Annotated in this window: 95 protein-coding genes, 1 other RNA gene and 2 pseudogenes (1 of these 98 only partly in view); 26 read left to right on the forward strand and 72 right to left on the reverse strand. The window is 30.2% G+C overall.

Annotation, left to right across the window (positions count from 1 at the left end; genetic code table 11):
• From lpxB to EII29_RS03640, 12 genes are all read right to left on the reverse strand, one after another.
• Positions 1-1,087 carry the 5' portion of a lipid-A-disaccharide synthase gene (gene lpxB / locus EII29_RS03585; RefSeq protein WP_125236176.1) on the reverse strand. Its footprint begins 56 nt before the window's first position, so 1,087 of the gene's 1,143 nt are visible here — the first part of the coding sequence; its start codon is at positions 1,085-1,087; the stop codon falls past the left edge of the window.
• The gene (locus EII29_RS03590) at positions 1,080-1,886 is read right to left on the reverse strand and encodes an LpxI family protein (RefSeq protein ID WP_125236177.1); all 807 of its coding nucleotides are present in this window, start codon (positions 1,884-1,886) and stop codon (positions 1,080-1,082) included. The genes lpxB and EII29_RS03590 overlap by 8 nt, the downstream gene beginning before the upstream one ends.
• Positions 1,886-2,665 carry an acyl-ACP--UDP-N-acetylglucosamine O-acyltransferase gene (lpxA, locus tag EII29_RS03595; protein ID WP_125236178.1) on the reverse strand — a complete coding sequence of 260 codons (780 nt, stop codon included), beginning with the start codon at positions 2,663-2,665 and terminating at the stop codon, positions 1,886-1,888. The genes EII29_RS03590 and lpxA overlap by 1 nt, the downstream gene beginning before the upstream one ends.
• Positions 2,666-2,697: 32 nt before the next feature.
• Positions 2,698-3,123 carry a 3-hydroxyacyl-ACP dehydratase FabZ gene (gene fabZ, locus EII29_RS03600; RefSeq protein ID WP_125236179.1) on the reverse strand — a complete coding sequence of 142 codons (426 nt, stop codon included), beginning with the start codon at positions 3,121-3,123 and terminating at the stop codon, positions 2,698-2,700.
• A 341-nt stretch (positions 3,124-3,464) separates the two neighbouring features.
• A complete protein-coding gene (lpxC, locus tag EII29_RS03605) occupies positions 3,465-4,319 on the reverse strand; it encodes a UDP-3-O-acyl-N-acetylglucosamine deacetylase (protein ID WP_125236180.1) in 855 nt (284 codons plus the stop codon).
• A 36-nt stretch (positions 4,320-4,355) separates the two neighbouring features.
• On the reverse strand, positions 4,356-6,557 hold the full coding sequence (locus tag EII29_RS03610) for an ATP-dependent helicase (RefSeq protein ID WP_125236181.1): 2,202 nt from the start codon (positions 6,555-6,557) through the stop codon (positions 4,356-4,358).
• A 265-nt stretch (positions 6,558-6,822) separates the two neighbouring features.
• Positions 6,823-7,065 carry a DUF2752 domain-containing protein gene (locus EII29_RS03615; protein WP_199726016.1) on the reverse strand — a complete coding sequence of 81 codons (243 nt, stop codon included), beginning with the start codon at positions 7,063-7,065 and terminating at the stop codon, positions 6,823-6,825.
• 61 nt (positions 7,066-7,126) lie between these two features.
• Positions 7,127-7,600 carry a TM2 domain-containing protein gene (locus EII29_RS03620; protein WP_158612459.1) on the reverse strand — a complete coding sequence of 158 codons (474 nt, stop codon included), beginning with the start codon at positions 7,598-7,600 and terminating at the stop codon, positions 7,127-7,129.
• Positions 7,601-7,768: 168 nt separating this feature from the next.
• On the reverse strand, positions 7,769-8,998 hold the full coding sequence (locus EII29_RS03625; protein WP_125236184.1) for a GNAT family N-acetyltransferase: 1,230 nt from the start codon (positions 8,996-8,998) through the stop codon (positions 7,769-7,771).
• 91 nt (positions 8,999-9,089) lie between these two features.
• Positions 9,090-9,354: signal recognition particle sRNA large type (gene ffs / locus EII29_RS03630), an RNA gene on the reverse strand.
• Between the two features lie 441 nt (positions 9,355-9,795).
• Positions 9,796-11,508, reverse strand: coding sequence for an alpha-glucosidase (locus tag EII29_RS03635; protein WP_125236185.1), 1,713 nt, complete (start codon positions 11,506-11,508; stop codon positions 9,796-9,798).
• A gap of 462 nt (positions 11,509-11,970) precedes the next feature.
• Positions 11,971-13,293: a 6-phospho-alpha-glucosidase gene (locus tag EII29_RS03640; RefSeq protein ID WP_125236186.1), complete on the reverse strand. Its 1,323-nt coding sequence runs from the start codon at positions 13,291-13,293 to the stop codon at positions 11,971-11,973.
• A 313-nt stretch (positions 13,294-13,606) separates the two neighbouring features.
• Here EII29_RS03640 and EII29_RS03645 point away from each other — a divergent pair, with 313 nt between their 5' ends.
• Positions 13,607-14,314 carry a UTRA domain-containing protein gene (locus tag EII29_RS03645; RefSeq protein ID WP_125236187.1) on the forward strand — a complete coding sequence of 236 codons (708 nt, stop codon included), beginning with the start codon at positions 13,607-13,609 and terminating at the stop codon, positions 14,312-14,314.
• 259 nt (positions 14,315-14,573) lie between these two features.
• Here EII29_RS03645 and EII29_RS03650 read toward each other — a convergent pair whose 3' ends face one another.
• A complete protein-coding gene (locus EII29_RS03650) occupies positions 14,574-16,142 on the reverse strand; it encodes an alpha-glucoside-specific PTS transporter subunit IIBC (RefSeq protein WP_125236188.1) in 1,569 nt (522 codons plus the stop codon).
• A 303-nt stretch (positions 16,143-16,445) separates the two neighbouring features.
• Here EII29_RS03650 and EII29_RS03655 point away from each other — a divergent pair, with 303 nt between their 5' ends.
• The 7 genes from EII29_RS03655 (at position 16,446) to EII29_RS03685 (ending at position 22,709) form a co-directional block, all read left to right on the forward strand.
• Entirely contained in the window at positions 16,446-17,675 is a 1,230-nt protein-coding gene (locus EII29_RS03655; protein ID WP_125236189.1) for a replication initiation protein, read from the forward strand.
• Positions 17,656-18,333: a response regulator transcription factor gene (locus tag EII29_RS03660; RefSeq protein ID WP_125236190.1), complete on the forward strand. Its 678-nt coding sequence runs from the start codon at positions 17,656-17,658 to the stop codon at positions 18,331-18,333. The genes EII29_RS03655 and EII29_RS03660 overlap by 20 nt, the downstream gene beginning before the upstream one ends.
• Positions 18,326-19,693 carry a cell wall metabolism sensor histidine kinase WalK gene (locus EII29_RS03665; protein ID WP_125236191.1) on the forward strand — a complete coding sequence of 456 codons (1,368 nt, stop codon included), beginning with the start codon at positions 18,326-18,328 and terminating at the stop codon, positions 19,691-19,693. Before EII29_RS03660 ends, EII29_RS03665 begins: the two co-directional genes overlap by 8 nt.
• A gap of 94 nt (positions 19,694-19,787) precedes the next feature.
• Entirely contained in the window at positions 19,788-20,111 is a 324-nt protein-coding gene (locus EII29_RS03670) for a PepSY domain-containing protein (RefSeq protein WP_125236192.1), read from the forward strand.
• 30 nt (positions 20,112-20,141) lie between these two features.
• Positions 20,142-20,756 (forward strand): PepSY domain-containing protein, encoded by a 615-nt coding sequence (locus tag EII29_RS03675; RefSeq protein WP_125236193.1) that lies wholly within the window; start codon positions 20,142-20,144, stop codon positions 20,754-20,756.
• A gap of 16 nt (positions 20,757-20,772) precedes the next feature.
• Positions 20,773-21,369: a PepSY domain-containing protein gene (locus EII29_RS03680; protein ID WP_125236194.1), complete on the forward strand. Its 597-nt coding sequence runs from the start codon at positions 20,773-20,775 to the stop codon at positions 21,367-21,369.
• A 434-nt stretch (positions 21,370-21,803) separates the two neighbouring features.
• Entirely contained in the window at positions 21,804-22,709 is a 906-nt protein-coding gene (locus tag EII29_RS03685; protein ID WP_125236195.1) for a hypothetical protein, read from the forward strand.
• 753 nt (positions 22,710-23,462) lie between these two features.
• Here EII29_RS03685 and EII29_RS03690 read toward each other — a convergent pair.
• From EII29_RS03690 to EII29_RS03775, 19 genes are all read right to left on the reverse strand, one after another.
• Positions 23,463-24,842, reverse strand: coding sequence for an NCS2 family permease (locus EII29_RS03690; RefSeq protein WP_125236196.1), 1,380 nt, complete (start codon positions 24,840-24,842; stop codon positions 23,463-23,465).
• Between the two features lie 280 nt (positions 24,843-25,122).
• Entirely contained in the window at positions 25,123-25,920 is a 798-nt protein-coding gene (locus EII29_RS03695; RefSeq protein ID WP_125236197.1) for a hypothetical protein, read from the reverse strand.
• 14 nt (positions 25,921-25,934) lie between these two features.
• Positions 25,935-26,429: an MgtC/SapB family protein gene (locus tag EII29_RS03700; protein WP_125236198.1), complete on the reverse strand. Its 495-nt coding sequence runs from the start codon at positions 26,427-26,429 to the stop codon at positions 25,935-25,937.
• A complete protein-coding gene (locus EII29_RS03705; RefSeq protein ID WP_125236199.1) occupies positions 26,426-27,748 on the reverse strand; it encodes a hemolysin family protein in 1,323 nt (440 codons plus the stop codon). The genes EII29_RS03700 and EII29_RS03705 overlap by 4 nt, the downstream gene beginning before the upstream one ends.
• A gap of 143 nt (positions 27,749-27,891) precedes the next feature.
• A complete protein-coding gene (locus EII29_RS03710; protein ID WP_125236200.1) occupies positions 27,892-28,842 on the reverse strand; it encodes an ROK family protein in 951 nt (316 codons plus the stop codon).
• Positions 28,843-29,024: 182 nt separating this feature from the next.
• Entirely contained in the window at positions 29,025-30,023 is a 999-nt protein-coding gene (locus tag EII29_RS03715; RefSeq protein ID WP_125236201.1) for a LacI family DNA-binding transcriptional regulator, read from the reverse strand.
• 40 nt (positions 30,024-30,063) lie between these two features.
• On the reverse strand, positions 30,064-30,936 hold the full coding sequence (locus EII29_RS03720) for a glycerophosphodiester phosphodiesterase family protein (RefSeq protein ID WP_125236202.1): 873 nt from the start codon (positions 30,934-30,936) through the stop codon (positions 30,064-30,066).
• Positions 30,937-30,974: 38 nt separating this feature from the next.
• Positions 30,975-32,672, reverse strand: a complete 1,698-nt coding sequence (locus EII29_RS03725) for an iron ABC transporter permease (RefSeq protein WP_199726017.1) — start codon at positions 32,670-32,672, stop codon at positions 30,975-30,977.
• Position 32,673: 1 nt separating this feature from the next.
• Positions 32,674-33,696: an ABC transporter ATP-binding protein gene (locus tag EII29_RS03730; protein WP_125236204.1), complete on the reverse strand. Its 1,023-nt coding sequence runs from the start codon at positions 33,694-33,696 to the stop codon at positions 32,674-32,676.
• Positions 33,697-34,270: 574 nt separating this feature from the next.
• Positions 34,271-34,954: an extracellular solute-binding protein gene (locus EII29_RS12645; protein WP_368665474.1), complete on the reverse strand. Its 684-nt coding sequence runs from the start codon at positions 34,952-34,954 to the stop codon at positions 34,271-34,273.
• Positions 34,930-35,322, reverse strand: coding sequence for a hypothetical protein (locus tag EII29_RS12650; protein WP_199726019.1), 393 nt, complete (start codon positions 35,320-35,322; stop codon positions 34,930-34,932). The genes EII29_RS12645 and EII29_RS12650 overlap by 25 nt, the downstream gene beginning before the upstream one ends.
• Before the next feature lie 531 nt (positions 35,323-35,853).
• Positions 35,854-36,645: an ABC transporter permease gene (locus tag EII29_RS03740; RefSeq protein ID WP_125236205.1), complete on the reverse strand. Its 792-nt coding sequence runs from the start codon at positions 36,643-36,645 to the stop codon at positions 35,854-35,856.
• On the reverse strand, positions 36,645-37,505 hold the full coding sequence (locus tag EII29_RS03745) for an ABC transporter permease (RefSeq protein WP_125236259.1): 861 nt from the start codon (positions 37,503-37,505) through the stop codon (positions 36,645-36,647). The genes EII29_RS03740 and EII29_RS03745 overlap by 1 nt, the downstream gene beginning before the upstream one ends.
• Positions 37,506-37,517: 12 nt before the next feature.
• Complete coding sequence (locus EII29_RS03750; RefSeq protein WP_125236206.1) at positions 37,518-38,621, reverse strand: ABC transporter ATP-binding protein; 1,104 nt, start codon at positions 38,619-38,621, stop codon at positions 37,518-37,520.
• A gap of 429 nt (positions 38,622-39,050) precedes the next feature.
• Positions 39,051-39,827 (reverse strand): sulfite exporter TauE/SafE family protein, encoded by a 777-nt coding sequence (locus EII29_RS03755; protein WP_125236207.1) that lies wholly within the window; start codon positions 39,825-39,827, stop codon positions 39,051-39,053.
• Between the two features lie 73 nt (positions 39,828-39,900).
• Positions 39,901-40,461, reverse strand: coding sequence for a chromate transporter (locus tag EII29_RS03760; protein WP_125236208.1), 561 nt, complete (start codon positions 40,459-40,461; stop codon positions 39,901-39,903).
• A complete protein-coding gene (locus tag EII29_RS03765; protein WP_125236209.1) occupies positions 40,431-40,973 on the reverse strand; it encodes a chromate transporter in 543 nt (180 codons plus the stop codon). Before EII29_RS03765 ends, EII29_RS03760 begins: the two co-directional genes overlap by 31 nt.
• 152 nt (positions 40,974-41,125) lie before the next feature.
• Positions 41,126-42,478 carry a M18 family aminopeptidase gene (locus tag EII29_RS03770; RefSeq protein WP_125236210.1) on the reverse strand — a complete coding sequence of 451 codons (1,353 nt, stop codon included), beginning with the start codon at positions 42,476-42,478 and terminating at the stop codon, positions 41,126-41,128.
• Positions 42,479-42,515: 37 nt separating this feature from the next.
• Positions 42,516-44,039, reverse strand: coding sequence for a carboxypeptidase M32 (locus EII29_RS03775; protein ID WP_233573247.1), 1,524 nt, complete (start codon positions 44,037-44,039; stop codon positions 42,516-42,518).
• A gap of 174 nt (positions 44,040-44,213) precedes the next feature.
• On the opposite strand from EII29_RS03775, the gene udk reads away from it, so the two are divergent.
• The 10 genes from udk to xylB all read left to right on the forward strand — a co-directional run bounded on the left by udk (position 44,214) and on the right by xylB (position 53,965).
• Positions 44,214-44,861 (forward strand): uridine kinase, encoded by a 648-nt coding sequence (gene udk, locus EII29_RS03780; protein ID WP_125236211.1) that lies wholly within the window; start codon positions 44,214-44,216, stop codon positions 44,859-44,861.
• Between the two features lie 41 nt (positions 44,862-44,902).
• Complete coding sequence (locus tag EII29_RS03785; protein WP_125236212.1) at positions 44,903-46,240, forward strand: FAD-dependent oxidoreductase; 1,338 nt, start codon at positions 44,903-44,905, stop codon at positions 46,238-46,240.
• A gap of 399 nt (positions 46,241-46,639) precedes the next feature.
• The gene (locus tag EII29_RS03790; protein ID WP_125236213.1) at positions 46,640-48,151 is read left to right on the forward strand and encodes a PRD domain-containing protein; all 1,512 of its coding nucleotides are present in this window, start codon (positions 46,640-46,642) and stop codon (positions 48,149-48,151) included.
• A complete protein-coding gene (locus tag EII29_RS03795) occupies positions 48,096-48,581 on the forward strand; it encodes a PTS sugar transporter subunit IIA (protein WP_125236214.1) in 486 nt (161 codons plus the stop codon). The genes EII29_RS03790 and EII29_RS03795 overlap by 56 nt, the downstream gene beginning before the upstream one ends.
• Positions 48,582-48,583: 2 nt before the next feature.
• Entirely contained in the window at positions 48,584-49,456 is an 873-nt protein-coding gene (locus EII29_RS03800; protein ID WP_125236215.1) for a ketose-bisphosphate aldolase, read from the forward strand.
• Positions 49,457-49,490: 34 nt separating this feature from the next.
• On the forward strand, positions 49,491-49,808 hold the full coding sequence (locus EII29_RS03805; protein WP_125236216.1) for a PTS fructose transporter subunit IIB: 318 nt from the start codon (positions 49,491-49,493) through the stop codon (positions 49,806-49,808).
• Between the two features lie 26 nt (positions 49,809-49,834).
• Positions 49,835-50,923, forward strand: coding sequence for a PTS fructose transporter subunit IIC (locus EII29_RS03810; protein WP_125236217.1), 1,089 nt, complete (start codon positions 49,835-49,837; stop codon positions 50,921-50,923).
• Between the two features lie 11 nt (positions 50,924-50,934).
• Complete coding sequence (locus EII29_RS03815; RefSeq protein WP_125236218.1) at positions 50,935-51,456, forward strand: D-lyxose/D-mannose family sugar isomerase; 522 nt, start codon at positions 50,935-50,937, stop codon at positions 51,454-51,456.
• Positions 51,457-51,500: 44 nt separating this feature from the next.
• Positions 51,501-52,475: a hypothetical protein gene (locus EII29_RS03820; RefSeq protein ID WP_125236219.1), complete on the forward strand. Its 975-nt coding sequence runs from the start codon at positions 51,501-51,503 to the stop codon at positions 52,473-52,475.
• A gap of 14 nt (positions 52,476-52,489) precedes the next feature.
• Positions 52,490-53,965 carry a xylulokinase gene (gene xylB, locus EII29_RS03825; protein WP_125236220.1) on the forward strand — a complete coding sequence of 492 codons (1,476 nt, stop codon included), beginning with the start codon at positions 52,490-52,492 and terminating at the stop codon, positions 53,963-53,965.
• A gap of 582 nt (positions 53,966-54,547) precedes the next feature.
• Here xylB and EII29_RS03830 read toward each other — a convergent pair.
• The 14 genes from EII29_RS03830 to EII29_RS03895 form a co-directional block, all read right to left on the reverse strand.
• Positions 54,548-55,639, reverse strand: a complete 1,092-nt coding sequence (locus tag EII29_RS03830) for a DUF871 domain-containing protein (RefSeq protein ID WP_125236221.1) — start codon at positions 55,637-55,639, stop codon at positions 54,548-54,550.
• Positions 55,640-55,851: 212 nt separating this feature from the next.
• Positions 55,852-57,189 (reverse strand): PTS sugar transporter subunit IIC, encoded by a 1,338-nt coding sequence (locus EII29_RS03835; protein WP_125236222.1) that lies wholly within the window; start codon positions 57,187-57,189, stop codon positions 55,852-55,854.
• Positions 57,190-57,350: 161 nt separating this feature from the next.
• Entirely contained in the window at positions 57,351-57,659 is a 309-nt protein-coding gene (locus tag EII29_RS03840; RefSeq protein ID WP_125236223.1) for a PTS sugar transporter subunit IIB, read from the reverse strand.
• A gap of 55 nt (positions 57,660-57,714) precedes the next feature.
• Positions 57,715-58,095, reverse strand: a complete 381-nt coding sequence (locus EII29_RS03845) for a hypothetical protein (protein ID WP_158612460.1) — start codon at positions 58,093-58,095, stop codon at positions 57,715-57,717.
• Positions 58,096-58,106: 11 nt separating this feature from the next.
• Positions 58,107-58,442, reverse strand: a complete 336-nt coding sequence (locus EII29_RS03850) for a PTS lactose/cellobiose transporter subunit IIA (RefSeq protein ID WP_125236225.1) — start codon at positions 58,440-58,442, stop codon at positions 58,107-58,109.
• 326 nt (positions 58,443-58,768) lie between these two features.
• Complete coding sequence (locus tag EII29_RS03855) at positions 58,769-59,473, reverse strand: transcriptional regulator (RefSeq protein ID WP_125236226.1); 705 nt, start codon at positions 59,471-59,473, stop codon at positions 58,769-58,771.
• Between the two features lie 183 nt (positions 59,474-59,656).
• Positions 59,657-60,112, reverse strand: coding sequence for a PTS sugar transporter subunit IIA (locus EII29_RS03860; RefSeq protein WP_125236227.1), 456 nt, complete (start codon positions 60,110-60,112; stop codon positions 59,657-59,659).
• Positions 60,113-60,143: 31 nt separating this feature from the next.
• Positions 60,144-61,061: a tRNA (adenosine(37)-N6)-dimethylallyltransferase MiaA gene (miaA, locus tag EII29_RS03865; protein ID WP_125236228.1), complete on the reverse strand. Its 918-nt coding sequence runs from the start codon at positions 61,059-61,061 to the stop codon at positions 60,144-60,146.
• A 36-nt stretch (positions 61,062-61,097) separates the two neighbouring features.
• Complete coding sequence (gene obgE / locus EII29_RS03870) at positions 61,098-62,381, reverse strand: GTPase ObgE (protein WP_125236229.1); 1,284 nt, start codon at positions 62,379-62,381, stop codon at positions 61,098-61,100.
• Between the two features lie 107 nt (positions 62,382-62,488).
• Positions 62,489-63,145, reverse strand: a complete 657-nt coding sequence (locus tag EII29_RS03875) for a DNA alkylation repair protein (RefSeq protein WP_125236230.1) — start codon at positions 63,143-63,145, stop codon at positions 62,489-62,491.
• Positions 63,146-63,189: 44 nt separating this feature from the next.
• The gene (locus EII29_RS03880) at positions 63,190-63,549 is read right to left on the reverse strand and encodes a VOC family protein (protein ID WP_233573248.1); all 360 of its coding nucleotides are present in this window, start codon (positions 63,547-63,549) and stop codon (positions 63,190-63,192) included.
• Between the two features lie 390 nt (positions 63,550-63,939).
• Entirely contained in the window at positions 63,940-64,677 is a 738-nt protein-coding gene (locus EII29_RS03885; protein ID WP_125236231.1) for a radical SAM protein, read from the reverse strand.
• Positions 64,677-66,179 (reverse strand): YjjI family glycine radical enzyme, encoded by a 1,503-nt coding sequence (locus tag EII29_RS03890; protein WP_125236232.1) that lies wholly within the window; start codon positions 66,177-66,179, stop codon positions 64,677-64,679. The genes EII29_RS03885 and EII29_RS03890 overlap by 1 nt, the downstream gene beginning before the upstream one ends.
• A 258-nt stretch (positions 66,180-66,437) precedes the next feature.
• On the reverse strand, positions 66,438-66,950 hold the full coding sequence (locus EII29_RS03895) for a thermonuclease family protein (protein ID WP_233573249.1): 513 nt from the start codon (positions 66,948-66,950) through the stop codon (positions 66,438-66,440).
• A 149-nt stretch (positions 66,951-67,099) separates the two neighbouring features.
• On the opposite strand from EII29_RS03895, the gene EII29_RS03900 reads away from it, so the two are divergent.
• Positions 67,100-67,387, forward strand: a complete 288-nt coding sequence (locus tag EII29_RS03900) for a hypothetical protein (protein WP_125236233.1) — start codon at positions 67,100-67,102, stop codon at positions 67,385-67,387.
• Between the two features lie 154 nt (positions 67,388-67,541).
• Here the strand turns inward: EII29_RS03900 and EII29_RS03905 are convergent, their stop codons facing one another.
• From EII29_RS03905 to EII29_RS03960, 14 genes and pseudogenes are all read right to left on the reverse strand, one after another.
• Positions 67,542-67,823, reverse strand: a complete 282-nt coding sequence (locus EII29_RS03905; protein ID WP_158612461.1) for a PLP-dependent transferase — start codon at positions 67,821-67,823, stop codon at positions 67,542-67,544.
• The gene (locus EII29_RS12020) at positions 67,769-67,924 is read right to left on the reverse strand and encodes a hypothetical protein (protein WP_158612462.1); all 156 of its coding nucleotides are present in this window, start codon (positions 67,922-67,924) and stop codon (positions 67,769-67,771) included. Before EII29_RS12020 ends, EII29_RS03905 begins: the two co-directional genes overlap by 55 nt.
• 78 nt (positions 67,925-68,002) lie before the next feature.
• Positions 68,003-68,521, reverse strand: a complete 519-nt coding sequence (locus EII29_RS03910; protein WP_125236235.1) for a GNAT family N-acetyltransferase — start codon at positions 68,519-68,521, stop codon at positions 68,003-68,005.
• Positions 68,522-69,405: 884 nt separating this feature from the next.
• Positions 69,406-70,563, reverse strand: coding sequence for a molecular chaperone DnaJ (gene dnaJ, locus EII29_RS03915; protein ID WP_125236236.1), 1,158 nt, complete (start codon positions 70,561-70,563; stop codon positions 69,406-69,408).
• Between the two features lie 131 nt (positions 70,564-70,694).
• Positions 70,695-71,570, reverse strand: a complete 876-nt coding sequence (locus EII29_RS03920) for an aldose 1-epimerase family protein (protein ID WP_125236237.1) — start codon at positions 71,568-71,570, stop codon at positions 70,695-70,697.
• Between the two features lie 78 nt (positions 71,571-71,648).
• Positions 71,649-72,116 carry a hypothetical protein gene (locus tag EII29_RS03925; protein WP_125236238.1) on the reverse strand — a complete coding sequence of 156 codons (468 nt, stop codon included), beginning with the start codon at positions 72,114-72,116 and terminating at the stop codon, positions 71,649-71,651.
• A 159-nt stretch (positions 72,117-72,275) separates the two neighbouring features.
• Entirely contained in the window at positions 72,276-72,398 is a 123-nt protein-coding gene (locus tag EII29_RS12780) for a type II toxin-antitoxin system PemK/MazF family toxin (protein ID WP_368665475.1), read from the reverse strand.
• Positions 72,399-72,895: 497 nt separating this feature from the next.
• On the reverse strand, positions 72,896-74,719 hold the full coding sequence (gene dnaK / locus EII29_RS03935) for a molecular chaperone DnaK (RefSeq protein ID WP_125236239.1): 1,824 nt from the start codon (positions 74,717-74,719) through the stop codon (positions 72,896-72,898).
• A 32-nt stretch (positions 74,720-74,751) separates the two neighbouring features.
• Positions 74,752-75,366: a nucleotide exchange factor GrpE gene (gene grpE / locus EII29_RS03940; protein ID WP_125236240.1), complete on the reverse strand. Its 615-nt coding sequence runs from the start codon at positions 75,364-75,366 to the stop codon at positions 74,752-74,754.
• Positions 75,367-75,390: 24 nt separating this feature from the next.
• A complete protein-coding gene (hrcA, locus tag EII29_RS03945) occupies positions 75,391-76,404 on the reverse strand; it encodes a heat-inducible transcriptional repressor HrcA (protein ID WP_125236241.1) in 1,014 nt (337 codons plus the stop codon).
• 376 nt (positions 76,405-76,780) lie between these two features.
• Positions 76,781-77,095, reverse strand: a pseudogene (locus EII29_RS12655) (GNAT family N-acetyltransferase); the annotation flags it as partial.
• A 27-nt stretch (positions 77,096-77,122) separates the two neighbouring features.
• The gene (locus EII29_RS12660; RefSeq protein WP_199726021.1) at positions 77,123-77,275 is read right to left on the reverse strand and encodes a hypothetical protein; all 153 of its coding nucleotides are present in this window, start codon (positions 77,273-77,275) and stop codon (positions 77,123-77,125) included.
• 25 nt (positions 77,276-77,300) lie between these two features.
• Positions 77,301-77,966 (reverse strand): uracil-DNA glycosylase, encoded by a 666-nt coding sequence (locus tag EII29_RS03955; RefSeq protein WP_125236263.1) that lies wholly within the window; start codon positions 77,964-77,966, stop codon positions 77,301-77,303.
• 65 nt (positions 77,967-78,031) lie between these two features.
• On the reverse strand, positions 78,032-78,811 hold the full coding sequence (locus EII29_RS03960; protein ID WP_125236242.1) for an oligoendopeptidase: 780 nt from the start codon (positions 78,809-78,811) through the stop codon (positions 78,032-78,034).
• Positions 78,812-79,987: 1,176 nt separating this feature from the next.
• Here EII29_RS03960 and EII29_RS03965 point away from each other — a divergent pair.
• Both EII29_RS03965 and EII29_RS03970 read left to right on the forward strand, forming a co-directional pair.
• Positions 79,988-80,461 (forward strand): hypothetical protein, encoded by a 474-nt coding sequence (locus EII29_RS03965; protein ID WP_199726022.1) that lies wholly within the window; start codon positions 79,988-79,990, stop codon positions 80,459-80,461.
• Between the two features lie 37 nt (positions 80,462-80,498).
• Positions 80,499-81,581, forward strand: a complete 1,083-nt coding sequence (locus EII29_RS03970; protein WP_125236243.1) for a nitronate monooxygenase — start codon at positions 80,499-80,501, stop codon at positions 81,579-81,581.
• 145 nt (positions 81,582-81,726) lie between these two features.
• Here EII29_RS03970 and EII29_RS03975 read toward each other — a convergent pair whose 3' ends face one another.
• From EII29_RS03975 to EII29_RS04005, 7 genes are all read right to left on the reverse strand, one after another.
• Positions 81,727-82,170: a hypothetical protein gene (locus EII29_RS03975; RefSeq protein WP_125236244.1), complete on the reverse strand. Its 444-nt coding sequence runs from the start codon at positions 82,168-82,170 to the stop codon at positions 81,727-81,729.
• Positions 82,170-82,883: an EndoU domain-containing protein gene (locus tag EII29_RS03980; RefSeq protein ID WP_125236245.1), complete on the reverse strand. Its 714-nt coding sequence runs from the start codon at positions 82,881-82,883 to the stop codon at positions 82,170-82,172. The genes EII29_RS03975 and EII29_RS03980 overlap by 1 nt, the downstream gene beginning before the upstream one ends.
• Before the next feature lie 25 nt (positions 82,884-82,908).
• Entirely contained in the window at positions 82,909-84,441 is a 1,533-nt protein-coding gene (locus EII29_RS03985; protein WP_125236246.1) for a phosphomannomutase/phosphoglucomutase, read from the reverse strand.
• Between the two features lie 43 nt (positions 84,442-84,484).
• Positions 84,485-85,447 (reverse strand): ATPase, encoded by a 963-nt coding sequence (locus EII29_RS03990; RefSeq protein ID WP_125236247.1) that lies wholly within the window; start codon positions 85,445-85,447, stop codon positions 84,485-84,487.
• 4 nt (positions 85,448-85,451) lie between these two features.
• Entirely contained in the window at positions 85,452-86,486 is a 1,035-nt protein-coding gene (locus EII29_RS03995) for a rod shape-determining protein (RefSeq protein ID WP_125236248.1), read from the reverse strand.
• Between the two features lie 246 nt (positions 86,487-86,732).
• Positions 86,733-88,229 (reverse strand): cysteine--tRNA ligase, encoded by a 1,497-nt coding sequence (gene cysS, locus EII29_RS04000; protein WP_125236249.1) that lies wholly within the window; start codon positions 88,227-88,229, stop codon positions 86,733-86,735.
• 79 nt (positions 88,230-88,308) lie between these two features.
• On the reverse strand, positions 88,309-90,648 hold the full coding sequence (locus tag EII29_RS04005; RefSeq protein ID WP_125236250.1) for an endonuclease MutS2: 2,340 nt from the start codon (positions 90,646-90,648) through the stop codon (positions 88,309-88,311).
• A gap of 180 nt (positions 90,649-90,828) precedes the next feature.
• Here EII29_RS04005 and EII29_RS04010 point away from each other — a divergent pair, with 180 nt between their 5' ends.
• From EII29_RS04010 to rpmB, 5 genes and pseudogenes are all read left to right on the forward strand, one after another.
• Positions 90,829-90,996 (forward strand): ATP-binding cassette domain-containing protein, encoded by a 168-nt coding sequence (locus tag EII29_RS04010; RefSeq protein ID WP_233573250.1) that lies wholly within the window; start codon positions 90,829-90,831, stop codon positions 90,994-90,996.
• Between the two features lie 170 nt (positions 90,997-91,166).
• A complete protein-coding gene (locus EII29_RS13150) occupies positions 91,167-91,298 on the forward strand; it encodes a phosphoenolpyruvate carboxylase (protein ID WP_125236264.1) in 132 nt (43 codons plus the stop codon).
• A gap of 144 nt (positions 91,299-91,442) precedes the next feature.
• Entirely contained in the window at positions 91,443-91,574 is a 132-nt protein-coding gene (locus EII29_RS12995; protein WP_255411007.1) for a hypothetical protein, read from the forward strand.
• A 47-nt stretch (positions 91,575-91,621) separates the two neighbouring features.
• Positions 91,622-91,804 (forward strand): annotated as a pseudogene (locus EII29_RS13155) (phosphoenolpyruvate carboxylase); the annotation flags it as partial.
• Positions 91,805-91,882: 78 nt separating this feature from the next.
• Entirely contained in the window at positions 91,883-92,146 is a 264-nt protein-coding gene (rpmB, locus tag EII29_RS04025; RefSeq protein WP_125236252.1) for a 50S ribosomal protein L28, read from the forward strand.
• Positions 92,147-92,234: 88 nt separating this feature from the next.
• On the opposite strand, the gene EII29_RS04030 is transcribed toward rpmB, so the two are convergent.
• The 5 genes from EII29_RS04030 to EII29_RS04050 form a co-directional block, all read right to left on the reverse strand.
• The gene (locus EII29_RS04030) at positions 92,235-93,857 is read right to left on the reverse strand and encodes a D-alanyl-D-alanine carboxypeptidase family protein (RefSeq protein ID WP_125236253.1); all 1,623 of its coding nucleotides are present in this window, start codon (positions 93,855-93,857) and stop codon (positions 92,235-92,237) included.
• A gap of 18 nt (positions 93,858-93,875) precedes the next feature.
• Complete coding sequence (gene nth, locus EII29_RS04035; protein ID WP_125236254.1) at positions 93,876-94,550, reverse strand: endonuclease III; 675 nt, start codon at positions 94,548-94,550, stop codon at positions 93,876-93,878.
• 15 nt (positions 94,551-94,565) lie between these two features.
• A complete protein-coding gene (locus EII29_RS04040) occupies positions 94,566-95,213 on the reverse strand; it encodes a TraX family protein (protein WP_125236255.1) in 648 nt (215 codons plus the stop codon).
• 24 nt (positions 95,214-95,237) lie between these two features.
• Positions 95,238-95,507, reverse strand: coding sequence for a GNAT family N-acetyltransferase (locus tag EII29_RS04045; RefSeq protein WP_125236256.1), 270 nt, complete (start codon positions 95,505-95,507; stop codon positions 95,238-95,240).
• A gap of 480 nt (positions 95,508-95,987) precedes the next feature.
• Positions 95,988-102,974, reverse strand: a complete 6,987-nt coding sequence (locus tag EII29_RS04050; protein ID WP_158612463.1) for an autotransporter domain-containing protein — start codon at positions 102,972-102,974, stop codon at positions 95,988-95,990.
• Positions 102,975-102,995: the final 21 nt, after the last annotated feature.

The following is a 102,995-nucleotide window of genomic DNA, read 5'->3' on the forward strand; positions in this document are numbered from 1 at the left end:
TGTCCAAAACTCCTTTTCCACCAAGTTTTTCCCTTTCTTTTTTTAGCTCTTCCACTATGTTTTCTTTTTCTTTTTCCATTTTTTCACATTGTCTATGTAATTTTTCCGAACTGAAATTTTCCTGAAGAAGTTCAGGATATATTTCCTTTCCGGCATTCAGATTCGTTAATGAGATATATTTTATATTTACTATTTTTCTTGCAATAAAAGCATTTATCGGAGATGTCTTATAAACAGTTATTACAGGTAATCCCATAAGAGACAGTTCAAAAGTTACCGTTCCCGATGTAGCAATTGCATATTTAAATTTATTTCTTAATTCCTGTATTGAATCAAAACTTATTTTCAAATTATTCATTTCATTCAAATTTATATTAAGTTTTTTTTCTATGTTTTCTATATAATTCAAATGTGATTTATCTGCAAGCTTCATTATAAATTTTTCATTTTTCATTTTTCCACTTTTAATCAATTCCGCTATAACAGGTATAAACTTTTCTATTTCCTGCTTACGACTTCCCGGCAACAAAAGTATGTCCGTTCCTAATTTATCGGAAAATTCATACTTATCTGTCAATGGATTTCCGAAATATTTCACATTTAACCCTGATTCCTTTTCTATTCCGTCAAAATATTTCTTTTCAAAAGGAAAAATGACAATTACTTCATCAAATTCTTTCACAATTCTTATTCTTTTTTTACCCCATGCCCATATTTTCGGAGGAATATAATATACCGTTTTTATAAAAGGCAGATTTTTTTTAAGTAATTTAAAAAATCTTAAATTAAATCCTCCAAAATCTACAAATATTACTGTATCAATATTGTTACTTTTTATATAATGAATATATTCCGATGCTTTCTGCTTAAAATACTTATACTTTTTCAACGCTTCCACAAACCCCATTATATCATTATCTTTTATATGAGTTACTTTATTTGCTCCCGCATTTATGGATTTATCACCTACCACTCCATAAAATTCAATATTAGAAGCTTTTTTTCTTATTTCTTCTATAATATAAGATAAATGAAGATCTCCCGACATTTCACCACACGATACGAACACTCTTTTTATATCATTCATACTTTATTCCCTTTATAAAAATTTTATTTTTATTTGCATAGTCAATAACCTGCTTCTGATCTATAAAAAGCATTTTATTCGCTTCGATAATTATTCCTTTTGCTTTTATTTCCACTACTTTTTTTATTGTTTCCAGTCCTATTGTTGGAATATCTATCCTATAATCCTGATTTTTTCTCGCCATTTTAACAACTATACAGTTTTTACCTGCAAATTCTCCTGCACGTAATATTGTTTTATCAGTTCCTTCTATCCCCTCAAGAGCAACTACCGACTCATCTTTTGCTACGACTGTCTGCCCTGCATCTATGTCCGTGAGCACTTTTGCGGCTTCTATTCCTATTTTTACAGTTTTTTGATCATTTGCCGTAGGAAATATTTTTGTATAGTTAATCTCTTTCACTATGTAATCATCTAAAAGATAATTTTGAGGTAAGACCGTTATATTTTCAGATTCTATATAATTTATAACAGCTTTTAGTATATTCTTGTCTTTTTTATTTTTAGCTGAAAGCAAAATTTTTGTCGCTGTAAAATCAAATTTCAAATTTGAAAAAATGAGATTTTTTTCAACTTTTCCAAGCATAACAATATGGGAAAGTCCGTTTTTCTTAAAATAAGAAATTATCTTCCCCGGTTGTGCTACACTATATTTTATTGAATTTTCATATAATTTTATACTTTCTTCCACACTATCGAATAAATAGACGGAAAATACTTCCATTCCTTTTTTTTGGCATTGCCTTAAAAATAATTCAGGCAGTTTCCCATTTCCGGCTATTAAGCCTACCTTATTCATTATCTTGTAATTCCTCTTTTACTTTTTCTTATAAATTCGACTACTTTCATTGCCTCATCAAAATCTTTATAATCTCTCTCAAGTATTTGTAGAGCTTCTTCCAATTTCAACTTTTTCTTAAATATAATTTTATATATCTCTCTCAAAGTTTTTATCTGCTCTTCTGAAAACCCTCTTCTTTGAAGTCCTACAATATTTATATATACGGCTCTCGCTTTATTCCCTTCTGACAGCATGTAAGGGACTACATCCTGAGTTACTGCCGAACAACCTCCTATCATGGCATGCCTTCCTACTCTTGTAAACTGATGAACAGCTGTCAATCCTCCAACAACCGCATAATCCTCCACTTCAACATGACCTGCAAATGTTGCTGCGTTAGCAAGAACACAGTTATCTCCTATGATACAATCATGAGCAATATGTACATATGCCATTATAAGACAGTTATTTCCGATTCGCGTTTCATATTTATCATCGGTCCCCCTGTGAATAGTTACAAATTCTCTTATTTTATTATTATTTCCTATGACTACTTTTGTTTTTTCCCCTTTAAATTTTAAATCCTGAGGAACTTTTCCTATTGATGCGAAAGAAAATATGTAATTATTCTCTCCTATTATTGTTTCCCCGTCTATTACAACATGGGATTCCACTGTTGTACCGTTTCCTATTACCACTTCGGGACCTATAACCGAATAGGGACCGACCGTTACATTCTCTCCGAGCTTAGCTTCCTCAGCTATTATTGCCGTAGGATGTATATTGTTCGTACTCATAATCATACCTCTCCTATAATTTTATTATTCAATTACAGTTCCTGTATTGCAAACATTAAATCTGCTTCACTTACAACTGCTCCGTCAACAGTACATTTCCCTTTGGCAACTATTACATTTCTTTTTACTTTTATTTTTTCCACTTCAATTCTTAATTGATCTCCCGGCACAACCGCCTTTCTAAATTTACATTTATCTATTGACATAAATAACGGTATTTTCCCCGGTTCAAGCATAAGCAGTCCTACTGCTTGCGCCATTGCTTCCACTTGTAAAACTCCGGGCATTACAGGTTTTCCCGGAAAATGTCCGTTAAAAAATTCCTCATTCATTGTTACATTTTTTATTGCTACCAATGTTTCAGTTCCATTCTTTTCAATCACTCTGTCTACTAACAGGAACGGATATCTGTGAGGTAGTATTTTCATAATATCTTCTATATTCATTACTGGTTCCATTTTTTGTAATATGGTAAAATTACCATATTCTCCTTTCTTTTATATTTAATATTTTATTTATTTTTATGTTATATAATTTCTTAAAACTTTGTATTTCCTAATGTTTTTGTTAAAATATTTTATAGTTTTTCTATTTTTTTCTATTTTTGTTACTTTTATATATAAAGTGATAAAACCATTTTTTACAGTTAGCTTTTTTTGTATTTTGTAAAATTTTTTTATCATAAATATTTTCAAAGTATCAAATTTCTCTCCATATTATATTTAATTTTTCAATAAATTACAAATTAATTTTATTTATTTTTTAAAATCCCGATATCAATTTTTATTTTTATTCAGATTTACTTTGAAAAAATTTTATATTCTTCGGCTATAAGTTCCGTCAACTTGGCATTTATATAGTGTCCTGCCTTAACTGCAATTATGTGACCTTTTACAGGTATACCCAATACATAAAGATCTCCGATAATATCTAAAATTTTATGTCTCACAAATTCATCAGAATATCTGAGTCCTTCAGGATTTAAAGGACCATTTTTTCCGACAACTACAGCATTTTCAAGACTTCCCCCTAAAGCCAAATTGTTTTTTTTCAAAAAATCTATTTCATAGTCAAAGGCAAAAGTTCTCGATTTCGATATTTTTTCAATATAATCATCAATATTTACATCTATTTCAAAATACTGGGATTTTAAAAAGCTGTGATTGAAATCTATTGTATAAGATATTTTAAATCCGTCATAGGGCAATGCTAAAACATATTTTCCATTTTTTTCATCTTTAAAAATAACCGGCTTTTTTATCACAATGGGCTCAATTTCACTTTCAAATTCCTTTATTCCCGCTTCCTGCAGCTTTTCCATAAACTGTATGGAACTTCCATCTAATATAGGTAATTCATTTCCGCTTATTTCCGCTGTTATATCAGTTATCCCCGAAACTGAAAGAGAAGACAGAAAATGTTCTATTGTATGTACTTTGATATCATCATGATTTTTTATGTTTGTTCCTCGTTCTAAGTCAAATAAATTTTTATAACTTACTTTTATAATGTTGTCTTTATCTGTAATATCCGCTCTTTTAAAAATAATACCTTGATTTTCTATCCCGGGTTTTAAAATTAGTTTTATTTTTTCTCCTTTATGAAGTCCGATACCATTTATTTCAACTTCATTTTTTATCGTTTTCCTTTTCACTGAATTACCTCCGGTATTTTAAATTTAAAAATTTTTCTATTCACTTTTTAAAATTTTTTCTGCAAGTATTAATGCTATTTTCTTTTCTCCCACAGGAAAATCAATAATTAGGCTTTTGGAGTCAATACTTTTTATTTTCCCTTTTCCGAATTTAATATGTATTACTTTGTCCCCCACTTTGTATTTCAAGTCATGTCTGTGTTTCAACTCAGGAGTTCTTACGGATTTTATTGAAAAAGGATTGAAATTTTCTATTTTTGTTTTCTTCTTACCGTCTACAACTGTCATTTTTTCCATTTTCTTAGTAAATTTTGCAAATTTTTCAGAAAGGTATTCCAAATTATCCTGTTTCATTTCATAAATAAACCTCGACGGTTTTATCATAAAGTTCATCTGTCCCCATACCATTCTTTCGGATACATGAGAAATGAAAAGTTCTTTTTTCGCTCTCGTTACCGCCACATAACAAAGCCTTCTTTCTTCTTCAATATCCTCTTCAGGTGTTTCAAAATTACATGACGGAAAAAGTCCGTCTTCCATTCCTGCAATAAATACATAATCAAATTCAAGACCTTTTGAACTGTGTACAGTCATAAGTTTTACAAAATTTTCCTCATTTTCCATTTCATCAGTAGATGTACTGAGAGATACCATATCCAGATATTCATTTAACGAAAGTCCTTCATTCCGCTTTTGAGCTTCAGTTATACTATTTAAAAGCTCTTCGATATTTTTTACCCTGTCTTCTTTGTTATCTTCTATCGAGTCAATGTACTTAGTTTTTGACAAAACTTCATCAAATACTTCTTTTACAGATAATTCATCCAGACTTTCATAAATTCCCTGCATCATATTATAGAAATTTGTAAGAGTTTCTTTCACGCCTGCTCTTATTCCCGCTATTTCATCTGTAAACTTAAGGGCATCCAACATTGAAAGTCCCTTTTCTTCTGCAAGAGACCCTATCTTTTCCAAAGTTTTATCCCCTATGGAACGTTTAGGAATATTTATAATTCTTAAGAAATTATGGTTATCATTCTTATTGTTCAAAAGACTTAAATATGCTAAAATATCTTTAATTTCTTTTCTCTGGAAAAATTGCATTCCGCCATAAATTTTATATGGAATATTTGCTCCGAGAAGTTTTTCTTCAAGAACTCTTGACTGGGCATTGGTTCTGTATAAAATTGTCATATCTTTATAAAAACACCCTCCTGAAGATTTTGACTTTATGTTTTCGACTATATAGTCAGCTTCATTGTAGACATTTTCCGCATTGAATATTTTGATTTTTTCTCCCTGTTCACCGTCAGTCCAAAGTTTTTTCCCTTTGGAACTTTTATTATTTTTTATAATTTCATTGGCCACATCAAGTATTCTTTTTGTAGATCTGTAATTTCTTTCAAGTTTTACTACAAAAGCATCGGAATAATCTCTTTCAAAATTCAATATATTATTTATATTTGCTCCTCTGAAAGCATATATACTCTGATCTTCATCTCCTACTACACAAATATTCTTATATTTTGAAGCAATCATATTTATTATTTGATACTGAATATCATTAGTATCCTGATATTCATCTACAACTATGTACCTGTATCTGTCCTGGACTTTTTCAAGAACGTAAGGATCTTCCAACAGTTTTCTGGCATTCAAAAGTAAATCCGAAAAATCCATTGCATTATTTGCCTTTAAAATTTGGTTATACTTTACATATATGTCATAAAATATTTTATTGGCAGGTAATTTTATGTCTATTTCATCTTCCAGTTCCGCTGTTCCTATCCCCTGTTCTTTCAGTTTACTTATTCTGTTGGCAATTCTACCTGATGCAAAGTCGTCATCTTTTATATCCATTTCTCTTTTTATTTTAGTAATTATCGTTTTCTGATCATCTATATCATATATATTGAAATTTCTTCCATAACCTATTCTTTCAGAATAAGTTTTCAGCAGTCTTACTGAAAATGAATGAAATGTCGATACTACAAGGTTATACGAATCGGCACCTATTAATGCTTCAGCTCTTTCCTTCATTTCTTTTGCCGCTTTATTCGTAAATGTCAACGCCAGTATATTTAGTGGCGAAACATCTTTTTCTCTTATCATATGAGCTATTCTGTATGTAACTGTACGTGTTTTCCCGCTTCCTGCACCGGCAAGTATTAAAATAGGACCGTCTATTTTTTCCGCCGCTTTTCTCTGTTCACTGTTCAATTCATCTAAAATACTCATTTTTCTACCTTTCTTTTTCATCTGCTAAATTAATATTATTTATATGTTCCTAATTTTCAATAATAAAATTTAAAATATATTTATACTTGTATTATGCTTTTATACTTATATCATTGTCATTATATCACAATCGACAAATAAAAAAAAGGGCAGAGACTAAATATCGAATTTATAAAAAATCTCCCTAAAAATTAGAGAGATTTTCTGAAAAATTATATATTTCCTAATAGTATATCCATTAAGTCCTTATAACTCTTAAATAAACTTAATTTTTCGGATTAAATAAAGGAAATACAAGCAAATGCGATATTCCTATAATAAACACAGAATAAATTAAAGGATTGTATTCATAAGCTTTCTTTAAATTTAAACTTATAAGTTGAATACTTGCCCTTGTTAATCCTATACTCCAATAATTAATTCCGAAAGGTTTTAAAATTAAACTCAGTGGTGTCGGCAACTTAAAATAATAAAAAATATAAATTACAATCGGGAGACTTATATACAAAAATATATTTCCTTTATGATAATTGTACAGTAATAATAGATATTTTTTCATATATTATATGTTACATTAAAGCATTCATTATTAATTTAAAATTGTATTCTTTTGTTTTCTTTGAAATCATAAACCAGTCTATTACTGTCCACACACCGCAGGCACCACATGTCAGAAATTTAAGAATTCCTAATCCTGTTTCTCCCAACATGAACCTGTCAATACCCCATTGCCCTAAAAATATTGAAATCAAAATCATTGTAGAAGCATTTTTCAATGAAATAAACTGTAAACGATCAGCATTTTCTTTCGGTAATTTTCTTATTCTTTCTTTTAGCATATAAATTTTATCTGACGGCAAATTATTTGAATGAGCCATCAAAAAATTATTCACAAATTCTTCACTTACTGTTACATTTCTTCCGGTATGAAAATTTCCCTGCATTTGAAAATCATCATAAACACTTTCGTTTGTCGTTCCTTCTTTCTTCATATAAGCATCTTCTCTCATCTGTGAATCATAATTGTTATCTTCATTTACCATTGCTTTCCTCCTCATTATTTTTTTATTAATTATATAAAAATATCTATGTATATGTCAACATTTATCTAACATATAAAATTTTTATAAATGATAATTTTAATAATAATATAATAATTAACAGCAAAAATTCATTAAAAAATCATTTTTTCTTTATTTTCCGAATATCAATTAATAAAGAGGCTCTATATGAATTAAAACTCTTTTTATATTTTTATATTTATGTTTTATAAATTTGGAAATTTTGTTTGATATTTCATGGGCTTCATGAACCGACATCGACTTATTTACTCTTATATCAACAAAAATATAAACATTTTTCCCTGAAGTAGTCATTCTAAAATCGTGGGCATTTTCTATTTCTTCAAATTTAAATACATCTTTTTTTATATTTTCAAGTAATTCTTCATCCTGAGAATCAAGAAGTATTAAAGCATTCTCCTTTATAAGTTTATACCCTTCTCCGATAATATAAATTGATATAATTATCCCTATTACCGTATCAAAGACAGGATTTATAACCGCAAGAAAAATTCCTGCAAGTACTGCCGATGATACCGCTATATCAGCCTTATAGTCTTTCAAAAGAGAATTTATAAGCTGTCCTCTGTAGGTTTTTGTTTTATATTTCATAAATATCAATTGGAAAATTTTTATTATTATTGCCGTTATAGTTACTAAAATAGGAATCGGTCCTATAAGAATATGATTTTCATTTGAAAATGTGTTTCCAATATTTCCCTTTATTAAATCAAAAGCTGTAAGAATAATAAAGGTTCCGATTATAACACTGAAAACCGATTCTATTTTACCATGCCCGAAAGGATGATCCTTATCTTCAGGATTTGAACCGAATTTTAATCCTATTATTACAAGTATGTTTGTAATCAGATCTGAAAGAGAATTTATACCATCTGCAAGTAAAGAAGTGCTTTTAAACATTATCCCTGAAATAATTTTCAGTAATGCAAGTACTATATTTATTAAAATAGCAAATTTAGATACAAAAAATAAATTCTTTTCCTGTTTCTTATTTTCCGTTAAATTTTCTAAAATGTAATTATTTTCAGTTTTTATAAACCTCTGTTTTTCAAGAAAATTATTCATTTTTTTATGGTTTTTTACTATGAGAGAATCAAAATTGTTATTTATAAGCCAGTTTATAATATATTTCAGTAATATTGTTCCGTACCCGTTATTTCTCAACCTATTTATTATGAATATTCTTTTCAATTCAGTATTTTCCTTTAATTCAATAACTGCATATCCGTAAATTTTTTCTTCGGAATATAAAATAAACAGCTTTTCCTTATCATTATCAAATCTAAATTCAGAATCCATACTTTTTATTTCCGCAATTTTATTTTTTTGTTTGTTATTATCCCATAAAATAATATTCATAGTCGTTCTCCCTGAATTAATTATATGATAAAAAAATAGCAATGAAGTATTCTTTTCTTGCTATTACCTTTAATTTATATTTTATTATTTGTCATACGCCGAACCTTTGAAAAAATCTCACCGCCGGTTTCTCAGATTAAAAACTCAAAAACAGCGACCCTGTAAACCTAAAGAAATCGATTTAGTGCTGCTTCGTTCCCAACCTGACACGGTTCACCGACTCTCTACAATACAGGACTGTCTTCTCAACATTTTTAGTCTGAGGCTTTGGCACTGAAACTATCCTCAGGCTCGACATCACCTCTACTAAAGCGGGTTGTAGATATAGGGCACCGCTAACTCCCCGGCTAGTATGACAATAATTATACTATCACTTTTTTATTTTATTGTCAATTACCTTTTTAAACTTAACAGGACAAAAATGAAAATCCTTTAACAATCATTAAAATATTTCCATCTTTTTGTATCAATTTATTTTTTCTATTCGATAATAAAATCATATTTGCATTTATCAGAATAATCTGACATAACACAAGTATTCTATAAAGAAAGAGTACTTAAAGATTAATAAATTAAAAATGAGATAAAAGAGACTGGTTAATTCCTTTCTTTTCATTATAATTGTACTTAACGAGTTCCCAATATCCGTATTCAATCTTATAAGGATGTAGCAGTTATACAAGATATTATTATTTTATTGTTCCTTATATATTTTAAATACAGACTGACCGGGTAAAACCTTAATTTCACCTTTGTTTCTCAACCTTTAGAGGTATCAATATTTTATAGGTCTTTTTTTATTCTGTTACAGCCAGTATTGTTTGAAAAGGATTTAAAATTATTCCATTTTCTTTAACTTCAGGATTTTCTATATTTGTAAGTAATATTTCTTTTATCTTGAAGTTTACAGAAAATTTTATATCCTGCTTTTTATTTGAAAAATTATTTACACAGATTATTTTATGTTCATTATCCGTTCTTAAATAAGCTATAACTTCATCATTTTCAATACTAACAGGTATAAATTCCCCAAAAATAAGACAATTCGAATATTTACTGTTTTGTCGAAGCCTTATCATTTTTTTATAATAAGATAAAACTGAACTTTTATTCTTTATTTGTGCTGCAACATTTATATTTTTATAACTGTCATTCATTTTTATCCATGTTTTTACAGGTATTTCTGAAAATCCTCCATTTTCATTGGCATTCCAGTGAAAAGGAGTTCTTGAATTATCTCTGCTTCGTCTATTTACATGGTAAAGTGCTTCTTCAGGAGAATATCCTTCTTTTATAGCACGATAATATTGATCTTTACTTGCTATATCATCAAACTCTTCTACTGATTTTCTTTCAAAGTTGCTTATCCCCAATTCTTGTCCCTGATATATGAAAGGTGTCCCCTTTAGAAAGAAAAACAGACTTCCAAGTAATTTTGCAGTAAGTTCACCGGCATTTTCCCCGAAATATTTATCAATACTCCTCGGTTGATCATGGTTTTCAAGAAATGGAGCACCCCATCCGTATTTCTGAATTATTTTCTGACTTTGAAATATTTTTTCTTTTAATTCTTTTACGGTAAAATTTCTTCTTCTGAAATAAGTTCCCTCTTCCATGTCCAAATCAGCATAGTTGAAATCAAATATCATTGAAAAAAAACCGTTTTCCCCTATAAATTTTTCATATCTGTCATACTCCAAGTCAGGAGTTTCAGCAACTGTCACACAATTATATTTTTTAAACGTTTCATTGCTTAGCTCCTCAAGAAATTCTTCTATTCCGGTTTGATTTAAAGTATATTTTATATTGAACCCGAGCCCGTCAACCCCGTCAACAGGCAAATCTAAATATCTCTGATCTTTTTTAATGGAATTAATAGCATCTATCCTAAAGCCTGCAATACCTTTTTCCAACCAATAATTTACCATTTTGTAAAGCTCCTTCCTCACCTCAGGATTTTCCCAATTCAAGTCAGGCTGTTTTTTTGTAAATAAATGTAAATAATACATTTCATTTCCGTCTTTATCCCTTTCCCCCTCGATTTTTTCCCAGACCGAACCTCCAAAATGTGAACGCCAGTTTGTAGGAGGAAGTCCGTTTTTTCCTCTTTTAAAAATATAATAATCTCTATATTTACTCTCAGGATTTTTTAATGCTTCCTGAAACCATTCATGTTCGTCAGAAGTATGATTTATTACTAAATCGAGAATGATTTTTATATTTCTTTTTTTTGCTTCTTTTATGAGATTGTCCAAATCTTTCAATGTACCGAATTCAGGAGCAATATCGTAATAATCTGAAATATCGTAACCGTTATCGTCCATAGGAGATTTAAATATCGGACATATCCATATAAGAGTTATACCTAAGTCACTTAAATAATCCAATTTTTCAGTGATTCCGTTCAAATCTCCTATACCATCGTTATTACTGTCATAAAAACTTTTCGGATATATTTGATAAGCCACTTCTTTTTTCCACCATTCTATATGCTCTTTTTTATTATTCACTTTTATTTTTTCCTCCTTATTTATAAATGAACTGTTTCTTTGCCGTGAAGACCCATCGTCGCTTTCACATTCTCACTATCGGCTACAAAATTTTTTCATGAAATTTTGAATGTCGAAGTTCTACTTATTATTTAACTTATATATTTCTATGGCCATTACAATTTAACTTCACTTTTATTTAAAAGCATTTTTACAATTTTAAGCCCTCTTCAATATTCAAATTTTACTGCGTAAAAAATATGTAAAGTAAGCATTGCAAAAACATTCTTTTTGTTTTTTTTACAGCGAACTGGCATTTTTGAACTTCAGTAAAATTTGAGTTGAATTGTTTTTTGACCCAACCTTTTTTATAAAAAAGTTGGATATATTTTTTTCAAAAAAAGCTTAAAAAGTCTGAAATAATAAGATTTTATATTTCAGACTTTCACATTCCGTTTTATCAATTTTTTATTTTTAATTTTACTATTTAAGTTCAGGCCAGTATCCTTTATTAGCTTCTATCAAATCATCTAATATTGCTTTCGCCACTGTTGCACTAGGTACAGTTCTTGATAATGTAATCGCTTGCCATAATTTTTCATAAGAACCTGTAATCCATGCTTCTACTACAAGTTTTTCAACTGAAACCTGCTGTTCCATAAGTCCTTTCTGAAATTGAGGAATTTTCCCCTGACAAATTCTTTCCGGACCGTTTGAACCTACTATACAAGGAACCTCAACCATCGCAGTCGGATCAAAGTTTGAGACTGCTCCGTCATTCTCCACTATAAGAAGCATTCTTTCATGAGTATTATACGCTATTGCCCTTGCCAAATCCACTATATATGAAGCATGATCATCCACATGAAGCTTTGTTCCCGCAGAAGTTCCTTTTTCAGCAATTGCTTTACATTCACCGAATACAAACTTCTCTCTTCCTTCCATTACTTCATTTGCCCTTGTATGATTAGGATTTGAATGGGCAACTACATAATCAGGGAAATAATAATATTTCAAATATGTATTCGGTAATGTATTCTTATCAAGTAAACATACATCTTTTGCTTTTGTAAATGTATCACTCCAGCTTGCTTCAGTATTTTCTCCTTCAATTTCTACATTATAACCTACTTTTTCAACTTGCTCTCTTAATTTCGGCATTAAGTCATTTCCTTCTTTATCCCTTATATCTGTCCACCACCCGAAATGGTTCAATCCGAAATATCTTATTACCATATCTTTTCTTGATTTTAATCCGAGCATTTCCGCCATTCTTAATTCAATTCCGATAGGCATATCACATATATTTAATATTTTCGAGTCAGGTCTGAGTCTTCTTGTAGCTTCGGCAACTATTGCGGCAGGGTTGGAATAATTCAACATCCATGCATTTGGAGAATACTTTTCCATATAGTCAACCAGTTCAAGCACTCCTCCTATAGATCTCATTCCGTATGATATTCCTCCCGGACCGCATGTCTCCTGTCCCACTACTCCATGCTTTAAAGGTATTTTTTCATCTTTTTCTCTCATGGCATATTTTCCGACTCTTATATGTGCCATAACAAAATCTATATCTGTAAATGCTTCTTCAGGATCTACAGTATAGACAAATTTAATATCAGGAGCTTTTTCTTTTATAAGTATCTCACAGGCTTTAGCTATAATTTCCTGTCTTTCCTTGTCATTATCGTAAAACTTGATTTGTCTTATTGGAAATTTTTCCAGATTTTCCAGTAACATAAGTACTATCCCCGGAGTAAATGTACTACCGCCCCCTGCAACTACAATTGAAAATTTTTTCATTTGAACTACCTCCTAAATAATTTATTTTATTTTTTGTTTTATTATAAATGAGCCTTTTTTGATTTCAAATTTATTATATTCCTTATTTTTAATTTTGTCAAGACATTTACGTAAATCTTTTTATAAATTTGAAAACATTTTCATAAAAGATTATAAATTATAAGAAAAAAATACAAAACTTATACCTTTATTTAACATATATTCTTTATTTATATAATAATCAGATAAAAAACATATAGATAACCTATATTGTTATTTCTTCTATTTTAATATATAATAGTTTAAATAATACGAAAGGAATTAATATACATATATGAGTAAATATAAGGAAGTATACAATGATATTAAAAATAAAATAAAAACCGGCACTATAAATCCCGGTGGTTTCCTAAAAAGCGAATCCGAATTAGCTCAGGAATACTCCTACTCCAAAGACACTATAAGAAAAGCTCTTTCTTTACTTGAAGTAGAAGGATTTATTCAGAAAATAAAAGGTAAAAATTCTCTCGTACTTGAAAAAACATATTTAAAAAATATATCACTTTCTTCTATACAAACTTTTCAGGAATTAAATAAAATCAAAAACCTGAATGTAAAAACAGAAGTAATCAGCTTATATATTGTTCAGGGAATCAAAGAATTAATGAAAACTTTTCAAGTATCTGAAAAAGCCGATTTTTATAAGGTAACCCGTACTTATTGTTTGGACGGAGAAGTTTTAAGTTACGATATTTCCTATTTTGACAGAAAAATCGTTCCTTTCCTGAATAAAAAAATTGCTCAGAAATCCATATATGAGTATATTGAAAAAGAATTAAAACTTAAAATATCTCATTCCCGTAGAGAAATCAAGTTCAGACATGCTACTCCTGAGGAAAAGAAATATATAGATTTAAAAGATTTCAATATGGTTGTCATCATTGAAACTCACGCTTATCTTTCAAACGGTTCTCTCTTTCAGTATGAAATTACCGCTCACCGTCCTGATAAGTTCACTTTTTCAGCTATAGCTAAAAGATGATTTTTTAAAAATTTTATTAATTTTTATATCAATTGTACTATTTTTTCTGAAGTCTCTATAATTTATAAAGCAAGTGCAAAAAACCTATTTACTGTAATTTAAACTAAATTAAATATAGAGTATGTAATCATAACCATATTTGGAAATTATCTAAATTATGAAAAAGAGTGTGAGGGCATTAATGCCCTCTTTTATTTTACTCTATGCTTATTAATGCCTATTATCCTTAATGATCTTTACCTCAATATTTTTAAATAAATTATTTTTTTATAAGTTCTTCCACTCTGTCTCTTACCTGTGGAACAGACAGACCTATTATTACTTGTATAGCTTTTCCTTTTTTTACTACTCCGTGTGCTCCGGCCTGTTTAAATACAGAATCCGGGTGAAGTAACTTTTCATCTTTCACACTTACTCTCAATCTTGTAGCACAGTTATTCAGATCTTCTATATTCTCTTTTCCGCCGAGAGCTTCAAGTATTATAATTGCCTGATCCATATACATATCATTATCAGAACTTTCTCCACTTTTTTTCGCTTTATAATCAGCTTTAGTGTACAGTTTAGTTTCAGCTTCCTCCTCTTCCCTTCCCGGTGTAGCCAGATTCATTTTTTCAATGAGAAATTTGAATACAAAGAAATATATAGCTGTAAATACAAAACCTATTGCGATCTGTGTAAACATCATACCGCTATGATTTTTAAACATCGGTATCCAGTTTTGGAAAAGAAAATCCAGTAATCCTCCCCCGAAATTTCCGACAACTCCGAAAGCATACATAACTGCAGCCATTGTTGCCGCCAATATTGAATGAACTGCAAACAATACAGGCGCTATAAACAAAAATGTAAATTCAAGAGGTTCAGTTATACCTGAAACTACCGCTGTGAGTACTGCCGGTATAAGAAGCCCTGCAACTATTTTTTTCTTGCTCGGTTTGGCAGTTACATACAATGCCAATGCTATCCCTGTACAACCGAATATTTTGGAATTTCCGTGAAGAGCAAATCCTCCCTGTGGAAATAATACCTTTAAAGATTCCATGCTTGAAGAAAATTCTTGTATATGTTGTGTCCAATAAGCAGTTATCCCATTTTCAACAACTGCCGGTCCAAATATGAACGGCCCGTAAATAAAATGATGAAGTCCTGTAGGTATAAGTATTCTTTCAAGAAATGTATAAATCCATACTCCTACAACTCCTGAAGCTACAAGCAATCCTTGTAATGCAGCTATACCTAACTGTATTTTAGGCCATACTATAACAGTTATCAAGGCACAAGGTATCATTACTATAAATCCTACAATATATACAAATACCGAACCTTGAAATATTCCCAGAAAATCAGGTAGTTTTGTGTCAAAGAATCTGTCATGAAGATAAACAACTATTCCTGCAATTACAATTGCTCCAATCAAACTTGTATCAAGAGTTTTTATACCTGCAATCGTTGTAAGTCCGCTTGTTCCTCCAACTTCCTGACTAAAATCCACTCCGAATCCCCATAAAGTCAGAAAACCGTTTACAAAATAATTAAATGTACAATAAAGAGCGAATGTTTCCAGACATGCTCTTGCATTTGCTTTTTTTGCCAAACTTACAGGTAAGCCTATTGCAAATAATAAAGGCATCTGTCTGAATACTGTCCAACCCCCTTCTTCTATGAGCTGCCAGAATTTAAACCATTGGGTGTCCGGATTTGCAATGCTCCCCATTACTCCCGGATTTTTAAATACTGAAGTCAGCCCCACTACTAATCCCGCGAATGCAAAAAATAGTACAGGAGTAAACATTGCTCCTCCAAAACGCTGAATTTTTTTCAACATAAAAAACTACCTCCTAAATAAAATTTTTTTTGTTCTGAATTTTATTGTATCTTATAAGTTTGGTATATCCCATATTTTATTTTTTGTCAAAAACATTTTTTTTAATAATTGTTTTTATTTTATTTATTCTAATCCTTTTTAATAACTTGATTTTTTTCTTTATTTACAATATAATAACAAAAAGACGAAAAAAAATATATATTTTTTCGTATGAATTAATTTTATTAATTTATATTAAAAATTTATATAAATATATAACGAAAATAGAAAAAAATTTTTTCGCTTTTTAGGAGGTTAAATAAATTGAAAGATATATATTTCTCTCAAAGTATTATAAACACTGTAAAAAATGATATAAATATTGATTTTTCAAAAAAAATAACAAAAAGAGAAAGATTATTTCTAAAACTGCTTTTTTTTAAAATTATTTCCAATCCGAAATCTTTAAATAAATTAGAAATAGAGCTGAATGAAATGGTATCGACTTTAGGACTTTCTTCTATAGAAGAGTTCCAAAGTTTCTTGAAAAAACTGACAGAAAAACATATTCTTTTTGATATATCCACTAAATCGGGAAAATATTCAGGAATTTTTGCTTTAATTTCTTCTTTTATTTTAAGTATGAATTTCTGTCAGATTTTCTTTACTGAAGAATTCAAATATTGTTTTTCCAATAAAAAAAATATATTTTCCCTATTAGAAATTGAAAAATTCATATTTATGGAAGACGCATTTTCTTTCAATCTTTACAGCAATATAATAAAAATGTCCGACAATAAGAAGGAATTTACACTACCCTTAAGTTCTTTAAAAGTATATCTGAACTCTACAGATAAATATAAACGATTTTTTGACTTTGAAAAACATATTTTGAAAAAAGCTGTTTTTGATATTAATACTTTTACAGATTTTCATATTAAATATAGAAAGATAAAATCAGGAATAAAAGCAAGTAATAAAATTGTATCTATTAACTTTACAATAAGGAAATCCAAACAGATTCCTATTCTGTATGATGATACAATTTACAAAATGCTCGAACTTGTAAAGGACAGAGTGGAAAATCCTGAAGAAATTTATAATCTTTTCCTGCTTTACTCTTTGAAAAGAGGACATAAATATGTATATGATAACATAGATTACCTAAAAAACAATTCTTCTGAAAACTTTGAAAAAAAACTGAAAAGAGCTCTACTCCTTGATCTTGCTGCAAACAAGCTTAAACTTTATGTAAATATAAATGAAACTGTAAAATCTCCTGCAATGTTACACAACATACTTATGCAAAATATAAACTTTATTAAAACATATTATCCTAAAATAGACATACTCCAATATACTACAGGCTCACTGAACTTGAAAAATATACGCTTTTTCAAAGATCAGGATGTTTTTGAATTTTCCAATGATGAGCTGGAATTATATATTAAATATCATTCAAATAAAAAATCCGTTATCAAAATTTATCTTCCTGATAACATTATTAAAAAAATTAAGAAAGCGAGGCAAAATAATGAGAATACTCATAGTTGAAGATGAAAAGAACTTAAATGATATTATTGTAAAAAAATTGAAAACGGAACATTACGGAGTAGATAGCTGTTTTGACGGTAAAAGTGCTCTCGAATATATTTTATCCGTTGAATATGATGCAATTATTCTGGATATTATGCTCCCTAAAATGAACGGCTTTGAAGTCCTGAAGAAAGTCCGTTCTGAAAATATTAAAACTCCTGTACTTCTTTTAACTGCACGTGATAGTATTGAAGATAGGGTAAAAGGGCTTGATCACGGAGCTGACGATTATCTTGTAAAACCCTTTTCCTTTGATGAATTGTTGGCACGTATACGTGTCATGTTAAGGCGTACTTCCGACAATGCCAATAATATCTTTACTTTGGCGGATCTAACTATAAATCTGGATTCAAGAAGTGTTATAAGAAATAATACTTCAATTAAACTTTCTGCTCGTGAATTTACAATTCTTGAATATATGATAAGAAATAAGGAAAAAGTACTGTCAAGAGAGAAAATTGAACAGCATGTATGGAACTATGACTATGAAGGAGGAACAAACGTAATAGATGTATATATAAGATACCTGAGAAAAAAAATAGATGATGGTTTTACTCCAAAACTCATACACACAGTCAGAGGAATCGGGTATATATTAAAGGAGGGAAATGAATAAACTGTCTATTAAATTGAAAATAACTTTCTGGTATATGAGCCTGATGACAGGTCTTGTAATAATATTTCTCGGAATTATTTTCTATATAAGTGAAAATATTATACGAAATTCCGTATATAATACTCTAAAACAGACTGTCAATAATGCCGCTCAGGAAATTGATTTTTATGGAGATGGTCTTGAAATAGATGCAGACCTTCAAATATTTAATAACAATATTTATATATCAATTTACGATGACTCGGGTTTTATTTATGGAAACTATCCTTTGAATTTTAAAGATGAAAAAATATTTTCCCATAATGTTATAAAGTCTATAAAATATAAAAATGAAAAATGGTATATTTATGAACTTAAAAAAAATTATGAAAGTTACGGAAATATATGGATAAGAGGAGTGACTCCCGCTTCCGAATCCGAAGGAGTACTTGAAATTATAATTTTTATTTCCCTTGTAATTTTACCCTTTTTCCTTATATTTGCAGCAATAAACGGCTATATAATAACTAAAAATGCTTTCAAACCTATTGAAAAAATAAGAAATGCGGCAGAAAAAATAAATGAAGGAAATGATTTATCCCAAAGAATAAATATCGGACAGGGAAATGACGAAATTTATTCTTTAGCAAATACTTTTGACACAATGTTTGACCGTCTGCAAAATTCTTTTGAAAATGAAGTTCAGTTTACTTCAGACGTTTCTCACGAATTAAGAACTCCTATATCAGTTATTATTTCTCAATCTGAATACGGAGTTGAATATTCGGATTCTCTGAATGAAACTAAAAAAATTTTAAATATAATCTTGAAAGAAGCCCAAAAAATGTCTAATCTTATTTCCAGACTTTTAACTTTGGCAAGGATAGATAGAGGACATCAAAAACTTAATCCGGAAAATATAAATGTAAGTGAACTTGCTGAAATTGTGATTGATTCTCAAAAAAATGAAGCAAAAAAGAAAAATATTACAATTACCGGAAAAATAATTCCCGACTTATATATGACAGTCGATGAAATGATGATTATGAGAGTATTTATAAACCTTCTCTCAAATGCTGTTTCTTACGGAAAAGAAAATGGAAATATTATTGTAGAACTGTTTCAGAATAATGGCAGCCTCATAGGAAAAATAACTGATGACGGAATAGGTATTTCTCATGAAAATATAGATAAAATATGGATGAGATTTTTTCAGGTTGATACCTCCCGTACAGGGGATAATATAGGATTGGGATTATCAATGGTAAAACGGATTATAGAAGCACATAAAGGAAAAATTTCGGTACAAAGTGAACTTGGAAAAGGAAGTGTATTTACATTTGAAATACCTTTAAATATTGAAATTAAATCGAAAAATTAAAGTTCTCATTTTTCTTTAATGTTTTAATGATATAATATTTTTACAAAAAAATGTTTCATAAAATATAAAACAAATTTGGAGGATTAAAAACAAAATGAGAAAAAAAATATTAAAAATAACATTATTAGGAATGATGCTACTCTCTCTTTTAACATTCGGAAATAAAAATACAAAGTCAATGTATTCAAATTTTTCCACTAAAACTCAGAGTAACTACATAGGAGAAAGTAAAGCAAAATCAATAGCACTTGCAAGAGTTCCGGGAGCTAAAAATCGTCATATCGTAAAACTGCATCTTGACCGTGAAGATGGAAGAGTCGTTTATGAAGGAAAAATAATTTATAACGGGGTTGAATATGAATTTGATATTGATGCGGTTACAGGAAAAGTTATAAGTTGGGATGTAGACAGAGATTAATTAAATTACAGAAGAAAAGGAAATAAACCTATGAAAAACAAAGTTTTAATGATGATACTTCTTGGTATTGTCATATCGGGAACTGCCGTTTTTGCAGCAGGAACAAAAAAAAGTACTACCAAAACAAGGAAAACCACTGTGAAAAAAAGACGTGAACCTCAAAACACAAAAATAAAATATAAAAAAGCAACTAATACAGCTCCTCAAATTACTTTTGTAAAAGCTGAAGAAATAGTTCTCACTCATGCAGGATTGGATAAAGAAACTGCAAATGTCACAAAAATTTTAATGGAACAACGTGATAAAGTACTTGTTTATAAAATAGTCTTCCATTCAGACAGTAATGATTATAACTATCTTATAAGTTCAAATGGAGGAAAGATACTGAATTATTCTCAAATGAGCAGAGATTACCTTATATCAAACAAGGACTTTATAGGAAACGAAAAAGTTTCAGAAATTATTTTAGGGAAAATAGAAGGAGCTAAAAGTTCCGATATATACGAAATAAGAATAGAAAATGAAAATGATTTACCTATATATAAAGGACGTGCAATTTATAACGGAAAAGATTACAGATTCACTATTGATGCTTTAAAAGGAAATATTTTAAAATCAGAAGAAGCTGTATTCAGTTCTTTTTAAAAAGGGAGGAAATGAAATGAAAAAAAATTTTTTAAGTACAGGATTGCTCGCAATACTTATATTGGGGGTAATTATATACACGAACATTTATGCAGACAGCTACAAAGAAAATAAAGTAAGATTTTCTAATGCAGATATAAAGATTTCTGTAGAAAAAGCAAAAAAAATTGCTCTTTCCCATTCAAAAGTAGCCGAAAAAGATGCAAGAATTTCAAAAATAAAGTTAGATAGAGAAAACAAAAAACTTGTTTATGAAATTCAATTTTACACTGACAAAAAAAAATATGATTATGATGTTGATGCGAATACAGGTGAAATATTAAGTTATAGTCATAAAAACTTAAGAAATACTGATAAACTGTATTCTTCAAAAAAAATGAGCAGTCATTTGGAAATGAGTGAAAAAAACTATATTGGAGAAGAAAAAGCTAAAGAAATCGCTTTATCAAAAATTCCGGGAGCAAAAAAAAGCCATATAGTAAAACTACATCTTGATCGTGAAAAAGGTAAAATTGTCTATGAGGGAAAAATAATTTATAATTATACTGAATATGAGTTTGATATTGATGCCGTTACAGGTGAAATATTAACTTGGGAAGTAGATAGAGATTAATTTTATTTATTTTTAAATTTTTTAAATATTTATTAAACAAAAAATCGATATTATAACTGTATTTTTATAATCATTTTTACCATCTTTGAAATAGATTAAATATATAAATTCCCTAATCTTCTATTATATTTATGACACTTCAAAATGGTAAATTCTGATAAATAATAATATTGCTTAGTATCGATTTTTTATTTTTGTATTGAAAAAGTTACTTAATATATTGTAAAATGAAAATATAAAGTTTAATATTTTTTATTTGTGACTTCTATTAAATAACTGAAAACTTTATCATATTTTATTTTCATATTTTTTATATTGGTTATAAAAATATATTTATTTATAAAATTGAGTTTATTTCTATAATTTACGTCTTTGAAGTATACTTCATAAATTGAAATAAATTATATTAATAATTTTATGAAAGGAAAATTACAATGACAAATAAAAATTATCATCTGTTTATTATTATTTTATCTTTTATTTTTACTCTCTCTTTTTCTTATGGACTCACAAAAACAAAGAAAACGGTTCCTCTATCTTCTTATATTTACGGAATTACCGTAGATGACAGTTGGAACGGAAAAACCAAAATGCAACACATAATTACTGCAATTAAGGCTATGGATGTGAAACCCACTGTACGTATTGTTATGTCAAAAGAAATATCTCCTGAAAAATATAAGAAATTGTTTGAAGAAATTCATAAAGTGGCTTATATTATGGCTACTCCTGTAGATTCGTATGATATGAAAAAATATGACATTCTTAGTTATTTAAAAAGATTTAAAGACTCCTATGAAGCTTTATCCGAGTATACAGATCTATGGGAAATAGGAAATGAAATAAATGGAGAAGGTTGGCTCGGAAAAAATCCCGAACTAATATCGAAGAAAGCTTACGCCGCATTCAGATATATTTCAAATAATAAAGCAAAAACTGTTCTTACCGCCTATTATTCAGCTCCCGGCGAGCAGCAAATTTCTATGGATAAGTGGCTCATAAAGTATATACCTGATGATATGAAAAAAAATCTGGATTATGTCCTTGTAAGTTACTATGAAGATGACAATAACGGATATCAACCTGACTGGAAAAAAATTTTTAGAAATCTTGAAACTATTTTTCCAAATTCCAAACTTGGAATAGGTGAATGCGGCAATACCCATAAAAAAGCCACAGTCGAAAGTAAAATAAAAATGGTTCGTCATTACTACACTATGCCTAAATATGTTAAAAATTATATTGGAGGATATTTCTGGTGGTACTGGGTTCAGGACAGTGTTCCTCATCAAAAAAATAAAGTGTGGGAAGAAATAAATAAAAGCATGAAATCTTCATAATTTTTGAAAACTCCAATTTCAAAGAGCTTGTTTCATAATTGAAAAATTTACTTGTTTTGAGTATAAAACCTATCTCATAAGATATAAAATTATATTAAATCATAAAATTTATATATATTTAATTTCATAAATTTTAGTAAAAATAATAATTTTTAATTTTTTAAAATATATATTATTTATAAATAAAGAATTATTCTTAAATTATGAAACAGCTCATATTTTATATTCAAAAAATTCTCATATAAATATTTTATCTCTTATCTGTCGGCTTCATTTAATTTTTTATATATTTTTATTATCTTAGTAATTCATTGATATTATTTATCAATTTATTTTTTTATAATTTCTTTTCTGGATTTAATTCATGAGTCCAAAATATTTTTCTTATATTTTTGGAAAAATACCAAACTATTTTTTCACTGATTTTATAAAAATATATAAAATTAGCGATTTAATGTACTTTTTCATTTTATAAGACAGAAATTATAATTATTAAAATAATGAAAAATAAGAAAATATCTTATGTCTGAAAAAATAGTAGTCTTTATAATTTAAATATTTCGGTTAAAATAAATTAATTATAGATTATTATTCTACTGAATAAATTTACAATATATTCAATATAATGAAGAAAAAAATTCAATGAATTTAAAAATCCGTTCTTTTAAACCCAAAGAATTTTCATATCTTTTTATTATATTAATATTTTCTCAAAATTAAAACATGCTTTTAATTCCTTAATTTTTATATATTTTACATAAATATAAGTTTGATTAAAAATAATACTCCTAATATTACCATAATCATTGATACACTTCTCTTTTCATCTTTTTTTGCAAATATATTATAGAAAAGATTTATTAATACATAAGACAATATTCCTAAAGTAAGTCCGTCACCTATGCTGTAAGTTAAAGCCATTGTAGTTATAGTTATAAATGCAGGAAGACCTTCAGTTACATCATGCAAATCTATCTCCTTTAACGAACTTAACATAAGATATCCTACATATATAAGAGCAGGTGCTGTTGCACAGGCCGGTATTGAAATAAATATAGGTGAAAAAAACATTGCAACAAGAAACAGAACTCCCGTTGTAACAGCCGTCCAGCCTGTTCTTCCTCCTGCCATTACTCCCATTGAGCTTTCTACATAAGTTGTAACTGTCGAAACTCCCAATAATGCTCCTACTGTTGTCCCTAAAGAATCAGCAAGAAGAGCTCTCCCCACATTAGGCACTTTTCCATCTTCATCAAGCATATTGGCCTTTGAACATACTCCTATAAGTGTTCCCAGCGTATCAAAAAAATCTACAAATAAAAATGTGCATACTATTACAAAAAAGTTTCCAATATTTTTAAGATCGAAAAATATTGAAAAATCTATTTTTCCGGCAATAGGTGCTATAGATTCAAACTTAAATATTCCTTTCGGAAGATAAATCTGTAAGTCAGCTGCCGCTTGTGGATTAATAAACGCATATATCCATGCAATAAGGGAGCTCACTGCTATCCCGTATAATATAGAACCTCTTATTCTTTTTTTATCCAGTATTGCTATTATGAATAATCCTATTGCCGCAATTCCTACTGCCGGAGTCATTTGACCCATGCTTATTTTTGTAGCTTCATTTGCTACTATCAAACCGCAACCTGAAAATCCTATAAAAGCAATAAATACTCCTATTCCTCCGGTAACAGCATGTTTTATATTTATAGGAATAGAATTTACTACAGCTTCACGTATTTTAAATAGAGTAAGGAATATAAAGATCACTCCTTCTATTAGGACAGCTGTCAATGCCGTCTCCCAACTTATTTTTCCTTTCAATACTACAGTAAAGGCAAAAAAAGCATTAAGTCCCATTCCTGAAGCTAGTGCAAAAGGTAAATCCGCTATAAACCCCATTAAAAAACATCCTATTGCCGCTGCAAGGCAAGTCGCCGTAACAAGTGCTCCCGCATCCATCCCTGTTTTAGAAAGAATATTCGGATTAACAGCTATGATATAAGCCATTGTAAGAAATGTAGTCAATCCGGCAAGAATTTCCTTTTTCATGTCTACATTTTTTTCCGCCAATAAAGGAAACACTCTATATATTCCCTTTAAATTCCGTTCCCTTGGATTAATCATCATTACCTCCCGATTTTTTGTATTTTATTGTCTATTATAAACTAAACCTCTATTTTTATCAACTTTTCTTTTAATTTTTTCCATATATTTTTTTAAAGAATAATATATTGATTTTTCCTTATATCTATTATTATATTTTAAGAATTCAAAACTTTTCCAGCTAGTAAAAGGAGTATAAAGACATCAATGAACTTTCATAAAAAAATGAAAAAAATAAAAACTTCGACATTTTCATTTATTGAATACATTAATTTTTTCAAAATTTGTCGAAGTTTTATCGTTATTTAATAAATTTTTTCAATTCTCTTTCAGATTTTTCCCTTATATAAAGTTTATTTCCTTTTTGAGCCACTTCCCTGTAAAGGTTTTCAGCCTCTTGAATTTTTCCTGCTTTTTCCTTGATAGAAGCAAGATCATATTTTAGAGAAAGTTCAAGACGTTTTGATACTTTCATTCTAAGGGTTCTTTCAAGTATCTCTATTATTTCCTCATATTTTTCTTCTTTAAACAAAAGTAATTCAAGATACTTAATTAAATTCTCCATTTCTATACGTTTGTTTTTATATTTGAATTCATTTTCATATATTTCCCTGCATTTACTGTAAATTTCAGCGGTTTCATCCTTCCTGTTCAGATTGTATAGAGCCAACATAAGATTATAATAATATATGACTTTATCCGCTTCGGCTATTGCAGTAACTCCTGATATTTCAACATCTGTTAAATAATCATAAGCCTTTGCAATTTCTCCTCTTGCAAAATATCCCAGAAAAAAATTCATTTTCATATAATGTCTGTATTTTTTATTTTTTACGCTGTTATACTCATTTTCGGTCAGTTTAATAAATTTTTCCGGTTCCAGTTCCTCTTCAAGAATATTCGTGTACTTTTTGTAAAAATATCTAAATATTCTTGTTTTTATTTTTAAAAACAGAATATCCCCGAGTACAAAAGAACCCGCAATTACGAGATATGTTCTCAACGGATTTTCCGTTTGAAAGGAAAACAGCATAATAAGTAAAATAGCAGGTATTAAAAAGCAGAAATATAGGATTAAAGTTTTTCTATAAATACTCATATTTTCCTTCCTTTTTATCCGTTAGTTTTTTCAATAACCTCATCAATTACTTCATCAATGTCTGAAAATATTCCATGTTTTTTCAGCATATACATAGCAAGCAGCATAAATATTGTTGTAGGTATTACTATATCAAAATATCCGAATCCCGCTCCCATTCCAAGACCTGCCGTAATCCATATAGTTGCTGCTGTCGTTATCCCTGATATTGTATTTTTTGAATGAAGTATAACTCCTCCTCCTAAAAAACCTATTCCTGAAACTATTTGTGCAGGTATTCTCGCAGTATCAACTTTAAGAACTCCTGCTATTTCAGGATTCTTCATTGCCAGATTAAGTACATTTTCATCTATTTTACTTTGTATCATAACAATTAATGCCGCACCTAAACAAACTACAAGATGAGTCGTTATACCGGCAGGTTTTCCACTTTTTTTTCTTTCATTTCCTATAAGTGCTCCTATCAGCCCTGCTGCTAAAATTCTTATAATTATGTCTTCTATTTTCATTTTTTATCCTTATTGAATGTTACCAATACCCTTTCTATTTTTTTATCCTTAACCTTTTGAGGTTTGAATACAATTTCATTTATTATTACAGGCTCTATCTTTTCATTATCTTCAGGAATATATCCTATATGCTCTATAAGCAGACCGCTTAATGTATCATAATGCTTTGACTCCAGTTCTATATGGAAATAATCATTTATATCATTAAGGGAACGTTCCCCACTTATAAGATATTTATAAGGTGACAGACGTTTTATTGAGGAATCTTCATCATCAAATTCATCGGATATATTTCCCATTACTTCTTCTATAAGATCTTCCAAAGTCACTATTCCTGAAAAACCTCCATATTCGTCAATGAGTATGGCAATATGTTTTTTTTCTATTTGAAGTTCATTGAACAGTTCGTTTACGTTTTTAGTTTCAGGGACAAAATATGCTTCCTGAATAATATCTTCCAACCTTATATTATCAAAGCCTTTTTTATATGCCTCCATCATCAAATCTTTCGTAAAAAGTATTCCTACTATGTTGTCAGCTTCATTTTCATATACAGGAATTCTTGAATATTTACCGAACTCTTTCTTTTCAAACAGCTCTTTTATTGACATATCCTTATCGGCAAGAAAAACCTTTGTTCTCGGTATCATTATTTCCCTTGCTATTTTTTCATCAAATTCTATAATATTGTCTATCATTTCTTTTTCTACATCATTTATAATTCCGTGTTCTCTTCCTACCTGAACCAGTGACCTTATTTCCTCTTTGGATACCTGCTCTTCCAAATTATCTTCTTTCATTTTCAGTATAGTCAGTACAGAATTTGTTGATAATGTAAGAATTTTTACAAAGGGAGAAAATATTCTGGAAATCAAAACTATTGTTCCGATTGATGCAAGTGCCATTTTCTCAGAAGACCTGAGAGCTATCCTTTTAGGAATAAGTTCTCCGAAAACAAGAGTAATATAAGACAGCACTAATGTTATCAATATCATAGAAATCTGATTTCCGTAAGGAATTCCGTTCTTTTTCAAATATATCGAAAAATACTGTGCTAATCCGGTTGCTGCCGATGCCGAAGCGAAAAATCCTGCAAGTGTTATTCCTACTTGTATTGTTGATAAAAATTTACTCGGTTCTTTTAAAAGATTTTCTAATAGCAGAGCTTTCCTATCTCCATCTTCCACTAACATTTTCAGCCTGTTTTTATTAATTGAAACTATTGCCATTTCGGCACCGGAAAAAAACGCATTTATCCCTGTCAAAATTGCAATTATTAGAAATTGTAAAAATATACTGCCTCCGGTCGTTGTATCCACGATAGATTTTTCCTCCTATTTCCTTAAAAAATATTTTAAAATTTATTATCTCTAAAATATTTTTTTATTTTCTTTCATACTTAAATTATACTATATTTATTTCAAATATCAATACTAATTTTCTTAAAATTTCCTTTTAATTTTTAATTCATTCCTAAATATGCCGCTCCTATTATCCCTGCATCATTTCCCAGCTGTGCAGGCAATATTTTAAGTCCCTCAATAGTAGAACTCAAGGCATATTTTTTAAGCTTTTCATTTACTTTGTCAAATAGTATTTTTCCTGCAAGGGAAACTCCACCTCCTATGACTATTATTTCAGGATCAAGTATATTCAGCAAATTTCCAAGTCCTAAAGCAATATATTCAGCTTCATAATCTACAAGATTTAATGAAAATTCATCTCCTTCTTTTGCAGCATCAAATATGTCCTTTGCTTCAAGGCTTCTTCCCATTGAAGTAACTTTTTCATAAAGTTTGTTATTTTTATGAACAGTCAGTCTGCTTTCAGCTTCCCTTATGAGACCTGTAGCTGAAGCATAAGCTTCCCAGCAGCCGTTTTGACCACAACCGCAAAGTTTACCTTCTTTTTCAACTTTAGTATGACCTACTTCTCCCCCTGCTCCATTTTTACCACTTACAAGTTTTGAATCAGTAATAATTCCTCCTCCAATTCCTGTACCTATAGCAAGACCGAGTACATTTTTATAACCTTGTGCCGCACCTTTCCACATTTCTCCTAAAGTTATGACATTTACATCATTATCTACTTTTACTTTTTTGTTCAGATGTTTTTCAAATTCTGCTGCAAGATCTACCTCTCTTGGCCACGGAAAATTTGCCCAAAATTTTACTACTCTTTCTTTCACTACAGGACCCGGTACTCCCAATCCTACTCCTTTAACATCATCAAAGTTGATATTGCTTCCCTTAATTTGTTCAATTAATATTTTGGACAATCTTTCAACAGTTTTTTCAAATCCCTCCATAGATTCAGTTTTTACTATTGTTGTAAAAATTATGTTTCCACCTTCATCAACAAGACCTATTTTTGTATTTGTCCCCCCCAAATCCATACCTACATAGTAATTCATAAAAATATGACCTCCTTGAAATTTCCTGTCTATTATTATATTTTGTTTCTTACTACTTAGTTTACCTTATTTATGGAAAATTTTCAATCACTATAAAATTTTTTAACTGTCAAAAAATATAATTTCATAATAGAATTACCGGTTTTTAGAGAAAAATATCTAATAATTTTTTATATTTATTTTTATTTTAACTTTTCTTCATCAATTAAATCATACTTCAAATATATTTTTTTTTCAAATTTTTTTCCTTCCATTTTTTTCAGAAGAGCTTCAGCGCTTTTTTCTCCCATTTTTTCAAAAGGCTGCTTTATATGTACTATTTTACTTAAAGCCATATCAAGGAGCTGTGTTCCGTCAAAGCTTGCAACAAGTATTTCTCTATTCAATTTTTTTATTATTTTTTCTGCAAATACGGCATAAAAATCACTGTTCAGAATAATAGCATCAATTTCCATATTATTTTCAAGTTCTTTTTTAAATTGCTCTAAAAAAATACTTGTTTTTTTAGAATCCATTTTTTTATAAAATTTTTTTACATTTTTTATGTTTTTTTCTTTCAAATATTTAATGTATCCCGCCAAACGTCTTTTAGATGTTCCTGTAGGATCTTTCCAAGTATAATATACAGGCTTTTCTACTTTTTTTATTTCATACAGATACCTAATTAGTCTGTACATTGCCTCTGACTGATCTATCCCTACAGTTTCCAGAGTGTCATCATCATAATATTCGGAGCATGTCATTACATTGTATTTTCTGTTCAACTCAACATAATCCTGCTGATTAATTGACGATGTAATAAATATTATTCCGTCAATTTTTTTTGTTTCCAGAAAATATATGTATTCCTTTATATCATCTGCTCCACTGTATCTTCTGTCGAATTTATTATGAGGAATATGTATCATCCCGCTGTATCCGTTCCGTTTCAGATAATCCAGTACTCCCTTTATGATCTGACTGTAAATTATATTCGTAATATCCGGAACACATATCAAAATTACTTTGCTTCTGTTTTCACGCAATATTTTTGCATTTATATTCGGAAAATAATTCATTTTTTTTATTACAGCTCTTACTTTTTTTTCAGTTTCAAAAGATACTTTTTCACTTTTATTTAAAACTCTTGATACCGTTGCTACTGAAACTCCCGCTTTACACGCAACTTCTTTTATATTCATAATTCACCTTATTCCAAGTCCTGTTATTTTTGTATTGAAATTATTTTTTTAATTTCTTTATATATTCTGAAAGTAATGACGGCCAGTCTGTCTGGATAATATTTATGCCTTTATTTATAAGAACTCCCCAACTTTTTTCAAATCCTTCAAGTATAGCTTTATTGTCGTCATATCCTGCATATAGATTAGTCACATCATTTAATTTTATAGAATTTACCCATATAAAATATCCCTCACTTTGAAGCTTTTTTATGTATTCATCTTTAAAAAATACAGATTTTTCATTTTCGGCTATAAGTTCAAATCCTACAGCATTTACTTGCTTATAATACAACGTCAGTTCTACATCTTTTTCCGTCTTAACTATAGGCATATACATATATTTTACTTTATGTTTTCTAAAAATCTCAAAATATTCCTTTTTAGGAGCACTTTTTATTATCAACTGTTTTTTTATATCGTATTTATCAAAAAATATAAGTAAATCTTCAAAATACTCCCATGCTCTGTCAATATTTATTAACACATCTTTTCCTTCAAAATATTTTAAAACTGTATCCAGTCTTTCGATTTTATATCCTGTATTTTCTCCTATACTGTTATTAAAACTCTTTTTTTCTATTTCTTTTGAAGACATTTCCTTTATATTTTTTCTCTTATTGAGAAGCCTTTTTTCATTTCCGTCATGAAATGCATAATAAATCCCGTCAATTGACTTTATAACATCTATTTCTATTATATCGCCTCCTGACAGTAGCGATGCCTTGTATGCAGGCAGAGTATTTTCAATTATGTTTCCTCCTGATGTTCCTCTATGTACTGCTATAAGGATTTTTTTTTCATTTATTTTTTTGTTTAATAGTTCATTTATTGTTGAATATTCTTTTTTGCCAAACATTTTTTCTTTTTCCAATTTTTTTCACCTTTCTTAAATAACTATATACATAATTTTTATTTTTCTCTTTCATTTCTTCCGTAGATGAAATATAAAGTCGTTGAAGCTATTATCATCAGTACTACCGAATAAACAAGGGCAATAGCCTGAGTGTCCTTTAGTGTCTGTGTAGCATCGGTACTGCTTCTTATAACAATTCCAAGCGTTCTTAACAAAGGATGATACAGAAATACCGTTAAATCATAATCTGCAAGAAGACTGTTGAAATTTAATGCAAGAATTGCCATAGTTGACGGAAGGATGATAGGGAAAATAACTTTTCTGAAAGTATAAAAAGTATCCGCTCCCAAACTTGTAGCTGCTTCTTCCAATTCATTATCAATACTGAAAAATGTAGCTTTCAACATTCTAAGTGAAAACGGTATTTTTACTATTACATAAGCAATAAGTAAAATCCACACCGTTCCTGTAAGTATATTTCCAAAAACGAGAGGATTTTTCCTATCAAAAGCTGTAATAAGTCCTATTGCAATTAATGTTGCAGGTAAAATCCAAGGAATAAGCATTACATATTCAAGTATTAGCGACCATTTATTTTTATACTTGTGAAGTATTCTTGATACTGCCAATGTTAAAATGACAACTATTACTGAAGCTCCTGCCGAATAGATAATACTTGTAACAAAAGGTTTCAGTACTGTTATATTTGAAAACACATCGATATAATTCTGTAAAGTAAATCCTGTTATAACTCCTGTAGATATACTCTTGGAATTTGTGAATGAAAATAATATGACAAAAATTACAGGAATTATATATATAAGAAAAAGTATATATGCCACTATATGTACTAAAATATTAATAACCGGATTATTTATTTTCTGTTTCACAATTACTGATTTTGTTTTGGAAACAGACATAAAATTCCCTTTCTTTTCGAAATAAATCATAAAGGACAATAAAATCAAAGTGGCTATTCCAAGTACCAATGCCAGAACTGCAGCCAAATCCCTTGAAGTTACGGTTTGAGAAAAAGTCAATATCATAGGACCTATAGTCTGAAAGTTTTTCCCTCCAACAATCAAAGGTGCTGATGTTGCTCCAAGCCCTGTAATATAAAGTAAAACTGTAATAGCATATATTGTCGGTTTCAGTACAGGAAGAACTACTTTACGTAATATATAAAACTGAGATGCTCCCATATTTTTTGCCGCTTCAATTGTAGAGTAATCTATTTTTTTTATAGCATTTGAAAGAAATATCACATGATTTGAAGTAACGGCAAAAGTCATAATAAATGCCACGGCTCCGTAGCCTTCAAACCAGTTCGGATTCATTCCCGGAAATATTTTAACTAATGTCCCTGTTATTATACCGTTTGCTCCATATACAAATTTATATCCTGAAGCCAGTACCACTCCTCCATATATAAGTGTAGTCATGTATCCTAATTTTAAAATTTTTGCACCTTTCACATCGAAATAATCTATGACAAGAACTAAAAATATTCCTATAAAATTAACCGTGAACAGCAATGTCGTTGCTAATATAAAACTGTTCTTCAAACTTTTCACAGCTCGTGGAGATGAAAAAAGTTTCTGGACAGAATCAGTTTTAAAAGTTCCATTTTGAAAAAATATAACTTTTAATATGTTCAGATTGGGATAAATTAAAAATGTAATTGCAAACCATATAATTAAAACATACATTATATATGAAAAAAGTTTTGGAGACAATATTTTTTTATTTTTCATTTTAGTCCCCCTCATACTGTAAAATGTCATTTTTATTTATATATAAATCAACTACACTTCCTATTTCATAATCCCGTTTTCCGTCATCTTTTTCAAGAGTTTTAATTTTATGTCCCTCAGTTTCAAACATATATTTTGTGAACATTCCGTAAAATTCCTTATCAATTACTTTTCCTTTTATTTTTATATAATTCTCAGAATTATCACTAACAATAGTATTTATTCTTTCAATTCTTATATACCCGTCTTTATCCGTGTTATAAGAAGTTCCTGAAATTTCATTAAATTTTTTGAGCAGTTTCCTGTCAATTTTATTTATATCCCCTATAAAATTACATACAAATTCAGTTTTTGATCTATTATATATTTCAAAAGGCGTTCCTATTTGTTCAACTATTCCTCTATTAAATACCGCTATCCTGTCAGATAAAGTAAGTGCCTCTTCCTGATCATGAGTTACATAAATTGTAGTTATTCCGAATTTTTTCTGAAGTTCTTTCAATTCATTTCTAAGCTGAATACGAAGCTTGGCATCCAAATTGGAAAGGGGTTCATCCAATACCAGTATTTTTGGCTTTAATATAAGAGCTCTTGCAATGGCAACTCTCTGCTGCTGCCCTCCCGACAGTTCTGATACTTTTTTCCTCAGCTGTACTTCGTTTAAATCTACTTTTTCAGCTATATCCTTTACTTTTTTATCAATATCTTCCTTTTTTTCTTTTCTCACTCTAAGACCAAATGCAATATTTTCATATACTGTCATTGTAGGAAATAAAGCATAGCTTTGAAAAACCATTCCAATTTCTCTTTCTTCAACAGATACATCCGTTATATCTTCACCTTCTATAAAAATTTTTCCTTTTGTCGGAATTATAAATCCGACCAGACTTCTCAATGTAGTTGTTTTTCCACATCCGGACGGACCGAGTAAAGTAAAAAATTCTCCCTCGTTTATTGTCATTGTCAAGTCAGGTATGGCAACAAAATCTCCAAATTTTATTTCTATATTTTTAAAATCAATCATTATGTATTTCTCCTTAATTAAAAGTTTTTTCATTTTCTTATTAAATATATATAAACATTCAGGGAGAGTAATCTCCCTGCCTCCCTTTTATTTTTAATTTTTTCTCCTAATTTTTCAAAACTTTTTCCAATTTACTTCCTGCACTTTTTAAAAAAACTTGACAAGAATACTCAAGTTTTTTTGTAAAAAGTTTGACAAAAACTGTCAACTCAAATTATTTTTTTATCAAAAAATTACAAACTTACTCTACCCAAACAATAATTTTTCTCTACATTAATTCACATATTTTTTATTGAAATAATTTGAATGCCAGAATTTTAAATTAATATTTTACTTTTATATTTCTATTATAATCACAGTTTAATTATACTCTTCATTTAAAATTATTTTATATAATTCCCAATTTTTCAATATTTAAAATTTTCCGAAAAAGTATGAAATTATATCAATCGGGAAAATAGCTATCTGAGTACATTGAATTTACTTTTTTCCAGTCATAATGAATGTTTTTAAGGAGTAAAAATTTCGCAATCTGTAACAGAAGTATGAGGGCAGTAATAGCCCTCACAAAAAACTATTGCAATATTTGAAGTTCAATTTTTTCAATCCATTTATTTATATTTTCCGATACAAATTCCCAATCTATCTCCTGCTTTTTAATAAATGACTTTTCAAATTCTATTATTTTAGGATCTGCCATAGCAAGTGCTTTTGTATTTGCAGGCATGCTTGTAAACTGTTTGGACCATTCAGCCTGTATTTCAGGTGAACCGAACCATTCTACAAAAGCTTTTGCTTTTTCAAGTTTCTTAGTTCCTTTTACAATACCGAAACCTTCTATCACAAAAGGTACTCCCACTTCAGGTCTTACTATTCCTACTTTAACATTATACTGTTCCTCTCTTCCGGCTATACCGCTTGACCATATCTGTCCCATTCCGATTTTTTTATCAGCTATTTTTGAAAACAGATCTTCTCCTTTTACAGAAGGCACTCCATTTTTAAAATATTCTCCTATTGTTTTCCATCCTTCTTCAGAAATTCCGAAATCTCCGTTCTCATCTCTATATCTTGTAAGTATTCCGGAAATTACAACTCTTGTTGTACCTCTCCCCAGTCCTGATGGAACTTCATATTTTCCTTTAAAATTCGCCGGAAGATCTAGCCAGTCTTTTGGAGCATTATTTTCATCATATTGATTTAATCCATAAACCATAACTATTGCTTGTTTTACTATGGCATGATAATATCGTTCAATCCTTCAGTCACTTCCGCAGCCCATTTCGGAACGTATTGTTCAAGCAGATTTTCTTTTTTCAGATTTGAAAAATCCATCTGATTCGGACCAAATACTATATCCGCAATAGGATTATTTTTTTCCGCTATAAGTCTGTTTGTTATTTCTCCTCCCCCTGCATCCACAAATTCAAGTTCAAATCCGGCTTCTTTCGCTTTTTCTTTCAGCCATTCTCCTCTTCCGTCAGTTAATGAATTTGAGTAAACAACTAAAGTTTCATTGCCGCCTTTTTTATTTTCCTCTCCTGTTTTTCCATCCTCTTTTCCTCCACAACTTACTAAAAATACTAGACTTAATAAACTTAAAATTAACATCCATTTTTGTTTCATCACACACTCTCCTTATAATAAATTTTATTTTAATGAATTATATAACAATTTCATGTATACTTAAAATTTATTTATATTTCATTTTAAATATGCATATTCAATATTAATGTAATCCATTACATTATGATTTCAATTTAAGTATACCTCAATTTTTCTTTTTGTCAATACTTTTAGTTTGACACTTTTTTAAATTTCTTCCTACATTCAAATTTTACAGAAATAAATCAATGAATATGTATTAGTTCATGAGCATATTCTATAAATTTTCCCTTTCTTCAGGTACCGACCTTTTATTTACTGAATCCCATACTAACAATACTACTATTTTTACTTTTGCCCCTTTTGCTCCTGATGTTTTTGAACCTATTACCCAATTTATTTAAATTCAAATTATAAACTTATATTTTTATTTTGAACACTCCATTCACCAAAAAATACAAATTTGCTTTAATTGAACAATGATCTTTTACATTCATTCCTGAATTTTTTTAAATATAATAAAAAGAGGGCAGTATACCCTCATAAAAAAAGTTAACTTAACATATACTTTTGTAATTTTCTGCTTGATAATGAAAGAACTATTGTTCCTATAATAAGTATCGTTGACAAAGCATTTATTACGGGAGATACTCCAAACTTAATCATAGAATATATCTGTACAGGAAGTGTATTTGAATTAGTTCCCGTAACAAAGCTCGTAATTACAAAGTCATCAAGAGAAAGAGTCATAGCCATTAAAAAAGCTGAAACAATCCCCGGCATCATCGATGGTAGCACTACTTTTATCAATGTTTGTATTTCATTCGCTCCTAAATCTCTTGATGCTTCAACTATGGAATAATCAAATTCGTCAAGTCTTGCCATTATTATAAATAACGAAAATGGAATATTAAATGTAGTATGAGCAATAAAAATGGTCATCATCCCCAATTCTACCCCTTTATATAGCCCTACTTGCATATTAAAGAAAATAAGTAGTGAAACTCCTATTATAAGGTCAGGCAGTATCAGCGGAATATAATTTAAAAATTTTACATAATTTTTTAGCTTGGAATTATACCATTTTATTGCTATTGCACCGAAAGTTGCTACTAATACGGAAAATAGAGAAGAAGTTACACCTATTATAAGACTTCTTCCAAAAGCCTGCCATAAATCAGGAGATTTCTGAAAAAGTTCTGCATACCATTTTAAAGAAAATCCACTCCATGCAAAACTCTTAGAGCTGTTAAATGACAGTGTTACAAGCATAACTATCGGTAAATAAAAAAATATCATTACAAGTACAAAGAAAAATAGGGAAATTCTTCTTTTTTCATTCATTATTTCTCTTCCTCCTTTTCCATTTTCATTGACAGCCACACCCCAAAAGTCGTTATGACTATGAATATTATTGAAATTGCAGAAGCTACAGGCCAATCCCTTAATTGAAACATTCTGCTTGCTATTATGTTTCCGAGCATTATACCATCAGTCCCTCCTACAAGGTCAGGTACAGCATATGATCCTATTGCAGGAACAAATGTAAATACTATTGCCGTCACAATTCCCGATTTTATTCCCGGTATAAAAACTCTAAGTAATGCCTGAAATTTATTCGCCCCCAAATCACTCGCTGCATCAAGTAATGAAAAATCAAATTTCTCTATAGCTGAATATAAAGGTAGTATGGCATAAGGAAGGAATACATATACACTTATTATTATTACGGCATATTTATTATATAACAAAGACAACGGAGTTTTAAGCCCGAATATTTTCATTAAAAGCTGATTTATTATCCCGTTGTTTCCAAGTATGGCAATAAAAGAAAATATCCTTACAAGAAAATTTGTCCAAAAAGGTATTACTATAAGCAAAAGCCAAAAATTTTTAAATTTTGATCTGGATATATAATATGCTGTCGGTACAGCCAAGAGTAATGTAATAGCCGTTATCCATATTGATATATTTAATGTTTTTATTACTACTTTTATTACATCACTTGAAGTAAACAATGTCTTGTATGCTGTCGCTGTATGTTTTAGAGGCATGGCAATTCCGCCATAAGCACCTTTTTTCAGGAAACTGAAATATATTATAATCAATGTAGGGAATCCGAAAAATAAAGTCATCCAGAAAGTAAGAGGCAAATAATACATCCATTTAAAAAAGTCTTTTTTTTCATTGATTTTAAGATCCATTTTTTTTGTCAATTAGTTCACCTCCACTAAATAAGCATCTTCATAATGCCAGTAAAAATAAACTTTTTCTTTCCATTCAAACAGTTCCTCTTCAGTCAAAAATTTTCTATGCTGATCATAAGCATTGATTATTCTGTTTGCGCCGTCGACTTTTATAAACAGTTTACTCTGAAATCCCGTATATATAACTTCATCTACAGTTCCTTTAATCACTTTATAATTATCATTGTCAGTATATCTCGGTTCAGTATCAACTTTTATTTTTTCAGGCCTTAGTGTCAATTTTACTTTATCTCCTATTTTAACAGGTTTATCAAGTTCTATTTTAAATCTTCCTAATTCATCATTTTCAGCATATCCGTATTTATCATATACTTCAGTTACTCTTCCCTCTATAAAGTTGGTCTCTCCGATAAAGTCCGCAACAAAACCGTCCGCCGGCATTTCATATATTTCATTAGGTGTCCCTATTTGCAGAACTTCCCCTTTATTCATAACAGCTATTCTATCCGATACACTTAGTGCCTCTTCCTGATCATGAGTTACAAATACAAATGTTATACCTACTTCATCATGAATGGTGTCAAGTTCTATAAGTAATTTCTGTCTTAATTTTGCATCAAGTGCTGAAAGTGGTTCGTCAAGCAGTAATACATCCGGTTTGCTGATTAATGCCCTTGCTATAGATACTCTCTGTTTCTGACCCCCTGAAAGATTTGAAGGCATTTTATTTTTATGTTCCTGTAACCCGACCAATTCCAAATATTTCAACACTTCCCTTTCAATTTCTTTTTTAGATGCTTTCTTTATTTTCAAAGGAAATGCAACATTTTCAAATACAGTCATATTCGGAAACAGTGCATAGTTTTGAAAAACCGTGTTTACGTTTCTCTGATTAGGGTTCAGATGATCTATAACTTCTCCATTTATAGAAATAGAGCCTTTATCAGGTCTTATAAATCCTGCAATCATTCTCAACAATGTCGTTTTACCGCAACCTGACGGTCCTAATAATGAAAAAAATTCTCCTTTTTTTATTTCAATATTGATATTTTTTAAGATTTCTTCTTTTCCGAATGTTTTTCCTACATTCTTAATTTCAAGATTTTTTTTCAATGTTTTCTCCTTTCAACTCCTAACTTTATTAATTTTTTTAACTTAAAAAGAAGTTTGTATTTTACAAACTTCTCTGATTATATCATATTATTTCTGAATTTTATATACATTTGAAAAAATATTAAAAGTTATTTTTTTATTTTTCTTTTTCCTTTATTTTTCAGTATTTTTATCCAATTACATTTCCTTTATAATTTTATTCATTTTAAAAAATATATAAATTATTATTATCTTCATCAATTTATTATTTTTTCTATATTTTTTTATTGTAATATTTCTGAAAAATATTTTATTTTAATTTCACTTTATTTATAAGTGAATCAGCAGATTAAATAACATCAAGAAAAAATTTCATGCTATTTCCATTAAAAATGACTCTATTATTTTTAAGTCATTTTCTGTAATTTCTATAAATAATATTTTTAAAAATTATCCTGTAAATACATTATATAGTGATACAAACAATAATGCCGTTATTAAAGCTATATAAAATTTTTCTATTTTCCCGCTATCCAGTTTTTGATTAATCATTGTTCCGATAAAACCTCCCGCCACTGCGGAAATACATATAAACGGGATAAAAAAGAGATTATAGGAATGTATTTTATTTGAAAAAATAACACTTCCCAGCTTTGATATCTGTGCAAAAAATATTGTAGCTATAGAATAAACAGTAGCTTCTTTCATAGTATAGGAAAATAGAAACATTAACAGAGCAACATTTAAAGGTCCTCCTCCTATTCCTAAAAATACCGATACTGTTCCTAAGAAAAATCCCGCTATGAAAATAGAAAAAATATTTTTCATACGATAAGATTTTATCTTACTTTTGTTAAAAGTATAAATTAATATACATACAAGAGTAAGTCCTAGCATTCCGGCCTGAACAGTTTTTACTGTTCCATTTTCATATAAGTTCGCAAATTTATTGAAAATACTTTCTCCTACCAACCCTCCTATTAATGAACCGAAAGAAATCCAGAAAATAACTTTTATATGAAATCCGAAACCGTTTTTCATCTGTTTAAATATTGATACAATACTCATTGTAAATACCGCAACTGATGAATAAAAACCTATTTCACTCATAGTATGAAACCCTACCATATCAAAAAGAGGTTTTATTACCACTCCTCCTCCAAGTCCTGAAATTGCTCCGAGTGTAGTTGCAGCAAATATAACAGCTGTATATATTAAAATTATCATTTTATTTTCGTACTAAGAGTATTGTTTTCTCTACACACACAACTACTCCCATACCTTTCTCCTTCCCTTCCTGTCAGTAAATCAGAACTCCCATCAAAGCAACTATAACCGTTATAATAATGGGGTTTATTTTCCATTTCAAAAATACCGTCATTGTTATTCCGAATATTATAAAACTTTTTATATCAATGAAATTTTTTCTGTCCATTAAAAGTAAAGTCGCAGATAATATAAGCCCTACGACTACCACCCGCAAGCCTTTAAAAGCTCTGCTTATATATTTATTATCCTTAAATTTCAAAAAAAACATACTGAATATTGTCATTATTATAAGGGATGGAGTTATAAGACCGATAGTTGCGACTGCAGCTCCGACCGCATTCCCCGTCACAAGATAACCTACATATGTAGAAGCATTTATCGATATAGGACCGGGAGTCACTTGTGAAACCGCCACAATATCAGTAAACTCAGGAACTGTAATCCAACTATGTACCTCGACTACTTCCTTCTGTATTAAAGGTAAAATAGCATATCCTCCTCCAAAACTGAAAAGGCCTATTTTAAAAAAAGTAATGAATAATACCCATAAAGTTTCCAAATTTATTTCTCCCCTTTCTGAAATATCATCCATACATTACCTGCTACTGCTCCTGAAATAATTATAAGTATAGGAGGAAATTTAAAATAAGAAACTGATATAGCAATTGCCAAAACGATAAATACAGTTATTTTGTTTATTCCTGCTTGTTTGCCTATAGTGTAAACACTTGCACCGATAAGGGCAGCTACCATAGGTCTTATTGCTTTAAATGCCTTTATTACATAGATATTGTCCTGAAAATTACTGAACAGGGAAGCTAACAGCCATATTACCAGAAAAGCAGGTAAAACCGCTCCTAAAACCGTTACAAACATTCCTAAATATTTTTTTATTTTAAACCCTGCAAATACTGCCATATTTATTGCTAAAACTCCGGGAGCAGACTGTGCTAATGCAAGCAGACTTATAAATTCCTCTTTCTCTATCCACTTTTTCTTATCTACGATTTCATTTTGGATAAGAGGAACCATTGCATAACCTCCACCAAGAGTAAATGCACCTATTTTAAAAAATATCCAGAACAGCTCAAAATATATTCTCATTATACTCCTTATTATTTTCTTCCAAATCACGGTTCTATAGCCAGATACCATATAAATCAATAATTTTCATTATTATATTTTTATATTTTTTTACTATTAATTCAATTTGATATATTCATCTTGCAATCAACTTTTTTCTTATCTTACCGATATTAATTTTTATTGAAAAACTCTTTCCCGAGCTCTTTCAAATAAAACACATCATATATCCCGCACAGTTCTCTAACTGAATGCATGGCAAGCATAGGAACTCCGAGATCTATAGCATCTATGTCCAAATGAGTCGAAGAAATAGGTCCTATTGTACTCCCGCCTCTTTCGTTGGATTGATTTACAAAAGGCTGTATTTTAATGTCGGTACCTTCTATTATCTGTTTTAATACCGCTATTGAAAATCCGTCAGAAGTGTAACTTTGGTTGGCACTTATTTTTACGGATAATCCCTCATTTATTCTACCTCTACTTGTAGGATCCGTTTTTTCCATGTGTGCAGGATGAGCTGCATGTGCTCCATCCGCCGATAACAGAAATGAACATTGGAGAGCCTGTAAAAATTCACTTCTGCCATAACCTAAAGAACACATTATCCTTTCAAGAGTATTCATAAGATAATTGGAATCGGCTCCCTGTTTTGTCATGCTTCCTATTTCCTCATTATCAAATCCTACGAAAACATTTATCTGATCGTGGACATCTTCAGCTTCTATAAGTCCGAGTAATCCCGCATAAACCGATACAAGATTATCCAGTTTGGGTGCAGAAATAAATTCCTCATTTACTCCAAGTAAAGAGCCTTTTTCAAGAGTATATACAAATAAGTCAAAATCAAGTATATCTTCTTTTTTTATGTCTGTTTCACTTAAAATCAAATTTAATAAATAATTATCCTTTTCCAGCTCATTATTTATCAATCCGAGTATAGGTAATGTATCATTCTGTTTATCTATTTTTACTCCATTATTTACTTCTCTGTTCTGATGTATTGCTAAATTCGGTATTATCATCAAAGGTTTGTCTATTTTTATCGTTACCGTTTTCGGCATAAATAAATCATTACTTCTAACAATCACTCTTCCCGCTATTGACAAAGGTCTGTCAAACCAGGTACTTAATATTGCTCCGCCATAAACTTCCGTATTAAGTCTTATTATATTTTCAGTTATCATTTCAGGTCTGGGCTTAATTCTGAAACATGGCGAATCGGTATGAGAACCGAATATTTTAAAACCTTTTTTCAAATTTATATCTCCACCGAGCGTAAATGCTATTATGGTTGAATTTGATCTTTTCACATAATATTTTCCGCCTTTTTTCAATTCCCATTTACTTTTAGGATATAGTCTTTCAAAGCCGTTTTCTTCTAAGATAACCGAACAATTTTTAACTACATGATATGTACTGGGACTGTCATCAATAAATTCAATAACTTCTCTTGCAAAACTTTTGACTTCCATATCTACAAATTTTCTCTGCATCTCTTTTATTTCTTTAGTTGTGTGTATCATTTTACATGCTCCTTCCTACAATTTCATCCCACTTTTTCTACTTTAACCCATATATTAAGGAAAATTTCTCTTTTAAATAATCTATATAATATTTAGGATTGAAAGGTTCTCCTGTCATATTTACAAGTAATTCTTCAGGTGTTCTTGTTTTTCCGTATTTATGTATTCCCTCTTTTAATTCATTATTGATTTCTGTAAAATCACCTTTTTTCATTTTTCCGTTTATATCAATCTTTTTGCTAATTGCGTTATATATCTGGGCAGCATATGCACTTCCTAAAGCGTAAGACGGGAAATATCCGAACAGCCCATCCGACCAGTGAACATCCTGTAAAATTCCTTCTGTATAAGTTTCAGGTCTTATTCCGAGATATTCTTCATATTTATCCTGCCATTTTTTTGCAAGCTCATCTACATCCGTTTCATTATCAAGATTATCAAAAATTTCTTTTTCAAGTTCATATCTTATAAGAACATGTATAGGGTAAGTCAACTCATCAGCTTCAGTTCTTATAAATGACGCCTGCACTTCATTGGCAATTTTATAAAAAATATTAAAATTTATCCCATTTTCTCCTAATTTGAACATTATATCCAGTTTTGGATAAATAAAGCTTAAAAATTCTTCACTCCTTCCGAACATATTTTCATAAATTCTTGACTGAGATTCATGTATTCCCATGGAAGTTCCGGTTCCCAATATTGTATCCGATATTACATCATCTACATTTTGCTCATATAACCCGTGTCCTCCCTCATGTATAGTGGAATACAATGAACTTAAAAGATTATCTTTGTAATAATGAGTCGTCACTCTTACATCTTTATTATCAACATTAGTAGTGAAAGGATGTTCACTTTCTTTCAATACTCCCTTATCAAAACGGAAATTTATAATATCTAAAGCATGTTTCGATAACTCTTTCTGCTTTTCAATATCGAAAATCATCTTTTTAAATTTTTCTTTTGCTTCATTTTCATTGTCAGAAATGTTCTTCTGTATTATCTTCTTTATAAGAGGGGACAGCTCATTTTTTATTTTCCCGAAAAATTCGTCTGCTTCTTTTACTGTTATTCCGGGTTCATAATCTTCAAGGAGAGTATTATATGGATGACCTTTATATCCTCTATATTTTATAATTTTTTTGTTAAATTTTATTATTTCTCCCAAATAAGATTTAAAAATACTGTAATCATTTTTAATTTTAGCCTCTTCCCATTTTTTTGAAGAAATTATTTTTAATTCAGAATACTTTTTATATTCCTCTTTAGGTATTTTTTCCAGTTTTTCAAAGTATTCTTTTTTTAACTCCTCTATTATTTTTCTGTCAAGCTCTTTCAGCTTATCTGTATTTATACTGTATACAAGATTTTTAAATTCATCATTTATTACCATTGAGTAGCTTTCTCCGATAAGATACCCCAGCGTCTTTGATATCTTGTCTACTGCTAAAAGAGGGGCTTCTGTTTCCAAGTCCCAATGCATAATCGTTATTGCATGTTTTAATGCCGCATTATTTTCCAATACTTCTTTTACTTTTTTCATTTTTTCATTTTCCATAACTGCTTCCTTCCAAATTTTGTATTTCTATCCTTTTTATTAAAAAAATGGAATCTTCTCTTTAAAGATATACCATTTATTCATTTGATTATGCTTAGTTTTAATAAAAATTCCTTGAAAAATTTTTTTATCTATTATATACTTTTTATAATAATTACAGGAGGCTGATTTTTAATGGAGTATAAAACCATAATAGTAGGCATTGCCGGTGGAACCGGTTCAGGTAAAACAAGTGTTACAAAAGAAATTTTGGAAGAATTGAAAAAAACTCATATTAATTCCATATTACTGGAGCAAGATTCATACTATAGGAGAAATGATCATCTTACTTATGAAGAACGAACAAAATTAAATTATGATCATCCTGATTCCATTGATTTTGATTTACTTGAAAAACATATTCTTACGCTTAAAAAAGGAAAATCCATTGAAAAACCTATTTATGATTTTCAGATTCACAATAGAATAAATGAAACAGAACATATAGAACCGGCAAATTTAATCATAGTGGAAGGTATTCTAATTCTTGCCATTGCTAAAATAAGAGAGCTTTTTGACGCAAAAATTTTTATTGATACTGATGATGATGAAAGACTTTTACGTAGAATGGAAAGAGATATGAAAGAACGGGCGAGAAGTTTTGAAAGCATTAAAAACCAATATATTAGTACGGTAAAACCTATGCATCTGGAATTTGTAGAACCTTCAAAAAGATATGCCGATGTTATAATTCCGAGAGGAAGAGATAATAAAGTCGGTATAAAAATGGTTTCAAGCAGACTGAAATACTTATTCAGAAACCTTGCAAATCAGTCCTCTTAATTTATATTATATACAAATTTAAAATGAAAGCAGGTAATAAGATGAAAATAGTCGTAATTGGCGGCGGAGCTGCGGGAATGATGTTTTCTACTCAGTATAAGAAATCAAATCCCGAACATGAAGTATTCCTTTTTGAAAAATCCCCTTATGTAGCGTGGGCAGGATGTCCCACTCCTTACTATATTGCCGATGAACTGTCTCTGGATAATGTGGTTTTAGGAACTCCTGAAGATTTTATAAAAAGAGGAGTAAATGTAAAAACAAAACACGAAGTTACCGGAATCGACTTTAAAAATAAGACTTTAAACATATCAGGAAATGAAATAAACGGTATTTTCAGTTATGATAAGCTGGTAATAGCTGTAGGAGGAAAATCTTTCGTTCCTGACATATCAGGATATTCTCCTGAACTAAAAAATGTATTTACATTATCTCATGCTGAAAATGCCATAGAAATAAAAAAATACATTACCGAAAATAAAGGCAGCATTAAAAATGCCCTCATAGTAGGAGCCGGCTTTATAGGTTTGGAAAGTGCCGAAGCTTTTAATAAGTTGGGATTGAATGTAACAATAGTAGAAAAATCGGGAGAAATATTTCCATCAGTTTCTGAAAATTTAAAAAAAGAATTTTATAATGAAATTAAGGAAAAAGGAATTACTTTAAAATTAAATACCGGAGTTTCAGGAATTATTTCGGAAAATGGAAAAGCAAAATCAGTAAAAATAAGCAATGAAGAAACATTTGATTTTGACATTGCACTGTTCAGTATAGGAATTACACCCAATATCGGTTTTATTTCCGATGAACTCAAAACAGACAAGGGGAAAATCCTTGTAAATGACAAATTTGAAACAAATATTTCCGATGTATATGCTATAGGCGATTGTATTTTTAATAAATATTATGATACGGACAGAAATTTATATGCTCCTTTCGGAGATGTAGCAAATAAACACGGAATACTCCTCGCAAAATATCTTTCAGGGGAAAATATTCATTGGAAAGGACTTTTAAGATCCTACGCCACTTCATTTTATGATATAAAATTGGCACAGACAGGATTATCGTATAATGAAGCTTTAAATTTAGGATATAATGCTGAAAAAATAGATATGAAAGCAATGTATAAAAATTCAGGATTTGAAGACTCGGTTCCCGGTCTGACCGAAATAGTCTATGATAAAGATAAAAAAGTGATATTAGGCGGAACAATGGTAGGAAAAGAAGCAGTTGCACAGTTCATAGATCAGATAGCTATTGTTATAACTCTAGAAACACCTATTGAGAAATTTATAGACATTGACTTTGCATACTCTCCTACTAATGCCAGTGTATGGAATCCTTTACTTGTAACTTACAGAAAAGTCATAAAATAGTATTTATAAATTTCATATAAAACTTTAAAAAGCCGCATTTATAAGTGGCTTTTTTCATGTCAGTTATATTCCAAAAAAATAAAAATCTTGAATTTTCTCTATTTTGTTTATATTATAATATCTTTAGACATATACTTCTAAAATATCAGAATACTTTATTCCATCTTTATATTATCCCGTTTATTTTTTTCTCCATTTCCAATAACCGACATACTATTTTTATATAAATTCATATAATTTCCCGTTTTATAAAATCCTGTTATTGCCCATTTAATACTTTATCATATTTTCTCAGTATACTTTAAATAAAGCAATAAAAAAATTATAAGAGTAACTGTCACATTTTTATTACTATAATTAAAATATAAAAGTAAAATATATTATATAAGGAGGTGAAAAATGAAATTGAAAAAAAACGAAAAAAATATTTTAAAGTTTCTGGCAGAAAAAAATATCTTCAGAACGGCAGACGAAATATCCGAAAAACTGAAAATATCTACTGCAACAATATACAGAACTGTAAAATTACTAAATAATTCTTTTTCTTATGATAAATTAATTTTTTCTGAAAAGGGTAGAGGTTTTAAGTTAAATTATGACATTTATCTGACAATAAACAATTACGGTAAAGATAAAAATGAAAAACTGCCGATTGAACGAAGAAATGAACTGCTGTTAAAACTGTTATTCAAATCACCTATAAAAATAAAACAGGAAATTTTATTTAAAGACTGTTACTTGGGAGAAGCCAGTATAAATAAAGATATTTCAATAATGAAACAGGAATTGAAAGAACACGGCATAACTTTTTTTAAAAAGGATGGCTACATATGGATAGAAGGTAACGAAAAAGCCATAAGAAAACTGACCGGAAAAATTATAAACAATCTGAATTTCATCAATATTGACAAAGCTTACAACAGTGAGGATAAAAGAGATTTTGATATTGATTTTGTATTAAGACAGATGGAATATATAGAGCAGGAATTAAATATAAATATATCTTATCCGTATAATATTAATATTTTTTCACATATTTACATACTTATAAACAGATTTAGAAAAGGAAAAATACAGACTGACTTTGAATTAAAAAAAATAAAAGAAGAAAATTATCCGAACAAACTGGTTTTATCTATCTCTAAAAAAGTAATTAACAGATTAAGCGGTTATCTGAATACGCAATTTCCTGAAATAGAAGTAGAATACCTGTATCAGTATTTAATCTCATCAAGTATTTATGAAGAAAATTCTGAAAATGAGGTAACAGAAACAGAAACGATAAAAATTATCAAATTTTTCATAAAGGAAATGGGAAAAAATTCGAGATTACAGTTTAACAGTAAAGAGCTTGAGAAGGATTTGCTGAGTCATTTCAAACCTATGCTGCAAAGGTTAAAAAACGGAATAGACATAAAAAACGATCTGCTCCACGAAATAAAAACAGAATATAAAGTTATTTACAATTATACTTTGGAAGTTTCAAAAAAAATTTCCGCAGAATTTAATTTATCATTTATTTCACAAGAGGAAGCGGCTTTTATAACTTTGTATTTCGTCAAAAATTTAAAAGAAATAAATACGGAAAAAAATGTGATAATTATCTGCTCAAGCGGTATAGGAACTTCAAAACTGTTAAAAGCAAAAGTAAAAAAGACCCTTCCTGATATAAATGTAGTAGCTGTATTATCCTACAGAAATTATCTGAAAAATAAAGAAAAATATTCTGATATAGACTTCATACTGACTACAGTAAAACTAAAACAGGAAATAAATGTGCCGTATTTAATGGTAAGTGCTATATTTACCGAAAATGACAAAGACAGAGTAATCAAAATGATAAAGGAGATAGACTATGAAAACAGAAAACAATATAAATCTGGGAAAAGTAATAAAACTGAACTTAATTAAAAGTCATACTGAAGCTGCGGATAAAAAAGATATTATCACTCAGCTGACAGATTTATTATACCGTGAAAAATGTATATCCGAAAAAGAATCTTTTATTAATGATGTATTTCTCAGAGAAGAAGAGGGGTCTACAGGACTGAGCCAAGGGATAGCCATACCTCATGGAAAATCCAAAAGTGTGAAAAAAACTTCTATTGCAATTGCAACATTAAAAAATCAAATTTTCTGGGAAGAACCCGACGAACATGTAGAAGTCGTAATTTTATTTGCTGTACAGGATAAAGATGTGGAAACGACACACATACTGTTATTACAGCAAGTTGCAATAATGCTCGCAGATGAAGAATTTATAGACAGCATAAAAAAATCAAAAACAAAAAATGAAATATACAGTCTTTTTGTAAACAGAAAAAATTTTAAGGAGGATTAATTATGTTAATAACAGGAAAAGAGCTACTAACCGTAGCACAAAAAAACAGATTTGCGGTACCTGCATTTAATGCCGGTTCAGGACAGCTTTTCACCGCAATACTGGAAAGCTGTGAAAAGTTAAATGCACCGTTTATGATTGAAATTCATCCTGATGAACTATCATTTTTAAGAGACAGCTTTATAGCTCAAGTCAGGGAAGGAGCAAATAAAACCCGTATTCCTGTCTGCATACATCTGGATCACGGAGCCTCTTATGAGCAGGTGATACATGCAATACAGCTGGGATTTACATCAGTTATGATAGACGGTTCACACCTACCTTTTGAAGAAAATGTGGCAATCACAAAGAAAATAACTGAAGCGGCCCATGCAGCAGGAGTATCCGTCGAAGGAGAATTGGGAACAATCGGAGATACAGGAAACACAGTTGAAGGAGGAGTAACTGAAATCACATATACCGAACCTCTGAAAGCTGAAGAATTCGTAAGAAGAACAGGAATAGACTCACTGGCAGTTGCCATAGGAACAGCTCACGGAATATATCCTAAAAATATAAAACCTGAGTTAAGATTGGATATATTGGAAGAAATAAAAAAACTGGTAAATATACCTTTGGTTCTTCATGGAGGCTCAAGCAATCCCGATATTGAAATTGTAAAAGCTATTGAAATAGGAATCAATAAAATAAATATATCCAGTGATATTAAAATCGTATTTGCACAGAAATTAAGGGAATTACTGAACTTAGGAAATACAGAAATAAGAGAACCGAATGTTTTATTCCCTCCTTGTATGGAGGAAACAAAAAAAGTTGCCGAACATAAAATAACTCTTTTTAAGTCAGACAATAAAGCAAAATTATATTTTAAATAAAAATCATATTTCATAAACTGAAGGAGTGAATAAAATGAATATAGTCGGTATAGCAGCATGTACAGCCGGTATAGCACATACATATATTGCTAAGGAAAAACTGATAAATGCAGCTAAGAAAAAAGGACATCATATCCGGATTGAAACTCAGGGACTGGCAGGAACACAGGGCGAATTACCCAAAAGTGAAATTGAAAAAGCTGATATAGTCATTATAGCTGCGGATATTAAAATAAACGGCAAAGAGAGATTTAAAGGTAAAAAAGTAGTTGAAGTAGCTACAGGAATAGCAGTTAAGTCTCCGGGTAAATTAATGGAAAAGTTGGAGGAACTGGTAAACGATAAACAATAACATACAAAATTTATGGAGGTAATAAAATGAAAAAAATTGAAATTAAAAAGCATTTAATGACAGCAATCTCATTTTTCTTACCAATTGTTGTTGCTTCGGGATTTTTACTCGCAATCGGAAACATGATGGGAGGAAAATCAATTAAAAGTTTTGTAGACGAATTTACATTTGCAGATACTATGACAACAATGGGAGGTTACGGATTAGGCTTGCTTCCTATGATTGTATCAACAGCAATCGCTTACTCTATTGCAGATAAACCGGGTATTGCTCCGGGACTGATAATAGGCATGGTTGCCTCAGGAATTAATTCAGGATTTTTAGGCGGACTTATAGGTGGATATTTAGCAGGATACACAGTACTGATAATTGTTAAGTATATAAAAGTTCCCGACTGGATGCAGGGACTGATGCCGACATTGGTAATACCTTTTATCAGCTCATTTATCGCGGGATTAATAATGTACTATATAATCGGAACTCCTATTAACTGGTTTTCATCATTAATTACAGGCTATCTGTCCGGTCTTGACTCTTCCTCACTCTTTATTTACGGAGCAAGCATAGGCATTCTCGCTTCAATAGATTACGGAGGAGCAATTAATAAAGTTGTATTTGCTTTTGTATTTGCATTATTTTCAGAAGGGATATATGAACCTATAACTGTTCTTATTTTAGCTTCAATGACAACTCCTTTCGGATTGACTTTAGCATACTTTATAGGAAAAATAATTAATAAAAATGTATTTAATAAACAGGAAATAGAAACATTGAAAACAGCTTTTCCTATGGGAGTGTGTCAAATAACAGAAGGTTGCTTTCCTATTGTCTTAAATGATTTAGTTAAAAATGTAATTGCCACAGGTATCGGGGGAGCAGTCGGAGGAGGTTTCAGTATGCTTTGGGGAGCTGACAGCCATATTCCCGCCTCAGGTATGTTTGCACTATTTACAATGACAAAGCCATGGGCATTTATAGGGGCTTTATTCTTAGGTTCTCTTGCAAATGCAATAGCTATATTAATTTTAAAACCTAAAACAGATCCCGATTCAATCCCTGTAATTGAAGAAAAAGAGGAAAAAGATATTTCTTGGGACAGTTTAAAAATAAATTAGGAGATGTTAAAATGGATAAATTAAAAAAAGAAGTACGTGAGAAATTTTTAAAATCAGGAATGACTTTCACAGAAAAAGAACTTAACTCTATAGAATACGCTGATTTCGGATTAAACAATTTCAAAGAGGAAGGATTAAGCTTAATTGTTTATGAAAATAACAGCAGATACTGTGCAAAAGAAATGGTTCTTCTGGAATATCAGACCTGTCCTGAACACTTACACCCGAATAGAGGTAAGGAAGCAGGTAAAAAGGAAACATTCAGGTGCAGAAAAGGGACCGTGTATCTATTTGTTGAAGGTAAGGAAACTGATAAAATAAATTCTGAAATTAAAATTCCTGAAGGAAAAGAAAAGTTTTATACAGTAAAACACTGTATAAAATTGTCCCCGGGGGAACAGTACACAATAGAACCCGATACTAAACATTGGTTTCAGGCAGGGAAGGAAGGAGCTGTTATTTCTGAGTTTTCATCTAATAGTGATGATGCTTCAGACATATTTACAAATCCTGATATAATTAGAGTTAATTAAAATAAAAGGGAATATTTCAGATAAAATGAAATTCTTATTTTAAAATATTCCCTTTTTATAAGGAGAAAAATGAAAAGCTTAAACTGGAATTTTCTGATTTAGGCTGTATAATAAAATCCTTAATAAAAAAAGAAAATAATACCAATTACGTTTTAAGATATAAAAAAGATAGCCAATATTTAAAAAATATATATTATTTCGGAGCAATAATAGGTAGAAATGCAGGAAGAACCTATCCCTGTTACTATAAAAATTTCAATAATGAAATAATCAATCTGGATAATAATGAAAATAGTGTACATTTACATGGTGGGAAAAACGGACTGGATAAAAAAAACTGGAATGTTCAAATTATTAATAATGAAAAAGCAGTCTTAAAATTTAAAGACTGTAATTCTTTGTACGGTTCCGGAGAGCTGACTGTAATATATGAATTATATAAGTCAAACTTTAACATTAAAATATATGGAAAATCAGAAAATCCCGATATATTTAATCTTACAAGTCATTCATATTTTAATTTGAATAAAAATAAAGACAGCATTCTGAAACATCACCTCTTTATTTCAGATTCAAGACTTCAAATAATAGACCGACAGTTTATTCCCACAGAAGAATACATTGATTTTAAAAAAGAAAGTAATTTTTCGGAATATGATTTCAGCAAACTGAAGGAAATCAGGCATTCAGTTGATAAAAATACAAGTTTATCCGAAATATGCGATTACGGAATTGATTTAGCCTACTGTTTTAAAAAACATGATTATAAAAATAAAATAGAAATCTGGTCTGATAATTATGAGAATGGATTAAAAATCTCCAGTAATCAGGAAGCATGTGTAATATATACATTAAACAAAATTACTGATGAAGCCGTCAAATTGGAAAATGGAAAAAATATAAAAAAATATAACGGCATTACATTTGAAATGCAAAGGAAACCGAATTATGTACATTCAGAAAAAACAGATATTTTAACTGGCAATTATTACAGTATCACAAATTATGAAATCATATAAAGGCGGTATAAAATATGAGTTATGTTATCGGTATTGATTTAGGAACAAGTTCCGTTAAAGGAATTGTTGTTGACAAAAACGGAGAAATTTTATCAGTAAAAAGTAAAAATTACAGTCTTATACAGAAAAAATCCGGCTATTCCGAACAGAATCCTACAGATTGGATAGAAAACTGTTACGAGGTACTGTCACTTCTAACAGAAGAAATTCCGGAACTGTGTGAAAAATTAGAAGCAATTTCCATATCAGGACAAATGCACAGTTTAGTCTTATTAGACAACCAATTCAAAGTTCTCAGAAATGCGATACTTTGGAATGATACGAGAAATGCGGAAGAATGTAACTTTATTAACTCAAATCATAAGAAAAAAATATTGGAAATTACTAAAAATATAGCATTAGAAGGCTTTACACTGCCAAAAATATTATGGGTTCAAAAAAATGAGCCTGAAATATGGAGTAAAGTCAAATACATCATGCTACCTAAGGATTATTTAGGATATAAATTAAGCGGAAAAATATATACAGACTGTTCTGATGCTGCCGGAACACTACTGTTCAATTTGGAAACGGGATACTGGGATGAGAAAATAACGGAAATTTTTAATATTCCTAAAAGCTGTTTACCTAAACCCTTTTATTCTACTGAAATAATAGGAACTGTAAGAAAAGAAATAAAAGAAAAATACGGCTTCAGAAATAATATAAAATTAATTGCGGGAGGTGCGGATAATGCCTGCTCTGCAATAGCAAACGGAATTCTGGAAGAAAATGTAGGATTAGTAAGTATAGGAACTTCAGGAGTTTTTCTTTCATATGAAAAAACCCTTCATAATAAATATAACGGTAAATTACATTTTTTCAAGCACTGTGAAAAAAATTCCTATTATTCAATGGGAGTCACTTTATCAGCCGGATACAGTTTAAACTGGTTTAAAAAAACATTTGCGAACAAAGTAAGTTATGACGATCTGTTAAATGATATTAAAGAAATAAATCCGGGAGCTGACGGACTCTTATTTTCACCGTACATTTCAGGCGAAAGAACTCCGTATGCAGATGGTAAAATACGCGGAAGCTTTATCGGAATGGACAGTCACCACTCTTTAAAACATTTTACAAGAAGTGTTATTGAAGGAATAACTTTTTCTTTAAAGGATTCCATGGAGTTAATGAAAAAGCTGGGAAATAAAAATTATGATTATATAGTATCTACAGGAGGAGGAAGTAAAAGCGAAGAATGGCTTCAAATCCAGTCAGATATATTTAATTGCCGTATAGTAACATTACAGACTGAACAAGGTCCCGGTTTTGGAGCTGCAATGGTAGCGGCAGTAGGGATTGGCTGGTTTAAAAATTTGAAAGAATGTTCAAAAACATTCCTTAAATACGATAAAAGTTTTTATCCTGATATTGAAAATGCAAAAAAGTATGAAGCAGTTTATGAAAAATATAAAAATATTTACAAATATACAAAAGCATTAATGTAACTTTTTACTGAAAAAATTTTCCTTAATTTCCAGTAATCTATTTTAAAACTTAAATCAAAATATATAGCAGACAGCATATAATATATAAAAAATTATTCTTACAGTTAATCTTTATATTTTATAATTAGAATAAATATAAAAAATTTATATAAAAAACCAAAAAATAATCAATCTAAGTTATAGAAATCTAACTTACATTAATTTTTACACCTTATTGTAGTTTTAAAATATTTTACCGCATTTTAAACGATATAACAAAAAAGAGCTGTCTCATAAGGTGTAAAAACATATCCAATCATAAGTTTTGTATATTTTTTATAAAATCGGTAAAAATAATTTTTTTAATTTTTAAAAATATACAACATTTATAATTAAAAGGCTATTTTTGACTTACGAGACAGTCTCTTTTAATATATTATTTTATAAAAATTACTTAAAATAAATAAATTTATATATTTCAAAAATAATTAACCTGAATAATATTTTTGATTCACAAAACTGCCTTTTTTAATCATATATGCCAAATTACAGTTTTTCAAATTTATTTGTGTTTTATAAATAAATTATTATACAAAACTGAAATTATTTTTCAGAAAAAGCAAATTTCTGCCACGGCTTTATGTAATCCAAAATAAACTGTTCATGTTCAAATATTTTTCCGACTACATTTGATTTTCCCGTATTTTTCATTTCTTTCAAAGCAATCATCAATTCCCCTGCATAATGTCCATATTCACTGCTTTCAATTATTATATCTCCTCTTTTTATAATTTCAGGAGCATTAAACAGTTTGAAATTATGACCTTTATATTTTACCCTGCTGTTAGTGGACCTTATAACATTTTCCGAAACATCACCTCTATTAAAGTGAAGTTCTTCCGTAACTATTTTCCTTTCAACTTCAGGAATATCCGAAATAAGTTCCACTGCAAAGCTTACCATATCTTTTCTTACATTTTTCAATTTTTCAATTTCTCGGTCTGTAGGGTAGCAATTAGATATAATAATATCATCGATAGTTTCCAAAGCCATATAATGTCTGAACTGGGTTTCCACAGGTAAATATCTATGGATCTCAAGAGTTGGCAATCCCTGAGTTACAGGCCATGGACCGAAAGTGTTTTCAGCTTGTGATGTTATAAATGCAGCTGTTCTCAAACCATATTTTGTAAATCTTTCAGTACATCTGTTAAAAAAATCTATTCCAAGTCCGGTATAAGCATGAGGATAAAAGTTATGACACCCGATCAAATTTGCTTTATTCGGTCTGTAATCCATTATAGTATCTATATAATGAGTGTCCATACTCATATTTATTTCTATTTTCAATCCCTGACCTTTAAAAGTCATCAGACTTTCCTGCAATCCTGTAAAACCCATATCGAGCCTTATTCCATCAGCTTTTATTTCACTGAAAAAACTCAAGTCTTCATAACTTATTCCCAACTCAGAAAATACTCGAGGATTTACATCTAAAATTATTTCAAATCCTTTTGATTTTGCATACGAATTTATTCTTTTAAAATTTTCCTTTATTTTTTCCTTTTCATCGGTTACGGATAAAAGACAGCTGAATATTCTTGAAAAACCTGCTTCTGCAGCTTTGTCAATATATCTGTATATTTTTTCTTCTGTTGTTTTTTCAGGATAAATTGAAATTCCAAGTTTTTTCATTTTACATTCCTTTATGTAATAAATTTACGTTAATTACGGATAACGTATAATCCGTTATAGCAAAATGCATCTGAAATTTCTGTTTTAAATTTCTCGAAGTTACAGTATATAAATTGTATAAAAAATAAATATATTTTTATACAATATCAATTTATTTTAAGTATATATTAACTTTATTTATTTCCATTTTTTATAATCACTGTTTCTTATTACTATTCCTGCTCTCCTGAACTTTCCTCTTCGATCATTTTTTTATCATATACTTTAAAGAACGGATAATATATTATAATTGATGATATTATCAGAATAATACTTAATATTGATGCTCTAAAATCTCCATTGGTAGCTAAAAATGCTCCTATAGGTGCCGGCAGCGTCCAAGGCGGTGTTGATGTAACTTTGTTTACCCACCCGATTGATGTAAATAAATATGCAAGCGAAGAATTTACAATAGGCACAATTATAAAAGGCGGTATAAGTACAGGGTTCAACACTATCGGTGATCCGAATATAATAGGTTCATTAATATTGAATATTGATGACACGATAGATGTTCTTCCAAGTGTTTTTCCATAACTGGATTTCGCCATTGTAGTCAGAAGTATTGCAAGTCCTATTGTCGCTCCTGACCCTCCTATCCATATAAACCACTGATAAAAAGGTTCTGCAGCTATATGGGGTATCATTTTTCCGTCAGCAAGAGCTGTACTGTTTTCTTCAAGAAGTGTAAGCCATAAAGGTCTTACAAGGGAACCTACTATTGAAACTCCGTGTATTCCGAATGACCAGAAAAATGTTATAAGAAATACTATTATTATTACTGAAATCCATGAATCAGTGGCTTTTACAAGAGGCCCTATAATTATCTTCATTATTCCGTGTAAATTTACATTTAACCAGTAACTTACTGTAGCTACTACAAGAACTACTATAAGCGTCGGTGTCAGTGCTTCAAAAGACCTTGCAACTGAAGCGGGAACACTGTCAGGCATCTTTATTCTAAATCCTGTAGTTGTAGTAAGTCTGTATACCTCAACTGCAAATATTGCAATAAGGATACCTACAAAAAGCCCTGCCGAACCTAAATTTGTCATAGGCATTACAAAGCCCAGACCTTCCTGAAGGATAGCAGCTCCTTCAGTTCCTTTTTCAGCTATTACCTGTACTTCTTTCCCGTCAATAACTTGTGTAATTACAGCAATTTCTTTTACAACTCCCGGAACTATTGTCAACAGAAATCCGCACGTTGCAAGTATTGCCCCTGTAATCCCGTCGAGTTTATAAGACTTCGCCAAACTGTTTCCTATTCCCATGACCGCATAAAGAGCCATTATAAACATTGTCATACGGTAAGGCAGCAGTATTTTAGCTATATTTTCCTTTGCCCATACTGATATTCCCCAGTCTGCAGGAAATGGCGGAAATGCTACAATCAAGAATATCGACCCCACTATTATTAAAGGCAATGTAGCTATAATCCCGTCACGGATAGCTCTCAAGTGTCTCTGCTCAGAGAGTTTTGCCATTTGCATTGATAATTTTTCCAGCATATAACTTCCTCCTTAAATATAATTCATAAAAAAATATGTAAATTTATTATTTAATTTTTTTAACTTCTTCTATTTTTCAAAATAATCAAAATATAGTTTTTAATTTATAAGCAATATTTTAATACTGTCATTTCTATAATTTTTTAAAGTTATAAAAATTTCTATTTTGCCAATAAATCCTGTATCTGCTTCAAAAGCTTCGGGCCTCCTAAAGGGCTGTATGCCTGAGGCTGTATCATTTCACACGGTACTCCCGCTTCTTTTGCCTGTTGATTCAATGTATCAAATCTATGCTTTACTTGGGGAGCTACCATTGCGGCATCATAGCCTTTTTTTATTTCTTCTTCAAACTGTTGGGTACTTACAGCATTTACTTCAACTTCCACTCCTTTTGACTGCGCTTCCTTTTTTAGTGCATTTACTGCAATTGTGCTGGACATGCCTAAAGAGCACACAAATAATATTTTCATAAATTACCTCCGATTTATTCTTTTATTTCTATTCAAATTTACTATTCGTCTACAATTAAACAAATTTTCTCCAAAAAAACCATAAATATGACATTATTGCAAATATTACTCCAAATATTGCATATTGTATCCAAAAACTTTTTGAAAATCCTTTTTTGGAATCTATAAAATGTCTTACCCATGTAAATGCAAAACTTGTAAAAAATGTATTTCCTAAAACTATACCCATCCTCATATCTTTTACTCCAACAAAAGTCAATAAAAATGGAATCAATGTTGTTCCTATAAAAGAACTTATTATTATTCCCAATGCTGATTGCAAACTGAAAGGTTTTATTTCAGAATCGGATTTTTTTTCTTCTTCCTTTTCTTTTTTTTCTCTTTCCCTGATTTTTTCTTCATGTCTTGAATTATATTTTTTTATTTTTCTTCTCATTTATTTCCCCTCTATATTTTCGATTTTTCCAATCTATCTATTCTTTTATACATTTTAATCATACATTCAATTAACGATTTCGCTTCCACAGCCGTCATCAGATGATCTTGAGCATGTACAAACAGAACTGAAACATCTATATCATCCCCTGATGTTTCGGCTTGAATAATTTCTGTCTGAATATTATGAGCTTCAAGTAATGACTTATCAGCCTCTTTCAACAGATTTTCAGCTTCATTCCAGTTCCCTTTTTCAGCTTCTCTTAAAGCTTCATAAGCCAAACCTTTGGCTGTTCCTGCACTGTTTACAATATCAAATACAATTATTTCTAATTTTTCCTTATCCACTTGTCTTTCCTCCTCTGCTGTAATTTTTATTAAATTAATCTATACTATATAGTATAACCTTATCTTTGATTTTTTCAAGAGCTAACCTCTATTTTTTTTATTTATTTTATGAAAAATTTACTTTTTTAAAAAAATATAAAATTATATCGTTTATGAGAATTTCTATCTAAATATACAGTGATTCTCAAATATGATTAAGTACTTTTGAGATTTTAAAAATTTTGTAATCAGCACCCGGAATTTGAAGGTAATTATGAAAAACATTCTCAAAAAGTAAAAAAAACTACTTTCCAATACTCTATTGAAAAACAGCTTTTTTAATATTTTTATCTTTTAGTTTTTTTACTTTTATTTTCTTCCTGCTCCTGTCTTTTTATTATTTGAACATAACGGTAAACACTTGCTTCAGACATTCCCAGAGCCTTCGCAATTTCCACGACTGCTCCTTTCAGCAGGAATATTCCTTTTAAATACAATACTTCTATAATTTTTAACTTATCCTGCTGTTTTAAATATTCTATGGAAACATTTTGAGTAGACAATACATCGCTTATTGCTTCATGAGCAACTTCCTCTATGGATAATGACAAATTCTCCGAATCCATATTTTCATTATTCGGAACTATCTCTTCCTTAATAAAATTTTCCTGTAATTTTTTCACCATGGAAAAAAGACCGTCAAAAACTGCTTCATCCGTGTTGACACATATCATTCCTATTAATTCTCCTTCTTCACGGATAAAATAAGTCGATGATTTCAATGCTTTATTAAATTTCCCTATCCCCCTATAATTCGCAATAAAGTCTCTTTCTTCTTTGTGGCTTTCCTTTAAAATCCTTAATACAAGGTCTGTTGCAGGTGCTCCGACTTCCCGATTGGAAATATGATTATTTCTGATTGCGACTATTGAATGATCAAGGTCTTCCAAATCATGTAACACTATTTCACTATTTTTCCCCAAAATCGCTTCAAGAAAATCCACAAGTGGAATATATTTTTGTAATTTGGAATTTATATTCAATTTTCCCATTCTAACTTCTCCTTAATACTTTTTCCGTTTTTCAAGATAATAAATTATTTTAAAAAAAACAAAATATAATAAATTTTTTTCTTTATTAATTTATACCTTAGTTACAGTATATTGTCAACTATAACTTCCACATTATAACAATCATTTTTTAAATAGTAACATTACTTTTTTATATTTTTTAATTTAAAATTTTTCCAGTAATTTAATTATTTCCAGAGATTTATCAGCATTTTCGAGTTTTTCAAGCAAATCTTCATCATAAGATAATTTTGATATTTCCGCTAATAAATCTAGATGTTCACCTTTTGTATTTTCAGGAGCTGCAATCATAAAAAAAAGTTTTGACACTTCTCCATCCATACAGTCAAATTCCACTCCATCTTTTACAGTTCCCATTGCAAGTGCCATTTTTTTCACTGCCGGAGATTTTGCATGAGGTATGGCTATTCCGTCCTGTAACCCTGTAGATGACAGTTTTTCCCTTTCGTTCAAATCTTTTAAAAATTCATCCATATTCTCAGAATCTACTATATCTCCATTTAAAAAGAGTTTTGCCATTTCTTCAAGAATTCCGGATTTTGTTTTTTCAGTCAATCCGATTTTTATTCTATCTTCAGATAAATAATCCATTATTTTCATTTTTCTCTCCTGTTACTTTGTCGATTTAATATTATTTAAAATTTTTCCATTTTTCCAAAATTTCTTTTTCTATTTCCTGTTCACTTTTTTCAGAAAGATTATACATTACATATTCTTTTTCTTTTCTGAACCATGTCAGCTGTCTTTTAGCATATCTTCTGCTTTCTTTTTTTATTTCTTCTATAGCTTCTTCAAATGAAATATTTCCATCAAAATAATTAAAAAATTCCTTATATCCTATGGCAGTTATTTTATATTTACTGTGACCATATTCAGTGTATATTCTCCGAGCTTCATGTTCAAGTCCTTTGTTTTTCATTTCATCCACTCTTTTATTTATTCTGTCATATATTTCTTCCCTATTCCTCGTGAGAAATATTTTAAGAAAATTGTAATTATTATTTTTTTTATTATCCGTTTTTAAATCACTGAATTTTTTCCCTGTTAATAAACATACTTCAAGAGCCCTTATAAGTCTCACTTTATTGTTAAGATCTATTTCATTAAAAGTTTTTTCATCCAATTTTTTCAATTCATCGGTTAATTCTTTCATTGACTTTTTTTCAAGTTCTTTTCTTATTCTTCGGTCTTTTGAAGGTAAAAACGAAAATCCGTCGGTTATTGCTTTTATATAAAGTCCCGTTCCCCCGACTATAATTATATTTTCACTTTTTTCTTCCTTTTCTTTTAAAATTTTGTTGACTTTTTTTTCAAAATCTCCCACTGAGTAATCCTCATCAGGTTCTATAACATCAAGCATATAATGCTTTATTCCTTTCATTTCCTCACAGGTAATCTTTGCAGTTCCTATATCCATTTTTTTATATACCTGCATCGAATCCGCAGAAATAATATCCGCCTTTATTTTCTTTGCGAGACTTATAGACATATGAGTTTTTCCGACTCCTGTAGGTCCGCTTATTACAAGTCCTTTTAAAACTTTTTCCATTTTTTATTTTCACCCATCTTAAAGAAATTACAAAGCTTACACGACATACTCAAATTCATATCCTGCAATAATAATGATATCTCCTTCTTCTACACCTGCATTTTCAAGTTCAACTTCCATTCCTAAATTTCTCATTACCTGTAAAAAGTTTATAATTCCTTCGTCTCCCGTAAAAACATATTTTCTAAGTACATCATCCACTATTCTTCCATCGACTTCAAATATATGATCTTCAAGTTTTTTTATAATCCAATCATCTTTCTTTTTCATTTCTTTCAATAATTCTTCTACAGAATATTCTTCTTCAAGTTCTTCTCTCGGAATCTCTTTTATCATTTCCCAAGCTTTCATAATAACCTGTTTTATCCCATCATTTGCTATGACGGAAACAGGATAAACATATTTTACCCCTTGTTCTTTTATAAATTTTTCAAATTTTTCGTATTTTTCATCATCATAAAGCATATCGATTTTATTTGCTACAACAAGTTGAGGTTTTTCTCCTAATTTTCGACTGTAATTTTCAAGTTCTTTATTAATTTTCAAAAAGTCCTCTTCGGGATTTCTTCCATCTAATCCTGAAATATCTACAATATGTATAATTATTTTACATCTTTCTATATGTTTTAAAAATCTGTCTCCAAGACCTACTCCCTCATGGGCTCCTTCAATCAATCCGGGAATATCGGCTATTACAAAACTTTCCTCTTCTCCTATCCTTACTACTCCCAGTTTAGGCTTTAATGTCGTAAAATGATACCCTGCAACTTTAGAATTTGCTGCAGATACTTTATTTATAAAACTGGATTTCCCGACACTCGGATATCCTACTAAAGCAACATCTGCAAGAAGTTTCAGCTCAAGTTTTACTTTAAGTTCCACTCCTTCTCTTCCACTTTCAGCTATTCTCGGAGCTTTTCTTACCGAAGATTTAAAATGAATATTTCCTCTTCCTCCGTCACCACCTTTTAAAAATATTGTTTTTTCATTTGGAGTACTCAAATCTAAAAGCAGTTTCCCAGTTTCAAAATCCCTTATCATAGTTCCCACCGGTACTTTTATTATTAAATCACTCCCCGACTTTCCTGTAGAACGTGCAGAAGATCCTTTTTCACCGTTTTCTGCCTGAAATTTTTTACTGCTTTTAAAGTCAACCAGTGTATTTATATTAGGATCTGTAAGAAAAACAATATCTCCTCCTTTTCCTCCATCACCACCGTCAGGACCTCCAAATTGTACAAATTTCTCTCTCCTGAACGTTGCTGCACCGTCTCCTCCATTTCCGGATATTACGGTAATTACACTTTCATCTATAAACATTTTTTTCTCCTAAATTAATATCATATGAAATATTTTATCACGTTTATACAAAAAATAAAAGTTTTAGATATTTTATTAAATTTGTTTTATAATTGCCTTGTAATATTTCAGATATACTTACTTCCTTCTTTCATACTTAATTTTGCCATTTTATCTTTATTTTTTTCAATAAATTTCCTTACCCAATCAGGATTGGTCTTACTGTAATCCCTTAATGCCCAGCCTATTGCTTTATTAATAAAAAATTCGGTTTGACCAAAGTTATTTTCCAGTATTTTTTCAAGAAGCTCCGTATTTGTTTTCTCCTTTCTGAGAAGCTGATGATCTATCGCTATTCTTCTGAGCCATATATTTTTATCTGTACTCCATTTCAAAAGAATGTCGTTTACCTGAGGATATTTCAAAGCTATTCCGCCTATCACCATATCAAGATTGTCAACTGTATCCCACCATGATTTCAACAAAATGAGTTTTTTTAATTTAGGTATATCTCCATCTGTTAAAAAATCTTTTACTGTCTGTATATAATCAAGAGCTACATACTGTATCTCCCTATATTCATTTTCCCAGCATTTATTTATAAAAGTCCAGTCTATTTCCCCTTCCTTTTTAGCTTCCTTAAACGAATTTTTGAACAGTTTTCTGCGTTCGGGAGTTCTTATTCCTATGTATTTAAATTTATTCAACATGTATGAGGACATTCTCTCAGCTTCTTCTTCATTTTTATAACTTACTATTTCTCCAAAAATTTTTTCAAAATCCATTACTTTACCTTCTTGTATTTATATAATTTATATTCAATCGCAAATTATCCTTTTTTATAATCCGTTATTCCGAATCTGTTCCCGAAAGGATCTTCAAATTCAACGGCATTTCCTGTTCTGATAGGAAAAGGTGGTGTCAGAAGCTTTACATTTTTGTTTTTCATTTTCTCATATTCCTCCGAAACATTGTCTACAATAAACCATATTGTCTGCTTTGTATCAGGAAATTTGTTTTTTTCTTTGAGAATTATCGCTGCTTCTTCATTACCTATATTAAAAGCAACCATTCCCATATCAGAAAAATCAAATTTTATTTCCAAACCCAGTATATCTTTGTAATATTTCTTAGCTTTTTCCAAATCGTCTACAACAAGAAAAAAATTATCATATCCTTTTAATTTCATGTTTATCCTCCTTTTTCGTTCCATAATCTTTATTATAATCATACTCTCATTTTTAAGTTATTTCAATATTTTCACATTATAAAATTTAATATTAAATCGAAACTGAAGTATAAAGAAATGATTCATAGTTAAATTGTAATAATAAAAATATAAACTTGGAATGTAAACAGAAACTCCGACATTCAAAATTCTACGAAAAAATATGAATTATGCTGCTCGGGAAAACAGCTGTCTGAGCGAAGCGAGTTTGCTGTTTTCTGAGCATAGTTCATATTTTGAGGTTAAAAAATTTTGTAGCCGGTAGCCGGAGTGTGAGGGCGGCAATGGGCCCTCACGGAAAAAAGTATAGAATTTTTGTTTTGTTCTTTGTTTACAAAAAATATCGTAAAACTATACTATAACAACATTGCTAAGTCCGTTTTTCTCAGCTATTTTTTTTAGCTTTTTCATATACTCCTCACTGGGAGTATACGCTTTCAATACTTCTTCTCTCACACCGTTCTGTCTATATTTTATAATTTTATACTTCAGACTTTTATCATATTCGGCAATTAATTTGCTTATATTATCCACTGTTTTTTCATTATCAATAATTTCAGGTACAATAACAGTTCTTACTTCATATATTTTCCCTAATTCTACAAGATATTTGAAATTTCTTATTACATTTTCATTACTTATTCCTGTCATTAATATATGGTCTTTTTTGTCAAAAGCTTTTATATCAATCATTACCTTGTCAAGAATATCTATAAATTTCTTTTTTTCTTCCGGCCATAAAGGAATTGAACAATTACTGTCTACAAAGCAGGTAAGTCTTTTCCAGTTTTTCTTTATTTCCGTAAACAGTTCAGTAAGAAATCTCCATTGAAGTGAACATTCTCCTCCTGAAACGGTTATCCCTGAAATAAAAGGAGCTACATTTTCTATTTCTTCCAAAATTTTTTCTATACTCATGACACTTATGTCTTCAGGAATATTTTCGCTTTTCTCTCCAAATATTTCTATTGTTTCAGGATTATGACAATAAAGACAGTCATAATTACACCCCTGAAAAAATATTGACAGCCTGTTACCCGGGCCGTCAACATTACTAAAAGGTATTATTTTATTAACAATCCCTTTCATTATTCATTTCCTCTTATTTTTCTTTCGAGTATTTTTGAGTTTTCCCTTGCTCCTAAACCGAATACGACCGTCTGCTGTATTACCTGTTCATTTCTATGAAGTTTTTCCATTTCAGATTTTTTAACAAGATACCCTGTAATTCTTATTACATCAGCATCGGTAGAATATACTGAAAAATATCTCATTCCCTCCTTAAACGCTCCTTTTATAATATCCAGAATGGATTCAGGATTTTTTGAAGCCATTTCATCAAAAGGGAAAATATCTCCTATCCCTGACTTGAAATAAGGGTGAAATTTTGCAGTCTGTTTTATATGTTTAGGTAGTGCAGGCTCATCTCCTATCGGTATTCTGCAACCCGGACTTATCCCGTAATCTGTATCTATGCCTACTTGTGCATGAAGTACATAGTGATTATCGGTAATTTCACAGTATTTAACTTTATAATTATGTACATATTCCTGAAGTTTTTCTATGATTTTTACTCCCAAATCATCTGCATAACGGCCCCAGCCAAATCTGTCTTCCTGCTTTTCCGCACCGATTATTTTATTTACACATTCAGCCAGTCCGACTACTCCGAACATTCCGCTAAATCTGTCTCTATGTATAAGTTCTTCCTTTGCAAGAAAACTTGATTCGAAAAATCCACTTTCTTCCACTAAAAACTTTACTCTTTCATCCATATATCTTGCCATTCTGTTTACTGCATCAGGCAATATATGACTAAGTAAATCTTCTTCATTTTTTGCTTCTTCTACCAATTTTGCAAGATTGAGTCTTACAAGAGTATAAGCCCCTCCTCCGATACTCAGTCCGTTATAACAGCTTGCTATTGCATAGTCTTTTCCGTAAAAATCTTTCTGAAACATTTTATAGTTGGAAAAACTCGGTTTTGCTACTTTCAGACTTGTTTCTATAGCCTGAACCGCAAAATCGTCAGGAGTTATATCCTCATCATATTTCAAAGTCAGATTAGGTGTCATTGTATCCAGTTCCACAGTAGCTTTTAAAATCATTTCTCCTGCTTTTGTTTTATGAGGCCCTAAATTTGCATGACAAAAAGAATCTGTAATTGTTCTGTCTATTTGCAACAAAAAAAGTTTTATAGCTTTGTAAGCTTCTTCTTCATCTTTTATATACGGTTCAAGTAATGTGTCTATATTTCCGAGATAAACAGGATATGACGTAATAGACGGTACGTGATTATAAAGTATAAGTAAATTTGTAGTAGCTTCCCATATATCTTTTGCAGGCTTTATATCAAGAAATTTACTCCCCTGTTTCATAAATTTTTCATAGTCGGGAGTAATATATCTGGCTCTGTAAGGAGCATTCCCTTCAAATAAATCGCATATTATGCCTTTATCTCTATATTCTTGAATATCAGGAGTGATATTCAGCACATTTAAAGTCCCTTCGGCAGCTCCTGCCAATTGTCGTAACTTCTGTTCATAAGTTAATACATTATTTTTTATAATTGATAAAATTTGCTCCGACATTGATTTCCTCCTAATTATTTTTACTATATAACCTTTATTTTTATATCTGAATTTTATCATCATACTTTTTTCTTTGAATATTAATATTTTACCATATTTTTTGCTTAAAATCTACAATTGCAACTCTAAATGTTACTTGCTGTTTATTTAAATATTAATTTCTTAATTTTAATCTTAAATTAAAAATATTAAATTCTATAAAAAATTAAAATCTATATATTAAAAATAAAACTGATAATTGTAAAAAGAATCAAAAGCTCAGTTTTTCCGTTTCTTTTTTTCTCTTTTTATTTTTCTGAACTCCCAAGGAGATATATAATTTTTTTTGGCAAATATTCCGAGTTTATTTTTTTGGGCAGCTTCCTGATACTGCTTCATTCTGACATTTTTTTTATCATATTTTTCATACCACCACGCATTTCCGGTCTTTACCATTTTTTCATTTATATTCTCGTTGTTATAATAAACTGTTCCTAACACTCTTCCGTATCTGTCCTTTTTCTTTCCATAAATTTTGACATTTTTATTTCTTATAAAGTTTATTAATGTTTGTTTGCTTTCATAACCGTAATCCTGATTAATTTCAGGTGCATCTATTCCGAACAGTCTTACTTTAATCAATTCTCCTGTTTCTTTATCGTTTTCCGTTCTTTTCACTGCTACTGTATCTCCGTCACTTACATACAGTACTTTATAATTTTCTGCAAAACATGGTACATATATTATCAGAATGAATACCAATAATCCCAGTATTTTATTTATTTTTTTCATTTTTCAAATTCCTTTCCTTGTTACAAAATTATACTACATTTTTTAAATTTAAGACATCTAATATTTGATTAATATTTTTTTATTTTTTCTCTTTTTATATCATGAATTATATGATATAATTTTCAAAATTACTATGAAAGGAATATTTTATGGAATTTTTATTTTTAATTTTTATTGTTATATTTGTCTTACTTGCATGGGGAGGGCTTTCATATCTTATGTACTACTCTGTATCCATAGGAATGAAAAAAAGAATTAATTCCCCTAAAATAACAGACGAAAAAATTTTAAAGGATTACAAAACTTTAAACAATTTTATCGGTCTATTTATTTTTTATGGCGGAATTGTAGGATTTTTCTTAGCCAAAAAAAAGTTTATTCCTGAACTAAAAAAGATATTAGAAGAAAAAATGAGAGAAAGAAATATTTCTTTTTAAACATTAAAAAAGAAATTATTAAATCAAAGCTTCAAAGCAGACTGTATAATTAATTAAGAGAATTTTACAGTTGGATAATAATTAAAACAATAAAAATCATATTTATGAATCATTTAAAACCTCATAGATATGATTTTTATATTTTAGTTTATTTTTATTTATCAGTCAGTTCATGTATTTTGTTTTTGTTCTGTTTTTTTATAATCCCTTTATTTTTCCAATGCCTGTTTAAAATTATCTTCTTCAAATCATTAATATCTAAAAATGTATATTCAAGATTGTACTTTCCAAATATGTTATTTATAATTCTATATATTTCCTCATAAATATCCATTCCGAGTATTATATGACTTTCTGTTTTAAACATTGTAAATATTGACATTATCGCTGTCGTTCCTGAAGAAAAAACATAAGCGGTTTTTCCATTTTCCAACACGTCAACCGTTTTTTCAGCTCGGCTCTTATAGTTGAAGACATTCTTCCATATTCAAATTCCTGTTCTCTTCCAAATTTCCTTACAGAAAATGCAAAGGTCATATTAATTGTACTTCCTCATATTTTTTCTTTTTCCTCAATTCCATGTATTGCTTTTGTTTCAAATTCTATATTTGTTCCTCATTTTTCTTTTAAAATTTTTTCAAATGCTATTCTTTTTTCATTACTTCTGTTTAAATAAATTATTCCACAATAAATAAAGCCGTTTTTCATTAAAAGTCTTTTCATCGGTTCATTATTTTCATGAGTATCTATTTTTATACTGTATATTTTATTTTCAATACATATTTTTTCGGCATTCCTCAAAATTTCCGTCCCGATATTCTGCTTTTTTATTTTATCGTTTACAGCTATTCTATGTATTACACAATATTTATCATCATATGTCAGCCATTTTCCATTTTCTATTTTGTCATAATCTTTTTCTCTCCGAAATGAAATCACTACTGTTCCTGCTATTTTTCCGTCTTTTTCATATATATAAGATTCTCTTTTTTCTATATCTCTTAATATTGTCTTTTCATCAGGATATCCATCCTGCCATTGGTCTATTCCCATTCTGCCCATTTCTTTCCGGGCTTTTCCTATTATCTTCATTATGTCTTCCAAATTGTTTTTTTCAGCTTTTTTAAATATCATATTATCTCCTTGACAGTATAATGTATTTATTTTATTTTACCATATTATTTAAATATCTTCCAACTCAATGTCAAAATCGGAAATGAGAAAAGTTTCGTAATCTAAAAAAATCTAAATTATATTAACTTTTTTAAGTTATCAAATTTTTCCCCACAAGATATTCTTTCTATTACTCTTATTATAATGTTTAATTCCTATAAATCCATTATTTATATTATATTTTTTATTTCTTTATTCTAATTATATAATGTTCCGTTTAATTTCATTATATTTTTTAATACTGTTAATGTTACTTTTGTTCTTTTCAATTTCTATCTGACTAGACAACTTCACTCAAGTAATTTTTTTCTCCTTTCTTAATGTTCAACCTAAAAACACAATACTGTAAATTATTCATACCATTTTTATTCTATAGATATTATAAACACTATTTCCTTTATACTTTTGATTAATCATATAAACACTTTCCTTTCTTTAATAGCAGCTTGAACAACTCTATTATATCGGAAGATGTTTTTTGTTGCAAACTTACGTTTCCACACCCGCATAGCAGGTGGTTTTATGTTTCGCACGCTTTGCGTACCTAACTGACTTAAGTCAATAATAAAAATCCGGACAGAATGTCCGGATACCTTATTTATTATTAGTGTATCAAGACACTTTTTTATTATTTTTTCAATAATTTTAAAAGACTTATCTTACACACATATATCATTATATTTTTTTATTTTGCATTTATTTTGCATTTTATATAATAACTATACCATATCAAAAAGGAAATATAAAATTTAATTTTTTAATATAATTTATATATTTTATATAAAAATTTAAAACTATTTTTTATTTTAATTAATTTAAAATCAGTAGTTTTAAAATTCCCTTTTTTATTCTTCTCCTTTAAAGAATTTTTTCATCTTATCAATGAAAGAATGAGATTCTTTATAATTTTTCTTTCCTAAAGATTCATCAAATTCTTTAAGTATTTTTTTCTGTTTTTCAGTTAAATTCGCAGGAGTTTCTATTTTTATTTCAATTATTTCCGAACCTCTTCTATCCCTGTAAGTTATACCTTTTTCTTTTAATCTGAATATTTTACCGTTTTGGGTTCCCTCTGGTATTTTTATTTTCATTTTTCCGTCAAGAGTAGGAATTTCAGCTTCTCCTCCTAATATCGCCGTTGTCATTCCTATAGGTACTTCACAATAAATATCATATCCGTTACGTTTAAATATTTCATGCTCTTTTACAGTGATAAATATATAGAGGTCTCCATATACTCCATCATTTTCTCCTGCATCTCCTCCGTCTGTCACTCTTACTCTATCCCCTGTTTCCAGTCCCGACTGAATTCTTATTTTCTTTGTAACCGTTTCCTTTTCTACTCCCGAACCATGACATGTATGACATTCTTTTTCAGGAACTTTCCCTGTTCCGTGACATTTGTCACACTCGTGAACTACCGTCTGAATACCGAATATAGATCTCTGCTGTGTTCTTATTTGTCCTGAACCGTGACATTTATCACACGTTTTCATACTGTGTCCCGGCTCTGCTCCTGAACCGTGGCAGGTTTTACATTTTCCCTTTCTTTTGTATTTTATTTCTTTTTCCGTTCCGAATGCCACTTCTTCCAATGTAAGTGTCAAGTTATATCTCAGGTCGGCTCCTTCTTTTACTCTCGGTCCTCTATTCGCACGACTTCTTCCACCTCCGAACATGCCTCCGAGTATATCTCCCAAATCAATGTCTTCAAAGCCTCCAAAACCGCCAAATCCTTCAAAGCCTCCGAATCCTCCCTGTCCGAAGCCTCCACCCTGCTCAAATGCCGCATGCCCGTACTGATCATAAGCTGCTCTTTTCTGAGGATCGCTCAAGACCTCATTTGCTTCCTGCACTTCCTTAAATTTAGCTTCCGCTTCTTTGTTGTCTTTATTCATATCAGGATGATATTTTTTAGCCATTGTCCTGTAAGCTTTTTTTATATCTTGCTCACTTGCATTTTTAGGTATTCCCAATATTTCATAATAATCTCTTTTTGCCATTTCTAATTATAGAATTATTTTAAACTCAGTTTTCTCTATATTTTTATAAATATTTTAAATTATGTAAAAACCAGAGTCAAAATAAACATCGTTTAAAATATTCCTTCTCCTTTCTTTTTATACCGTTTCATTTACAGGGTTCCTATTATGAAAAGTCTTGCAGTAAAAGTTTCATTTCCCCCAAGTTTTTCTATTCCCTTTTTTTCTTCAAGCTTTCCGTTAAAGTCTGCAAAATCTGAAATTCCGTACCATGGTTCTATACAGACAAAAGGTGCTGAAGGCTTACTCCAAAATGCCACATATGGAAAACCTTCATAATTTACAGTTATTTTCTTACTGCTTTTGTTACATTTTATAGCTACTTCTTTTGATTCTGTATTTTTAAATATTAAAGCATCATTGTCAAATATTGTATCAGTTAATTTTATTATTTTTTCATTTTTCAGATAATCATATTTCTCGCTCAGAACAAGGGATTTTTCCAGTTTATATATTTGTGCTGTTTCTTCTTTTTCAAATTCCAAAAAATAATTATTCAAATTTATTCCATTATTTAATTCAAGTGCAAAGGCGGGATGTGCTCCCAATGAAAAATACATAATTTCAGAATTTCTGTTTACAACCTCGTATTTTATTTCAAGGCTATTTTCTTTTATTGTATAAATTATAAAAAAATCAAATTCAAAAGGGTACTTTTTCAGTGTTTCTTCATTGGAAGAAAACTTAAACTTCAAAAAATCTTCTCCTTTTTCAATTAATTCAAAATTATAGTCCCTTGCAAATCCATGTCTTGTAGTTACTTCATATTCCTTATTTCCATATGTATATTTCCCATCTTTTATTATTCCTATGAAGGGAAACAGTACCGGAGAACTTCCCTCCCAAAATTCAGGATTTCTATCCCATATAAATTCTTCTCCATTTATTTTATAACTGTATAATTCTGCTCCTTTTGTAAATACTCCAATTTCCACATTTCCCAATTTTAAAATATGTACTTTATCCATTACTTTGACTCCTTTTTTGAATTTTATTTTTTGATATCTTTATCAATTTACTATCTTTAATAATTTAAAAATTTTTCATTAAAATTCCAAATACCACGAAAATAATAATAAAATCCAAATAAATAAAGTAAAAGGTATCATCCCAATTAATTTTATCATCTGAAAAATATCATAAATCTGACTTATATTTAAAAAAAACGTATTTATGAATAGTATAATTAATGTAAAAAATAAAATAAATAGCATAAAGTCTAAAATCGGATATTTTTTTAATATAGCCTTTTCATAGTTTCTATCGGCTAAATCAATAAAATAAAAAATATTTCTTATTCTCGGATTTTCCTCTTCTTTTAAAATATATATTAAATTTTTCAAAAAAAGTGAAGATAAAAAAATAAGTGTCACTATACCATATTGATATACAAAATTTTCAAAATTCATATCTTTTTTATTAAAATATTCCATCATCGCAGTATTAGCTATATAAAGTCCAAACCAGTATAAATACTTTTTATTAATTAATTTTTCCATATCAGTAACAGCCATATAATCTCCTAAGATTTTATGAGATTTAAATATCAATTTCAGAAAAAATTATATTTATAACATCCTCTAAAATATTTTTTGGTAATGTTTCAATAATTTTATAATCCCTTATAATTTATATTCAGTGATTGATGTTCATTATAGTTGTACAATCTAATTTTATATGAATTTATTCGTTAAATTTGTAATCGGACAGACAAAAACTAATTTTGATACTTTATTGAAAGTATTATCGCTTACAACAACAGCAGGATAACAGCAGTCTATCTTTTCATGTCCGATTTACAAATTAAAATTTATTTTTATAATATCCCCCTACTTTATAATATTTATCTGCCTCTCTTCCCTCAGTTTATTTCTTGTGTTTCATATCATTATAATTGACAAATAATTCTTTGTATTGTTTTCCTTTTTTTATTTTCAAATTACCTTTTTCTGGAATTATTTCTAATTCATCATTTTTCCCCTATTCAAAAATTCTAAAATGTTTTTCGATATTCTTATTCTCTGTCTATTTCCCTATTTTGAAACTCCAATAACTAACACATTGAACCTTCCTGCAATTTTAATATATACATAGTATATACTAAAATTGAAAAAAAACAAGAAAGCATTTTTTGTATCGCTTATTTTTTTGACAGTTTTATATTTTTTCTTTTTTCATCAAATTACTTAACTGTTTTCTAATTTCTTTATATTGATTTCCATTCTTTTTACACAAAGAAGGAGAAATAATTCCCCTTCCTTCCCTAATCCTATTTTTTAAATTATATTTTTTATTAATCTACTACTTCAGCATCCTGAACATCATCATTTCCGTTTTCGCCACTTCCACTTTCAGCAGTTCCTTGTTCAGCCTGTGCTTTTTGAGCAGCCTCCTGATACAACCTTGTGGCAAATCCTTGAGACACTTTTGAGAGTTCTTCTATATTTTTTCTTATATCTTCAAGATTATCGGAATCTTTTACTTTTTTCAATTCTTCTATAGCTTTTTCAATATCTTCCTTTTCAGTTCCTTGCAGTTTATCTCCATTTTCGGAAATTGTCTTTTCTGTTGCCAGTATCAGCTGATCAGCCTGATTTCTTGCTTCTACAAGTTCCTTAAACTTTGCATCTTCAGCTTCATGAGCTTCAGCATCTTTCTTCATTTTTTCAATTTCATCCTTAGATAAGTTGGAACTTCCTGAAATTGTTACCTGATTTTCTTTTCCTGTTCCCAAATCTTTTGCAGAAACATGAACTATACCGTTTGCATCAATGTCAAACGTAACTTCTATTTGAGGTACTCCTCTCGGTGCCGCAGGAATTCCTTCCAGATTAAATTCACCTAATTTATGGTTGTCCGAAGCTTTAGCTCTTTCTCCCTGTAACACTACTATGGATACCGCCGGCTGATTGTCTGCAGCTGTTGAGAATACTTGAGACTTCTTAACAGGTACAGTAGTATTTCTTTCAATTATTTTTGTGAATACTCCTCCTAGTGTCTCAATTCCCAATGATAACGGAGTTACGTCAAGAAGTAATATATCTTTAACATCTCCCATTAATATTCCCCCCTGTATTGCGGCCCCTGCTGCAACTACTTCATCAGGATTTATTCCTTTATTAGGTTCTTTTCCGAAGTATGATTTTACCCATTCCTGAACTGCCGGTATTCTTGTTGAGCCTCCTACAAGTAATATTTCATTTATTTCGTTAGGAGATAAATTTGCATCTTCCAATGCCTGTTTTACAGGACCTTTAGTAGCTTCTACAAGTTCTTTTGTCAGTTCATCAAATGCCGCTCTTGTAAGTTTTTTCTCCAAATGTTTAGGTCCACTTGCATCCATTGTAATAAATGGTAATGAAATTGATGTTTCCAATGTAGTGGATAATTTTTTCTTAGCATCTTCAGCAGCATCTTTCAGTCTTTGAATTGCCATTTTGTCATTTCTCAAATCAATTCCCGTTTCTTTCTTAAATTCCTCTGCAAGCCAGTCAATTACTTTCTGATCGAAATTGTCTCCTCCCAGATGGTTGTTTCCTGATGTGGATATAACTTCTACTACTCCGTCCCCTATTTCAAGAATTGACACGTCGAAAGTTCCCCCGCCAAGGTCAAATACAAGAACTTTTTCCTCTTTTTTCTTATCCATTCCGTAAGCCAATGCCGCAGCTGTAGGTTCGTTTATTATTCTTTTTACAGTCAATCCTGCTATTTCTCCCGCATCTTTTGTAGCCTGTCTTTGTGCATCTGTAAAGTATGCAGGCACTGTAATAACAGCTTCCTTAACTTCTCCTCCTAAATAAGCTTCAGCATCTTTTTTCAGTTTTTTCAATATCATAGCTGAAATTTCCTGAGGTGTGTAGCTTTTTCCATTTATATCCACTTTATAATCGGATCCCATATTTGTTTTTATGGAAATTACTGTGGAATCAGGATTTGTAATTGCCTGTCTTTTAGCAATTTCTCCTACTATTATTTCACCGTTATCTTTTATATTTACAACTGACGGTGTAGTTCTCCCCCCATCGGAGTTGGGTATTATTGTAAATGCCCCTCCTTCCATAACTGCCACACATGAATTTGTTGTTCCTAAATCTATTCCTATTATTTTACTCATATTTATCATTCTCCTTATTTTTTAAAATTATTCTATTTTTTATTTACTGTCACCATTGCCGGTCTTATTACTTTCCCTTTCAGTTTATATCCTTTCTGGAATGTCTGAACAATGGCATCATTTTCAAATTCTTCTTTTGACTCTGTCATCATTGCCTGGTGTTCATAAGGGTTAAATTCTTTTCCTTCAGTTTCTATTTCTTCCACTCCCTCTTCATTTAAAAGATTTTTCAAATTTCTTAAAATCATATTTACACCTTCAACTAAAGCATCAAAATTTTTGGTTTCAATAGATGCAGCTTCCGCTCTTTCAAGATTGTCAATATTGTCCAGTAATTTTATTATTATTTCTTCGGAAGCATATTTTTTCATTTCATTTACTTCAGCTTCCTTTCTTTTGGTAAAATTCTGGAATTCGGCAAGTTTTCTTGTATAAGCATCTTTCCATTCCTGAAGTTCCAGTTCCAGTTTTATTACTTTCACTTCAGGAGTTTCAGGTTCTTCCTGTTTTTCATTAATTACATTTTCTTCTAAACTTTCGTAACTTTCCGAATCACCCGTATCTAAAATTTTCTCTTCACTATTTTCACTTTGAAATTCACTGATTTTTTCATCATTTACTTCATTCTCATAATCTTTTTCAGACATTTATTATTTTCATCTCCTTTACTGTCATTTTTTCTTTAAAAGCTGCTTTACTTCTTCAGAAACATATTCCACAAGACCCACCGTTTTAGAATACTCCATCCTCTTAGGTCCTATAATTCCCATAATCCCTTTTGCATCTCCCATTGTATAAACGGAAAATACAAAAGAAAAATCTTCCAGTCCGGCTATATCCAGATCTTCTCCGAAAATGACATTTACTTCACCATCTTTATACTGCTCAGTCTGAATAAATTGTGAAAATATCTGTTTCATATCATTCGGATTGTTAAAAAGCTTAACTCGATCAATTACTTTCATAACATCCGAAACATTGCTTTCAAGTAAATTTGTTCCCCCTTCAAAAAATAATTTCCCTTCATTTATAATTTGTTCATTTTCATACTCTAATTCTTCAGATACACATAAATCGGTGTTCATAAAAAATTCTCCAAGATCAGACAGTGTAAATATTTTCGGACTGTTTTTTATTTTTTCATTTAACAGCATGTTTATACTTTCCACTTCATCCTCACCTATAGGGGTTTCCAAGAATATGTTCAGATTTTTTGTTAAAAATGAATCCATAACTACAACAGCTAAAATATTTGTATCTGTAATATGAACCAATTTTACTTTTTTCACACCTTCCTGTCTTATTGCCGGCTCAAGAACAACTCCTGCATAGCGGCTTATTTTTGAAAGCAGTCTTGATGTTTCTTCAAATATTTTATCCAACTGATTCATTTTCTTGTTATAAGCTTCAACCACTTTGGCTTTGGCTTCTGCAGAAATATCCCTTATTTTTATAAGCTCTTCCACATATATCCTATAGCCTTCACTGGTCGGAATTCTTCCAGAAGATGTATGAGTCTTCACTATAAGTCCCTTATCTTCCAAGTCCGCCATTGTATTTCTTATTGTTGCCGATGATACTCCTATACTGTATTTTTTTTCAAGAGTTCTCGAACCGACACTTTCGCCGAATTCCAGATAATGTTTTATAATTGATTTTAATATCATTCGTTCTCTGTCATTCATGAATATACCTTCCTTTTTGTTAGCACTCATTCACAAAGAGTGCTAATCACAAATATATAATATTATATTTTCATATAAATGTCAAGACTTTTTTTAAAATTTTTTCAGATTTTTTTTGTTTCACAAATATTGATGTTAAATATATTTTCATATTTTATTTGATATTACTTTCTGTTTTTAAACAACAAAAAAATTTTTTGTTGTTTAAAGTTTTTCTTTCTTCAAGTTTTTCATTTTATAATAAAAAACAGTAACCAATTTTGATTACTGTCCTTTAAATCATTGTATTATATCGTTCCATTCAATTATTTCATTCAGCTGTTTAATCTGTCTCAATCAAAATTTGAATTACCGCTTTTATTTAAACCGCGATTTATTAATTTCCAATATATCGGGTATAAATTTGACAAGAATCCCGCTTATCCCATAAAATCCGAAAACATTTCAGTTTTTTATGAACTGCTGATACATAAAAACTGTTAGTTATATCGTATTTTTTATAATGACCGGTTTGCACTATTTTCACCTGCAAATAAGTATACCTTTTTTCTTTAGCCATTTCTTTATAAGTATTATTAAGTTTTGTTTCGATGTCCATTCTCTGATATTTTTTCTTTATTTCCATTATGAAAATATCTGCACAGTCATTGTCGGTAAAATTCAGCATAATAAATCCAACTACCTCATCATCGTTAAAACATACCGAAGATGACTTGTCTTAAGAAACGATAATATATTTTCCCCTAATTTCCGGAATATCAAACCATTCAGGAAGATCATTCAAAATTTCTCTTGCAATACTTTCTTTTTGATTTTCATCTACAATTTCTTTATTATCCGTTACTATCTTCATATTTAATTCTATGGACAACAGCAAGTGGTCCTCATAAAAAAAATTACATTTTCCAATTAATTTCTTCTTTTCCAAGCTCCTTCAATATTTCATTAGCTTTTTTAAAATGTCCGCACCCGAAAAAGCCTCTACTTGCCGAAAGAGGACTCGGATGAGCAGCTTCCAAAATATAATGTCTGTCCATGTTTATAAGTCTTTTCTTACTTCTGGCATTATTTCCCCATAATACGAAAATAAGCGGTTCCTCTCTTTCGTTCAAATATTCTATTACATTATCGGTAAATATTTCCCAACCTATTTTTGAATGAGAATTTGCATTTTCAGCAATAACAGTAAGAGCGGTATTTAAAAGTAACACTCCCTGTTCAGCCCAAGGAATCAAATATCCGTTATTACTCATTTCATATCCGTATTCGGCACTGATTTCCTTGTACATATTCTGTAATGACGGCGGTAACTTTACTCCTTTTTTTACTGAAAACGCAAGTCCGTGAGCTTGATTTAACCCGTGATAAGGATCCTGCCCTAAAAGAACTATTTTACAATCCTTGTAACTTGTAAGCTTAAATGCCGTAAATATCTCATCAGCTTTAGGATATATTCTTTTAGTCCTGTACTCATTTATAAGAAACTTTCTCAACTTCTGATAATATTCCTTATCAAATTCACCCTCAAAAACTTTATCCCAGTCATTTCCTATATTTACCATATTAATATCCTTTCCTGAAACTTTAAAATCTGAATTATTTTTCATATTTGGCTATAGCCCAATATTTATTTCACAACTTCATATTTTGTAGTACTTTTGTGTTTTCCATTTGTATAATATTCAAATTGAGACAGTTCCTTATTTACCCTTATTTCTTCTTTTGATTTGGAATGATTTATAAACAGGGAATTCCCTTCTCTATAAATTTCCATAATTATAATATCTTTTCTGTCTTTTACGATTATTTTTCCGTTTCTCAAAATAAAAGTATAATCTATTACTTTATAATCATCAGTTTTTGACCAAACTAACTTGGTATCACTTATTTTTTTAATATAAAATGCTATATTTACGGGAATCTGAATGAGAACTCCTTTCGATGCACTGTATCTCGTTATTTTATACTCATCGGCAGCATTGTGGACTTTCACTCCTGCAAGTACAATTCCCAGTGCTTTTACTTCGGCTTTATCCCCCGAAATTCCCTTATAGTAATTGGCAAAAAAGTCGGAATCATTATGTTTAAAAATTTGAGATTTATCTTTTATTTTTCCTTTTTTATTAGTTTCATATACATAAAAATCACTTCCCAATACATCTGAAAAAAATTCATAGGAATTTATATAAGCCGACCTTGTAGGACTGAAAGAAAGATAATTTCCTACATTCAATTGTGCAAAAAAATCATCCTGACCTTTTTCAGTACTGAAAAGAATGTAGGAAGGTATTTTCGCCAATGACATTCTTATACTGAATTTTTCAAATTTATTATAGTTTTCCATGTTACTTCCGATCACAATAAAACTCAATAAAAATAAATGTATAATAAAAACTGTTTTTCTCATAAAATCCTCCTGATTTTTGTTTTTAAAAATTGTATTCTAAATAAATGTATTAAATATACTTTATTGTCTATAATTATTTACAAAAAATTATATCACTTAACTTATAATTCAGTCAATAGCATCAGGATTTTCTTAAACAATTTTCAGAAGTTCTTTCGTAATATAATAAACAAAAAAAATTATGGAAGAATGTTAAATTTTCTTCTTTAATGTACTGAACTTTTATAAAACCTCAGACATTTATTCAATATTATACATACTGAAAAGAAAAATATACAGCTCCGTTTTAAAAGATAGGCTTTCTTTCACTCTAATAATATTTACAGAAAGATCGAACATAATTTTAAAAGACAGGAAATATAAAATTTTCTATAATTGAGCGGGAAGATATAAATCTTCCTGTCAGTAGAGGAATTATTAAAATTTTAAGGCTGTTTATTCCCCTATGAGAAAATAGGTCTCCTTTATTCATAAATCTGCTTCTCTATTCGAATACAACAGAATTTTTTAAAAGTAACCCTGTTTCTCATCGGATTAATTCCGAATACTCTCACACTTCCCTAAGTCCGGGAAATCAATCCTGTCATACATTTTATAAGAGCGGATTTTCCTGAAGCATTTTCTCTCGGTAAGCCTAAAAATTTATTTCTATTTACTGAAATATTTATATCTTTTAATGCCGTTATCCGTTTTTTACTGAATTTAAAGTAATTCCTTATTTTTTCGATTTTTTTGATTTTATAAATTTTCGTAAGATTTTTAAGCTTTATTATCTCTTCCGTTTATTAAAAAATCCATCAGTCTGGAATTTAAAAATTTCAGTTTTTAATGTATATTTTTTAAATTATTTTAATGTTTTTCTGTAACTTCCAATATATCGTTCTTAAAATAAATTTTATTATACCGCTCATTATTACTTTATTAATTTTAAATATATATAACTTACTAATATTTTATATTGTTTCCAATATTTGCCAATGAATAAAGTTCTATAATTAATTTTAAATCTGCAAATTAAAGTAAATATTTGTTAAATATACGTTTCTTTTAGACTAATTTAAAAAATAAATCCAATTTAATTATACTAATTTCCATAAAAGATTATTGTAATTGACTTTTCAGGATATTTCCTGATATAATGTAACAAACGTTATTTATTTAAATTAGGGGAATTAAATGTTTAAAACTATCAAAAGAAATATATTATCTGAAGTTATACATAATATTATTTTAAATCTTTTTAACCAATTTCTTAAAAATTACTCGACTTCCGTTTTCCTGAACGGAAATTTTGTAAACTTTGAAAATATTTCTTCGATTTATAATAAAAACAAAAAAATTTTACTTAACAAAAGTGATAATTTTTTTAAATTTCTCGATAAGCAGATTTCCATTCCGGATTTTGACTTATCTTTTTTTGAAAGTATAGATAAAAAATATATAAGTTTTCTTGTTAGAAAATTTGAACAGCTCTGTTCAAACAATTATATCGGATTTATGACCAATGATATTCGAAAAAAAGTTATCGAAAAATTTAAAAAAATTATAGACAGTATTTTTTTATGTACTGTTTTTACAAATACATCACTAAATTACAGCTCTATTTCATCAAATGTACGTATAGTCAGAGCTCCTCCTTATTTATCATAAACTTGACAAATGATAAAATATGAGGAGGAAATCAAAAATGAAAGAATTAAAAGGAATAAAAATAGGTAAACATTATATTGAAAAGCCTATTATACAAGGAGGAATGGGGGTCGGATTAAGCTGGGACCAGTTGGCGGGAACCGTTTCAAAAAACGGCGGTTTGGGAACTGTAAGTGCCATTTGTACAGGATATTACCAAAATATGAGGTTTGTAAAGAAACTTGTGGATAACAGACCTTTAGGCACTGAAAATGCCTACAGTAGAGAAGCTCTATTTGAAATTTTTAAAAATGCGAGAAAAATATGTGGAAATAAACCCCTTGCATGTAATGTACTTCGTGCAATAAATGATTATGAAAGAGTTGTCACTGATGCATTGGAAGCAGGAGCTGATATGATAGTTACCGGGGCAGGCCTTCCTTTGGAGCTTCCAAGATTAACCGGAGATTTCCCTGATGTTTCAATTATTCCTATAGTATCATCAGCAAGAGCATTAAAGGTAATATGTAAAAAATGGAAAGCTGAAGGGCGACTTCCTGATGCCGTAATAGTTGAAGGTCCTAAAAGTGGAGGACATCAAGGTGCAAAATATGAAGAACTATTTTTACCCGAACATCAGCTTGAGTATGTTATTCCCCTTGTAAAAGAAGAAAGGGATAAATGGGGTGACTTTCCTATAATTGCCGCAGGAGGAATATGGGATTCAAACGATATACAACAAATGCTTGAACTCGGTGCAGATGCAGTTCAACTTGGCACAAGATTTGTAGGAACTCACGAATGTGATGCCAGTACAGTACTTAAAGAAGTTCTCATAAATGCCAAGGAAGAAGATATTGTTATAGTCGGTTCTCCTGTAGGATATCCCGGACGTGCTGTAAAAACCGATCTTATTAAAAACCTTGTTCCTGATAATAAAAAAATAAAATGTATAAGTAACTGTGTCTTTCCTTGTGGAAAAGGTCAGGGAGCAAGAAAAGTAGGTTACTGCATTGCTGACAGTCTAGGAGATGCCTATTTGGGAAAACTTCAGACAGGACTGTTTTTTTCAGGGGCTAATGGACATAAACTTAAAGAAATTGTTTATGTGAAAGATTTAATAGATGAATTAATGCAATAAAAAATGAGGAATTTATATCCTCATTTTTTATTTTATACTTTTTTTATTTTCCCTAAAGCTTACCAACTTCTTTCTGTGAGCGTTTCATTAATTCCTATATTGGATTTTTCTAAGCTTTTTCAAAAAAAGTTGAAATCGGTCAACATTAATCTTTTATTTTTATTTCCACTTTACTTTTCATACTTCTGGGAAGTTCAAGAAAATTTTTCCAACCTTGCAGCACTCTTTTATATTCTTTCAATTTACAATTCCATGCAGGATACTCTTCACATTCCCCGAAAACAGTATGTATAAACTCAACATAAGATTTCGTTATTTTATGCTGAAATGCCTGTCCATCCCATTCTGTTACCGATATTTTTCCACTTTCTATATTTTTTATCTCTGCAAGAACTTTATCACAGCTTTCAGGATACTGGAAATCTTCCATTATTCCTGTTATAAGATATTTTCTGTACTGTTCTAACCTATATTTTTCTTCAGAATAACGCTCTTCAGGCATTTTTTCAACTTTTTCTGAAATAAGAAGCTCAGGATATTCAGTCAGTCCAAAATCTTCATCATCATAATAGCTGAATATTACTTTCATTATCTGTCCCCCTCATAAATAGGATAAGCAGTTATTCTGGGCTTTTTATACCCTCTTATGAGAACTCCGCTCTTACTTATTCCCTGCCACATATTGCTGTCTCTTCCCCTCAGTTCTTTTTTATTTTCCCATGCTGAATTTATTTCATCTATAACTCTTTTTTCATCCCAATTTTCAGGAAACATTGTATTGACCCCGCCGTTACTTGTTTTTTTCTGCCACTTCCCATCGGGTCTTCTTATTTCCACACTAGCCTTATATACACCGTTACTTGCAGGATTACCTATTTTTTTTATAATTCTTACATCTCCTCTTAAAAGAGTATGTCCTCCTGTAACTTTTTCCCCGCTTGAATTTATATCTCCCCCTATTATATGATCATAATCTATTTTGTACTTTTTATTTCCTGAAGAAATCGATTGTTCTCCCACTTCAGTAGAGTTTCCTATATTTCTGCCTGATATGGATGTGTCAGGAGAATATTCTATTTCCTTCTTATTTTTTTTTCTGTTCTTCTTATTTTCTCTTTTTCTAATTTCCTTATAGTCTTCGGAAGAATGTTTTTCTTTATCATTTTTTTGAGAAAAGGAAGCTGTTACATTTTTCCGATTTTTTTCCTGTTCCTTACCTATGAAAAATTTTGTTACAATTACACATAAAGTAACAATTAGGAATATTTCAATTATTTTTTTTATACTTTTCTTTATATTCATAAACATCAACCTCAATTTTTTTTAATTATTTAATAAAAGAAAGATCAATTTCATCATAATTTTTCAAAAATTCATAAAGTTTCTTTTCAATATCGGAAATTTTTCCTTTTTCCCCTGTTTCAATATTTAGACAAAGTAAAGGTTCATGTAACGACAACCTTAATAAAAACCATCCATCTTTTTCGCAGTTTACTCTGACACCTTCATAATTAGGTTTTTCCAATTCCCATCCTGCAATTTTTTGAACATACTCAGGTAATGCTTTCAGAACTTTATTTCCGCTTTCTCTAAAATCTTGAGAATTTATAGGAAATCTTATTTCTTTTTCTTCAAGGGGTTCTGTCAAGTCACTCAGTATATCTGTAAAATTTGTTCCTTTTTTCTTACTTTTAATGAGTTGAATTAAAAGTCGGGCAGCCATATATGCACCGTCATCAAGAAAATAATTATCAATAAATGCTGCATGTCCTGAAGTTTCTATTGCAAGAGGAGTGTAAATTCCTCTTTTATTAAGTTTTTTAGCTTCATTTATTACATTTTTGTATCCTCTCTGAAATCTGTGATGCTTCCCTCCTCTATTTTCAATAAATTTTTTCAGTCCGATAGATGTAACGGAGTCGGTGACTATTGTTACTCCTTGATTTTCTTTTAAAAGTATATCACTTAATAATGCAATCAGACTATTTCTGTTTATTTCACGTCCGTCTTTATCTACAAAAGCACTTCTGTCTCCATCTGCATCAAATATTATACCGAAATCGGCATTGTTATTTAAAACTGTATTTTTGACGGAATCTATGGCTTCTTTTGCTTCAGGATTGGGAACGTGATTTGGGAAATTTCCGTCGGGATTTAAGAACTGACTTCCTGTAATATCTCCTCCCAGTTCCTTTATTACTTTATCGGCAAAAAAACCGGCAGCTCCGTTTCCTGCATCAATTACTACCCTCAAACCTTTCAAAGGTTCTTTTTCTCCACCTGTTTCTTTTCTTATAAAGTCGCACAAATATCGGGCATAATTATCCGCGAGATTTTTTTCGATAATTTTTCCTTTTTTATCCTTTATTCCCATTGCTTTTTTTAAATTTTCCTCACACTGACATTTTTTTCTTTTTCCCATTTCAAGCATTTCCAATACATCAGATTTTTCAAATCCTCCATCAGAAGTAAAAAATTTTAATCCGTTATAGTAACTGGGCAAATGACTTGCCGTTATCATTATAGCCCCATCAGCTTTATAATCTTCAAATACGGTTGTCATAAAAAGTGAAGGAGTTATGGACATTTTGCAGTCATAAACATCTATTCCCTCCTGTTTCAGTTCTTTTTTTATTATTTCTGAAAACTCAGACCCTGTATTTCTTGCATCGTAGCCTACTGAAACTTTTATTTTTCTGTTTTCTTCATCAGCTTTTCTTTCGTATTTCCTTTTTATCCATTTTTCAAAACCTTTTACAATAAATTTTATTTCTTCTGCGGATAAATTAGCTTTCCTGTCTTCAAAATCTGAAACTATTCCTCTTATATCAGTTCCACTTACTAAATGTTTCAATTCCATAAAATACCTCTCTTTAGCATAACTCTCTTTTACATTTTTTTCTTTATTCTTCCTGTAGTAAATCAAAAAAATTAAATAATATACTTCTTATATTTACATTATTTCTTACACTGTTTTTTAAACTTATAAGTTTTTTTAATTTATCTCCGTTTGCTGAATTTTTTGTATTTATTATTATTTTTCCAAGTAAATCCGACAGCTTTTCCCTTTCCTGTTTGAATTCAGTTTCAATTTCATTGACAGCAGTATAAACTTCTCTTATATCGGAAAACTTAACTTTTTTCCCAATATATTCAGTGCTTTTATTATACTTTATTATTAAGTCAAGTTCATCTGTTTCAATATTTTCAATTTCTCCATTTAAATATTTTTTCATCTGAATAATATAACTTACGGCATCTGTAAGGGATGATACATATTTATTGTATTTTTCAATGGAAATACCTTTCTCTTTCCATTTTTTTATATTATTTTCATTCCCATCAAAAAAATAATAAATTTCCCTACTGACATCCAATTCTTTATTATTCTCAGCTTCTATATGAAATTTTATTGTTCTCGACTTTATTGTCGGAATAATATTAAGACTTCTTGACAGTAAAATAAAATATACATCTTTGGGTGGCTCTTCCAATATTTTGAGCAAAGCATTGGAGGATTCTTTTCTCAATCCCTCGATTCCTGAAAGTATAAAAATTTTTTTAGGAGAATTATAGGATGATTCTATTGCCGAATAAATAATTTCCCTTATTTCATCAATTTTTATATTTTGATTTTCTCTGTTTATAATTTCTATATCGGGATGCTGTAAACTCTCTATTTTTTTAATTATACTTTCATATTCTTCAAAATTTTCATCAATTCTCGAAGTCATTACCATTTTAGAAAATTCCAGTGCATAAAAAAACAAATCAACTCTTTTATCTCCATAAAAAAGGTAACTGGCACTTTTCTTATTCTGTTTTGCTTCTTTCTCAAGTTTTTTCAGTATTTCACTGTTTTTCATTTTTTTAACTTTCTCTCATTTGTAAAGTTTTCAGTAGTTTTTTATTGTCAAAGGCTTTTCCTCCACCTAAAACAACTGAATCCAAAGGATTTTCAGCTAAGTATACTTTTATTCCTATTTCCTTTTCCATTAATTCCACAAAATTTCTTATTAACGAACCTCCTCCTGTCATTACTATTCCATTATCAAGTATGTCTGCAGCCAGCTCGGGAGGACATTTTTCCAAAACCTCTTTTGAAGAATTTACTATCTGATAAAGGGAATCTTCTATAGCTTCATAAATTTCATTGGCATTCACTTGAACAGTGTTAGGAATTCCAAGCTCCAAATCTCTTCCTTTTATGTCCATTATTTCAGGTTCGGTCATCTTCAATGCCGTTCCCAGTTCTTTTTTTATTTTTTCGGCAGTTCTGTCACCTACAAGCAAATTATACTTCTTCTTTATATATCTCACTATATCTTCATCAAATTTGTTCCCTGCGGTTTTTATAGATTTACTTGATATTACTTCGTCAAGGGATAATATAGCTATATCTGTGGAACCTCCTCCTATATCTACTACCATATTTCCTTCAGGTTGTGAAATATCTATTCCTGATCCGATTATTGCCGCTCTTCCTTCTTCAATAATATATGTCTTTTTTGCTCCTTTTACCGAATCAAAAAGTGCTTTTCTTTCAACACTTGTAACTTCTATAGGAACACAAATCATTACTTCGGGTTTGAATAATGAATTTCCATAAATTTTGTGTAAAAAATAGCTTATCATTTCTTTTGTAGAATCTATATCGGCAATAACTCCATCCTGTAATGGTTTTATAGCTTCAATACTTGCAGGAGTTTTTCCGAGCATTTCCCTCGCTTCTCTCCCCACAGCTATTATTTTTCCTGTTTTTCTGTCTCTTGCAACAACTGACGGCTCATTTAACACTATTCTTCTTTTCTGTTTATCGTAAATCAGTATATTAGCTGTCCCCAAATCAATTGAAATGCTTTTATTGACTCTGAATATTTTAAAGAAATCAAATATATTTTTCATTTCTCCTCCTTGAATGTTATGTATAAATTAATTTTCTCCGATATTGTTTAAATACCTTTTTTATAAGCAACTTTTTTTATATAAATCCGTACTTCCCTAAATTTTTAAAGTGTATATTTTTTTCTTTTACTTTAAGTCTATATAATTTTCAATTATTTTAAAATTATAATTCTATATTAATATCACTACAAAGAAATGTTCAACCTAAATACAAAAATATGATTTTTTATGTTCTTTATATGTTTTTTATACTAATGTATAATCTGTTGTTCCATCTTTGTTATCTTTAATTTCCACTCCTATTTTTCTCAATCCGTCACGAATTTCATCAGATAATTCAAAATTTTTATTTTTCCTTGCATCACTTCTTATTTTTAGAAGCAGTTTCATTAATTTTTCAGACAGTTCACTGTTACTTGCCTTTTCTTCATTTATCATTAAAACTCCGAGAACATCTTCAATTTTTATTTTTAAAGATTTATAAGACAAATTCAGTACTTCAGAAAGCAATTCACTTTTTTCACTTTTTTCCTTATCGGATATTTTTTCGATAATATCTGAAAATTTATTCATTTCCCTTATCTGATCAAATATAGTGGATAACGCCTGAGGTGTATTCAAATCTTCATCCATCGCCCTGATAAATTTATTATTAAAGTCATCCGATTTTTCTTTAAATTCTTCAATAAATTTATATAATTCATCTGTTCTTTCTATTTTTTTTAAATTATTATGATTGATCAGACTTTGAAGATTTTTTAAGACGGCTTCAAATCTTTTCAAAGATGAGATCATATTTTTTAAAGTTTTTCGAGTATTTTCCATATCTTCAAAAGAAAAATTTATAGGCTTTCTATAATGGGTACTCAATATGAATAATCTTACCACATTTCCCGAAAATTTCCCTAATATTTCCCTTAGTAAAAAGAAATTCCCCATAGATTTTGACATCTTATCTCCATCAATCTGAACAAATCCGTTGTGAAGCCAATATTTTGCAAAGTGACCGTGATAAGCACATTTACTTTGAGCGATTTCATTTTCATGATGAGGAAAAATAAGATCCTGACCTCCACCATGTATATCAAATGTATCTCCAAGATACTTTCTTGACATTGCACTACATTCTATATGCCAGCCGGGACGTCCTTCTCCCCATGGCGAATCCCAGTACGGTTCTCCATCTTTTTTCTTTTTCCATAAAGCAAAATCAAGAGGATTATTTTTTATTTCCATAATATCCACTCTTGCACCTATTTCAAGTTCGCTTATTTTCTGATTGGAAAGTTTTCCGTAATCATTATATTTTTTTACATCAAAAAATACATTTCCGTCTATTTCATAGGCATAACCGTTTTCAATAAGTTTTTCGGTAATTTCTATAATTTCATTTATGTTCTCGGTAACTCTCGGGCGTTTTATATCTTTCAATACGTTTAAAGGCTCGGTATCCTCAAAAAAACTTTGAATATATTTTTCCGTTATTTTTTCAGGACTTACTTTTTCTTCATTTGCCCTTTTTATTATTTTATCATCTACATCGGTAAAATTCTGTACATAAGTAACATCATAGCCTCTGTATTTAAAATATCTCGCTAATATATCAAATACGACAATAGGCCTTGCATTTCCAAGATGTATGTAATTATAAACAGTAGGTCCGCAGACATACATTTTTACTTTTCCTTCTTCTATCGGTTCAAACTCTTCGAGTTTGTTGGACATAGTATTGTATAACCTCATTAATACTCCTTTCCACTCTTTTTATATTTTTCTAATATTTAAAATTTTTAAAAATAAAAATTCCAAGTTAGATAAAAGGTTACTTTAAAACCACTACTGTACAACCGATACCTCCCTCATTCTGATTGGCATCTCTGAATTCAAGTACATATTTTGAAGTTCTTAAAAATTCCTGTATTTTTTTTCTAAGTATCATGGTTCCTTTTCCATGAATGACATATACTTCATGATACCCTGTAAGCATTGCCCTATCAAGATACACTTCCAGCTCAGCTATAGCTTCATCTGCATTTTTACCTCTTAAATCCACTTCTCCTTTAACTTGATCGGATTTTAATGAAGCAAAATTTTTAAACCTGTTAGTTTTTTTCTTCTGTACTTTTACAATATCATCAAGGGAAACAATCAGTTTAAGTATTCCCGCTTGAACTTGAACATTTCCCGTTTGAGGTATTACACGGAGAACCTTCCCATTCTGGTTCAGAGTTTTCACTAAAACTTCCTCCCCTTCCCGGATATCTATATTTTTTACAGAAACTTTTTTTTCTTTTATATTCTGTTTTTTATCCGCCATAAAAGATTCCCTAAGCATATTCAAACTTCTCTGGGCATTTTTTGCATCTTCTTTCTTTATTTCATCTTGACTTATTCTGTCTATAAGATTCTTTGCCTTTGCTTGAACTTCTTTCAGATAACTGTCAGCTTCTTCATATGCCTTTTTTACGATATCGTTTTTTTCATTTTCCACTTCGGTTATTTTCCGTTCATAAGACTCTTTCTGAATTTCCAGCTCTTTCCTTGAATTTTCCAGTTCAAATTTAAGAACTTCCAGCTCATCGTTCTTCTCTTTTATGGATTTTAACATTTCCTCCACTTTCTGGTTATCCTCACTTATATAACTTTTTGCACTTTCTATTATTTCCTGACTTATTCCATATTTTCCAGCGATTATGAGAGCATTGCTTTCTCCCGGAATTCCTTCAAGAAGTCTGTATGTAGGCGACAGAGTTTCCACATTAAACTCCATTGAAGCGCTTTTTATTCCTGTAGTGTTGAAAGCATAAGCCTTTACTTCACTGTAATGGGTAGTTATTATTGACTTTATATTTTTCTTGTTCAGATAATCAATAACGGCCATTGCAAAAGCTGCTCCCTCCATAGGATCCGTCCCACTTCCAAGCTCATCCATAAGAACAAGGGAACGATTGTTTGCACTTTCTATTATTTCCTTTATTTTCTTCACATGCCCTGAAAAAGATGACAGATTCTGTTCTATACTCTGTTCATCTCCTATATCTGCAAGAACACTTCCGAAATATCCTATTTCAGTTTTTTCATTTGCAGGTATGGGGATTCCTGACAATGCCATTAATGTAAGAAGCCCTGCTACTTTTAAAGTAACCGTCTTTCCTCCTGTATTCGGTCCTGTAATAAGCATTATATTTTCATTATTTCCCAGTTCAAAATTTATAGGAACAACAATATTTTCATCTATGAGAGGATGTCTTGCTTCTACAAGTTTCAAATATTCTTTATTTATAATTTTGGGAACTGTACATTTTCTGTTTAAAGAATATAAAGTTTTTGCATTAAGAAAATCCAATCTTTCTATAATTTCTCTTATTTGAATTATTTCTTCTTTTTTAGACCTTACAAGTTCAGTAAGACGGAGAAGTATTTTCCTTACTTCTTCCCTTTCCCTTGCTTCATATTCCCTAAGTTTATTATTTAATGAAACTACATTCAAAGGTTCTATATAAACGGTGCTTCCTGTTGCTGACCTGTCGTGTTCTATTCCTTTAATAAGTCCTTTAAAGTCAGTTTTTACAGCTATTACATATCTGTCATTCCTCTGAGTTACTATTCTTTCCTGAACTGCTTTCTGTGTTTCTTTTCCTGACATAAGCTCATCAAATTTTTCTTTTATATTCACATTTATGTTATGTTTCTGCCTTCTTATATCTCTTAATCCGATAGAAGCATCATCTTTCAAAGTTCCGTCATCATTTACGGCATCTCCTATAAATCGTTCTATATCCTTTACTTCTTCAACATCTGCAAACAGTGTCCATAAGGCTCTATATTTATCCCTTGTATTTTTCGCACGACTTTTGGAAATTCTGTAAATTGCCAAATTTTTCTTCAAATCTGCCAAATCTTCTCCATTCAGATATGAACCTATTAATTCAATGGAATTTATATATTTCTGTATATCCGATAATCCTGTCAGCTCAAAACCGTCATCAAATTTATAAAAATCTATTATTTCCATCATTAATATAAGTTCTTTGTCCAGTATCGATTTATCTTTTATAATATCCGTATCTATAAATTTCTCTTTTGTTTTTTCAAGTTTTGATAAATTTATCAGTTCATTTATTATTTTATAAAATTCCAAAACATCATAATTCTTTTCCATTTTTCCTCTTTTCCCACTTTTAAATCATGTATTTTATTTTATAATTCCTTTCTATTATATCAAAAAAAACAAGAAATATAAAATATATCTTTTTTTTATAATATATTATAAAATATTTTGAATATATTATTGTATGAAAGGAGCATATATACTGGAAAAATGATACTTAAATGTAAAAATTTGACAAAAAGTTGCAAGTTTGAATTTGCTCTAAATAATGTTGACCTTTCAATAGCAAGCGGAAAAATAGTAGGACTTTTAGATCCTAATGGAAGTGAAAAAACTACTCTTATAAAACTGGCAAACGGCTTGTTAAAACCTACTTTTATTAAGAGAAACTATTTTTAACATATGTAGGATTACAATCATTGAAAACTTAAGAATAGCTTCTGTATCTTAATTATAAAACAAAAAAACATGAAAGCCTTAAGGATTTATCTTCTTCCCGTACAGAATTAAATGACTTTAAAATTTCACATGTTATAAGAATTTTGGTCTATTTTTAAGTACTTACAAATATTGTAGAAGAAATATCGAATTTAAGTCGCAAAGTATACAAAAATCTTATTTATAATACTGAAAGATTTACAGGATTCTTTTTTGAAGTAACTCTTATTAATACTATCATAGGTGTAAACATTGGATTTTAAAATCGTAGTAATATAAAAAATAAGGCATTAGAAAGTTTAAGAGCTATTCCTTGCGGATTTTCACGGTCTTAAATATGTATACGGTATAAAATAAATCATGTATTCACCCAGCGGATAGACAAAGATAAAAATAATTTATAAGGAATGGTATCAATAATTGCCAATATGGATACGGTATTTTTAAAATCTGATTTACTGATTGCTTTGGAATATGCAAAACCGAGCTATAATCATAAAGTCGCACAAAAAATATTCGCAAAAATTGTGAAAGAATGAAAACTTATACTGGAATTACTTAAAAAAATTACAGAAATGAAGGACTTCTCTATAATAATCCTGAATTTATAAGTAGTCTGAGAAACCGTTTCACTTACTTTGATTCAATGAATTGTCTCCGAAGAAAATTTCTAAAACGCCTAAGACAAGGAAATAACTCCGAAGATCTTAGAAAAGCCGTTCATATTTTCATAAACGGATTTGCTACGAGACTACGTAACAGTGGATAAAAAATATTTCTAAAAAACTTGTAATAATTTACAGAATGTGATAAAATAAGTTTCGATATGTGTAAAGGAGGTAGATTTATGCAAATATGTGAAGTTTTCGGAAAAAAAGTAGGACACGGAAACATGGTTAGTCATTCCCATAGAGCTACAAAAAGAATATGGAGACCTAATCTTCAGACAATGACATTAAATGTTGACGGTTCTCAATTAAAAGTAAGAGTGTGTACTAAAGCTATGAAAACATTAAAAGGTAAAAATGTTGATCAAGTTAAAAAAATATTATTGGAAAATAAAGATAATTTAAGCCCAAGAATTTCAAAAGTATTATTTTCCGCAAAGTAAGTTTATGAAAAAGTAAACTTACTTTTTTATTTATTAAATAAAAAATTTATGAGGACAACAATGCCCTCATAAAAAACAGTTTAGATTTCTATAATAATCCAAAAGTAATAAATCTTAAAAACTTTCCAAACCATGATAACTCATCCGCTTCCTCAATAGCCAGAATATCTATTATGGAAATTACTTCCCCATTAGATATAACTTCCAATTTCCCTATTATATCTCCTTTGTTTACTTTAGCTTTCAAATTTAGACTTGTAACTTTAAATTCATAATATGTATTGTCAAATTGATAGACATTTTCTGAAAGTACTCCTTTTATTTTTCTCTTTCGAGAATTTCTTACTGTAAAATCTCCCATATCCTGACCCATTATATAAACTTTTTTCAATTTTTTCTGAATTTGAGAAAATTCTTCAATCTGATCAGCTGTTCTCTGATTATGGGTTTTATGTCCTAATACAACAGATATAATTTCAATATTTCCCATTTTTCCTGTAACTATTATATTGTATCCTGCCTGAACATGAAATCCTGTTTTTAAACCGAAAATTCCGTATTTATTTAAAAGATCATTCCTACTTTTATAAATAACCTGCTCTCCTGAAGAATTAACAAGGACAAGTTCAGTTTCACTTCCCCATTCCCTTATTCTTTTGTCTTCTACAGCTTTTTTTCCCATAAGGTACATATCATAAGCCGTAGAAATATCCATTCCTTTTCCGGTCATTGATGTGGGAAGTCCTGCAGGAGTATGAAATTCAGTATTATTCATACCTAATTCTTTTGCTTTCCGGTTCATCAGTTTTACAAAATATTCGATATCGCCTTTTCCAACATGATAGGCGACCAGATAAGCGGAATTATTTGCAGAATAAATTATTTCCGATCTTAAAAGTTCTCTTAATGTATAACAGTCTCCTACTTTGACATTTAGCCAGCTTCCTCCTATATTGGCATTTTGAGGAGAAAAACATACTTTATCGTCTAAACTTACATTTCCTTTATCCACTTCATCAAGTGCCACTAAAATATTCATTACTTTTGTAAGAGAAGCAATAGGATGTCTCTGAGTTTCAAATTCCTTTTTTATAACTTTTCCGTCTTTTGTAGCTATATATTTAAGCAAACTATCCTTATATTGGGATATTTCCTCTTTTTCCTTATCAATAGCCTGAACAATAGGTTTTTTCTTATCAATTTTAGTTTTTTTATCTTCCTCTTTTTTCCTGTTTTCTTCAAGTATTTTAGAAATATCCTCACTTACAGGCTCAACATTATCAATATTTATTCCCATATCCGTATCGATATTATTTTTAGGAATTTTTCCATTTTCTGTCTGTTTCTGACTGCTATTATTGTTAAAGTTATTCTGATTATTTATATTCTGTTTTATTGTAGAATTATTTCCATTATTAGTATTATTTTTGTCAAAATTTTCATTTTCCTGATAATCTTTATCATTGACATCAGGCAGATAAATCCTCTCTTTTTCTCTTTTCTTTCTTTCTTTTTCTTCTTTCTTCAGTCTTTTTCTTTCTTCTCTTTCCTGACGTTTACGTTCTTTTTCAGTTTGAAAATTTTCCTGACTGCTGTTTTTTATTATATTACCTATGTCGTCACTTCTTTCACCCCTATTTTCTCCTTCTCCATATAGCAAGAATGTAAATAAACTTATTATTAACAGTATTTTAGTAATTTTATTGAGCATTTTTCTGCCTTTCTCATTTTATTTCTTTTTAGCCACTTTTTTTCTCTGTTTTTCGGCCTTTTCCTTTTCACAATAATTAAAATGTTTGTTTATTATACAAATATCACATTTGGGATTTATGGCTGTTGATACTTCCCTTCCATATAAAATAAGATAATGAGAAAATTCAAACCAATATTTTTTGGGAACCACTTTCATAAGTTCTCTTTCAATTATCTCAGGATTATCACTTTTAGTAAGTCCCATTCTTTTAGAAAGCCTTTTAACATGAGTATCCACTACTATTCCTTCTCTTATTCCCCATATTTCACCTAATATAACATTGGCGGTTTTTCTTCCTACTCCTGCCAAATTTACAAGCTGTTCCATTTTCTTAGGTATTTCGCCGTTGTATTCAGTTAAGAGTTGTTCAGCATTAAGTTTTATGTTTTTAGCTTTGTTTCTGTAAAATCCTGTAGATTTTATATATTTTTCCAATGTTTCTATGTCCATTTTATAAATATCTTCAGGCATTTTGACTACTTCAAATAATTTTTTTGTCACAATATTTACCCTTGCGTCGGTACACTGTGCCGATAATATTACTGCTATCATTAACTGATACGGTGTTTCATAATCCAATGCACATTTGGGAGTTCCGTATCTTTCCTGTAATACAGGAAAGATCAAATTAAATCTTTCTTTTTTTGTCATACTTTCTCCTAAAAATTATTTTTCAATAAATATTTTTATCCCTTGCAAAAGTAAAAAATGTAAAGGATAAAAAAAATAAAAAAAATATTTCATGTTTTTTCCTCTTTTCCCGTTATATAGACATATAGGAACCAACACAAAAATTGAATATATTTGAATTTTCATCAGTTCAAATATAAAAGGAAATTTTAAATTTATAAGATTCAGAAGCATAAAACTTAATAACAGTTTTATTTTATCTTCCCTGAAAAAATGGAATATTACTATTGTCAGAATGCCATATATTCCATAATCAAATTCAAATTTAAGTGTAATATAGCATAAAAAGGAAATTATTACGACTTTCATTAAAATATTTACTTTTTCCAAATGATATAAATATATTATTAAAAGCCCTGTAAATAGAGTAAAAAATATGTTGACCGAATATGGCATTTTAAAAATTATTACGGGAGATTGTATTACTATTCCGAATATCAGTAGTCTAAACAGATATTTTTTCAAATTACGGGTATGAATATATCCTTCATTTAAAGAAAAAGCGAATATGGGAAAAGCTGTCCTGCCTATAATATTTAAGATTTCCGGACCGCCTATTATAAAATGCCAGTGGTCTATAAACATTGTTATTATTCCTATTATTTTAAGTGTAAATAAATCCATATCCGCCTTCCTGTATCTAAATATTTAAGCCTTTATATAATCGTACTTCCCGCTTTCAAATTTTTTAACAATATAGCTGCATACAGGAACTACTTTATAATTATTATTTTCAGCAAATTCAATTCCTGCAGCAAACAACTTATCTCCGACTCCCTGTCCTCTTAAGGATGGAGATACATAAGTGTGATCGAAAATAAGTTTATTCCCATCTTTTTTGTATGTCAATTCTGCAATCATTTCTCCTTTGTCATCATATATGAAAAATCCTTTGTCCTCTAAATGTTTTATATCCATTATTATACACCTCTTTCTAAATTTGTTTTTATTTTTAAATTATATCATAAAAATAAAAATTTCAACAGAATTTTTCTATGCTTTTTTCGGAAAAAAGTTTAACGGAAAACTTCCGACTCAAATTATTTCCAAACTTTATTTTTTTCCGTGAGGGCTCATTGCCACTCTCACACTCCTGCTATCGTCTACAAAATTTTTTATCACTCAAAAATACTCATTATGCTTAGAAAACAGCAAACTCGCTACGCTTAGACAACTGTTTTCCCGAGCAGCATAATTCATATTTTCTCGTAAAATTTTGAATGCCGAAGCTTTTCTTATATTCAAGTATATATTTTTACTATTATAATTTAACTCCATTTTTGAGCCTTAGTAAAATTTTGAGTTGAATTGTTTTTTAGTCCAACCTTTTTTACAAAAAAGGTTGGATCAAAAAATATGAGAGCAATTAAGCCCTCATATTTTTCACTTATTAAATTATTAATAAATAGCTCTAAACCCTATTCCTCCTCTTACATTTTTACCTTTTGTATCATAACCTGCGTTAAATGTTATTCCAAATCTTTCATTTTCAGCTCCAATATTAAGATCCGCTTTAAAGTTTCCTTTTCTGTCATCTTTTTCACCTCTTATATTGAACCAATCAGCAGTAGTAAATCTTACTCTTCCTTTATTTCCTACATCTCCTGTCTTTCCAAGTTCATTTTCATAAGCAAGTCCCAATGTAGTTACAAAGGTAGTTTTCTTCGCCATAGGTTGTTTGTATTTAAATTCTATTCCCAACTCAGGTTTAACGGAATAGTAATCATTACTTTGAATTTCAAGTCTTATTTGTCCTGTTTTTTCTTTTATTCCGTTAAATCTTCCGTATTCAAGTTTCAGACTTCCATATGGTGTTATACTCGTTCTTTCACTTGTTCTAAATTCTTTACTCAGTTCATTTTTAAGTCCTACTCCGTAAGTATAATATGTAGATTCAGCTCCAAAAATTTCATCTACTACTAAGAATCTTCTCTTCATTTCACTTCTTGACACATATCCTTCTCCCGATATTTTCCATTTCAAGCTTCCATTATGATCAAATGCTTTTGTTTTAAACACTCCCGCTTTCAACATAGTAGTATTTTCTTTGGATTTTCCGATATCTTTAAGTTTAAACTGATTATTAACTGCTCCTGCATACCATCCTGTACTATTTCCAAGTTTTATAGTTTCATCTTCATGAACATAAGCTACCCCATAAGCATTATTAGTATAATCTATAATTCCGGCAGTGTCAGTCTTATACTCTCCTCTTGTTCCAAATGTTTTTATTTTATTAGACTGTTTAGATTTATTTTCCCACTCTCTTTTTAGATGAGTAAATTCCTTATCAAGTATCGATCCTGTAGCATTCATTCTCTGTTGTGTATTACCGTACTGATGTCCCATCATCTCATCAAATGCCTGAACTAATAATATATGCTCATTATTTCCTATTCCATTCAGTTTTTTAAACAATTCTCTTTCTCTTCCGGATTTTTCCACTCCGTATCTCTGCTCCAGTCCATCAGTGAAGTTATATGTATCAGTTGCTACAAGAGGAGTGTTCTGCTTACCTGCCCATACAGTATAAGGAACTTTTACAAGGTAGGCATTTTCTATCGTTTGTGTCCCCTTATTTTGAGAAGCTGTTGCCATCCATGTCAATGAACCTGAATAAATCTCCCATTTTCTAAGTCCTCTTCTCTGTGCTTCTAAAATCATATCATTATAAGGTTGTATCATTTCCTGACTTAATTTAATATATTTTTCCGTTGTATAATTTGTAGCTTCAGTTCCGATAATAAGATCCACGGATCTTATTCCTATTCCTGTCAACAATCCTAAATTTGTTATCGGTCTTGTTACATTTACTCCTGAAGTATCAAGATATATTCCTATTGCCGAAGTCGGTATTTCATTTCTTGTTCTATTTTCCACGGAATGTACTTCTATAGGTGTTTGTACTACTCCATTGGAAGTTATTATACCGTCATAGCTTCCATCAGGTATTTTTATTGCCACATGATCATTTCTAGTTATATTCCAATTCGCAACATCTGACTGATACCCCATTTCCTTATCTCCATTGGAAATTACTCTTGCTATGGCTTTGGCTCCGTTTCCTGTAGCATTTATGATATCTCCATATTGAGTATTTTCAGCATTTAATGTAAAATCTCCATAATTTACTATTACTGACCCCGGTCCTCCCGAACCCACGTATGCTATACCGAATGCATCATTACCGGTAACATTTATTTTACTTCCCGGCATATTGTAAAGTGTAGCTCCTCTAAGCAATGCTATTCCTACACCTTCTGTAGAACCTACATTTATATTTCCATAATTGTATCCCACTGCTCCGTCTTCAAGGAACATTCCTACATTCAGTTCTGAACCGCTTAGGTTTATCGTTCCTCTATTTACAGCTTTTGAACCTAATCCTCCTGCATACATACCTATACTGTTAGGAGTTGTAACATTGATAACTCCGTTTGGTCCGTTTTCAATATTTCCGAGACCTAACACATCTCTTTTTATTTCACTTTTTCCTTGTGCATTTATTACTATTCTTTCTTTTACATATCCTGCTCCCATTCCTATTCCGAATTTCTGATTCTGAGCATTTGTAAGATCCGAAGCTGAAACATTTATTATCCCGTTATTTACATATGTATTAGGTACATTTCTTGCTATATACTCACCTTTTGAATTTATATTATTTATATAATTGGCATCATGCAAATAGCTGTATATTCCTACATTTCCTTTTCCGACACTGAAGTCGATATTCCCTCTGTTTTCTCCACCTCCGTTTACATAAATACCATAATTATCGTCTCCTGAAGATGTTAAGTGTGTCCAGTTATTTGAAGTACTCTGTGAACTATCATAAATAAATACGGACTCTTTTCCTAAATTAACCGTTCCATTGGAAGGATTATAACTATTGAGAATATTTCCGCTTCCGCCTTTCATTACAAATCCTAATGACCCGTCACCTATTGTTATGTCACTTGTATAATTATTTATCACACCGTTTGAGCCTGAATAATAAACTCCTACCGATTCTTTATTGGTACCTATTTTATTTCCTATAGAAAATTTTGCTCCATTGACAATATCTATATTTCCACCTGCAGAAAATATACCTACTGCATTATCTCCGACTTTTGTAGTTGAAGTTCCTCCAAGAGTTACATTTCCTCCTCCTTTGGAATACAGCCCTATTGTTTGATGACCTGTTTCTATTATTCCGTTATTTGTAATATTATCTTTTGAGTGTTCTGAATAGATACCGATATTAGGTTTTGTAGCATCGACAGCATCAACGAGCTTTATTGTTCCTTCATTTATTATTGCATGTCCTGCCGTTCCCAAACTGTCAGTATGCATTCCTATAGACTCCTGACCCGTAAATTCTATTGTTCCGCCTGCAGCATTTATTATTGAATTTGCTCCGTCACTTGCAGAAATTCCTACTGCTCTTAATTTTGAACTTTCTATTTTCCCTTCATTAATTGAAGTTGCAGACACGGAAGCATTATCTGAACGCATTCCTATTCCATAATCTCCGTCAAGGATTATTTTCCCTGTAGCAGCATTTTTAGCGGTAGAGCCTGTTTTATTATAAAGTCCTACTCCGTTCAAAGCTATTTTTATATCTTTTTCATTAAGGATTTCTCCTCCGTCTTCTCCATACATAGCTACGGATTTTTCTCCTGACAGATCTATATTTCCTTTGTTTACAGCAGATTTACCTGTCGCATTTTTCAAATACAGTCCGACAACATTTTTATTAATACTTGTTATATTGTTTGCAGCTCCAAGTTCTACCGATGAATTATTTGCATTTATGAATATTGAACCGTCAGTATCTATTGTCTTTGTATTTTCATAATTCAACTTACTGTCTTTTGCATAAATATAAGTATATTTGTTCCCGTTATGAGTCAGTGTCAAATCATCCTTAAAATTTCCACCTGCAGGTGAACCGTAAGTAACATCAGCATTTTCAAATAAATATACTACTGAATCCGCTCCGTTTAATGTTACGGAACTTCCTGTACCGTTAAAGTATCCTTGATTTCCTCCAACAGGACCGAAGTTTTTCAATATAACTCCTATAGATTTTGTTCCTAATTCTATTTTCCCTGTTGTTGAGTCAACTTTAGAATTATGAACTTCTATTCCTGCACTTTCATCTCCAACTTTTATAGTTCCGTCAAGTTTTACAGTTGAATTTGTAGCATATATACCTAAACTTCCTTTAGCCTGTGTCAAGTCAATTTGTCCTGAAGCTTTGTGATCTATTGTGGAAGCCATATTTGCAGCGTTATCTGCATATATTCCGACAACTTTTGTTCCTCCGGCATTTGCATTTATATTCCCTTCATTTATTACATTTATCGTTCCTGAATGCTGATTTGCCTGAAGATCATTCTGTGCAAGAATTCCGGCACCTTCAGCCCCTACGTTTATTATTCCTGCAACGGCATTTGTTACAGTTGATCCGTCTGCTCCGTATAGTCCTGTACTTCTAACTCCATTCACTGTAACGGTACCTCGATTTTCTATCTGTCCTGTTTCCACAGCAAGTCCTGTCGATGCAGCTCCGTTTAAAGTAACCTGTGCATTATTCGTAATTTTTACCTTGTTAGGATTGGCAATATCCAAGCTGTTTCTTTGACCTACAGCAACCTGATTTGCCTGTGTTCCTGTTATATTTTTATTTATATCCACACTTGATGATTCAAAAGCAACTCTCTGATACACATGATTAGCATCATCCAAGTTCACATCTGCTGTTAAGGCTCCATCTATGTTAAGCTTTGCTCCCGTTATTTTCAATATTTTATATCCTGCAGGAACATTCCCCAAAGTTACGGGGCCTAAAAATGAATTAGGAGAACTTACTTCACTCAATTTTATATCATTAGCAGTATTTATACTGTCATTTTTTATAACAAATAATGATGAATTATTTCCGTTCAGATTTACTGTTACATTACCTGTCGAAGCCGCTCCTGTAGGAGAAGTTTTATTGAACATCGTATTTAATGAAGTAGTTATATCAGCAAGAGTATAAGCATTTTTCAGATAAAAAGCTACCCCTCCGTTCTCAACATTTCCCGTTACATTACCGGTTAATCTGAATTTTCCTGAATGTGTCGAAGGATTGGACGGATTACTGAAAAATAAAAGCCCGCCATTTCCTGCTGTTATGTTGACAGGATTTGATACATCCATAACTGCACCATTATTAGCATAAAGCGCAATTCCTCCTGCACTCGCTTTTATATTTCCTCCGCTTAAAGCAGTTGAACTTCCTGAACCTGTAGCATAAATTCCGGCTCCTGTACCATTAATAGTAACATTTCCTCCCGTCATAGTAAACGTTTTTTCATTATATACTCCTGCCAGTTGGCTTCCGTTTAAAGTAATTGTTCCTGTATTGGATCCTGTGGAAGTTGTATCAATTACCATACCTACAGTCTGATTTCCGGCTCCTGTAATTGTTCCTGCATTGGTTATTGTTCCGTTTGTTGCAGCATACATTCCTGCTCTTCCTGTTAAATTATTATTTAAAGCTATTGTTCCTCCGTTACTGTTAACGGCAGAAGTATTTGCTCCGTTTGAAACCATTCCTACACTTGCATTTGCATTTACATTTATTGTCGCATTGTTTATAGCTTTAGGTGCATTTCCGGCTCCTGTATTTACAGTACCTAGGTCTACTCTCATCCCTGTGCTTTGAGAACCGTTTACATTTATTGTTCCTCCCGCAGCATTTGTTATATCGTCATTAGACTGTATTTTTAAGTACATTCCTGTACTTTGAGAGGCATTTACAGTTATATTCCCGGCATTAAGTATTTTCCCATTATATGCTCTTAATTCCTGTCCTCCGGTTCTTCCTGTTTCTTCTATGACAGCTATTCCGGCACTGTTTCCTCCATTAATTGTTATCGTTCCGGTATTTTTTATTATATCAGGATTATCTGCAACTCTTGAAGATAACTTCATTCCGAAACTATTTCCCCCTCCTAGCGAAATATTTCCCGTATTTAAAGCTTTAACTTTAGTATTTGTCGCTCCGTCTGCTTCTATCTGTATACCGATTGAGTTTACTCCTGAAAATGATATATTTCCATTATTCTCTAAAATATAATTATTAGTTCCGTCATTATCTTCATGAGCCAAAAGAAGACCTATTTTATATCCTACATATCCTCCTCCGGCTCTCCCTGTCCATTTTTGAGTTATAGGATCATATGTTCCTGCTCCCGGAGTTCTTGTGATATTTATATTCCCCATTTCATTATATCCGGGTAAAGTTAATAATGTTGTTGCCGAGGCTCCTCCGTTATTATTAGGAGTTCCGTCAGAATAATAATTTCCTATAGGAACTTTAAGTCCGCCAAGTCCTGCACCGTCTTGATAATGTGTACTTTCCACAGCATCTGTTATAGTCCCCGTATTCAGGAGTTTTCTATCCCCGTTATTCCCTGTTGTATTAGTTTCCGCAACAAATCCTACAACCATAGGACCTGCAAGATTTACTTCGGCAACATTTTCTATTGTTCCATTTCCATTGTCAAGCGTTCCAACCCTTGAGCCTCCTGAAAAAAATCCAATACCACCTGAAAGTACCGAATCTATTACAATATCTTTATCAAATCTGGCTGTTGCTCCTGAAGTAGGTGAAAGTTCAAAATATGTTTTAAAAAAACTATTTCCATTTGAAGCCTGTATAACCGCATAATTAGCAATTTTCTTAGAAACTGAAACTCCATCTATAAGTCCTGCACCGGGAGCGGCACTATGGACATCTTTTATTCCATCCAAATTCACATTTCTCGAAGTTTCGACTGTATCAAGAAAAATAATCGGTCTCGGATCAGCCCCTGCATCACCTTTGTTAAGATACGCCGATACCTTCATATTTCCTGAAGGCACCCCTGGTAAAGCAGGTTTTACAGGAGTTATCGGATTAAATGTTACTACAGGAATTTCAGGTATTGTTATTTGAACTGCAGGCGGTTTTATTTCAAATTTAACTTCTTCCGGTCCTTCTATCTTCCCTAAATTCACAGTTGGAGCAGCTTTATTTATATCTTTAGGTTTTACTGTAGCTAGAAGATTTAGCGAAGCTACAGGTTCCTGATCAAATACTGAAGATTCGAGGCCATATGAAGGATTTAAATTTCCCGTTATTGATGAAGTAGCCGATCTTGAAGGATCTATTCCCGCTTCAGCTAATCTTTGGGCTTCTAAATAATTTGCTTCTCTAATATATTTTGCATAATTTTTACTGTTAGGAGAAATACTTCTAAGGAACAGGTCTTCACTTCTTTTAAATATCCCCTCATAAGGATATTTTTCTTTTTTATCTCCTCTTCCTTTATATGCTCCTCTCCAGTTACTGTAAAAATAGTTCATTCCAAATTGCCATGAACTCCA

The sequence above is a fragment of the Leptotrichia sp. OH3620_COT-345 genome (assembly GCF_003932895.1).
Lineage (GTDB): Bacteria > Fusobacteriota > Fusobacteriia > Fusobacteriales > Leptotrichiaceae > Pseudoleptotrichia.

Excerpts from the sequence above, each read along its gene's own strand:
- EII29_RS03590 (WP_125236177.1), bottom strand. The coding sequence starts at position 1,886 with ATGAATAAGGTAGGCTTAATAGCCGGAAATGGGAAACTGCCTGAATTA.
- lpxA (WP_125236178.1), bottom strand. The coding sequence starts at position 2,665 with ATGAGTACGAACAATATACATCCTACGGCAATAATAGCTGAGGAAGCT.
- fabZ (WP_125236179.1), bottom strand. The coding sequence starts at position 3,123 with ATGGAACCAGTAATGAATATAGAAGATATTATGAAAATACTACCTCAC.
- EII29_RS03610 (WP_125236181.1), bottom strand. The coding sequence starts at position 6,557 with ATGAGTATTTTAGATGAATTGAACAGTGAACAGAGAAAAGCGGCGGAA.
- EII29_RS03620 (WP_158612459.1), bottom strand. The coding sequence starts at position 7,600 with ATGGTAAATGAAGATAACAATTATGATTCACAGATGAGAGAAGATGCT.
- EII29_RS03625 (WP_125236184.1), bottom strand. The coding sequence starts at position 8,998 with ATGAATATTATTTTATGGGATAATAACAAACAAAAAAATAAAATTGCG.
- EII29_RS03640 (WP_125236186.1), bottom strand. The coding sequence starts at position 13,293 with ATGAAAAAATTTTCAATTGTAGTTGCAGGGGGCGGTAGTACATTTACT.
- EII29_RS03645 (WP_125236187.1), top strand. The coding sequence starts at position 13,607 with ATGAGTAAATATAAGGAAGTATACAATGATATTAAAAATAAAATAAAA.
- EII29_RS03650 (WP_125236188.1), bottom strand. The coding sequence starts at position 16,142 with ATGTTGAAAAAAATTCAGCGTTTTGGAGGAGCAATGTTTACTCCTGTA.
- EII29_RS03660 (WP_125236190.1), top strand. The coding sequence starts at position 17,656 with ATGAGAATACTCATAGTTGAAGATGAAAAGAACTTAAATGATATTATT.
- EII29_RS03665 (WP_125236191.1), top strand. The coding sequence starts at position 18,326 with ATGAATAAACTGTCTATTAAATTGAAAATAACTTTCTGGTATATGAGC.
- EII29_RS03670 (WP_125236192.1), top strand. The coding sequence starts at position 19,788 with ATGAGAAAAAAAATATTAAAAATAACATTATTAGGAATGATGCTACTC.
- EII29_RS03675 (WP_125236193.1), top strand. The coding sequence starts at position 20,142 with ATGAAAAACAAAGTTTTAATGATGATACTTCTTGGTATTGTCATATCG.
- EII29_RS03680 (WP_125236194.1), top strand. The coding sequence starts at position 20,773 with ATGAAAAAAAATTTTTTAAGTACAGGATTGCTCGCAATACTTATATTG.
- EII29_RS03685 (WP_125236195.1), top strand. The coding sequence starts at position 21,804 with ATGACAAATAAAAATTATCATCTGTTTATTATTATTTTATCTTTTATT.
- EII29_RS03690 (WP_125236196.1), bottom strand. The coding sequence starts at position 24,842 with ATGATTAATCCAAGGGAACGGAATTTAAAGGGAATATATAGAGTGTTT.
- EII29_RS03695 (WP_125236197.1), bottom strand. The coding sequence starts at position 25,920 with ATGAGTATTTATAGAAAAACTTTAATCCTATATTTCTGCTTTTTAATA.
- EII29_RS03700 (WP_125236198.1), bottom strand. The coding sequence starts at position 26,429 with ATGAAAATAGAAGACATAATTATAAGAATTTTAGCAGCAGGGCTGATA.
- EII29_RS03710 (WP_125236200.1), bottom strand. The coding sequence starts at position 28,842 with ATGAATTACTATGTAGGTATGGATTTGGGGGGGACAAATACAAAAATA.
- EII29_RS03715 (WP_125236201.1), bottom strand. The coding sequence starts at position 30,023 with ATGAATATAAAAGAAGTTGCGTGTAAAGCGGGAGTTTCAGTAGCAACG.
- EII29_RS03725 (WP_199726017.1), bottom strand. The coding sequence starts at position 32,672 with ATGAAAAATAAAAAAATATTGTCTCCAAAACTTTTTTCATATATAATG.
- EII29_RS03730 (WP_125236204.1), bottom strand. The coding sequence starts at position 33,696 with ATGATTGATTTTAAAAATATAGAAATAAAATTTGGAGATTTTGTTGCC.
- EII29_RS12650 (WP_199726019.1), bottom strand. The coding sequence starts at position 35,322 with ATGAAACAAAAATGGATGTTAATTTTAAGTTTATTAAGTCTAGTATTT.
- EII29_RS03740 (WP_125236205.1), bottom strand. The coding sequence starts at position 36,645 with ATGAATGAAAAAAGAAGAATTTCCCTATTTTTCTTTGTACTTGTAATG.
- EII29_RS03745 (WP_125236259.1), bottom strand. The coding sequence starts at position 37,505 with ATGGATCTTAAAATCAATGAAAAAAAAGACTTTTTTAAATGGATGTAT.
- EII29_RS03755 (WP_125236207.1), bottom strand. The coding sequence starts at position 39,827 with ATGATAATTTTAATATATACAGCTGTTATATTTGCTGCAACTACACTC.
- EII29_RS03760 (WP_125236208.1), bottom strand. The coding sequence starts at position 40,461 with ATGGATGATATTTCAGAAAGGGGAGAAATAAATTTGGAAACTTTATGG.
- EII29_RS03765 (WP_125236209.1), bottom strand. The coding sequence starts at position 40,973 with ATGAGAATATATTTTGAGCTGTTCTGGATATTTTTTAAAATAGGTGCA.
- EII29_RS03770 (WP_125236210.1), bottom strand. The coding sequence starts at position 42,478 with ATGATACACACAACTAAAGAAATAAAAGAGATGCAGAGAAAATTTGTA.
- EII29_RS03775 (WP_233573247.1), bottom strand. The coding sequence starts at position 44,039 with ATGGAAAATGAAAAAATGAAAAAAGTAAAAGAAGTATTGGAAAATAAT.
- udk (WP_125236211.1), top strand. The coding sequence starts at position 44,214 with ATGGAGTATAAAACCATAATAGTAGGCATTGCCGGTGGAACCGGTTCA.
- EII29_RS03785 (WP_125236212.1), top strand. The coding sequence starts at position 44,903 with ATGAAAATAGTCGTAATTGGCGGCGGAGCTGCGGGAATGATGTTTTCT.
- EII29_RS03790 (WP_125236213.1), top strand. The coding sequence starts at position 46,640 with ATGAAATTGAAAAAAAACGAAAAAAATATTTTAAAGTTTCTGGCAGAA.
- EII29_RS03795 (WP_125236214.1), top strand. The coding sequence starts at position 48,096 with ATGAAAACAGAAAACAATATAAATCTGGGAAAAGTAATAAAACTGAAC.
- EII29_RS03800 (WP_125236215.1), top strand. The coding sequence starts at position 48,584 with ATGTTAATAACAGGAAAAGAGCTACTAACCGTAGCACAAAAAAACAGA.
- EII29_RS03805 (WP_125236216.1), top strand. The coding sequence starts at position 49,491 with ATGAATATAGTCGGTATAGCAGCATGTACAGCCGGTATAGCACATACA.
- EII29_RS03810 (WP_125236217.1), top strand. The coding sequence starts at position 49,835 with ATGAAAAAAATTGAAATTAAAAAGCATTTAATGACAGCAATCTCATTT.
- EII29_RS03815 (WP_125236218.1), top strand. The coding sequence starts at position 50,935 with ATGGATAAATTAAAAAAAGAAGTACGTGAGAAATTTTTAAAATCAGGA.
- xylB (WP_125236220.1), top strand. The coding sequence starts at position 52,490 with ATGAGTTATGTTATCGGTATTGATTTAGGAACAAGTTCCGTTAAAGGA.
- EII29_RS03830 (WP_125236221.1), bottom strand. The coding sequence starts at position 55,639 with ATGAAAAAACTTGGAATTTCAATTTATCCTGAAAAAACAACAGAAGAA.
- EII29_RS03835 (WP_125236222.1), bottom strand. The coding sequence starts at position 57,189 with ATGCTGGAAAAATTATCAATGCAAATGGCAAAACTCTCTGAGCAGAGA.
- EII29_RS03840 (WP_125236223.1), bottom strand. The coding sequence starts at position 57,659 with ATGAAAATATTATTTGTGTGCTCTTTAGGCATGTCCAGCACAATTGCA.
- EII29_RS03845 (WP_158612460.1), bottom strand. The coding sequence starts at position 58,095 with ATGAGAAGAAAAATAAAAAAATATAATTCAAGACATGAAGAAAAAATC.
- EII29_RS03855 (WP_125236226.1), bottom strand. The coding sequence starts at position 59,473 with ATGGGAAAATTGAATATAAATTCCAAATTACAAAAATATATTCCACTT.
- EII29_RS03860 (WP_125236227.1), bottom strand. The coding sequence starts at position 60,112 with ATGAAAATAATGGATTATTTATCTGAAGATAGAATAAAAATCGGATTG.
- miaA (WP_125236228.1), bottom strand. The coding sequence starts at position 61,061 with ATGGAAAAAGTTTTAAAAGGACTTGTAATAAGCGGACCTACAGGAGTC.
- obgE (WP_125236229.1), bottom strand. The coding sequence starts at position 62,381 with ATGTTTATAGATGAAAGTGTAATTACCGTAATATCCGGAAATGGAGGA.
- EII29_RS03875 (WP_125236230.1), bottom strand. The coding sequence starts at position 63,145 with ATGGATTTTGAAAAAATTTTTGGAGAAATAGTAAGTTATAAAAATGAA.
- EII29_RS03880 (WP_233573248.1), bottom strand. The coding sequence starts at position 63,549 with ATGAAATTAAAAGGATATGATAATTTTTTTCTTGTTGTAGACGATTTG.
- EII29_RS03885 (WP_125236231.1), bottom strand. The coding sequence starts at position 64,677 with ATGAAAGGGATTGTTAATAAAATAATACCTTTTAGTAATGTTGACGGC.
- EII29_RS03890 (WP_125236232.1), bottom strand. The coding sequence starts at position 66,179 with ATGTCGGAGCAAATTTTATCAATTATAAAAAATAATGTATTAACTTAT.
- EII29_RS03895 (WP_233573249.1), bottom strand. The coding sequence starts at position 66,950 with ATGAAAAAAATAAATAAAATACTGGGATTATTGGTATTCATTCTGATA.
- EII29_RS03900 (WP_125236233.1), top strand. The coding sequence starts at position 67,100 with ATGGAATTTTTATTTTTAATTTTTATTGTTATATTTGTCTTACTTGCA.
- EII29_RS12020 (WP_158612462.1), bottom strand. The coding sequence starts at position 67,924 with ATGACCTTTGCATTTTCTGTAAGGAAATTTGGAAGAGAACAGGAATTT.
- EII29_RS03910 (WP_125236235.1), bottom strand. The coding sequence starts at position 68,521 with ATGATATTTAAAAAAGCTGAAAAAAACAATTTGGAAGACATAATGAAG.
- dnaJ (WP_125236236.1), bottom strand. The coding sequence starts at position 70,563 with ATGGCAAAAAGAGATTATTATGAAATATTGGGAATACCTAAAAATGCA.
- EII29_RS03920 (WP_125236237.1), bottom strand. The coding sequence starts at position 71,570 with ATGGATAAAGTACATATTTTAAAATTGGGAAATGTGGAAATTGGAGTA.
- EII29_RS03925 (WP_125236238.1), bottom strand. The coding sequence starts at position 72,116 with ATGGCTGTTACTGATATGGAAAAATTAATTAATAAAAAGTATTTATAC.
- dnaK (WP_125236239.1), bottom strand. The coding sequence starts at position 74,719 with ATGAGTAAAATAATAGGAATAGATTTAGGAACAACAAATTCATGTGTG.
- grpE (WP_125236240.1), bottom strand. The coding sequence starts at position 75,366 with ATGTCTGAAAAAGATTATGAGAATGAAGTAAATGATGAAAAAATCAGT.
- hrcA (WP_125236241.1), bottom strand. The coding sequence starts at position 76,404 with ATGAATGACAGAGAACGAATGATATTAAAATCAATTATAAAACATTAT.
- EII29_RS03955 (WP_125236263.1), bottom strand. The coding sequence starts at position 77,966 with ATGGTAAATATAGGAAATGACTGGGATAAAGTTTTTGAGGGTGAATTT.
- EII29_RS03960 (WP_125236242.1), bottom strand. The coding sequence starts at position 78,811 with ATGAGAAAAACAGTTTTTATTATACATTTATTTTTATTGAGTTTTATT.
- EII29_RS03965 (WP_199726022.1), top strand. The coding sequence starts at position 79,988 with ATGTTTAAAACTATCAAAAGAAATATATTATCTGAAGTTATACATAAT.
- EII29_RS03970 (WP_125236243.1), top strand. The coding sequence starts at position 80,499 with ATGAAAGAATTAAAAGGAATAAAAATAGGTAAACATTATATTGAAAAG.
- EII29_RS03975 (WP_125236244.1), bottom strand. The coding sequence starts at position 82,170 with ATGAAAGTAATATTCAGCTATTATGATGATGAAGATTTTGGACTGACT.
- EII29_RS03980 (WP_125236245.1), bottom strand. The coding sequence starts at position 82,883 with ATGAATATAAAGAAAAGTATAAAAAAAATAATTGAAATATTCCTAATT.
- EII29_RS03985 (WP_125236246.1), bottom strand. The coding sequence starts at position 84,441 with ATGGAATTGAAACATTTAGTAAGTGGAACTGATATAAGAGGAATAGTT.
- EII29_RS03990 (WP_125236247.1), bottom strand. The coding sequence starts at position 85,447 with ATGAAAAACAGTGAAATACTGAAAAAACTTGAGAAAGAAGCAAAACAG.
- EII29_RS03995 (WP_125236248.1), bottom strand. The coding sequence starts at position 86,486 with ATGAAAAATATATTTGATTTCTTTAAAATATTCAGAGTCAATAAAAGC.
- cysS (WP_125236249.1), bottom strand. The coding sequence starts at position 88,229 with ATGAGGTTATACAATACTATGTCCAACAAACTCGAAGAGTTTGAACCG.
- EII29_RS04005 (WP_125236250.1), bottom strand. The coding sequence starts at position 90,648 with ATGGAAAAGAATTATGATGTTTTGGAATTTTATAAAATAATAAATGAA.
- EII29_RS12995 (WP_255411007.1), top strand. The coding sequence starts at position 91,443 with ATGGTATCAATAATTGCCAATATGGATACGGTATTTTTAAAATCTGAT.
- rpmB (WP_125236252.1), top strand. The coding sequence starts at position 91,883 with ATGCAAATATGTGAAGTTTTCGGAAAAAAAGTAGGACACGGAAACATG.
- EII29_RS04030 (WP_125236253.1), bottom strand. The coding sequence starts at position 93,857 with ATGCTCAATAAAATTACTAAAATACTGTTAATAATAAGTTTATTTACA.
- nth (WP_125236254.1), bottom strand. The coding sequence starts at position 94,550 with ATGACAAAAAAAGAAAGATTTAATTTGATCTTTCCTGTATTACAGGAA.
- EII29_RS04040 (WP_125236255.1), bottom strand. The coding sequence starts at position 95,213 with ATGGATTTATTTACACTTAAAATAATAGGAATAATAACAATGTTTATA.
- EII29_RS04045 (WP_125236256.1), bottom strand. The coding sequence starts at position 95,507 with ATGGATATAAAACATTTAGAGGACAAAGGATTTTTCATATATGATGAC.
- EII29_RS04050 (WP_158612463.1), bottom strand. The coding sequence starts at position 102,974 with ATGAACTATTTTTACAGTAACTGGAGAGGAGCATATAAAGGAAGAGGA.